Source organism: Pseudomonas botevensis (assembly GCF_019145475.1).
GTDB classification, from domain to species: Bacteria; Pseudomonadota; Gammaproteobacteria; order Pseudomonadales; family Pseudomonadaceae; genus Aquipseudomonas; species Aquipseudomonas botevensis.
The window spans coordinates 1-95194 of the sequence record NZ_JAHTKI010000019.1 but is presented as its reverse complement, the minus strand read 5'-3'; the positions used below and the strand labels follow the sequence as shown (position 1 = coordinate 95194).

At 61.2% G+C, this 95194-nt stretch carries 79 protein-coding genes and 1 pseudogene; 44 read left to right on the top strand and 36 right to left on the bottom strand.

All coding sequences use genetic code 11. The features are described from left to right. Positions 1–253 precede the first annotated feature (253 nt). Positions 254–1180, bottom strand: coding sequence for a 2-hydroxyacid dehydrogenase (locus KVQ74_RS21925; protein WP_217833456.1), 927 nt, complete (start codon positions 1178–1180; stop codon positions 254–256). Positions 1181–1465: 285 nt separating this feature from the next. On the opposite strand from KVQ74_RS21925, the gene gabT reads away from it, so the two are divergent. The 3 genes from gabT (at position 1466) to KVQ74_RS21910 (ending at position 4046) form a co-directional block, all read left to right on the top strand. After that, on the top strand, positions 1466–2758 hold the full coding sequence (gabT, locus tag KVQ74_RS21920; protein ID WP_217833455.1) for a 4-aminobutyrate--2-oxoglutarate transaminase: 1293 nt from the start codon (positions 1466–1468) through the stop codon (positions 2756–2758). A 96-nt stretch (positions 2759–2854) separates the two neighbouring features. After that, entirely contained in the window at positions 2855–3511 is a 657-nt protein-coding gene (locus tag KVQ74_RS21915; protein WP_217833453.1) for an HAD family hydrolase, read from the top strand. Between the two features lie 46 nt (positions 3512–3557). Then, positions 3558–4046, top strand: a complete 489-nt coding sequence (locus tag KVQ74_RS21910) for an Lrp/AsnC family transcriptional regulator (RefSeq protein WP_027616181.1) — start codon at positions 3558–3560, stop codon at positions 4044–4046. A gap of 39 nt (positions 4047–4085) precedes the next feature. Here KVQ74_RS21910 and KVQ74_RS21905 read toward each other — a convergent pair whose 3' ends face one another. The 5 genes from KVQ74_RS21905 to KVQ74_RS21885 all read right to left on the bottom strand — a co-directional run bounded on the left by KVQ74_RS21905 (position 4086) and on the right by KVQ74_RS21885 (position 9679). Then, positions 4086–5549: an aldehyde dehydrogenase family protein gene (locus tag KVQ74_RS21905; RefSeq protein ID WP_217833452.1), complete on the bottom strand. Its 1464-nt coding sequence runs from the start codon at positions 5547–5549 to the stop codon at positions 4086–4088. A 177-nt stretch (positions 5550–5726) separates the two neighbouring features. After that, a complete protein-coding gene (locus tag KVQ74_RS21900) occupies positions 5727–7301 on the bottom strand; it encodes an MFS transporter (protein ID WP_217833451.1) in 1575 nt (524 codons plus the stop codon). Continuing rightward, positions 7298–8389, bottom strand: coding sequence for an HlyD family secretion protein (locus tag KVQ74_RS21895; protein WP_217833450.1), 1092 nt, complete (start codon positions 8387–8389; stop codon positions 7298–7300). The genes KVQ74_RS21900 and KVQ74_RS21895 overlap by 4 nt, the downstream gene beginning before the upstream one ends. Positions 8390–8462: 73 nt before the next feature. Then, the gene (locus tag KVQ74_RS21890) at positions 8463–8876 is read right to left on the bottom strand and encodes a cupin domain-containing protein (RefSeq protein ID WP_217833448.1); all 414 of its coding nucleotides are present in this window, start codon (positions 8874–8876) and stop codon (positions 8463–8465) included. Between the two features lie 38 nt (positions 8877–8914). After that, the gene (locus tag KVQ74_RS21885) at positions 8915–9679 is read right to left on the bottom strand and encodes an SDR family oxidoreductase (RefSeq protein ID WP_217833447.1); all 765 of its coding nucleotides are present in this window, start codon (positions 9677–9679) and stop codon (positions 8915–8917) included. 264 nt (positions 9680–9943) lie between these two features. Here KVQ74_RS21885 and KVQ74_RS21880 point away from each other — a divergent pair, with 264 nt between their 5' ends. Continuing rightward, the gene (locus KVQ74_RS21880) at positions 9944–11515 is read left to right on the top strand and encodes a winged helix-turn-helix domain-containing tetratricopeptide repeat protein (protein WP_217833446.1); all 1572 of its coding nucleotides are present in this window, start codon (positions 9944–9946) and stop codon (positions 11513–11515) included. 30 nt (positions 11516–11545) lie between these two features. On the opposite strand, the gene KVQ74_RS21875 is transcribed toward KVQ74_RS21880, so the two are convergent. From KVQ74_RS21875 to KVQ74_RS21855, 5 genes are all read right to left on the bottom strand, one after another. After that, positions 11546–13114: a sensor domain-containing diguanylate cyclase gene (locus KVQ74_RS21875; protein WP_217833445.1), complete on the bottom strand. Its 1569-nt coding sequence runs from the start codon at positions 13112–13114 to the stop codon at positions 11546–11548. A 101-nt stretch (positions 13115–13215) separates the two neighbouring features. Continuing rightward, entirely contained in the window at positions 13216–14349 is a 1134-nt protein-coding gene (locus KVQ74_RS21870; RefSeq protein WP_217833444.1) for a lactonase family protein, read from the bottom strand. A gap of 300 nt (positions 14350–14649) precedes the next feature. Further along, positions 14650–17085 (bottom strand): TonB-dependent siderophore receptor, encoded by a 2436-nt coding sequence (locus KVQ74_RS21865; RefSeq protein ID WP_217833443.1) that lies wholly within the window; start codon positions 17083–17085, stop codon positions 14650–14652. A 99-nt stretch (positions 17086–17184) separates the two neighbouring features. Continuing rightward, positions 17185–18153 (bottom strand): FecR family protein, encoded by a 969-nt coding sequence (locus KVQ74_RS21860; protein WP_217833441.1) that lies wholly within the window; start codon positions 18151–18153, stop codon positions 17185–17187. Continuing rightward, positions 18150–18656, bottom strand: coding sequence for a sigma-70 family RNA polymerase sigma factor (locus KVQ74_RS21855; RefSeq protein ID WP_217833440.1), 507 nt, complete (start codon positions 18654–18656; stop codon positions 18150–18152). Before KVQ74_RS21855 ends, KVQ74_RS21860 begins: the two co-directional genes overlap by 4 nt. Before the next feature lie 221 nt (positions 18657–18877). Here KVQ74_RS21855 and ycaC point away from each other — a divergent pair, with 221 nt between their 5' ends. Continuing rightward, on the top strand, positions 18878–19510 hold the full coding sequence (gene ycaC, locus KVQ74_RS21850) for an isochorismate family cysteine hydrolase YcaC (RefSeq protein WP_217833438.1): 633 nt from the start codon (positions 18878–18880) through the stop codon (positions 19508–19510). Positions 19511–19623: 113 nt separating this feature from the next. Here the strand turns inward: ycaC and KVQ74_RS21845 are convergent, their stop codons facing one another. The 3 genes from KVQ74_RS21845 to KVQ74_RS21835 all read right to left on the bottom strand — a co-directional run bounded on the left by KVQ74_RS21845 (position 19624) and on the right by KVQ74_RS21835 (position 23291). Next, positions 19624–20688 carry an ornithine cyclodeaminase gene (locus tag KVQ74_RS21845; protein ID WP_217833436.1) on the bottom strand — a complete coding sequence of 355 codons (1065 nt, stop codon included), beginning with the start codon at positions 20686–20688 and terminating at the stop codon, positions 19624–19626. Positions 20689–20700: 12 nt separating this feature from the next. Further along, on the bottom strand, positions 20701–22134 hold the full coding sequence (locus KVQ74_RS21840) for an amino acid permease (RefSeq protein WP_217833434.1): 1434 nt from the start codon (positions 22132–22134) through the stop codon (positions 20701–20703). Positions 22135–22259: 125 nt separating this feature from the next. Further along, entirely contained in the window at positions 22260–23291 is a 1032-nt protein-coding gene (locus KVQ74_RS21835; protein ID WP_217833431.1) for a histone deacetylase family protein, read from the bottom strand. A gap of 130 nt (positions 23292–23421) precedes the next feature. On the opposite strand from KVQ74_RS21835, the gene KVQ74_RS21830 reads away from it, so the two are divergent. Further along, entirely contained in the window at positions 23422–23907 is a 486-nt protein-coding gene (locus KVQ74_RS21830) for an Lrp/AsnC family transcriptional regulator (protein WP_217833428.1), read from the top strand. A 103-nt stretch (positions 23908–24010) separates the two neighbouring features. Here KVQ74_RS21830 and KVQ74_RS21825 read toward each other — a convergent pair whose 3' ends face one another. After that, a complete protein-coding gene (locus KVQ74_RS21825; protein ID WP_217833425.1) occupies positions 24011–25000 on the bottom strand; it encodes a zinc-dependent alcohol dehydrogenase family protein in 990 nt (329 codons plus the stop codon). A gap of 156 nt (positions 25001–25156) precedes the next feature. On the opposite strand from KVQ74_RS21825, the gene KVQ74_RS21820 reads away from it, so the two are divergent. From KVQ74_RS21820 to KVQ74_RS21810, 3 genes are all read left to right on the top strand, one after another. Next, the gene (locus KVQ74_RS21820) at positions 25157–26065 is read left to right on the top strand and encodes a LysR family transcriptional regulator (protein WP_217833422.1); all 909 of its coding nucleotides are present in this window, start codon (positions 25157–25159) and stop codon (positions 26063–26065) included. Between the two features lie 106 nt (positions 26066–26171). Then, positions 26172–26792 carry a TetR/AcrR family transcriptional regulator gene (locus tag KVQ74_RS21815; protein ID WP_217833419.1) on the top strand — a complete coding sequence of 207 codons (621 nt, stop codon included), beginning with the start codon at positions 26172–26174 and terminating at the stop codon, positions 26790–26792. A 204-nt stretch (positions 26793–26996) separates the two neighbouring features. Continuing rightward, complete coding sequence (locus KVQ74_RS21810) at positions 26997–28268, top strand: OmpP1/FadL family transporter (RefSeq protein WP_217833414.1); 1272 nt, start codon at positions 26997–26999, stop codon at positions 28266–28268. Between the two features lie 95 nt (positions 28269–28363). Here the strand turns inward: KVQ74_RS21810 and KVQ74_RS21805 are convergent, their stop codons facing one another. Next, the gene (locus KVQ74_RS21805; protein ID WP_217833410.1) at positions 28364–29845 is read right to left on the bottom strand and encodes an efflux transporter outer membrane subunit; all 1482 of its coding nucleotides are present in this window, start codon (positions 29843–29845) and stop codon (positions 28364–28366) included. A 219-nt stretch (positions 29846–30064) separates the two neighbouring features. Between KVQ74_RS21805 and KVQ74_RS21800 the strand changes: the two genes are divergently transcribed. The 7 genes from KVQ74_RS21800 (at position 30065) to KVQ74_RS21770 (ending at position 40607) form a co-directional block, all read left to right on the top strand. Next, the gene (locus KVQ74_RS21800; protein ID WP_217833407.1) at positions 30065–31174 is read left to right on the top strand and encodes an efflux RND transporter periplasmic adaptor subunit; all 1110 of its coding nucleotides are present in this window, start codon (positions 30065–30067) and stop codon (positions 31172–31174) included. After that, positions 31171–34260 (top strand): efflux RND transporter permease subunit, encoded by a 3090-nt coding sequence (locus KVQ74_RS21795; protein WP_217833404.1) that lies wholly within the window; start codon positions 31171–31173, stop codon positions 34258–34260. Before KVQ74_RS21800 ends, KVQ74_RS21795 begins: the two co-directional genes overlap by 4 nt. Before the next feature lie 238 nt (positions 34261–34498). Continuing rightward, the gene (locus KVQ74_RS21790; protein WP_217833401.1) at positions 34499–35431 is read left to right on the top strand and encodes an AraC family transcriptional regulator; all 933 of its coding nucleotides are present in this window, start codon (positions 34499–34501) and stop codon (positions 35429–35431) included. Between the two features lie 87 nt (positions 35432–35518). Then, positions 35519–35986, top strand: a complete 468-nt coding sequence (locus KVQ74_RS21785; protein ID WP_217833398.1) for a (2Fe-2S)-binding protein — start codon at positions 35519–35521, stop codon at positions 35984–35986. Next, positions 35986–38214: a xanthine dehydrogenase family protein molybdopterin-binding subunit gene (locus KVQ74_RS21780; RefSeq protein ID WP_217833395.1), complete on the top strand. Its 2229-nt coding sequence runs from the start codon at positions 35986–35988 to the stop codon at positions 38212–38214. Before KVQ74_RS21785 ends, KVQ74_RS21780 begins: the two co-directional genes overlap by 1 nt. Before the next feature lie 16 nt (positions 38215–38230). Next, entirely contained in the window at positions 38231–39580 is a 1350-nt protein-coding gene (locus KVQ74_RS21775) for a c-type cytochrome (protein WP_217833393.1), read from the top strand. A gap of 10 nt (positions 39581–39590) precedes the next feature. Next, on the top strand, positions 39591–40607 hold the full coding sequence (locus tag KVQ74_RS21770; protein ID WP_217833391.1) for an XdhC family protein: 1017 nt from the start codon (positions 39591–39593) through the stop codon (positions 40605–40607). A 24-nt stretch (positions 40608–40631) separates the two neighbouring features. Here the strand turns inward: KVQ74_RS21770 and KVQ74_RS21765 are convergent, their stop codons facing one another. Next, the gene (locus tag KVQ74_RS21765) at positions 40632–41390 is read right to left on the bottom strand and encodes a class I SAM-dependent methyltransferase (RefSeq protein WP_217833388.1); all 759 of its coding nucleotides are present in this window, start codon (positions 41388–41390) and stop codon (positions 40632–40634) included. After that, positions 41383–41874: a MarR family winged helix-turn-helix transcriptional regulator gene (locus KVQ74_RS21760; RefSeq protein ID WP_217833386.1), complete on the bottom strand. Its 492-nt coding sequence runs from the start codon at positions 41872–41874 to the stop codon at positions 41383–41385. The genes KVQ74_RS21765 and KVQ74_RS21760 overlap by 8 nt, the downstream gene beginning before the upstream one ends. Positions 41875–42142: 268 nt before the next feature. Here KVQ74_RS21760 and KVQ74_RS21755 point away from each other — a divergent pair, with 268 nt between their 5' ends. The 3 genes from KVQ74_RS21755 (at position 42143) to KVQ74_RS21745 (ending at position 45300) form a co-directional block, all read left to right on the top strand. Continuing rightward, positions 42143–42808 carry a GntR family transcriptional regulator gene (locus KVQ74_RS21755; protein WP_217833384.1) on the top strand — a complete coding sequence of 222 codons (666 nt, stop codon included), beginning with the start codon at positions 42143–42145 and terminating at the stop codon, positions 42806–42808. A gap of 14 nt (positions 42809–42822) precedes the next feature. Next, on the top strand, positions 42823–43674 hold the full coding sequence (locus KVQ74_RS21750) for an urea carboxylase-associated family protein (RefSeq protein WP_217833381.1): 852 nt from the start codon (positions 42823–42825) through the stop codon (positions 43672–43674). Positions 43675–44085: 411 nt separating this feature from the next. Beyond that, the gene (locus tag KVQ74_RS21745) at positions 44086–45300 is read left to right on the top strand and encodes an aldose 1-epimerase family protein (RefSeq protein ID WP_217833457.1); all 1215 of its coding nucleotides are present in this window, start codon (positions 44086–44088) and stop codon (positions 45298–45300) included. 13 nt (positions 45301–45313) lie between these two features. Here the strand turns inward: KVQ74_RS21745 and KVQ74_RS29335 are convergent. The 6 genes and pseudogenes from KVQ74_RS29335 to KVQ74_RS21720 form a co-directional block, all read right to left on the bottom strand. Continuing rightward, a pseudogene (locus tag KVQ74_RS29335) lies at positions 45314–45391 on the bottom strand (hypothetical protein); the annotation flags it as partial. Positions 45392–45465: 74 nt separating this feature from the next. Beyond that, a complete protein-coding gene (locus tag KVQ74_RS21740) occupies positions 45466–46740 on the bottom strand; it encodes an FAD-dependent oxidoreductase (protein WP_217833379.1) in 1275 nt (424 codons plus the stop codon). Next, positions 46737–48320 carry an aldehyde dehydrogenase (NADP(+)) gene (locus KVQ74_RS21735; RefSeq protein ID WP_217833377.1) on the bottom strand — a complete coding sequence of 528 codons (1584 nt, stop codon included), beginning with the start codon at positions 48318–48320 and terminating at the stop codon, positions 46737–46739. Before KVQ74_RS21735 ends, KVQ74_RS21740 begins: the two co-directional genes overlap by 4 nt. A 98-nt stretch (positions 48321–48418) precedes the next feature. Then, a complete protein-coding gene (locus tag KVQ74_RS21730; RefSeq protein ID WP_217833374.1) occupies positions 48419–49366 on the bottom strand; it encodes a dihydrodipicolinate synthase family protein in 948 nt (315 codons plus the stop codon). Positions 49367–49421: 55 nt separating this feature from the next. Next, complete coding sequence (locus KVQ74_RS21725) at positions 49422–50348, bottom strand: 4-hydroxyproline epimerase (RefSeq protein ID WP_217833372.1); 927 nt, start codon at positions 50346–50348, stop codon at positions 49422–49424. 22 nt (positions 50349–50370) lie between these two features. Next, entirely contained in the window at positions 50371–52002 is a 1632-nt protein-coding gene (locus KVQ74_RS21720; protein ID WP_217833369.1) for an APC family permease, read from the bottom strand. 233 nt (positions 52003–52235) lie between these two features. Between KVQ74_RS21720 and KVQ74_RS21715 the strand changes: the two genes are divergently transcribed. The 4 genes from KVQ74_RS21715 (at position 52236) to KVQ74_RS21700 (ending at position 56574) form a co-directional block, all read left to right on the top strand. Next, positions 52236–53006 (top strand): AraC family transcriptional regulator, encoded by a 771-nt coding sequence (locus KVQ74_RS21715; RefSeq protein WP_217833367.1) that lies wholly within the window; start codon positions 52236–52238, stop codon positions 53004–53006. Between the two features lie 227 nt (positions 53007–53233). After that, on the top strand, positions 53234–55147 hold the full coding sequence (locus KVQ74_RS21710) for an ATP-binding protein (protein WP_217833365.1): 1914 nt from the start codon (positions 53234–53236) through the stop codon (positions 55145–55147). A gap of 148 nt (positions 55148–55295) precedes the next feature. Beyond that, complete coding sequence (locus KVQ74_RS21705) at positions 55296–55571, top strand: hypothetical protein (protein ID WP_217833363.1); 276 nt, start codon at positions 55296–55298, stop codon at positions 55569–55571. Between the two features lie 79 nt (positions 55572–55650). Further along, entirely contained in the window at positions 55651–56574 is a 924-nt protein-coding gene (locus KVQ74_RS21700) for a bifunctional helix-turn-helix transcriptional regulator/GNAT family N-acetyltransferase (protein WP_217833361.1), read from the top strand. A 39-nt stretch (positions 56575–56613) separates the two neighbouring features. Here the strand turns inward: KVQ74_RS21700 and KVQ74_RS21695 are convergent, their stop codons facing one another. The 12 genes from KVQ74_RS21695 to KVQ74_RS21640 all read right to left on the bottom strand — a co-directional run bounded on the left by KVQ74_RS21695 (position 56614) and on the right by KVQ74_RS21640 (position 71745). Further along, positions 56614–57369: an ABC transporter ATP-binding protein gene (locus tag KVQ74_RS21695; protein ID WP_217833360.1), complete on the bottom strand. Its 756-nt coding sequence runs from the start codon at positions 57367–57369 to the stop codon at positions 56614–56616. Beyond that, positions 57363–58424: a FecCD family ABC transporter permease gene (locus KVQ74_RS21690; RefSeq protein ID WP_217833359.1), complete on the bottom strand. Its 1062-nt coding sequence runs from the start codon at positions 58422–58424 to the stop codon at positions 57363–57365. The genes KVQ74_RS21695 and KVQ74_RS21690 overlap by 7 nt, the downstream gene beginning before the upstream one ends. Continuing rightward, entirely contained in the window at positions 58421–59608 is a 1188-nt protein-coding gene (locus tag KVQ74_RS21685; RefSeq protein ID WP_217833358.1) for an ABC transporter substrate-binding protein, read from the bottom strand. Before KVQ74_RS21685 ends, KVQ74_RS21690 begins: the two co-directional genes overlap by 4 nt. A 64-nt stretch (positions 59609–59672) precedes the next feature. Next, positions 59673–62087 carry a TonB-dependent receptor gene (locus tag KVQ74_RS21680; RefSeq protein ID WP_217833357.1) on the bottom strand — a complete coding sequence of 805 codons (2415 nt, stop codon included), beginning with the start codon at positions 62085–62087 and terminating at the stop codon, positions 59673–59675. Between the two features lie 90 nt (positions 62088–62177). Then, positions 62178–63155 carry a FecR domain-containing protein gene (locus KVQ74_RS21675; protein ID WP_217833356.1) on the bottom strand — a complete coding sequence of 326 codons (978 nt, stop codon included), beginning with the start codon at positions 63153–63155 and terminating at the stop codon, positions 62178–62180. Beyond that, the gene (locus tag KVQ74_RS21670; protein ID WP_217833355.1) at positions 63156–63671 is read right to left on the bottom strand and encodes a sigma-70 family RNA polymerase sigma factor; all 516 of its coding nucleotides are present in this window, start codon (positions 63669–63671) and stop codon (positions 63156–63158) included. An 84-nt stretch (positions 63672–63755) separates the two neighbouring features. After that, positions 63756–64940, bottom strand: a complete 1185-nt coding sequence (locus KVQ74_RS21665) for an aminotransferase class V-fold PLP-dependent enzyme (RefSeq protein ID WP_217833353.1) — start codon at positions 64938–64940, stop codon at positions 63756–63758. A 15-nt stretch (positions 64941–64955) separates the two neighbouring features. Then, on the bottom strand, positions 64956–66200 hold the full coding sequence (locus KVQ74_RS21660) for an MFS transporter (protein ID WP_217833351.1): 1245 nt from the start codon (positions 66198–66200) through the stop codon (positions 64956–64958). Positions 66201–66213: 13 nt separating this feature from the next. Further along, positions 66214–68067, bottom strand: a complete 1854-nt coding sequence (locus KVQ74_RS21655; RefSeq protein WP_217833348.1) for an IucA/IucC family protein — start codon at positions 68065–68067, stop codon at positions 66214–66216. A 47-nt stretch (positions 68068–68114) separates the two neighbouring features. Beyond that, positions 68115–69263, bottom strand: a complete 1149-nt coding sequence (locus KVQ74_RS21650; protein ID WP_217833346.1) for an NAD/NADP-dependent octopine/nopaline dehydrogenase family protein — start codon at positions 69261–69263, stop codon at positions 68115–68117. A gap of 28 nt (positions 69264–69291) precedes the next feature. After that, a complete protein-coding gene (locus tag KVQ74_RS21645) occupies positions 69292–70335 on the bottom strand; it encodes a PLP-dependent cysteine synthase family protein (protein ID WP_217833344.1) in 1044 nt (347 codons plus the stop codon). A gap of 15 nt (positions 70336–70350) precedes the next feature. Next, on the bottom strand, positions 70351–71745 hold the full coding sequence (locus tag KVQ74_RS21640) for a Y4yA family PLP-dependent enzyme (RefSeq protein WP_217833342.1): 1395 nt from the start codon (positions 71743–71745) through the stop codon (positions 70351–70353). A 295-nt stretch (positions 71746–72040) separates the two neighbouring features. Here KVQ74_RS21640 and KVQ74_RS21635 point away from each other — a divergent pair, with 295 nt between their 5' ends. The 21 genes from KVQ74_RS21635 to KVQ74_RS21535 all read left to right on the top strand — a co-directional run. Then, a complete protein-coding gene (locus KVQ74_RS21635; RefSeq protein WP_217833340.1) occupies positions 72041–72265 on the top strand; it encodes a hypothetical protein in 225 nt (74 codons plus the stop codon). 87 nt (positions 72266–72352) lie between these two features. Then, positions 72353–73240, top strand: coding sequence for an HpcH/HpaI aldolase/citrate lyase family protein (locus KVQ74_RS21630; protein WP_217833338.1), 888 nt, complete (start codon positions 72353–72355; stop codon positions 73238–73240). Between the two features lie 15 nt (positions 73241–73255). After that, complete coding sequence (locus KVQ74_RS21625) at positions 73256–73657, top strand: ParB N-terminal domain-containing protein (RefSeq protein ID WP_217833336.1); 402 nt, start codon at positions 73256–73258, stop codon at positions 73655–73657. Positions 73658–73827: 170 nt separating this feature from the next. Next, the gene (locus KVQ74_RS21620) at positions 73828–76032 is read left to right on the top strand and encodes a TonB-dependent receptor (RefSeq protein ID WP_217833334.1); all 2205 of its coding nucleotides are present in this window, start codon (positions 73828–73830) and stop codon (positions 76030–76032) included. A 117-nt stretch (positions 76033–76149) separates the two neighbouring features. Continuing rightward, positions 76150–76527 carry a fe2+ zn2+ uptake regulation protein gene (locus KVQ74_RS21615; RefSeq protein WP_217833332.1) on the top strand — a complete coding sequence of 126 codons (378 nt, stop codon included), beginning with the start codon at positions 76150–76152 and terminating at the stop codon, positions 76525–76527. Positions 76528–76709: 182 nt separating this feature from the next. Further along, a complete protein-coding gene (locus KVQ74_RS21610; RefSeq protein ID WP_217833330.1) occupies positions 76710–77666 on the top strand; it encodes an AraC family transcriptional regulator in 957 nt (318 codons plus the stop codon). A 132-nt stretch (positions 77667–77798) separates the two neighbouring features. Next, positions 77799–79157, top strand: coding sequence for a benzoate 1,2-dioxygenase large subunit (gene benA / locus KVQ74_RS21605; protein WP_217833328.1), 1359 nt, complete (start codon positions 77799–77801; stop codon positions 79155–79157). Continuing rightward, the gene (gene benB / locus KVQ74_RS21600) at positions 79154–79642 is read left to right on the top strand and encodes a benzoate 1,2-dioxygenase small subunit (protein WP_217833325.1); all 489 of its coding nucleotides are present in this window, start codon (positions 79154–79156) and stop codon (positions 79640–79642) included. The genes benA and benB overlap by 4 nt, the downstream gene beginning before the upstream one ends. Before the next feature lie 55 nt (positions 79643–79697). After that, positions 79698–80711 (top strand): benzoate 1,2-dioxygenase electron transfer component BenC, encoded by a 1014-nt coding sequence (gene benC, locus KVQ74_RS21595; protein ID WP_217833323.1) that lies wholly within the window; start codon positions 79698–79700, stop codon positions 80709–80711. Positions 80712–80762: 51 nt separating this feature from the next. Beyond that, the gene (locus KVQ74_RS21590; RefSeq protein WP_217833321.1) at positions 80763–81524 is read left to right on the top strand and encodes a 1,6-dihydroxycyclohexa-2,4-diene-1-carboxylate dehydrogenase; all 762 of its coding nucleotides are present in this window, start codon (positions 80763–80765) and stop codon (positions 81522–81524) included. A 135-nt stretch (positions 81525–81659) separates the two neighbouring features. Then, positions 81660–82931 carry a PI-PLC domain-containing protein gene (locus tag KVQ74_RS21585; RefSeq protein ID WP_217833319.1) on the top strand — a complete coding sequence of 424 codons (1272 nt, stop codon included), beginning with the start codon at positions 81660–81662 and terminating at the stop codon, positions 82929–82931. 250 nt (positions 82932–83181) lie between these two features. Next, positions 83182–84234, top strand: a complete 1053-nt coding sequence (locus tag KVQ74_RS21580; protein ID WP_217833316.1) for an isopenicillin N synthase family dioxygenase — start codon at positions 83182–83184, stop codon at positions 84232–84234. Positions 84235–84260: 26 nt separating this feature from the next. Further along, a complete protein-coding gene (locus KVQ74_RS21575; protein WP_217833314.1) occupies positions 84261–85070 on the top strand; it encodes a MetQ/NlpA family ABC transporter substrate-binding protein in 810 nt (269 codons plus the stop codon). After that, complete coding sequence (locus KVQ74_RS21570; RefSeq protein WP_217833312.1) at positions 85067–85867, top strand: methionine ABC transporter ATP-binding protein; 801 nt, start codon at positions 85067–85069, stop codon at positions 85865–85867. The genes KVQ74_RS21575 and KVQ74_RS21570 overlap by 4 nt, the downstream gene beginning before the upstream one ends. After that, the gene (locus KVQ74_RS21565) at positions 85864–86535 is read left to right on the top strand and encodes a methionine ABC transporter permease (protein ID WP_217833310.1); all 672 of its coding nucleotides are present in this window, start codon (positions 85864–85866) and stop codon (positions 86533–86535) included. The genes KVQ74_RS21570 and KVQ74_RS21565 overlap by 4 nt, the downstream gene beginning before the upstream one ends. Before the next feature lie 8 nt (positions 86536–86543). Next, complete coding sequence (locus KVQ74_RS21560; RefSeq protein ID WP_217833308.1) at positions 86544–88100, top strand: sugar ABC transporter ATP-binding protein; 1557 nt, start codon at positions 86544–86546, stop codon at positions 88098–88100. Next, complete coding sequence (locus tag KVQ74_RS21555; RefSeq protein WP_217833306.1) at positions 88093–89118, top strand: ABC transporter permease; 1026 nt, start codon at positions 88093–88095, stop codon at positions 89116–89118. Before KVQ74_RS21560 ends, KVQ74_RS21555 begins: the two co-directional genes overlap by 8 nt. A 25-nt stretch (positions 89119–89143) precedes the next feature. Continuing rightward, positions 89144–90199, top strand: a complete 1056-nt coding sequence (locus KVQ74_RS21550) for a substrate-binding domain-containing protein (RefSeq protein ID WP_217833303.1) — start codon at positions 89144–89146, stop codon at positions 90197–90199. 100 nt (positions 90200–90299) lie between these two features. Then, positions 90300–90965 carry a sulfite oxidase-like oxidoreductase gene (locus KVQ74_RS21545; protein WP_217833302.1) on the top strand — a complete coding sequence of 222 codons (666 nt, stop codon included), beginning with the start codon at positions 90300–90302 and terminating at the stop codon, positions 90963–90965. Between the two features lie 394 nt (positions 90966–91359). Beyond that, positions 91360–93747: a TonB-dependent receptor plug domain-containing protein gene (locus KVQ74_RS21540; RefSeq protein ID WP_217833300.1), complete on the top strand. Its 2388-nt coding sequence runs from the start codon at positions 91360–91362 to the stop codon at positions 93745–93747. Positions 93748–93788: 41 nt separating this feature from the next. Further along, positions 93789–95194, top strand: a 1406-nt coding sequence (locus tag KVQ74_RS21535; RefSeq protein ID WP_225930124.1) for an APC family permease, incomplete at its 3' end; no start/stop codon positions are given.

The following is a 95194-nucleotide window of genomic DNA, read 5'->3' as shown; positions in this document are numbered from 1 at the left end:
AGCTAACGCTCATTGTGTTGAGTGGTGGGAAGCGGGGGCGGACTTCGCAGGCTGCTTTTGCTTTTGTGGGCGTGGGCTTGCCCGCGGAGGCGGCCTTCGGGCCGACCTGGTTTTGGCGGGTGTACATATTCCTTGCTGCCGCTGTGGTCAGTTCCCTCTCCCTCCGGGCGGTCCGACGTTTCGGGAGGGCTAGGGTGAGGGGCTTTTGCTCTTTGCTCTTTTGCTCTGTGGAAGCAAGTTATTGGGATCTGGATCAGTAACCTTTGGCGCGGTCGATCTGGCCAGTCATGGGCTCGCGGCGTTCGAATCGTCGGATATTCTCCAGCAACACTTCAAACGCGCTTTCAGGCTGGGTCATCGCCGCGATATGCGGGGTCAGCAGAATCTGCGGGTGACTCCAGAATGGATGGTCCGCCGGGGCCGGTTCTTCTTGCAAAACGTCCAGTACGGCGCCGCTGAGCTGTCCGTTGCCCAATGCCTGCAGCAGGTCACTTTCCACCAGATGCCCACCACGGCCCATGTTGATCAGTGCCGCGCCGCGGGGCAGTTGGCGGAACAGTTCGCGATCAAGAATGCCCTGAGTCTGTTCAGTCAGGGGCAGCACGCACAGCAGGATGTCGCACTGGCTGAGAAACGCCGGCAGTTGCTCGCGCCCGGCAAAGCATTCCACTCCGTCGATGTGATGCGCGCTGCGCGCCCAGCCTTTCAGTGCAAAGCCCATGGGTTGCAGGGTGGCGAGAATTTGTTGCGCCTGAGTGCCGAGGCCCATCACACCGACCCGGCGTTTATGCGACGGCTGGAGCAGGTGCGCCTGCCAGCAGCGGGCTATCTGCTGCTGGCGATAACGCAGCATGTCCCGGTGCAGGCTCAGCACGGCAAAACTGGCGTACTCGCACATGCCACGGGTGATGCCCGGATCGAGCAGGCGTACCACTGGAAGACGTTGCGGGATGCGGCCGAGGTCCAGTTGATCGACCCCGGCGGACAAGGCGAACAGCACCTTCAGATTCGGCAGCAATGCTTCAAGATCATCCGGCGCCTGCCATGCGGCGAGGTACTCGATGTCCTCGGGGTTGCCAATATCCGGCCAGGCGCGCCATTCGATATCCGGGGCGTTTTCGGCGAACAGGGTTTTCCACTGTTCGCCGCGCACGGGGTCAGCTTTGTAAAGCAGGGCCATGGTCAATTCCTGGAGGGTTGAAAGTGCTCTCATCATCGCGCAACGCTGGAGCAGGATCTGTTGAAAGCGTCGGATTAAACGGGTCGCACCACGTCGGATAAGCAGGATGGCGGCAGATTCGACGGGGTGAAGGAATCTGCCGTTTGGCGGGGTGAAAACAGTCGATCCGAATTTCTCAGGGGGCAAGTTCGGCGTAGTTCGTTTCGTGCAGGCCTTAATCTGGACACCATCTGCACATACCTCATGCAGTCATTCCGGGCTGCCGCACTCACGATGGGAAATGCCATGAACAGCAAAGTCGACCAAACCCCTCATTTGCTCCGTCAGCGCGATCAATTCGTGCCGCGGGGCCTGGTGACCGCTCATCCGTTGGTGATCGATCGCGCCCAAGGTGCCGAATTGTGGGACGTGGACGGCCAGCGTTACCTGGATTTCGTCGGCGGTATCGGTGTGTTGAACATCGGCCATAACCACCCGAAAGTGGTGGCGGCGGTTCAGGCGCAGTTGCAAAAGGTTTCCCATGCCTGCTTCCAGGTGGTGGCCTACAAGCCTTATCTGGATCTGGCCCAGCGCCTGTGCGAAATGATTGGCGGCAAGGAGTCGTACAAAGCCGCGTTCTTCACTTCCGGCGCCGAAGCGGTGGAGAACGCGGTGAAAATCGCCCGGGCGCACACCAATCGTTCGGCGGTGATCTCCTTCCGTGGCGGTTTCCACGGACGGACCTTGCTCGGCACCACACTGACCGGCATGAGCCAGCCTTACAAACAGAACTTCGGGCCGTTTGCGCCGGAGGTGTTTCACACGCCGTATCCGAATGCCTATCGCGGCGTCACCAGCGAGATCGCGCTCAAGGCACTGGACGAACTGCTCGCCACTCAGGTCGCGCCGGAGCGGGTCGCGGCGATCATCATCGAGCCGGTGCAGGGCGACGGTGGTTTCCTCGCGGCCCCGGCTGAGTTCCTTCAGGCGCTTCGCGCGCTGACGCACAAGCATGGCATCGTACTGATCCTCGATGAAATCCAGACCGGTTTCGGTCGCACCGGCAAGTGGTTCGGTTTCCAGCATGCGGGCATCCAGCCTGACCTGGTGACCGTGGCCAAGAGCCTGGCCGGTGGCCTGCCGTTGTCCGGTGTGGTCGGCCGGGCCGAGATCATGGATGCGCCATTGCCCGGCGGGCTAGGCGGGACTTACGGCGGCAACGCGTTGTCGTGCGCGGCGGCACTGGCAGTCATCGATGCGTACGAAGAGGAACAGTTGCTGGCGCGCGGTGATGCATTGGGCGAGCGCCTGCGCCAGGGGCTGTTGCGCTTGCAGAGTCGCCACCCGCAGATTGGCGACGTGCGTGGCACCGGGTTCATGCTGGCGATCGAGTTGATCAAGAACGACGAGGCGCGCACCCCGGACGCCGACCTGAACCAACGCCTGATCGACGAGGCGCGCAAGGGTGGCCTGCTGGTGATCAAGTGCGGCGTGTACCGCAACGTGCTGCGCTTCCTCGCACCGCTGGTGGCTACCGAGGCACAGGTTGATGAGGCACTGCAGATTCTGCAAGCGGCTCTGGCACGGGTATTGAACTGACGTCCTGAGCGTTCACGGGCGCTGCTGCAAGGCATCGTCCGTGAACCTTTATGGCGCATGGGTTGATGGAATGCATCATCGGAGGCTGTGTACATCATGGGGCTGACTGATTATCGAGCGCTGCTCATCGATTGCGATGAAGTCCTGGTCGATCGCGACTCGGGGGTCTGGGCGGCGTTGCAACCGCTGCTCGACAGCCGGGGCGGGCGCCCGGACAAGGAACAGGTGCTGGCCGAATATCGTGAGGTGGTGTGGGCGCTGTATCCGCGCTTCGCTGAGCTAGGCTTCAGTGGATTACTGTGTTTCGCCCACCGCCAATTGGCTGAGCGCTGGGCGTTGAAAGTCAATTGGGAGGAGGGCATGAGTTTCGCCCGCTCGGCGGCTGGCTGGTCGTTGTTCGAGGACGCTCCCGGAGCGATGTTGTACTTGCGCAAGTTCTATCGCCTGCTGGTGACGGGCGATCGGGATGTCGAGGATCGAGGGGGGCTGTGTGAGCGCCTGGGGATTGTCGCGGACGATTTCATCTCGTTGGCCTGCGACCCGCTGCAGGATGCCGACTGGTTGAAGGCAAACGCGCTGGAACCCGCCGAGATCCTTCTGGTGACCCGGCCATCAGCTCGTCGGCAGGCGATTACCGATGTGTGCCTGATCGGCCGCGAACGGGTCAAACAAGCGACGCCATGCGCTGCGCACTACTGCATCAACAGCATGGCCGATCTGGTGGCTCAGCATCAGTTGTCATTGCGGCGCTGATTTTGCTAGAAGATTGTCTTACAAAACGGCAGTCACGAGGTACGCAATGGAAGGTTTAGTCAAACTGGACCGCATCGACATCAGCATCCTGGTTGAGCTGCAAAAGGACGGGCGCATGACCAATGTCAGCCTGGCCGATGCCGTAGGGTTATCGGCCAGCCCCTGTCTGCAACGGGTCAAACGGCTGGAGTCGGCCGGCTACATTTCCAGCTACAAGGCGCATTTGAACCTGGCCAAGATTACCGAGTCGGTGACGGTCTTCACCGAAATCACCCTCAGCGACCATAAACGCGAAGATTTCGCCAAATTCGAGTCCAACATCCGCCTTGTCGATGAAGTCCTCGAATGCCATTTGATCAGCGGTGGTTACGACTACCTGGTGCGCTTCATGACCCGCAGTATCCAGCATTACCAGGAAGTGATTGAAAGCCTGCTGGACAAGAACATCGGCATCTCCAAGTACTTCAGCTACATCGTCATCAAATCCCCCGTGCTCAAGGATGGCGTGCCGCTGCGCAAGTTGCTGCGGCACTGACCCCTCTGGCGCCGAGTTATCAACTCGGCGCTGTTTCTGCTACACGCCAAACCCGACAATAGCCTTGGTTTCCAGGTATTCCTCGAAACCATGAACCCCATATTCACGGCCATTGCCCGAGCGTTTATAGCCACCGAAGGGCGCCATGGGATTCCAGGCGGGGTAGTTCAACAGCACTTGCCCCGAGCGAATGCGAGAAGCAACGGCTCGTGCAAGTTGCAGATCTTGCGACTGCACATGAGCGCCCAGTCCGTAGAGCGTATCGTTGGCGATGGTGACTGCTTCATCAATGGAGTCGTAGGCGATGATGCACAGCACCGGGCCGAAGATCTCTTCCTGGGCGATCCGCATGCCTGGGTCGACCTCGGAGAAAACCGTCGGACGAGTGAAGAAGCCAACTTCATGGCCCGCCACGCGCCCCGGTCCGCCGCATACCAGTTTTGCACCTTCGCTCAAACCTGCGTCGATCATCACTTGCACGCGCTTGAATTGCGCTTCGTTGGCAATCGGGCCGAGCACTGTTTCTTCCGATTGCGGATCACCGACGATGATCGCGTTGGCGGTGGCAGCCGCCAGCGCTTCGACCTGCGCCAAGCGGTCGCGGGGAACGATCATGCGCGTCGGCGCGCTGCACGACTGGCCGACGTTGCGAAAGGCCGACATCACGCCCGCAGGCACGGCTTTGGCGAAGTCGGCGTCGGGCAGCAGCAGGTTTGGCGATTTGCCGCCCAGCTCCTGGGTGACCCGCTTGACCGTCGGGGCGGCCGCCTGTGCGACCAACGCACCTGCGCGGTTGGAACCGGTGATTGAAATCATGTCGATATCGGGATGCGCAGCCATCGCGCCACCGACCTCGGGGCCGCTGCCATTGACTAGATTGAATACGCCGGGCGGCAAGCCTGCGTCATGGACAATTTGCGCAAAAAGCAGGGCACTCAAAGGGGCTAATTCGCTGGGCTTCAAGACCACCGTGCAACCGGCGGCAATCGCCGGGGCGACTTTCGCGGTGATTTGATAAAGCGGCCAGTTCCACGGGGTAATCAGGCCGCAGACGCCTATCGCTTCACGTTCAATGGCGGTGCTGCCCTCAAGCGTCTGGAAGCGGTAGGTTGACAGAATGTCCCGTGCGACCCGAACGTGTTCAGCCGCCAAGGGGACTTGCATGGCCCGCGCGAAACTGATGGCGGCGCCCATTTCCAGAGAAATGGCCTGAGCCAGGATTTCCTTTCGCTCAAGGATCAGCTCATGGATCTTTCCGAGAATCTGCGCACGCGAAGCCGGGGAGGAGGCAGACCAGCCTGCAAATGCGGCACGAGCCGCCGCCACGGCGCGATCAACATCTTGCCCGGACCCGCAGGCAACCTCTGCGACCACGGCCTCGGTGGCCGGATTGATCACTGTTACGCTGGCAGGCATTGCCGGCAAAGACCAACGTCCGTCGATGTAAAACTGTCGGGCTGTTTGCGGATCGACGCAGTCGCTGTTCGAAGATTGTGTGGTCATCCAACTCGCTCCCTGGAGCAGAAATAAGGCGCTGTTAACGGAGATTGCGAGCCGAAGCATCGCCGTGGCGCCTCGTGCAAACCCGGCGCAATTTCCTCTCGTTAAGCTAACAAAACACCCCAGGCTGAATGTGCCGTTATTCCAGTTGGCAAGGGATAATCTGCTGTATCCGGCGAGCTAGCGGTGCATCGATGCAGCCGAGCCTTTCGCATGCCTGGCAAAGGCAATCTTGATCGCCACCAGCATCGGTGCCGCCAGCGCGAACAGCAATGTCACCGCCATGAACGCGCTGTCGAAGGCAATCACGGTCGATTGCCCGGACACCGTGCGCCCCAGCAGATCGATTGCGGCCCGGCCAGCCGTCGCAGTGTCCATGCCTTTGCCCATCAACAATGCGGTTGTGCTGGTCAGCCGTTCGATCAGCGCAGGAGTGCCGGGCGTGACGCCAGTGCCGAGGATCACGGCGTTGGCCGCGTGCCCATGCTCGATGAGGGTCTGTAGCCCGGCCACACCGATCAGCCCGCCCAATTGTCGGCCGGTGTTGAACAGGCCGATGCCGGCCGCCAGGTTGCGGCTGTTGAGTTGAGTGAAGGCGATCAGCGTGATCGACAGAAACAGGAAGCCCAGCCCCAGGCCACGCAACAGGATGGCGGCCATCATGTCCTGACTGCCGCTTTCGCTGGTCGAGCCGGACAGCATCCACATCGCAATCATGATCATCAGGATGCCAAAGGGCACTGTTGCAAACGGCGCCACTCTGCGTGCCTGCATGAGGTAGGCCGAAATGAGCAGGGCGCCGACAAAACATGCGCCGCTGGGCAACAACAGCAGGCCGGCGTCGGTGAGGGTGAAGCCGAGCACCGACAAGGCAAAGGCCGGAATCAGGTAGGCACTGCCGAACAAGGCGGCGCCAGCGATAAAACTGACGATGAAGGCAAAGGAAAAATCGCTCGAGCTGAACAGGCTGAAATCGAGCAGCCTCCGACCGTTCGTCAACAGTTGCTGGCCAAGAAACCCGAGCAGGGCTGCGCTGCCGATCAGCGTGAGGCAGACAATGCGCGGTTCCTCAAACCAGTCCCAGCGCTCGCCCTGGCTGAGTACGTAGGTCAGGCAGAGCAGGGCGGTAGCGCTCAGCGCAGCACCGAGCCAGTCAAAGGGCCGCTGACTGGCCTTGGCGGGTGTCGGGGTGTCGGTGAGTAGCATCAGGCCGCTGGCGGTCAGCGCCAGTGGCACGACGCTGAGAAATATCCAGCGCCAGGACTGGCTGTCGACCAGCCAGCCTTGCAGCGCGGGCGTCAGGGTCGCGGAGGCAACCACCGCGCCGATGGCGAACAGGGCCTGCAGCAGCGGTTGCAGCGTGCGTCGATAGGCCCGAAAAATCAGCATCTGGCCTGCCACCAGCAATGTCCCGCCGGCAAAACCCTGGACGATGCGCAACGCAACCAGCAGCTCGAGACGGGTACTGAAGACCGCCATCGTGCAAGCCAGGCCCATGACCAGGGTGGCGCCGACGATCACCTTGCGTGGGGCGAAGCGGGCCAGCAATCCTGACGCGGTGAGAAAGCCGATCATCTTGAAGGCGGTGTAGCCGATGTCCAGCCAGGCAAACTCATCGGGCGTGGCGTAGGTGTCGCCGATGATGTCGTTACGTCCCAGTACCAGCGCGGTGCCGGCAATCGCTTCAGTCAGGCTGGCCAGCAGGATGCCGATCAGCAGCAGGGCGCCGGGACGGGTTCTGCCAGGCCGCTTCATGATCCACCTCCGCGCTCCACCTCAACCCGCGCCGACAGGCCCGGCACGATGCGCCCGGGCAACGGATTGTGGGCCAGGCGGATTTTCACCGGCACCCGCTGCACCACCCGCACGAAGTTGCCCGTGGCGTTGTCGGTGGGCAGCAGGCTGAAGGCCGAGCCGCTGCCGGGGGCGAAGCTGTCGACTACACCCTCAAGGGCGTCGTTGGGGTAGCCGTCGACAGTGATGCGTACCCGTTGGCCGGCATTGATGTGTTCCAGCTGGGTTTCCTTGAAGTTGGCGACAACCCACACATCCTGGACCGGAACGATGTCGAGCAAGGCGACGCCCGGCGTGACGAAACGGCCGACGCGCACCTGGCGGTTACCGACCACACCGTCCACGGGCGCGCGCACCACGGTGCTGTCCAGGTCGATCCGCGCCAGATCGCTGGCGGCCTGGGCCTGCGCCACGGCCGCCAAGGCCGCGCCGCGCTGGGCCAGGAGCACGGCGATGCGCTGCTGTTGCGCCTCGACCGTTGCCGAGGCGGCTTCGACCGCTGCGGAGGCGCGGGTCTGGGCGGCGGCGGTTTCATCGACGAGCGCCTGGCTCACCGCATTGCTGACGATCAGCTTGCGGTTGCGTTCGTGGGTCTTGCTCGCGAGGTTCATCTGCGCCGAGGCTGAACGTCGTTCGGCCTCGGCCTGGCGAATCTGGGCATGTTGCAGTTGAGTCTGGGCATCGACATCGCTCAAGCGTGCCTGGGCCGACTTGAAGTTGGCCTCGGCCTGAGCGAGGCGTGCGCGATAGTCTTGATCGTCGATGCGAAACAACACATCACCGCGATGGACTTGCTGGTTATCGCGCACCTCTACAGTGGTGACATAACCGGCCACCTTGGCCGCCAGCGAAGTGACGTCGCCACGCACGTAGGCGTTGTCGGTGGAGATGGTGGCGCCGCCGAACAGCATGAAGTAACCGCCCGTCAGGACCGCGAGAGCACTGGCACAGAGCAGCAGTCCCACTGACTTGCGCTTGCTTTTGCGTGGCGCCGGGGGCGTGGTATCGGCATTTTGATCGCTGGTGACGGTGTACTGGGGCGCGTTCATGTTGAGGGTCCTGCACATGGCCAATACCTCCGGCAGCCGAGGGCCGCCGAAGGTTGACCGGGATGTGGATCGGTTACGGCTTCACGGGCTTGACCAGGTCGGTCTCGCTGCTGTCGAGCACGAACACGGCCATCAGGCGCGCCGGTTCGGTAGCGCTCGCGTTGGCGCTCACGGCATGGAAGTCACCCGGCTGTTCGACGAAGTTTTCCCCGGCCTTGTAGACCTTCTCCGGCGCGTCGCCGACCTTGCTGCGTATCGCGCCCTCAAGCACGGTGGCGTAGATGAAGGCGGATTTCGGATGGAAGTGAGCAGGCGATGCGCCACCAGGCGCATACTCCACGACGACACCTTTCATGGTCTTGCCCGGAACATTGGGCAGGACATGGTCGAACACCACGGTGACCTTGCCCGGTTGCGGCTCGGCGGCCGAGACGCTGGTGATCGACAGGGCCGCGATAGCGGCGGCGATCAGGATTCGGCTGAACATGGCAATACTCCTTCAGATAAGAATCGGGTTTCAGCGCCTCAGCGTTGGGTTGGCGTGGTCGAACGGGCCAGCCAGTCCTCGAAGCGCGTCGGGGCCAGGCGCGGGTTGCTGCCCAGCGGAGTGAGCGACTGGTCGTCGAGCACATCGCCGAAGTAGCGTGCGTGGACGTCCGGGATGACCTTGCGGGTGTCGTGAGTGGCGCGGAAATAGCGCCGGATCAACTCGTCCAGCGGCATGGCTTCAGGGCCGGCCACTTCCAGCGTGCCGTTGGCCGGCGCAGCCAGGACCACATCCGTCAGTGCTGCCGCAACGTCGTCGGAGGCCATGGGCTGGATCAGGGCCGGCGACAGACGCACTTCATCGCCTTCGGTGGCCGACTGGGCGATGCCGCCGACAAATTCGAAGAACTGAGTGGCCCGCAGCACGGTGTAGGGGATGCTGGATGCCTTGATCAGATTCTCTTGCGCGACTTTGGCGCGGAAGTAGCCATTGGCCGGAAGTCGCTCGCTGCCGACGACCGACAGCGCGACGTGATGGCGAACCCCGGCGGCGGCTTCGGCGGCCAGCAGGTTGCGGGTGGAGGTTTCGAAGAAATCGAGTACCGCCTGGTCTTCCCACGACGGCGCGTTGGAGACATCGACCACCACTTCGGCGCCATCCATCGCCTCGGCCAGGCCTTCGCGGGTGATGCTGTTCACCCCGGTGTTGGGCGATGCAGGGCGGGCGTCATGGCCGCGCTCGCGCAGATTCTTTACAAGTTTCGATCCGATGAGGCCGGTGCCTCCGATAACGACGATCTTCATGGCGTCTCTCCGCTTGCCGACAGCAACCATTGCTGTCGATGTGCCTTGAGCATGCCTCGGACGGCTGGGCAAATCCTTGCGTCGGTCTTGGATTTACCTTGGCGAAATCGTGGATTTGCGTCCAAACGATCCAATCTTGCGTTTGTTGTGTAGACCACTCTCCCGGACCGATGCGGTGGGCCAAGGTCTGCCGTATCATTGAGCGCACAATAAACCGCCCACTCGGACACGGAGTCGGGGGCGCCAGAACGGGAACCGGTCACCGTGCAATTCGTGTTTGAAGATTTTGTGCTCGACCAGCAGCGTCGGGAGCTGACCCGGCGCGGGCAAGTCGTGACCATCGGGCCGCAGGTTTTTGACCTGTTGTTGCAACTGGTCAGCAATCACGAGCGGGTGATCAGCAAGGACGAATTGCTGAGCGCCGTATGGAGTGGCCGGATCGTTTCCGAGTCGACCGTCACCAGCCACATCAACGCCGTGCGCAAGGCCATCGGCGACACCGGTGAGCAGCAGCGGCTGGTGCGAACCGTGGCGCGCAAGGGCTACCGCTTTGTCGGTGAAATCACTTTGAGTGAAAGCCCGGCGCAGGCTCTTTCGCCACCTGAGCCACTGCCGCCGCCGAACGTCGCGCTGGTTCTGCCCGACAAGCCGTCGATCACCGTCCTCCCTTTCCAGAACCTCAGCGGCGACCCGGAGCAGGACTACTTCGCCGACGGCATGGCCGAAGACATCATCACCGCGTTGTCGCGCCTGCGCTGGCTGTTCGTCATCGCCCGCAACTCCAGTTTCACCTACAAGGGCAGGGCGGTGGATGCCCGTGGCGTTGGCCAGGAACTGGGCGTGCGTTATGTACTGGAAGGCAGCGTGCGCAAATGCGGCAACAAGGTGCGGATCACCGGCCAGTTGCTCGATGCCAGCACCGGCACCCACCTGTGGGCCGAGCGCTTCGAAGGCCTGCTGGATGACATTTTCGAGTTGCAGGATCAGGTCACCGAAAGCGTTGTCGGTGCCATTGCTCCGCAGTTGGAACGGGCGGAAATCGAGCGGGCCAAACGCAAACCCACCGACAGCCTGGATGCCTACGATTACTACCTGCGCGGCACGGCCAAGCTGCACATCGCCACCCGTGATGCCATCGGCGAGTCGCTGGCGCTGTTCTATCGCGCGATCGAACTGGATCCGGAGTTCGCCTCAGCCTACGGCATGGCGGCCTGGTGTCATTTCTGGCGCAAACTCAACGGCTGGATGATCGACCCGCCCCGCGAAGTGGCCGAAGGCGCGCGGCTGGCGCGCCTGGGAGTGGAGCTTGGTCGTGATGACGCGGTGGCGCTGACCCGCTGCGGCCATGCCCTGGCCCATCTGACCGGGGATGTCGACTGTGGAATCGCCTTGCTCGATCGCGCCCGACTGCTCAACCCCAACCTGGCGCCCGCCTGGTATCTGGGCGGTATCCTGCGCGCCTTGCGCGGCGAAACCGATGCGGCCATCGATAACCTCAATCACGCCGTGCGCCTGAGTCCCGTGGACCCGGAAATGTTCCGTATGCAGGTGGGCGTGGCGCTGGCGCATTTCTTTGCCGGCCGCTTTGATCTCTCCACATCCTGGGCGGAAAAAGCCTTGGGCAATCTGCCCAGTCTGCTGCCGGCAGTGGCCTTGTTGGCTGCCGGTCATGCGCTGTGCGGGCGAGGGGACAAAGCAGCGGTGGCCTTGGCCCGTTTGCGGGCGCTGGATCCTGCCATTCGCGTATCCCGGTTGAAGGGGTGGCTGCCGATCCAGCGGCCCGAGGATTTTGCCCGGCTTGTCGACGGGTTGCGGCTGGCGGGGTTGCCTGAGTAACTGCCGGAGCGCGTCATCCGAGCGGGATGCTCACTGCCCCGACTCATCCGCCGAACACCAACGGTTTCTGCCCGACTGCTTGGCCTGATACAGACAGGTATCCGCCGATTTCAGCAAATGGGCCGGCGTCAGCTCGGCATCGACCGGATGCCGTGTGGTGATCCCGGCGCTGGCGGTGACGTAACCCAGTGGATGCCCGGCGTGTTCCAGTTTCAGTGAGCGGATGCCCTGCAAAATGTCTCTGGCGACTTGAATGGCCCCGGCGCTGTCGGTGTTGGGCAGCAGCACCGTGAACTCTTCGCCGCCGTAGCGAACGACCAGATCCGCGGGGCGTCTGACCGCTTGCTGGACCGCACGCCCGACCGCGTTCAGGCAATCATCGCCAGCGGCGTGGCCGTACTGGTCGTTGTAGCGTTTGAAATAGTCGACATCGAGCATGATCAACGACAGCGCCGACCCCTGGCGCCGGGCCAGACGTATTTCATCGGCCAGCGCATTGTCCAGACGCCGACGATTGCCCAGCCCGGTGAGGCTGTCGGTCAGCGCCATGTCGCGCATGGCCTGATGGGCGTGGCGGATCTCGCGTTCCATCGCGATTCGCTGGCGCAGCTGATGCAGCACGACGAGGCCGAAACCGGTCATCACCAGGCTGAGGAACACCAGGACGAAGCCGTTTTTCAACAGGTCCTGGCGCCATGGCGCGATGATCGACTCACGGGAAATACCGGCTTCCACCACCAACGGGTAGGTGGAGAGCGCCCGATAGCCATACAGGCGCTCGGTGTCGTCGACCACGGCTTTGACCTCCGCGACGCCTTCGCTGGAGTTGGGCAAATAGTGTTTGAAGATCTCGCTGCCGGACAGGCTCTTGCCGATCACCGATGCAATGAACGGCCGGCGCACCAGGATCGTGCCGTCACGCTTGGCCAGGACCAGCGCACCCTTGTCATCGATCCTGAAGTCGCCGTAGTAGTCGACGAAGTAGCTGACCTTGACCGTGCCCAGCAGCACGCCCGCGAACGAGCCGTCGGGGTTGTTCAGGCGACGGGAGATGGGAATGATCAGGTCGTGAGTCGAGCGGCTCTCGACCACCTCACCGATGCGCACATGGCGGTCATCGTGAGTGCGGTGGTACTGGAAATAATCGCGGTCGGAGTTGTTGGCGGTCTCCGGCGTGACCTCCTTGTCGGTGACGATCCATTGCCCGTCGGCGCCGTAAATGAACAGGCCATGCAGTTGCGGCATGATTTTCGATTGCTGCACCAGCAGGTTATGGATACGCGGCACGTCGAGGTTCTGCAGGCCGTCACCCTCGACCCGCTCACTCAGCGCTGCAGTCAGCACATCCATCTGGCGAATGGTGTCTTCGGCGTGCTGTGCGGTCGCGCGGGCCAGGTTGGTCACCGAGTCGCGCGCAGAGGCGAACGCCGAACGATAGTCGCGCCAGGTCCGCCAGCTCTCGACCGCCAGAAAGGCAAAAACCACCATCAGCATGAAGCTCACCGTCAGCCGGAAGATCGAACCGGCGCGGGCGGCGTTGATGGAAGAGCGTGACGTGACGTTGTCTGTGTCCGGCTCTGGTGGGGTGCGTCCGAGCATCAAGGTCTCCTCTGGCGCTGCGATAAAACGAGTGCGTCAGAGGATTATGACAAGGCGTGCGCAGAATTGGGCACACAGGCGACTTTTCCTGTCGCCACCATTCACTGCCCGCCGGTTTGCAGGACCTCGATCCACAACGCGCCTTTGCCCGAGGCCGCTTCGGCCACTCGCTTCAACGCACCGTTACTGGCCACCGCGTAGGAGCCGACCTTGTCGCTTTTTTCGCCCGTCACAATCAACCAGTGGCCGTTGGGGGAGAGGGCGATGTTGCGGGGCTGTTTCTCTTGAACCGGGTAGTTGTCGAGAAACTTCAGGCTACCGTGGGCCGTATCCACCGCGAACACCGAGACGGAGCTGCTGGTGCGTTCGCTCATGAACAGCAACTTTCCATCTGGCGACATCCGCAGATCAGCCGCCCAGATACGCGGGGTAGGGTCGTCCTTCAAGTCGTTATTGCGTGCGTCGCGCACTTCGCCATGGGCCAGTTTCAAACGCTCGGGAATGCCGTTGGCGACGGCAATCGGGGTCAGGGCACCGCTGTCGGCATTGATTGAAAACGCGCTGACCGTGCCGCTCATTTCGCCGACCACATACAGAAATTTGCCATCAGGGGAGAAGGCCAGATGCCGAGGCCCGGTGTTGGCCGGGACACTGACATAACCCTCGCCGATCGGCGTGAGCGTACCCGTGCTGGCGTCCAGGCTGTATTGCAGAACCCGGTCAGCACCCAGGTTACCCGCGTAGGCGAATCGATTGCTCGGGTCGGTACGCAACGAGTGTGCGTGCAGACCGGTTTTGTAGGTGCGGATGTCGGTGGACGGCGTGTCAGCCTTGTCGATGGCCTGCACGCTCAGCAAGTCGGCGCCATAAGAAGCGGCGAGCAGATAGCGTCCCTGTCTGTCCGTGGACAGGTAGGCCATGCTCTCGGCCAGAGGTGCCTTGGTCCGTGGCGTGAGACGTCCGGTGTCGGGATCGATGCTGAAGCTCTGGACCTGAAACGGCTTGACCCGCAGCGCCGCGAACAACACTTTGCCGTCCGGCGAAAGCGCCATCGGATTGACCTGATCACCCGCGCTGACCTGATTGATCAGACTCAACGCGCCGTTGCTTTCATCCAGTTGATATTGGGAAATCAATCCGTCGGCCGGGCTGGAGATGTAGGCAAACGTGGCGGCATTCGCGTGCAGGCTGAGTCCGCATGTAATGGCGCAGGCTACCAGGAGAGTTTTATTCATGAGTAATCCATTATTTTTATGATTGTGGTCAGTCATCCTATGACTTGAATTGAATGGCATCAACGGTTTTTTGCAGGGGCAAACCGTATTAAATCAGGAGCCAATCGGAGCTTTCCCGCACGCACCGCCGTTGGGTGAGGGGGAATTTTGTTGATGGTTTTCTGATGTCATCAGATGACTTGCCGACTTCATGCTCCACAGCCAGGCCATGCGCTACTCGGTGTCGGCGCGTGATAGAAGTCATCCGCTGAAATACAAAAGCCTGCTTTGAAAAGCAGGCTTTTGTCGTTCCAACGGTACTCAGAACGTCGGGGTGTATTTCACGGTGAACATCACATTGCGCGGATCGCCGTAGTTGTTGTTGCCATTGAGCTGGTTGTATCCGGCCGTGTAATAGTGCTTGTCGAACAGGTTGTTGGCGTTGAGTGCCAGCCCTATCTCTTTCGTCAGTTGATAACCGAGGCGGGCGCTCCATACGGTATAACCCGGCACTTCGAAGGTATGTTCGTAGCCGAGGGTATGAGTTTGGGTCGTGAAGCCCAGGCCGGTGCTGACGCGGTTCCAGTCACCGCTGAACTGATAGTCGCCCCAGACCCGCAGCATGTGCTTGGGCGTCCAGGTGCTGAAGACTTTGCCTTCGTTTTCCGGATCTTTGAGATATTTGGTGGTGTTGTAGGTGTAGCCGGCGAACAATTGCAGTCCTGTCAGGACTTCGCCACTGACCTCCGCTTCAATCCCCTGGCTGCGAACCTTGCCGGCCGCAATCGAGCAGTACCAGCCATCGCAGGCGAACCCTGACGCCAAGTCGTTGAGGGCACGGTTCTTCTGGTCATAACGGAACACCGCCAGGGAGGTGTTGACCCGGCCGTCCAGCAACTCGCCCTTGAGGCCGACTTCGTAGTTGCTGCCGATCACCGGTTTGAGCACGGAGCCGTTGATACCGCGCACGGTTTGCGGTTCAAACACATCGGTGTAGCTGGCATAAACCGCCCATTCGCGGCTCAAGTCATAGATGATGCCGGCGTATGGCGTGACTTCGCCGTTTTCGTCAGCGGTGCTTTCAGGCTCGGCGATGGCGACATTGCTGAAGGCCTGCTGGGTGGCCGATTTGTAGCTGTAGTCATACCAACTGACCCGTGAGCCGAGTACCAGGGTCAGCGGCTCGATCGGCTTGACCCGCCAACTGCCGTAAAGGCCTTTTTGGCGAATCTCGTATTTACTCGGTGTGGCGCGGCCGCCCGGCGTATTGAGCAAGCCTTCATAACTGATTTCGGGACGGTCGTGGTCGATCCCGAAGATCGTGTCGCTGCTGTCGTTGAAGGTGCGGGCGAAGCGGTCGTCAGAGGTGTATCTGGAATAGTTGCCGCCCAGCATGACTTCCTGCTCCATGGACAGCGCTTCGAAGTGGCCGGTGAGGTTCATGTCCAGACCGAGCTTGGTCGAATCGAAATCCGTCACAAAGTCGGCATATTGCACACCACTGCCATCGGCTTCGATTGCGTCGCCGATGCTTTGCAGGCGCTGGTTTTTTGCCTTGTTGGTTTCAGTCATGCGCACGGCGCCGACCTTGGCCGCCCAATCGTCGTTGAAGCGGTGTTCCAGATCGGTATAAACGGTGGTGACGTCGATGTCCGCATGGTTCCAGCGCGCGCCGGTATAGGTCGAGCGCGGGACATCCAGGGAGCGGCCATCGGCATAGCGTGGCAAGCCGCGAATCATCGGCCGGGACTCGGCATTGGACTGGCTGACGGCTAAGCCAAGCGTTGTGTCGTCGCGCAGATCGAAGTCGAGTGCGCCGTAGAGCGAGTGCGTTTTGCTCCACTCGTAATCGATGAACGAGTGGCTCTGGTCTTCGTCGGCAACGAAGCGACCGCGCACGGTTGCGCTCGTGTTCAGTGGTCCGCCGGCATCCAGTTGCAGGCCGTAATGATCCCAGGAGCCGGCCTTGCCGGTCACGGTTACGGTCGGGGCGTTCTGGCCGCGCTTGCGCACCAGATTGATCGCGCCACCAGGGCTGCCGGTGCCCTGCAGCAGGCCGGATGCGCCGCGCAGGATTTCCATGCGATCGAAGAAGATCAGATCCTGCGTCGCCCAGTTGCCCAGCGCATAGGTGTTGCGTGGGATGGGGACGCCGTCGTACTGCCAGTCATCGATTTGAAAACCACGCGAGGTCAGGATCATGCCTTTGCCGACGCCCTGAACGCCGACCAGCCCGGTGGTCTTGTTCGCGGCGTCCTTGAGGTCGGTGAGGTCCTGGTCATCCATTTGCTTGCGCGTCATTACGGTGACCGACTGCGGGATTTCCTTGAGTGTGTGAGTGCCTTTGCCGATGGTTACTGCTCGCGCGGCGTAGGAGCCTGAACCTTCGGTGGTGGCGCCGAGGCTGCGTTCAACAATGTTGGTGGCGCCCAGTTGCAGGGCCGCGCTGCTGTCGGTGACCGGCTCTACGCTGAAGTTGCCTTGCCCGGTGACGCGCAGCTGCAAACCGCTGCCTGACAGAGCCTTTTGCATGGCTTGTTCGGCCGGCATCTGGCCAATCACGGCAGGGGCCTGCTTGCCTTGCACCAGCGAGGGCTCCAGCGAAATGATCTGCCCGCTCTGACCGGCGATCGCATTAAGGGTGCCGGCGAGCGGGCCGGCCGGCAGGTTGAAGCTCAAGTCTTGCGCCAGCGCGGCGCTTGCCAGGGTCGCCAGGGCAACGGCGGCGGGAAGGGTACGGGGCCACGTGTTGAACACAACATTCTCCTGTTTTTGTGAAAGTGTCAGGAGATAGGTGCGACGAGAAATGAAAACCGGACACAAACGAGATCGATTATCAAAAAAACTTTCGCCGGGTTATTTTTTGCCAATCAGCGTCAGCCACGGGCTGTAGCGATCCACGCGTATCGGCAACGTTTCGGCCAGGGCGCTCAGGGTGCGCTGAGGATCGTCAAGCGGGAATACGCCCTGGACGCGCAAGCCTCGAACCTCGGGAGCCACGCGCACCAATCCACGGCTGTAAGGACGAAGCGCGTCGACCACTTGCTCAAGGGACTCGTCCAGCACATTCAACTGCCCGTTCAGCCAGGCGGCGCGCCGACGTTCATCGCCGCTGGCGAGGGTGATTCTGCGCGAGGACAGCACCGCCGCCTGACCTTCCTGGATGATTTGCGTCGTACCGTCGAACAAGCGTGCCTCGACCGAGTGCTGCAACACCACCAGGCGGCTGGCGTCCTGCACTTGGGTGACGAGGAAACGGGTTCCCAGGGCGCGCATTTCGCCTTCAGCCGTGCGCACCACCAGTGGTCGGCGGGAATCGGGCGCCACGTCGATCACCAGTTCGCCGCGCCGCAGGATGATCACCCGTTGCGTATCGTTGAAGAGCAGGTCCACCGCGCTTTCAGCGTTCAGGCTCAGGCGGCTGCCGTCGACCAGATTGAAGCTCTGGCGTTGACCTCGCCCGGTGTGCAGGTCCGCCAGCAGCGCTTCACCCAATTGACTTTTTGCGCCGAGCCACAGGCTGGTGCCGAACAGACCGAGGCCGGCAATCACGCGCAGGGCATCGCGGCGCGAAGCCTGCGGTTGCAATAACACCTGCCGGGCCTCGCTGGCCTGGCCGGGCAAGCGTCGATCCAGCGCGCGCACCGTGTTGAACGAGCCACCGAGACGATCCTGCAGGGTCGCCCAGGCCTGGCTGTGCGCACGATCCATCGCCAACCATGCGTTGAAGCGCTCCTGCAGCGCGGGATCAGGCGTGCCGGCGCGAAGCTTTACCATCCAGTCGATGGCTTGCTCGCTGACGGGATCCAGGCGCGGCTTGCTCATGGCGCCACCTCGCACAGCAGGCACTGGCGCAAAGCCTGTTTCATGTAACGACTGACGGTGCGTTCCGAAAGCTCCAGCTTCTGCGCGATGGCTACGTAGCTCAGACCATCCAGCTGGCTGTAGAGGAAGGTGGCCTTGACGATCATCGGCAAGCCGTCGAGCGCCCGGTCGATGGCCACCAGTGCTTCGATCAGTTGCAGCTGTTCTTCGGGGGAGGGGGCCAGGGCCTCGGGCAGAACGGACAAACGTTCGAGGTAGGCCAGTTCCAGCTTGCGTCGGCGAAAACGGTCAAACATCAGTCGGCGGGCAATGGTCGACAGGTAAGCCCGGGGTTGGTCGATGCTGTCCGGATCGACGCGAGCGACCAGCAATTGGCAAAACGTATCGGCGGCAGTGTCCTCGGCGTCCGCGTGATTGCGCAGCTCCCGATTGATGTGCTGCAGCAGCCATCGGTGATGATCGCTGAAGAAGAATCCCAGCTTGCTGGACGGAGGATATTGCACTGGTGGGCTTTCCAGATGTTAGTGAGAATCTCTCTCAATACTACCTGCGCGGTGAGAGCCAGTGCAACGCTCTCTGAAAGCCTTGGATGCGGATTCTTGATTGTCCTTTTTTAGTTGACGGTGAAACGCTTTTCAGCCGATTTATCCCGCTCAGACGTGTCAGTAATCTGTGCCCATCTTGAACGCAACAACAACTCCAACGACTGAAAAGGGATTCAAACATGAGCACTCCAACTTACAACCGCCTGAACAAAGACGACGCCGTAGTTCTGCTGGTCGACCACCAGACCGGTCTGATTTCCCTGGTTCAGGACTTCTCCCCGAACGAGTTCAAGAACAACGTCCTGGCCCTGGCCGATCTGGCGAAGTTCTTCGAGTTGCCGACCATCCTCACCACCAGTTTCGAACAAGGCCCGAACGGCCCGCTGGTCCCGGAACTGAAAGAGATGTTCCCCGACGCGCCGTACATTGCCCGTCCAGGCCAGATCAACGCCTGGGACAACGAAGACTTCGTCAAGGCGATCAAGGCCACCGGTCGCAAGCAGATCATCATTGCCGGTGTGGTGACTGATGTCTGCGTCGCGTTCCCGACACTGTCGGCACTGGCAGAAGGATTCGACGTGTTCGTGGTGACCGATGCCTCTGGCACCTTCAACACCACCGTCCAGCAAGCCGCATGGAACCGCATGACCCAGGCCGGCGCACAAATGATGAACTGGTTCTCGGTGGCCTGTGAGCTGCACCGCGACTGGCGCAACGACATCGAAGGCCTGGGCAACCTGCTGTCGCAGCGCATCCCGAACTACCGCAACCTGATGAACAGCTACTCGGCGCTGACCGCGCAACAGAAATAAGCCGATGCGGATGCACGAAGGCCTGCCCTGAAAAGCAGGCGTTTGTGTTGTGTGGCGAAAAAAAGCCCGCCATCAGGCGGGCAAAGTTGTTGCCAGGTCAAGTCAGCCTGCCTTCAGGCGATGCGCCGTACCGGTCTGCGGGCTTTGCCGGAGCGGGTGTAGCGGAAGAGGTCTTTGGGGTCGTTGTCATCGCTGCTTTCACCCCATGGCACCAGCTCGATGCCGATGCCCAGATTGCGCGCTTCGGCCTGTTCGTTGATGTAGCGCAAGACCGAATAGTCCTCCAGCGCAAAGCCCACCGAATCAAAAATGGTCACCTGTTCGTCGCTCACGCGGCCCTCGACCTGGCCCGCCAGTACCCGCCACAGATCGACCACCGGGAAGTCCGACGGCATCTGCTGGATATCGCCTTCGATCCGGGTCTGCGGCTCGTATTCAACGAACACCGTGCCGGCCTTCAGCACATCGGCGTGCAGTTCGGTTTTGCCCGGGCAGTCGCCGCCGACACCGTTGATGTGCATGCCGGGTTCAAGCATGTCGGGCGTGATGATGGTCGCGTAAGCCTTGTCTGCCGTGACGGTGGTGACGATATCGGCGCCTCGCACGGCTTCGGCGGTGGACGATGCGCGGATTACTTTCAGCGATGGACAGTCGGTCAGATTGCGCATGAGCTTTTCCGTGGCATGCGGGTCCACGTCGTAGACCACAATTTCTTCGATGCCCAGATGGAAGTGAAACGCCAGTGCCTGGAATTCGCTTTGCGCGCCATTGCCGATGAGCGCCATGCGCCGAGCGTTCGGCCGGGCCAGCGCACGCGCCGCCATCAGCGAAGTGGCGCAGGTTCGCAATGCCGTGGCGACGGTCAGCTCGGAGAGCAGCAGGGGATAGCCGCTCTCGACGTCAGCCAGAACGCCGAACGCCATCACCGTGTACAGCCCGCGAAGGGTGTTGCTCGGGTGGCCGTTGACGTATTTGAAGGCATAGCGTTTGGCGTTGGAGACCGGCATCAGCTCGATGACGCCGATGTCGGAGTGGTTTGCCACCCGTGCCGACTTGTCGAAATCGGGCCAACGCTTGAAGTCATCGCGGATCGCGTCGGCAAGATCGCCGATGAATCGCGCGATACCGATGTCCCCCACCAGTCGGGACATGGTCGGGACGTCTACAAAACGGGTCATGGGTAATCTCCATTAGTTTCCGGAAGGAATGTGGGCGGCAACGGACGGCGACGCCTTGCTGCGGCCATAGGCGAACAGCAGGAAAATGAACCACAGCGGCATGAAGTAGAGCGCCAGCCGGGTGTCCTCCCTGAGTGCGAGCAGGCACAGCACGAACAGCAGAAAGACCAGGGTGATGGCCGCCATCGGCACACCGCCAGGCGATTTGAAAGCGGACTTCTGGTGCGCGGCAGGGGCTTTTTTCCGGTAGGCGATGTAGGACGCCAGAATCATCGACCAGGTGAAGATGACCAGGATGGCCGAGATGGTCGATATCAGCGTGAAGACCGTCATCACTTCGGGCATCACGAACAGCAGGGTCACGCCCGCCAGCATGCACAGACCCGAGAACAACAGGCTGTAGACCGGCACGCTCAGCGATGACAACTTGCCGAAGATCGCCGGCGCCAGATTTCGCTCGGCCAGGCCGAACAGCATCCGGCACCCGGAGTACACGCCGCTGTTGGCGGACGACGCGGCGGAGGTGAGGACGACGAAGTTGATCATGCCGGCAGCGGCCGGAAAACCCGCGAGCAGGAACAGCTCGACGAAGGGGCTGCGGTTGGCCGGCACGTCCGCCCACGACACCACGCTGATGATGCAGACCAGCGCGAGGATGTAGAACAGCAGAATGCGCGCCGGAATGGTGTTGATGGCTTTCGGAAGGGTGCGGTGCGGGTTCTTGGCCTCGGCGGCGGTGGTGCCGATCAGTTCGGTGCCGGCGAAGGAAAAAACCGCGATCTGGAAGCCGGCGAAGAAGCCGCTGAGGCCGTGGGGGAAGATCGATCCCGCCTCGATCATGTGCGAGAACGAAGCCACCGTGCCGTTCGGCGAGGTGAAGGACGTCGCGATCATGATCAGCGCGGTCACGATCAGCAGCACAATCGCCACGATCTTGATGATCGCGAACCAGAACTCGACCTCACCGAAAATCCGCACCGCGAGCATGTTCAGCCCCAGCAGCAGGAACATGCTGAAGATGGCGGGCATCCAGGCCGGTACGTCCGGGAACCAGTACTGGAAGAACCCCGCCACCACGACCACATCGCCGACCACTGCGACGCTCCAGCTCAGCCAGTACGACCAACTGAGTACGAACCCGGCGCGCGGCCCCAGGTAAGTCGCGACGATGTCGGCGAAAGACTTGAACTGAAGGTTGGACAGCAGCAGCTCGCCCATGGCCCGCATGACGAAGAACAGGAAGAATCCGAGGATCGCGTAGACCAGCACGATTGAAGTGCCGGCCAGGGCGATGACTTTCCCGGAGCCCATGAACAGCCCGGTGCCGATCGCACCGCCAATGGCGATCAACTGGATATGGCGATTCTCCAGCGTGCGCTGAAGATGCCCGTTATTCGGGGCGTCGATGTCCTGATGTGCATCGGCACTGTGGGAGTGTTTTTCCATGATCGACCTCTTATTTTTGTTTGAGCAAGGCTTCGAACGGTTGGAAGGAAAGCGCCGACGACACACGGCGAGTCGCAGGCGCCTGCAGGCACCCGTGGTCAGGTGAGCCTGCGCACGGTTTTTTTCTAAAGGCCGCTTTCGAACCCGCGAAGGGTGTTCACGGCGTTGATGCCGATCTCATCCACCATGTAGCCGCCTTCCATGACGAACAGCGTTGGCAGCTGAGCCCCGGCAATTTGTGCCCCCATACGGACGAAGTCTTCGCTGGTCAGGAGGAAGTGGCTGATGGGGTCATGCTCGAACGTATCGACGCCCAGCGAGACGACGAGGAACTGCGGTTCAAACGCGACGATCCGGTCCAGCGCCTCAGACAGTGCCTGGCGATAGGTGTCCCAGGTGCAGCCCTTGGCCAATGGGTAGTTGGCCGTGAAGCCCTGGCCGGCGCCTGCTCCCTCTTCGTGTGCGTAACCGGAGAAGTACGGGTAGGACACATGCGGATCGCCATGGAGGGAGGCGAAGAAGACGTCCGGGCGCTCATAAAAGATGTTCTGGGTGCCATTGCCGTGGTGGAAATCCACGTCGAGGATCGCGACCCGTTTTGCGCCCCTGCTGCGGCAGCGTTCGGCGGCAATCGCGGCATTGTTCAGGTAGCAATACCCGCCCATGTACTCGCGCGCGGCGTGGTGCCCGGGCGGTCGGCACAGGGCGAAAGCGCTGTGGGCGCCGTCGATGATGTGGTCCATGGCGGTCAATGCCACGTTGGCGCTGCCGCGCACGGCCTCCCAGGTTCCGGCGGTGATGGGCGCACCGGCGTCCATTGCATAGAACCCCAGTTTGCCGTCGATGAAACCGGGCTCTCGATCGATCGCCAGATCGCGTACCGGCCACACCAGCGGCAGCGCGTCATGCTGTTTGCCGGTGGCTGCCCATTCGGCCCAGGCATTCTCCAGAAACGCCACGTAGCGTTCGCTGTGCGCGGCCACGTAGCAGGAGCGATCGTATTCGCGTTCGGGGATGACCTCACCCAGAACCGTTGACTGCACACGGGCCAATACTGTTTCGGCGCGCTGAGGGTTTTCGAAAGAGGGCTTTACCGCCCCGTCCTTGAGCTCTGAACCGTGGTGCAAGCGATGCTTGGGGCTGAAAACTGTTAACACGCGAGTGTCCTCGGGGCTGTTTGAGTCATTTCGTGTAGAACAATTTTCGCGTTGCATCGCTGAAAATGCTTTGCGATATTTGCTCGCGCGAAGGCAATTTGAGCAAAGAGATTGGCGAGGTCTGGGGTGTATGAGCAAAAGTATTGCTTTGGATGAGTTGGATGCGACCGACAGAAAGCTGCTGCGCCTGCTGCAAGAGGACGGAACGCTCTCAAGCGCTGCATTGGGAGAACAGCTGTCGATTACCGTGACGCCCAGTTGGCGGCGTCGCAAGCGTCTGGAAGACCTTGGCATCATCAAGGATTACCAGGCCAACCTGGATCGCCGAAAGCTCGGCTTCGATGTCATGGCGTTCGCGCAGGTGAGGTTCGGCAACCATTCGGAAAATGCCCCCGATGAGTTCGAGAAAGTGATTCTCAAACTCCCGCAGGTTCTGTCCTGTCACAAGGTCACCGGTGAAGCGGACTACGTGCTCACGGTTCTGGCAACGGATCTGGAAAGTTACGGGCGTTTCGTCGAGGACGTATTGCGCAGGCAGCCGGGCATTGCCTCGATCCAGTCGAGCCTGGCCCTGCGCGAGGTCAAATCCGTGAGCCGGATACCGGTGCTGGATTAGCCACGGTATCGATGGCGAGGTGCGGTCCGGCAGGGCATCTTCAGCGGACGCCTCTGCCGGACAGGCCGCTGGTCGGCTGTCCGGGCGGGGCCGGTTTTTGACCTCAGACCGTTACCACGACTTTCCCGACCTGCTGATTGGCCTCAAGAAAGCGGTGCGCGTCCTGAATTTCATCGAGGGTGAATGTCCTGGCAATGATCGGTTGCAGGGCGCCCGACGCCAGACCGTCGAAAATGAACGTCTTGGCCCGGGCCAGGGTGGCCGGGTCCGAGACGATTTCCGAGTACAGGTAACCCTTGAGGGTCAGGCTCTTGCCCAGCACGGTGAACAGCGGGAACGGCGTCGGCTCCGGGCTCAGCGCGCCGTACTCCAGCAGGATGCCGCCCCGGGCCATGCTTTGGGTCAGCGGCTCGAACGAAGGCCCGCCCACCGGATCGAAAACCACCCGCGCGCCTTTGCCTTCGGTCAGGGCCATGACCCTGGCGACCATGTCTTCTTCGTCGCTGACGATGACGTGCGCTGCGCCGGCGTCCAGCAGAGCCTGTTTTTTTGCGCGGGTGCGGGTCACGGCAATCGGAGTGGCACCGACCATCCGGGCAATCTGGAAGGCCGCGAGGCCGACGCTGCTGGAGGCGGCGGTGACCAGCACAAAATCATCCCGATGAAGTCTGGCCTGTTCGACCAGCGCGCCCCACGCGGTCACGTACTGCATCCACGACGCCGCCGCTTGCTCGAAAGAGAGCGTGTGCGGGTGCTTGACCGTGAGGTGGGCGGGAACGTTCGCCAGTTCGCCGTAAGTGCCCCAGCGTGCAATGTCCAGCGGCGGAATCACGCTGACCGCGTCGCCAGCCTTGAACTCGCTGACGCTGGCGCCGACGGCAACCACCACACCGGCCGCTTCGTAGCCAAGACGACTGGGAAACTGCGCTTCCTGAAGATAGGCGTGGTTGCGGAACATCACTTCCGCGCGGTTCAAGCCGAAGGCCTTGACCTCGATTTGCACCTCGTCGGCGCCGGGCGCCGGGACATCGACCGCTTCCAGTTTCAAAACGCTTGCGTCGCCGTACTCGTGAATCCTGACAATGCGTGCCATGGTTGCCTCTGCAATGAACAATGAGGCCGGTGTCTGCCGGCCGGAATGTGGTTGAGATCGGGCACCGGATGCCGGTGCCATGGACGCCAATTTAGGCTTTGGCTTGCGCCGGATAAATGCCTACGATAGCGCAAGACTAGAAACAACGAGTTTCCAATGGATCGCCTTACGCTGATGGCCACCTTCGTCAAAGCCGTGGAGCTGGGCTCCTTCAGCGCGGTGGCGGATGAGCTCAACCTGTCGCCGCAACTGGTGGGCAAACAGGTGAAAATGCTTGAACAGCATTTGGGTGTGTCGCTGCTCAACCGCACCACCCGCAAGCAACACCTCACTGACTTCGGCCGCACGTTCTATCAGCGCGCGAAGCTGATTCTGGCCGACATGGACGCCGCCGAAGAAATGGCCGCCGTGACCCGAGGTGTGCCCAGCGGCCGGCTGCGGATCAATGCGCCGGTCACTTTCGGTGTCAGTACGCTGTCGCCCAGGCTGTTGGAATACATGGTCAGGTATCCGCAGGTGTCGGTGGACCTGACGCTGTCCAACGAACTGGTGGATCTGGTCGACGGCGGTTACGACGTGGTGTTTCGCATTGGCGAACTCGCCGACAGCGGCTTGAAGGCGCTGCCACTGATGCCGTATCACATGGTGCTGTGCGCCGCGCCGTCGTATCTGGCGCGCCGCCCACCGATCACCACACCCTGGGATCTTCAGGAGCATGAGTGCCTGGCGTTTGCCTATTCGGACGGGCGCTCCCACCTGCGCTTCGACGGTCCGGAGGGGCTCATCGACGTACCGATTCAAAGCCGTTTGACGATCAATCAGGGCGACCCGTTGTTGTCCGGCGCTGTCGCCGGGTTGGGCGTGGTGATGCTGCCGCTGGAACTGGTCAGGGACTCACTGAGAAGCGGGACACTGGTGAGCCTGCTGCCGGATTACACGGTGCCGGTTTCACCGATGAGCCTTTTGTACGCCCCCGACCGCCGCCTGACGCCAAAGCTGCGCAGCTTCATTGATTTTGCGAAGGCGGCATTTGGGTGGGGGGCGTCTTCTGCGCGTACCTCTTGACGGTTTTTCAGCCACTCTGGCGAAGCGTCCGGAACGCTGGGTTTGTGACTATGTATCTTGTCGGTCACACGTTGTCAGTCCGCTGTAGGGTGCGTAAGCTGCTCCCATGAATCAGCCATCGATATCTTCGCCCAGCGCCCGTGGCCCAGCCGATCACGACATTCGAAACCAAATCGTCGCGGCGGCCAACGAACATTTCAGTCAGTACGGCTACGGTAAAACCACGGTCTCCGACCTGGCCAAAGCCATTGGCTTCTCCAAAGCCTATATCTATAAGTTTTTTGATTCCAAGCAGGCGATCGGCAACGCCATCTGTGCAAATTGTCTGGCAGAAATCGTTGCAGCCGTTGAGCAGGCTATCAATGTAGAGACTCTTTCGCCGACCGAGCGCTTTCGACGCTTGGTCAAAACACTGATCGCCACGGGTGCGAGCCTGTTCTTCAATGATCGAAAGCTCTATGACATCGCGGCGTTTTCTGCGTCAGAACGCTGGCCCAGTTCGCAAGTCTATGACACCAGGATCAAGCAGTTCATTTTACAAATCGTGCGTGAAGGGCGAGAGATAGGTGAGTTTGAACGCAAGACTCCCTTGGACGAGACGGTCGATGCGATACATCTTGCTCTGCGGCCATTCGTCAATCCTCTACTGCTGCAGCACAATCTTGATTGCGTTGAAGAGGCGCCCGCGCTCACCTCCAATCTCATCCTGCGTAGCCTCATGCCTTGATCTTTGATCGTCGGCCAGCGGTCGAACCGTTACAGGTCTGAGCAGCACATCACCCAAACGGCTTTGCTTTTTGCCCTTCCTCCAGTCGTCGAAGGGCATTTATTTATCTGCATTGTGACCATTGACTGATATGGTCACATGGCTAACTATAGCCGTTCGATGTTTCTGCTGTTTCATCCCGGTGATAACCATAGAGTTCCAATAATGAAAAAAATATTGCTCAAGAGTCCACTTGGCCTCGCGGTCGTACTCGCATCTTCTAACGTGTTTGCGAGCGGTTTTGCCCTCAATGAACAGAGCATCAGCGGGATGGGATCTGGATATGCCGGCCGTTCCTCCTCGGCTGAAGATGCGAGCACCGTCTTCGGTAATCCGGCGGGCATGTCTCGTTTGAAAACGGAACAAGTCAGCGTAGGCGCGGCGACTCTTTTCGCGAAGTCCGATATAAGCCAGACCCGCAGCACATTCGGAGGGCGGGAAGACGGCGACATGGTGCCCACGACCACGATACCTATGGGCTACTACGTCAAACCGATTGATGAGCACTGGGCGTTCGGCGTTGGATTTTATGCACCTTTTGGCCTGATCACCGATTACGGCAGCGGCTTTGCCGGGCGTTACTACGCTAATAAAAGCGAGGTCACGGCGCTTACGTTCCAGCCCACTATCAGCTATGCCTTTAATGACAAGGTTTCGATCGGGTTCGGCCCCACCATCAACCGTATCAGCGGCGAGTTGTCCGGAATGGTGCCCAATCCGCTCAGTCCTGGTCGCAATGACGGAAAACTCAAAAGCACTGGCGACGACACGGCCCTTGGTTTCAACGCCGGCATTTTGATGCAGGCTACAGACCGGACTCGCCTTGGACTGACCTACCATTCCAAGGTCAGTTATCACCTGGATGCCAAGACCAAGGTCACTGACGGCATCTTTAGCGTGTTGGGAGTTAGCGGCCGGAGTTATGACGCCTCGCTGGATGTCGATTCGCCGGAATCCGTGGATTTCTCGGTCACACATCAGCTCAATGATGACTGGACCCTGTATGTGGGGAGTACCTGGACACGCTGGAGTCGCTTCAAGGAGTTAACCATCGAGAACACGGGGCTGCCGCCGTTGTTGAGCGGCTCGCTGGGCACCATCAGCGAAGAGCAGAACTGGCATGATACGTGGGCTCACGCTATCGGTACGTCTTATAAATTGAGCGATCAGTGGGTACTTCGTGCAGGCTTTTCCGTCGACCAGTCGCCCGCCAACAACACCAATCGTGGACCGCGTATCCCGACGGGTGACCGAACGGTTATCAGCTTCGGTGCCGGCTGGACTCCGGTAGAGAATGTCACGATCGATGTTGCTTATTCCTACCTGCGGGAAGAGAGCGTGCAGGTCAACGATAGCTCCACAACCCGAGGTGCATACAGTGCCAGGTACCAGAACAGTGCGAGCGGGCTCGGCACTTCTGTCAGCTATCGCTTCTAAATAGATAAGGCATCATTCCACGACAACGATTCGGCCGGGAGCGCATGTTGCGCCCCGGCCTTTCAATACTCATTCCGCCAGTGCTTCGCGCGCCTTCATATTGCTGTTCTCTGGTGGCTTCGAGTCGCCAGAGACTGAGCTTGCGGAGGTTGCCAGCCACCCCCGAGTGCCTTGAATGCCGCGACTGCCGCCCGTGCCGAGTCCGTTTGTGCCTGCGCCCGGGCATCGGAAGCCTGCAACATCGTTTCGTCGGCATGCAGGACATCGATCAGACTTGCCGTACCTTTCTCGTAGGCAATGAATGACGATTGACGGGCCAGTGTCAGAGCGTCCTCGCCTCCCGTCAGGGTGATCGCCTGGGCTTCTCGATTCACCAGCGCGGAGAAGGCATTCTCGACATCCTCGGTGGCGCGCAAAACGGACTGACGGTAAGCGGCCAGGGCCTCGGCTTTCTGTCCCTTGGCTTGATCGATCTGAGCGTTGATGCGGCCAAAGTCGAAAAGTCTCCAGCGCAATCCCAGTACGCCCGCCGACTGATTGGCGCCGCCGGTGAAAAGGTTGCCGCCGGATACGGCCGTGGCGCTTCCCAGTAATGCACTCAGGGAGAATTTCGGGTAGTACTCCGCAACCGCCTCTGCGATGCGCGCATTGGAGGCGGCAAGACGACGCTCGGCCACGATGAGATCGGGCCTGCGGCGCAGCAGGTCGGCCGGTGTTCCCGTGGACTTTATTTGTGGCGCGAGAGGAATATTTCCTGCATTTGCCAATTGCATGCGATGAGTGCCTGGCGGTGTACCCAGCATGACATCCAGTGCATTCATGGCAGCCTCCAGGCCGGTCTGCAGGACTGGCACGGTCGCCTGGACCTCTGCCAGTGCGCCCTCTGCCTGGTGAACCTGATAGTTGGCAGCCAGGCCTTTGCCGTAGAGCAGGGAGACTTTTTCCAGCAGTTCATGCTGCGTTTTGACTTGTCGGTTCGCGATGTCCAGCCGGGCCTGCAATCCTCGGATGCTGATATAGATATCGGCGGTCTGCGCAGCGATGGCCAGTCGTGTGGCGACGGCGCCAGCCTCCGAAGCCTGATACTCGGCGAGTGCGGCTTCGCGTCCGCGTCGCAGGCCGCCAAATACATCAATCTCCCAGGCAGCGCCGAGGTTCACCTCGTAGGTGCTTGCGTACCGATCATGGCCGGGCGTCGAGTTCAACACCTGTCCGAGCGGCGTCTCGACTGACTGATAGGAGCGCGCAGCCTGGCCACTTATGTTCCCCGAGGGTAACAGGGCGGCATTCGCGGCACCCAGTCCTGCCCGCGCCTGTGTGACTCGCGCCGACGCCTGTGCCAGATCCAGATTCTGCTCAAGAGCCCTGGAGACGAAGCCGGTCAGCGCTGGATCACCAAAGCCTTCCCACCAGGCCACAAGAGTGGCCGGTGTCCCTGCGGGCCTCTGCTCGACAGCGGACTGACCCAAATAACGATCCGAAAGAGAAGCGTCTGGACGTTGATAGTCCGGACCGACCGCGCAGCCTGCCATCAAGCTGGCGCTCACCAAAAGAGCAAGGGGATGGAGAGGGGGCATTGCGATTCCTTCAAATGACGATTTTTGTGACCATAATATATTTCAGTCACTTGCTGTCAATAACCATGATTTGATCGCCATTCGGAGTTTTCCCAATGTTTGTGGTGGTTTTTGCGTAAATGCGGGCAGCTCAATTATTCTTGATGGCGTGACCATTGACAGATATGGTCACTATGCTGAGAATGTCGTGCATGTCCTATTTTTCAAGTAAGGGAACCTATGCGCCTGCTTCGTCCTGTCCCCATTGCGGCTTGCCTGTTGCCACTCGTCCTGGCAGCGTGCGGCGACTCATCCACCGCTGAAGATCCACGCACGCATGCTCCTCTGGTGAGGGCTTTTGCCGTTCAGGGCGCCTCCGACGTTTCGCGCACTTTCACGGGAATCGTGGCTGCCCGTGTGCAGAGTGACCTGGGCTTTCGCGTTTCAGGCAAGGTACTTGAGCGTCTGGTTGATACGGGGCAGGCCGTCAAGCGCGGGCAGCCACTCATGCGTCTCGACCCAATCGATCTCGGCTTGCAGGCGCGAGCACAGCAAGAGTCGGTCATCGCGGCTCGGGCCAGAGCCAAGCAGACCACTGATGACGAGGCCCGGTATCGCAACCTCGTCGCTGCCGGGGCGATTTCTGCATCGGCGTACGACCAGATCAAGGCAGCGGCTGATACCGCAAAGGCACAGCTCAGTGCTGCCGAGGCGCAGGCTGACGTGGCTGGCAATGCTTCCGGGTACGCGGTGTTGTTTGCGGATTCCGATGGGGTGGTGGTGGAGACGCTTGCCGAGCCGGGCCAAGTCGTCAGTCCGGGGCAACCTGTGGTTCGACTCGCGCGCGCGGGGCAGCGAGAAGCGATAGTTCATCTGCCCGAAACGCTACGTCCGGCAGCAGGATCCACAGCGCAGGCGACGCTTTACGGCAACAGCATTGGGGTTGTCACCGCGAAGCTGAGGCTGCTTTCTGATTCGGCCGATCGCATGACGCGCACCTTTGAGGCGCGCTATGTGCTTGAAGGCGCGTTGGCCAATGCGCCGCTGGGTTCGACAGTCACTGTTCGGATCGCCCAAGGCACTGCAAATGGACAAACGCTGCAAGTACCGATCGCTGCCGTTTATGACGCGGGCCAAGGCACAGGGGTGTGGGTCATTGCCGGCGAGCCGGCGAAGGTTGCCTGGCGACCTGTTCGGGTTCTGGGCTTGAGCGATGACGCAGCGCGAGTTACAGGTGAACTCAAAATTGGCGAGCAGATTGTTGCGCTGGGGGCCCATCTGCTGCGCGATGGTGAGGAGGTGAGGCTGGCTCAACAGGGTGACGTCAACGTTGCCGGGAGCCATCCATGAGCCAGGGACGCTTCAATCTTTCGGCGATCGCCGTTCGCGAGCGCTCGATCACGGTATTCCTGATCTTCCTGATCGCTGTTGCAGGGGTCCTGTCGTTCTTCCAGTTGGGACGTGCGGAAGATCCTCCGTTTACGGTCAAGCAACTGACGGTCGTGACCGCGTGGCCGGGGGCTACGGCGCAAGAGATGCAGGATCAGGTTGCAGAGCCGCTTGAAAAACGCCTGCAGGAATTGAAATGGTATGACCGCACGGAAACCTACACCCGTCCAGGTCTCGCTTTCACGATGGTGACACTGCTTGATCGCACGCCTCCCTCCCAAGTGCAGGAGGAGTTCTATCAGGCCCGTAAAAAACTCGACGATGAGGCCATCAAGTTACCGGCGGGTGTGATTGGCCCGATGGTCAACGACGAGTTTTCAGATGTGACATTTGCGCTGTTCGCCCTGAAAGCCAAAGGCGAGCCGCAGAGGCTGCTGGTGCGTGATGCGGAATCGTTGCGCCAGCGCCTGCTGCACGTGCCGGGAGTAAAGAAGGTCAACATCATTGGTGAACAGGCTGAACGCATCTTTGTTTCCTTCTCCCATGATCGACTGGCCACGCTGGGCGTATCACCTCAGGATATCTTTGCCGCGCTGAATCAGCAGAACGTGCTCACGCCAGCCGGCTCGATTGAAACCGATGGGCCGCAAGTCTTCCTGCGCCTCGACGGTGCCTTCGACAAGGTGCAAAAGATTCGTGATACGCCTCTTGCGGTTCAAGGCCGAACATTAAAGCTCTCGGACGTGGCGACGGTCGAGCGTGGATATGAAGATCCGGCCACGTTCCTGGTGCGCAATAACGGAGAGGAGGCTCTGTTGCTGGGGGTTGTGATGCGTGAGGGCTGGAACGGCCTGGACCTGGGCAAGGCATTGGACGCAGAGACCACCAGCATCAACGAGGGCATGCCGCTGGGCATGACGCTCACCAAGGTCACCGATCAGTCTGTGAATATCAGTTCGGCCGTCGACGAGTTCATGATCAAGTTCTTCGTCGCACTGCTGGTCGTGATGCTTGTCTGCTTTCTCAGCATGGGCTGGCATGTCGGTATCGTGGTGGCGGCGGCTGTGCCGTTGACGCTGGCCGTGGTGTTTGTGGTGATGGCGGCCACTGGAAAGAACTTCGATCGTATTACTCTCGGGTCGTTGATTCTGGCGCTTGGCCTGCTGGTGGACGATGCGATCATTGCCATCGAGATGATGGTGGTGAAGATGGAGGAGGGCTACGACCGCATCAAGGCTTCCGCGTATGCCTGGAGTCATACGGCCGCACCGATGCTTTCCGGCACGCTGGTAACCGCTATCGGCTTTTTGCCCAATGGTTTCGCACAGTCAACAGCGGGCGAGTACACCAGCAACATGTTCTGGATCGTGGGCATTGCCCTGATTGCTTCATGGGTCGTTGCGGTGGCTTTCACGCCCTATCTGGGTGTGAAGATGTTGCCGAAGATCAACACGGTCGAAGGTGGCCACACGGCCATCTATAACACTCCTAACTACAACCGCTTCCGCCGGGTTCTGGCGCGTGTGATCGCCCGCAAATGGCTGGTGGCCGGTACGGTTATCACTACGTTTGTCGTGGCGATTCTCGGCATGAGCCTGGTCAAGAAACAGTTTTTCCCCACATCGGACCGTCCAGAAGTGTTGGTCGAAGTGCAAATGCCCTATGGGACCTCCATCGAGCAGACCAGCAGCACCACCGCCACGATTGAATCCTGGCTGCAAAAGCAGGCTGAAGCAAAAATCGTCACGGCCTATATCGGGCAAGGTGCGCCGCGCTTCTACCTGGCAATGGCGCCGGAGCTTCCAGACCCGTCATTCGCAAAGATTGTGGTGCTGACGGACAGTCAGGAGGCGCGTGAGTCCCTCAAGTTCCGCCTTCGTGAGGCAGTGGCGCAAGGGCTTGCTCCGCAAGCGCGTGTCAGGGTGACGCAACTGGTGTTTGGCCCCTATTCGCCATTTCCTGTCGCCTATCGGGTGATGGGGCCTGACCCTTCAAAATTGCGCGAGATCGCCGGCCAGGTACAGGAAGTGATGCAGGCGAGCCCGATGATGAGAACGGTCAACACTGACTGGGGAGCGCTGACACCCACGCTGCATTTCACCCTGGATCAGGACCGTTTGCAGGCGGTGGGGCTGACGTCCAGCGCTGTCGCGCAGCAGCTGCAGTTTTTGCTCACGGGAATCCCTATCACGGCCGTTCGTGAGGACATTCGTTCGGTGCAGGTGACCGGGCGTGCGGCGGGTGACATCCGGCTCGACCCGGCAAAAATACAAGGGTTTACGCTCGTGGGCGCGGCGGGGCAGCGGATTCCGCTGTCCCAGGTAGGGGAAGTCGACGTCCGCATGGAGGAACCAATCCTTCGCCGTCGTGACCGCACGCCGACCATTACCGTGCGCGGCGACATTGCCGAAGGCTTGCAGCCACCGGACGTATCGAGCGTGATCATGACGCAGTTGCAGCCGGTCATCGACAAGCTGCCTGATGGGTATCGCATCGAGCAGTCGGGGGCCATCGAGGAGTCGGGCAAGGCCGGCAAGGCGATATTGCCGCTGCTCCCGATCATGATTGCGATCACGCTGCTGATCATCATCCTGCAGGTGCGTTCGATCTCGGCGATGATGATGGTGTTTCTCACCGCGCCGCTGGGGTTGATTGGCGTGGTGCCGATCTTGCTCATCTTCCAGCAACCGTTTGGAATCAACGCCCTGGTCGGCCTGATCGCGCTTTCGGGCATTCTGATGCGCAATACGCTGATTCTGATTGGACAAATCCACCACAACGCGCAAGAAGGACTGGACCCGTTCCACGCGGTGATCGAAGCCACCGTGCAGCGTGCCCGCCCTGTGTTGCTGACAGCGTTGGCAGCCATCCTGGCGTTCATCCCCCTGACGCACTCCGTATTCTGGGGGACGCTGGCCTACACACTGATCGGAGGTACGCTCGTCGGAACCATCATGACACTGGTGTTCCTGCCGGCGATGTACTCCATCTGGTTCAAGATCGGCTCAGTCAGTCAATGGCAAACTGAAGCAGCAGAACCGGTATAGCCCGCGAAGCAGGCTGAAGAGAGGGCGCCACTGCGTCCTCTCGTTGTTCACTCAACAGGTTGCCGGGAAACCCCGGCGCTTGATTGGAGGCTTGCGGGAACGCCTGGTAGCCGTTGAGTCGGACCTGCACGCTTGCGCAATCCAATCGAATACTTGCCTATTCCTCTGAACATGCCGTCCGGCAGATAGGAATGCCCTTGCTCGCAGGCTAGAGTTCCGTCAACAGGAGCCAGCCACCATGATCCATGTCAGTCCCCCCCAGGAATCGTCTCTGGCCTCGAGCATTGATCCGCGTGTCAGTCATGCAGGAGATTTCGCGACGGCGATCCCCGGCCTTGCGTTGTTTCGTCGCGATCATCCAGTGCCACCGTCCATTTGCATCGTTGAACCGAGTCTGATTCTGGTCGCCCGTGGCGAGAAACGGCTGTGGGTCGGTGCCGAGGGTTATCGCTATGACAGCTCGCGCTTTCTGATTACCTCCCTTGAGCTTCCGGCCAATTCCGAGGTACTCAGTGCCAGCCCCGAGCAGCCTTGCGTCGGGCTGGTGTTGAAGCTGGATGTGGCGTTGCTGGCCGAGGTCATCACCAAGGGCGGTATGCCCGCGGCCCGCAGTCGTGCGATTGGCGCGGGTGTCGGCATTGGCAGCATGGTCTTGACGCTGGAGCAGGCCCTCGGCCGTTTGCTGGCGCTGCTTGATGAACCCGAGGCGATCCCGGTGCTCGCGCCGCTGATTCTGCGCGAGGTCCACTATCGGTTGCTCAACAGCGATCAGGCCGCGCGCCTTTGCCAGCTCACGGCGGTCGATGGTCAGGGCTACCGCATTGCCAAGGCCATCGACTGGCTCAAACTCAACTACGGCGAGCCACTGCGCATCGAGGAGCTGGCGGCGCGGGTGCAGATGAGCACACCGACCTTTCATCACCACTTTCGTCAGCTGACCGCTATGAGCCCTTTGCAGTATCAGAAGTGGCTGCGCCTGAACGAGGCGCGGCGGCTGATGTTCAGCGAACGCTTTGAGGTCTCGCGGGCGGCGTTTGCCGTCGGTTACGAAAGCCCTTCGCAGTTCAGCCGCGAGTACGGCCGGCTGTTCGGCAGAGCCCCCCGAGATGACATTGCCCAACTGCGTGCCCAGCCGCCGGAAGAGGCGGTGGTCAGCAGCGCCGCGAGTTAACCGCCGCACCGTTTTCACCGGTGATATGCCTCGCTGCGTATCACCGCCTATAAAAAACACAGCAACCGATGATCAGCGGGTGAGCCCATGGAATTACGAATCAACCAGAAGACCTATCAGGTCGATGCCGACGCCGATACGCCCCTGTTGTGGGTGATCCGCGATGACCTGGGCATGACCGGCACCAAATACGGTTGCGGTCTGGCGCAGTGCGGCGCGTGCTCCGTGCTGGTCGACGGCAACGTGGTGCGCTCCTGCGTGACGCCGGTGGCCGGTGTGGTCGGGCGTGAGGTCACCACCATCGAAGCCATCGAGACGGATGATGTCGGCAAACGTGTGGTGGCGACCTGGGTGGAGCATCAGGTCGCCCAGTGCGGCTATTGCCAGTCCGGGCAGGTCATGGCCGCCACGGCACTGCTGAAGAATAACCCCAAACCGAGCAATGAGCAGATCGAAGCGGCGATGGTCAATCTCTGCCGCTGCGGCACCTACAACGCGATTCAGGCAGCGGTTCATGACCTTGCCGGGTTGTCCGCGACGAAGGGGGAGGCGTGATGAACTTGCCCATTGAAAGCCTGAATCTGACTGATCCGGTCAACGTATCTCGCCGGCGCTTCCTCGCCGGCACTGCCGTGGGTGCGCTGGTGCTCGGCTTCGGCCTGCCGCTCGGTTCGGGCAGAGCCCTGGCGGCGGCCGCCGCGACCGAACGCGGCACGCAAGTGCCGGCGTTTCTGGAAATCCGTCCGGACAACACCGTGCGCCTGCTCAGTCCGTTCATGGAAGGCGGGCAGGGCACCCACACCGCCATGGCGCAGATCGTCGGCGAGGAGCTGGACGCAGACCCCGCGACTTTCCTGGTCGAGGCCGCGCCACCGGGCGAAGCCTACGTGGTGCTGGACAACGGGATGCGCATCACCGGCGGCAGCATGTCGGTGCGCCTGAGCTACCCGACCATGCGCCGCCTCGGTGCTTTGGCGCGGGCCATGATGTTGCAGGCCGGTGCCGAGAAACTGGGTGTGCCGGTGGGCGAGCTGACGACCGAACCGGGCAAAGTGGTGCATGCCGCTTCGGGCCGCACGCTGACCTACGGCGAATTGGCCGAGCGCGCGATGGACCTGCCGGTGCCGGACCCTGCCAGTGTGAAACTGCGCGATCCGAGCCAGTTCCGCTGGATCGGCAAACCGGTCAAGCGTGTCGATGCGTATGACAAGTCGACCGGCAAGGCGCTGTACAGCATTGATCTGAAAGTCGACAACATGCTCCACGCGGCGGTGCAGCATGCGCCGCGCCTGGGCATGACCGTCGGCAGCCTGCGCAATGAAGAGCAGGTCAAGGCCATGAAGGGCGTGCATTCGGTGCATCAATTGCCCGGCGCCGTAGCGGTGGTGGCCGAGCGTTGGTGGCACGCCAAGCGTGCGGTGGAGGCGATTCAGGTCGACTGGCTGGAGGCGGGCGCCGACTCCAGGCTCCGGTCGATGCCGGCGGATTTTTCCAGTGATGCTTACGTAAAACGTCTGGCAGCCGAGAAAGGCCCGGCCCGCGACGCTGAAAACGAAGGCGACGTGGCCGCAACGCTGGCCAGTGCCAAGACCACACTCCAAGCCACGTATCACAACCAGTACCTCAACCACGGCCAGTTGGAACCGCCGTCTGCGCTGGCTCGCTTCAATCCCGACGGCTCGCTGGAAGTCTGGCTGCCGAATCAGGCGCCTGACATGTTCCGTGCGGACATCGCCAAGCGCACCGGTCTCGATCCTGCGCGCATCACCTTGCATTCGCCCTTGCTGGGCGGGTTTTTCGGGCGGCATTTTCTCTATGAGTCGGCCAATCCCTACCCGCAAGCGATTGCGCTGGCCAAGGCAGTCGGGCGTCCGGTCAAGCTGATCTGGAGCCGCGAGGAAGAGTTCGTGCGCGATGCGCTGCGGCCAATCGCTGCCGTCAATTTCCGCGCTGCACTGGACAGCGATGGCATGCCGCTGGCTATCGAGGCGGTCAGCGCTACTGAAGGGCCGACCGAGGCGCTCGCCGGCAAACAGGGCGAAAAAATCGACCCGACCGCCCTCGAGGGCCTCGCGGGCAAGTCATACGCGATCCCCAACAAGCGGATCGCGCAGATCTACGTCAAAGGCCCGGCCATGCTCGGTTACTGGCGTTCGGTGGGTAACTCGCTCAACGACTTCTTCTACGAAGCGTTCCTCGATGAAATCGCCGACAAGGGCGGCAAAGACCCCTACGAATTGCGTCTGCACCTGCTGCGCGACAACCCGCGCCTGACCACGTTGCTGCAAGCGGTGGGTGAGTTGTCCGGCGGCTGGAAACGCGGTCCGTTTACCGCCGAGGACGGCAGCAAGCGTGCGCGCGGTGTCGCCATGGCCTCGCCGTTCGGCACGCAGACGGCGGTGATCGCCGAGGTGTCGATCGAGCATGGGCAAGTCAAGGTGCATGACATCTGGCAGGCGATCGATCCGGGCAGCATCGTCAACCCGGCGATCGTCCAGGCGCAGGTCAGTGGCGCGGTCGCGCTGGGCCTGTCGCAGGTACTGGTGGAGGAGGCCGTGTACGTCGACGGCAAACCCCGCGCGCGCAACTACGACTTGTACCCGATTCTGCCGCCTTCACGGATGGCCCGGGTGCATGTGCGGATTGTCGAGAGTGGGGAAAAAATGGGCGGCATCGGTGAGCCGCCGCTGCCGGCCGTGGCGCCGGCGGTTGCCAACGCCGTGGCGAGACTGACCGGCCAGCGCATCCGCAGCATGCCGCTCAGCCGATACACCTTTACCTGACCGCGCCGGAGCCTTCATGAACAACAGCCGATTCGCAAGAACCGCTGGCTGGTTGGCCGTGCCGTGCCTGATCGCGGCCGGCCTGCTGGCCTGGTATGTCACCCGCGAGCCCGTCTCGCCTTTTGAAAGCCGCCAGGTCGCCGTGGCCGATATCGACCCGGCACTGGTCGCTCGTGGCGAATATGTCGCCCCGCTCAGCGACTGCGTCGCCTGCCACAGCGTGCCCGGTGGTGCGCCCTTCGCCGGCGGCCTGGAAATGGCGACTCCGTTGGGTGCGATCCACGCTACCAACGTCACCCCGGATCGCGAGACCGGGATTGGCAACTACAGCCTGGCGCAATTCGACCGGGCGGTGCGCCATGGCGTCGCGCCGGGAGGGCGGCGGCTTTACCCGGCCATGCCGTATCCGTCCTACGCCAAACTCTCTGACGATGATGTTCGCGCCTTGTACGCGTTCTTCATGAAGGGCGTGGCGCCGGTCAAGCAGGCCAACATCCCCAGCGACATTCCCTGGCCGCTGAATATGCGCTGGCCGGTCGCGTTGTGGAACGGCGTTTTCACCGACTCCGCGCCCTATGTGGAAAAAGCCGGACAGGACCCGTTGTGGAATCGCGGGGCCTACATCGTTCAGGGCGCCGGTCATTGCGGCAGTTGCCATAGCCCGCGCGGGCTGGCGTTCAACGAAAAAGCGCTGGATGAATCCGGCACGCCGTTCCTTGCCGGTGCGTTGCTCGATGGCTGGTACGCACCGAGCCTGCGCAACGATCACAACACCGGCCTCGGGCGCTGGACCGAGCCGGAGATCGTGCAGTTCCTCAAGACCGGTCGCAACCAGCATGCGGTGGTGTTCGGCTCGATGACCGAGGCGTTCAACAACTCCACGCAGTTCATGAACGATGAGGATCTGGCGGCCATCGCTCGTTACCTCAAATCGTTGCCGGGCGATCATCAGCGTGACGGCACGCCGTGGCAGTACCAGTCAGTGGCGGCTACGAAGCCCAACACGCCGGGCGCCCACACGTATGAGACCCGCTGCGCGTCCTGTCATGGCCTGGATGGCAAGGGCCAGCCAGAGTGGATGCCGCCACTGGCCGGCGCCACTTCCGCACTGGCGTCGGAAAATGCCTCGGCGATCAACATCACCCTCAACGGCTCGCAACGCGTGGTCGCTGCTGGTGTGCCGGACGCCTATCGCATGCCGGCCTTTCGCGAGCAACTTTCGGATCAGCAGATTGCCGAAGTCCTTACCTACGTGCGCAGCACCTGGGGTAATCGCAGCGAGGCGGTGGACGCGAAAGCGGTGAGCAAACTGCGCGAACACACCGATCCGGCCAGCAGCAGCCCGATCATTCTGCAGATGCGTTAAGGAGGGGGTGATGGAAAGCATCGACTTGCTGGTTCTGCGCAGCGCGCGGGACTGGCTCGCCGCTGGCGACCGCGTGCTGCTTGCCACGGTGGCGCGCACTTGGGGCTCATCGCCGCGGCCGGTGGGGTCGATGATGGCCCTGCGTAACGATGGCCGGGTGGTGGGCAGCGTTTCCGGTGGCTGCATCGAAGACGACCTGATCCACCGTTACACCACGGCCTACGGCGGCGATGGCCTGGCGGACGGGCCGCCCGAAGTGGTGCGTTACGGTGTCAGCGCCGACGAGGCTCACCGCTTTGGTTTACCCTGTGGCGGCACGCTCGAATTGATCCTCGAATTCAGCCCCGCATGGCAAGCGCTGGATGTACTGCTGAGCCAGCTCGACTCCGGGCAATTGGTGCGCCGCCAATTGGTGCTGACGACCGATGAAGTCACGCTCCAACCCACTGCCACTCCGGAGCAGTTCAGCTTCGACGGCGAGCAGATGGTCAATACCCTTGGCCCCGGTTATCGCCTGCTGATGATCGGCGCCGGCGCGCTGGCCGAATACCTGGCGACCATGGCGTTGTTCAACGGCTTCAAGGTTTCGGTCTGCGATCCGCGCCCCGAGCATATGCAGACGTGGGCGGTGAGCGGAGTGGAGCGCATTGTCGGCATGCCGGATGACGTCGTGCGGGATTTTGCCGTCGACCTGCGCACCTGCATCGTCGCCCTCAGTCACGATCCGAAACTGGATGACCTGGCCTTGCTTGAGGCCTTGCACGGGCCGGCGTTCTACATCGGCGCCATCGGCTCACGGCGCAACAGCCAGCTACGCCGTGAGCGGTTGATCGAGCATTTCGGCGAAACGCAAGACTCGCTTGAACGCCTGCATGGGCCGATCGGGATCTACATCGGCAGCAAGACCCCGGCGGAAATCGCGGTCAGTGTGATGGCCGAGATTCTCGCGGCGAAAAATGGCGTTGGTTTGCCGGGGGCGCTGAATGTGGCCAGTGCCAAGGCGTCTCTGGCGGCTTTGCACAACTGAACGGGGAGGTCGGTTGCCCGTCGTTCATAGCCGTCCGATCCTCATGTTGATGGGCCAGGAAATCGAGTGGCGAGTGGCGGGGGCGCCCCAGCGTTCGGCGATATCAGCGGCGAAGCGATGCAGCAGGTCTTCGCGCCCCGAGTCCCGGGCATTGCGCACTGCCGACCAGGTCGAGACGTAGCCGAGAAACTCGTCCAGAGACCAGTCCAGATGAATGGCGATCGAGGGGCTTTCCAGCTCGGTGAACGGAAAGTCGAGGGTGGCGTAACCGCTGTCCACGAGCTTGCGTTCGGCGGGCCAGAACGGGCCGATTTCATCCCGGTAGAAGCGCTTGAAGCGAGCGCCCAGCTCACCGTCCATGCGCAGTACGCCGTAACTGATCAGCGCCACAACCGTGTTCGGCACCGCCACCCGGCGCACCTCGTCGTAGAACTTCGGCAAATCAAACCAGTGAGCGGCTTGCGCCGCCGTCACCAGGCTCACGCTGCGGCTCAACAGCGGCAGATCTTCCGCTGGCGCGCAGCGGTAACTGACGTTCTCTTGCGGTGCCGCGTGGGTAATCTGGTCTTCACTGGGATCGAAACCAGCGACGGAGTTGAAATGCTCGGCGAGCTGCCGGGTCAACTGGCCGTTGCCGCATCCGACGTCGACTGCGAGAAAGGTGTCCGGCGCCACCGAGGCCAGGTACGCCGCGAGTTCCGCCGGGTATTCCGGCCTGAACTTCGCGTAGGCCGAGCCACCCTGATCGAACCAGTTCTTGCTTGCTGCATCCGTGTTATTCATGGGCGGAAACTCCGGCGATCTGGCTTTGTTTGAAGTCGCTCAGGCGCTGCGAGAAACCGCGTTGCTCCAGGGCTCTGGCGGTGTCTTCGAGCACTCGGCGAAGGGGATAGCCAACCTCGGTTTCCAACTGCTCGATGGTTTCGAACGTGGCCGCCCAGTGTGCATTCAGTCTGGTCACCAACTCCTTGCCGGCGGCAGTCAACTCGATCACCGTCTGCCGTCCATCCTCACCGCGCTGACGGGAAATCACACCTTCGGCCTCCATGTGGCTGACAGTCTGACTGATGGCGCCCTGGGTCAGATGCGAGCGCGCGGTGATCTCCGTCACCGTCCGCGCACCTGAGCGAATGGCGCGCAGCACAGGGGTGTAGCGCGCCCGGTACTTCATGCCCATTTGCTGGTAGTGCGCTTCGGCGCCCAGTTCGACCAACTCCGATACATAGCGCAGCAGTTCGCCCAGGCCGGGCTCGACTTTTTGATTCATGGTCATCGTCTCCAACAGATGCATTACAAACTACATTAGCGCTAATGTAATTTGCAAGCCGAGTCCGTCAGGGGGTCTCGTGACTGGCGATTGATCTGCAACGTTGCCTTCAGTAACGAATCGCGCCGTGTTCGCCTGCCCATAAAAAGCGTTCTCCAGACAGAGCCTTCAAGCAGTCCTTGAATTCGGTAACTGGCATGAAACTCGCTAATACGTTCAAGAGTGATTGTTGAACAATCTGTGCGTTGTGAAGGGAGGGCATGCAACGGTGAGTCAAACCCATGAAAAAAGCCTGTCGCTGCCGGATCAGGTCGCCATCGAACTGCGCGAAGACATCATTGGCGGGCGCCTGTTGCCGGGCATGCCACTGGTGGAAAGCGAACTGGTCAACGCCTACAACGCCTCGCGCAACACCGTCCGCGAGGCGCTGCACCAGTTGGGTCGCGAAGGCCTGACCAGCTATGTGCGCAACAAAGGCGTGATGGTGCGCCGCATGGGAATCGACGATGTGCGCGACCTCTTCAAGGTCCGCCGCACGCTCGAATTGCAGGCTATCGCCGCAAGCAAGCCGTTACGCGAGTTCCAGTCCGATCTGATGCTCGATGCCATCGAGGCGGCGCAACTGGCCCGGGATCGCGAGAACTGGCAAGCCTTCGGTACGCACAGCCTGCGTTTTCACCAACACATCGTCGGCCTGATGCGCAGCCCGCTGTTCGACGAATTCTTCACCCACGTGGCGGCCCAGATGCGCCTGGTGTTTTCCAACGCCCCCAACGAGGAAACCTTCCAGAAACCCTGGTTTGAGCGCGACCGGCATATTCACGACCTGCTGGGCGATGGCCGCAAGAAGGAAGCCGGGGAAGCCATGAGCAGCTACCTCAACGACTCCGAACTCGTGCTGCTGGACATTCTGAACAACCGAGCAAAACACTGAAGAGAGGATCCATCATGTACAAGGATTATCCAGCGGCCTATCAGGTCAGCAAGGGCGCCGCATTGCAGGTAGACAAAGCGTTTTATGACCGCGTGCGCGAGAACAGGGAAGGCCGCACATTGGTCGAGCAATTCGAAGTGCCGATTCGCACCGGCCGCGCCTGGAAGGTGCCGGCGGGGCATGTGTTTCGCGTGACCACGCCCGTGGGGCCGCAAGTCGGCGACTTCAACGTGTGGAGCGCCAACGATCCCCGCGAACGCATGTGGGCGTCCCGCACCCGTCAGTTGCAAGGCGCACACGTCACCACCTACGACCGCTTGTGGTCGAACCTGCCGTTCCTGCGACCGATGGTCACCATCACCGACGACAGCCTGGCCGGCTACGGCATCGATGAACATGGCGGCCGTTTGCACGATCTGCTCGGCACGCGCTGCGATCCTTACGTGAACAAGATGCTCACGGGCGAGGATTTCCACCACCATTGCCACTCCAACCTGACCCGCGCGGTGTTGCCACACGGCCTGACCGAGTTCGACGTACACGATGTGTTGAACATCTTTCAGTGCACGGGCCTGAATCACGACGACATGTACTTCATGAAAGCGTGCCCGGCGAAGCAGGGCGACTACCTGGAGTTCTTCGCGGAAATCGATCTGCTCTGCGCATTGTCCACCTGTCCGGGTGGTGACCTGTCATTGCCGATGTGGGGGCCTGACGCCGAGGATCCGTTGAAGGTCTGCCGTCCGCTCGGGGTGGAAATCTACCGTCTCGACGATTCGCTGCTGGAGGGCTGGAAACAGCCCGAGCGCGCTGCTTACAACGGTAACCACGGCTTGCTGATTCCCAAGGCCGAGTGGGAAAAGTAAGGGGCGGGGCGATTGAAAACCGAGTGAAGGCGTATGTTTCAGATCTCAAAAAGAGGGAGACGGATTGAATAAACCGTCTCCCTTTTTTTGCATTTACTGAATGGTTTAAGGGCAGGGCGGTCTCGTTGATCGAATGCGAGGGCATCGGAGCACTTGAAAACAAGGCCATCCGCATGGCTGGCATCTATGGCGGCAGTCTCCCCCTTTACTGCCCCCGATGGTTGGACCATAGAGACAGTGACTTTGAAATGGCCTGCTCATTCAAGTCGGCTTTGCTATTGGGCAAGGACTGCTTTGGGCCTGTCCAAAAAACACTTCTTGGCAAAGACCAGCGTTGTGTCATTTTTTAAGCTTGCTGAAACGTTTCATCAAGTTTATAAAAAGCGCACAACTCCAAGAAAGGCTATTGCCATGACCCCGCTCAAACTCGTTGTTGCCCTCAGCGCATTGTCCGCTGCCTCTCACGCCATGGCCTGGGATTACGTTCTGCTCGACACCGACAAAGCCGCGCAGAACTGGCAGATCACCAGTCAGCAACTTGGCATAAAGACCGACAATCCCTTCAGCGTTACCCTGCGCACCTTGCATGGTGGTCGGCAGGAAGGCGTCAGCATCGTTGATATCGATAACGGCACGATGAAACTCTCGGTAGTGCCGACACGGGGAATGAACGTCTTGCAGGCCTCGGTCGGCAATGTGCGCATGGGCTGGGATTCCCCGGTCAAGGAAGTGGTCAATCCGTCCTTCATCGAACTCAATGGTCGCGGTGGTCTGGGCTGGCTGGAAGGTTTCAACGAGCTGGTCACCCGCTGCGGATACGAATGGGTCGGCCACCCCGGCGTCGACAATGGCGAACTGCTGACGCTGCACGGTCGGGCCGCCAACATTCCTGCGAACAAAGTCACCCTGCACATCGATGAAATACCACCGTACGCCATCACACTGCGCGGCGAACTGAAAGAGCAGGCGTTCAAGAAGGTCGACTTCTCTGTGGCGACCGAACTGGTCACCGAGCCCGGCAGCGTAGTGTTCGCCCTCAACGACACCCTGACCAACAATGGCGATTATCCGAAGGAATACCAGGCGCTATATCACAGTAACTTCAGCACCCCGTTCCTGGAGCAGGGCGCTCGTTTCGTCGCGCCGGTGAAACAGGTGTCGCCGTTCAACGACAAGGCCAAGGGCGATCTGCCCGAATGGCAAACGTACCGCGCTCCGACCAGGGACTACGACGAAACGGTCTACAACGTAGTGCCGTACGCCGATGCCAAAGGCGATACGTTGACCGTGTTGCATAACAAGGCCGGCAGCCTGGGCGTTTCGGTTGGCTTCAATACTCAGACACTGCCCGTGTTTTCCCTATGGAAAAACACGGATACCCAAGGCCAGGGTTATGTGACGGGGCTGGAACCGGGGACAAGTTTTTCCTACAACCGCCGTTATCAGCGGCCACTGAACCTGGTACCGACAATCGGACCGAAGGAACACAAGCAGTTCCGCATCCGCTACAGCTTGTTGGCGGATAAGGCGGCTGTGGATAAGGCCTTGAAGCAGGTGAGCGAGATTCAGGGTGGACGGGAGACTGAGGTGCGACAGACGCCATTGGTTGATCTGACCAAGGGGTGACATCGGCCAAATGTCCGCGTCTGATCCCGTCGGCCAGCTCAAGATCCGCCGGTGTGCGCGCGATCTTGAGCCGTCGATGGGCTGATCGCAACGACAGGGACTACCCGCTCCTAGCCTAAAGCAGCCAATCCCCAACGGCTGCTTTCAATCAGAAAAAATTACCTCTCAAAAACGATCCAGGTTGTAGGCCTGGATCGCCGGCAGCCCGCCAACCCGATTACCAGCATCTGGCATCACCATCCCCCCAACCATCTCCGCCGTCACCGCCCCCTGCGTCAGCCCCAAATGCTGATGCCCAAACGCTAACAGCACCTTCCCCTCACAAACCCGATCAATCACTGGCAACGAATCCGGCAACGAAGGTCGAAACCCCATCCACGTCGTAGCCCCGTCCACATTCAAATCGTTGCGAAACAAACCCTTGCTCAAGCGATGCAACTGCCACGCTCGCTCCATGCTCGGCGGCCGCTCCAGCCCTGCAAATTCCACCGTCCCGGCCAGCCGCAACCCTTCAGTCATCGGCGTCATGATGAATTTGCGTTCCAGCGAGGTAACGGGGAAGGGCAGGCGGTCGTGTTCGTGGGGCAGCATCAGGTGATAGCCGCGTTCGGTGTCGAGCGGGACTTTTTTGCCGGTCAGTGCGGCGGTGAGTCTGGCCGAGTGGGCGCCGCAGGCGATGAGTACCTGAGAGGCCGTCACCCCACCGTTCTCGGTGACGAGGGAAACGCCGTGCTCGCGAACGACGCCGTCGCGAACCGCTTGTTTGACGAATTTCACGCCGGACGCTTTTGCGGCTTTGACCAGTTCGCAAACCACAAGGTAGGGGTCGATAAAGTGCCCGGTACTCGGGAAAAACAACCCGCCCTGAATCTGCTCGCTCAGTTGCGGCGCAGTCTCGCGTATCGTCCCGACCTGCCAATAATCCACTGGCACGCCCTGCTGTCGCATCCGGGCCTGCAAGGCGTCGATGGCTTGGCGGGATTCTGATCGTTCGAACACCAACAACGACCCCTCCACCTTGAGCAAATCCGCTCGCCCGATATCGTCGAGCAACCGGCGCCACGCATCGAGGCTGGCCTCATTCAGCGCCCGTAATCCCGCCACCGTGCGCTGAAACGGCGCCGGGCGCAGGTTCAGCAGTAGCCGGGTGAACCACGGCAATGCGCGGGGCATGTATTTCCAGTCCAGGCGCAGTGGTCCCATCGGGTCCATGAGCATGGCGGGCAGGCGCTTGAGGATGGAAGTGTCGGCGATCGGGAAGACTTGTTCGGTGGCCAGGTGTCCGGCGTTGCCGAAGGACGCGCCGTGGCCGGGTTCCTGTGGGTCGAGGACGATCACGCGTTTGCCCTGGCGCGCGAGGCGCAGGGCGCTGGCGACACCGATGATGCCGGCGCCGATCACGGCAATGTCGGCGTCGTGTTGGGAGGCGTTCTGGCTCATGCCTGGGTTTCCCGTTGGCCGTCGAGCAGGCGGCGAAGCTGCAAAGGGTTGTCGTGTTTCAGCGCGGCGGGCAGCAGGCTGTCGGGGAAGTCCTGGTAGCAGACCGGGCGCAGGAAACGCAGGATGGCAGCGGTGCCGACCGAGGTGCTGCGCGCATCCGAGGTGGCCGGGAACGGGCCACCGTGAACCATGGCGTCGCAGACTTCGACGCCGGTGGGCCAGCCGTTGACCAACAGGCGTCCAGCCTTGCGCTCAAGGATTGGCAGCAATTTACGCGCCTGTTCGAGGTCGGCGTCATCCAGATGCAGGGTGGCGGTCAACTGGCCTTCGAGGTGTTCGGTGACCTGACGGATTTCATCGTCGCTGGCGCATTGCACGATCAATGAAGCGGCGCCGAAGGCTTCGACTTGCAGGGTGTGATCGGCGAGGAAGTCGCTCGCGTTGGTGATGAACAGATGAGCCTGACATTGATTCGGGCCGGTGCCGATCTGGCCGGCAGTCACAACCTGCGCCCAGGCGTTCTCGGCCAGTAAACTCACGCCTGCCTCATAGGCATTGAAGATTCCTGGCGTGAGCATGGTTTGCGCCGCGCAAACCTTGATGAGCCTGGCAGCGGCAGCCACAAAGCTGTCCAACGCCGGCCCTTGTTGGGCAATCACCAACCCGGGATTGGTGCAGAACTGACCCGCCCCTAACGTCAGTGACGCGACAAACCCTTGGGCCAATCCCTCAGCGCGATTCTGCAACGCTGCCGGAAACAGCAACACCGGGTTGATCGAACTCATTTCCGCGTACACCGGAATCGGCTCAGGCCGTGCCTGCGCCGCTTGGCACAGCGCCAGTCCACCACTGCGCGAACCGGTGAAGCCCACGGCTTTGATACGCGGATCGGTGACCAGCGCAATCCCGACGTCGCGCCCCGAACCGTATAGCAGCGAGAAGACACCTTCCGGCAAACCACAGGCCTTGACCGCCCGCGTCACCGCGCGCCCGACCAGTTCACTGGTGCCGGGATGCGCGCCGTGCGCCTTGACGATCACCGGGCAGCCAGCCGCCAGCGCCGAAGCGGTATCGCCGCCCGCCACCGAGAACGCCAGCGGAAAATTGCTCGCCCCGAACACCGCCACCGGCCCCAGCGGAATCTGCCGTTGACGCAGATCCGAACGCGGCATCGGCTGGCGTTGCGGTTGCGCCGGATCAACCCGCACATCCAGCCACTCACCGGCACGCACGGTGCGGGCAAACATCCGCAGTTGCTGGCAGGTGCGTCCGCGCTCACCCGACAAGCGGGCGCGGGGCAGGCCGGTTTCGGCCATGGCGCGGTCAATCAGCTCATCACCGATGGCTTCGATTTCTTGGGCGATGGTTTCCAGAAACGCCGCCCGCGCACTCAGCGGTGTTTCGCGATAACCATCCAGCGCCGCCCAGGCCAATGCGCAAGCCTGCTCGACATGTTCGGCCGACCCGCCGGCGTAGGCCGGTTCCAGCGCGGCATGGGTGGCCGGGTTGATCCCGTGAATGGCTTCACGGTTGCCCGCGAGGGTTTGCTGTCCGATCAGCATGTGGCCCGTCAGTGTCATGGTGTGTTCCTGATAAAAAGTGGCCGTCGCCCTGCATGGGCGCAGGGCACGGCAGGCAAGAAAAAAAGATGCGAGGCACACAGCCCCGCATCGCAGGATCAGGCGAAGTTCTGTTCTGCCGACCAGTTCTCGTACCAGTGGCGGAACAGCGAATATTGCGCCTCTGCATACCGCCGCTGGGAGTCACTCAGCGCGTCGGTTTCGTTGAAGTGCAGGGTGTATTCCTTGTCGCCGTTGAGCACCATCAGGTGTTTGTAATACAGCACCAGATCGGTGCCTTCGTCGAACGACGACAGCACCGCCAGCGCCGATTCCAGCTCCCGTGCCTGGCGACGGGCCTTGGCATCACCCTTGGCCGCTTGCTTGCTCAGGGCCACCAGTTGCAGCACTTCGCGGGGCAGGGCGTTGCCGATGCCGGTGATGGCGCCGGTGGCGTTGCAGTTGACGAAACCGTGGACCACCTGGGTGTCGACGCCGACCATCAGGGTCACGTCGTCATCCTTGGAGGTGATGTTTTCGGCGGCGTAGCGCAGGTCGGCGCCACCGCCGAATTCCTTGAAGCCGATCAGGTTCGGGTACTCGCGGCGCAGGTCGAAGAACAGGTCGGCGCGGGTGGCGAAGCCGTAATAAGGGCTGTTGTAGATCACCGCCGGCAGCTTCGGCGCGGCTTGCAGAATCGCGGCGAAGTGAGCTTTCTGCGCAGCCGGCGAAGCACCACGGGACAGCACTCGCGGGATGACCATCAGGCCTTGGGCGCCGACCTTCGCCGCGTGAGCCGCGTGGGCCACCGCTTCGCGAGTGTTCACGGCACCAGTGCCGACGATGGTCGGAATGCCGGCGGCCACCAGCCGCGCCACGCCTTCCTGGCGCTCGGCTTCGGTGAGCAGCGGCCAGTCACCCATGGAGCCGCAGTAGACGACCGCACTCATGCCGATGTCGATCAGCTCGCGACCCTTGGCCACCAGGGCGTCGAAGTCCGGTTTGCGCTGGGCGGTGCACGGGGTCATCAGGGCAGGCATGCAGCCGGTGAAGATGTTGTCGCTCATTGTTCTAGCTCCTTGGAACGTTCAGTCGGATTGGGTGGAAAAACAGCGCGGCGGCTCAGATGCCCCACGCGAACGGATCGGTTTCGTCGATCAGCAACGTGCTGTCGGCCGTCATGTAGGCGCGGCCGGTGATGTACGGGCGGATGCGCTCGCCTTCCCATTCGAAGCGGCCTTCGAACTGGCTGGCGGTGATGCTCGCCTGCACCCAGCGCTCGCCGGGTTGCAGCTTGTCGTCGGCAGCGAGGCAGGCGAGTTTGGCGCTGGTGCCGGTGCCGCACGGCGAGCGGTCATAGGCCTTGCCGGGGCACATGACGAAGTTGCGGCTGTCAGCCTGGTCGTCGTCGGCGAACAGTTCGATGTGGTCGATGACGGCACCGTCCTCGCCGAAAATGCCCTGGTCTTCGAGGGCCTTGAGCATCGCCCAGGTGTAGGCGGTGAGGTGCTCGACGTTGTCCATCGTCAGGCTTTGGCCGTGCTCGGACACCAGGAAAAACCAGTTGCCGCCGTAAGCGATGTCGCCGAACACCCGGCCATATCCCGGCACGTCCACCGGCACCTGCTTGCGATGGCGGTAGGCGGGCACGTTGCCCAGAGTCACCGCGCCGTCGTCATGCAGGGTGGCGCTGACCTGACCGACCGGCGTGTCGATTTTGTGTACGCCGGGCTCGATCAAACCCAGATGCTGCAACGAGGCGATCAGGCCGATGGTGCCGTGGCCGCACATGCCCAGGTAACCGGCGTTGTTGAAGAAGATCACCCCGCAGGTGGCGTCTGCCGACACCGGCTCGCAATACAGCGCGCCGACCAGCACATCGTTGCCGCGCGGCTCCAGCAGGCAGGCCCGGCGCCATTGGTCGTGCTGGGTGCGCAAGGCATCGCGTTTCTCAGCCATGCTGCTGCCAGGCAGCTCAGGGAATCCCTTCATCACCAGGCGCGTGGGTTCGCCGCCGGTGTGCGAATCAATGACGTGTACTCGTTTCATGGACGTGTCCCGTTGCAAGGTTTCAGTAGGCGCCGGCAGGACGCGGGTTGGCGGTGGTGCCAGTGGATTGGGCAGCGACTTCGCTTTCATCCGCGTCGTCGTCCAGACGCAGCAGGTGGGCCGGTACGCCGGTGGCGGCGCCCCAGTAGTAGATGCCGGTGGCGAAAGCCGCGACGACCAGCGTGTCGAATGGGTGGGTGAGGATGCCCAGGCCGCCGAAGGTGCCGAGTTTCGACAGGACGATGGTCACCGCGTAGAACGCGATCAGCCACGCCGAGGAGCGCACTTGCTGGCCAAGATTCAGGTGTGCGGTCGGCACGAAACGGCCGCACAGCAGGTACACGACGAACATCAGGATTTGCAGGCCGAGCAGCCAGGACACGGTGCTCCAGCCCGACCAATAGACGATCAGCGCAGCGATGATGAACGACACCGGCCCGAGCAGGCCCATGGTCTTGACCCGGAACGGGCGTGGCATGTTCGGCGCGTTGCGGCGCAGGGCGGCGACGGACACCGGCGCCACCGCGTAACTCAGCACCAGCGCGGCGGAGACGACGTTGATCAACGCTTCCCAGGACGGGAACGGCAGGGTCCAGAACACCGACAGGGCGAAGGTCAGCCACAGCGCCGGGCGCGGGATCCCGGACTTTTCATCGATGCGGGTGAAGACCTTGAAGAAGGTGCCGGTCTGTGCCCAGCCGTAGATCACCCGTGGCGTGGCGTTCATGTAGATGTTGCCGCAGCCGCTCGGTGAGATCACCGCGTCGGCGACCACCAGATACGCCAGCCAGCCCACACCGAGCGCCAGGGCGATGTCGCGGTACGGCAGGGCGAACTCCTTGTTGATGCTGGCCCAGCCGTTGGCGAGCATTTCCGTCGGGATGCCGCCGAGGAACGCGGTTTGCAGCAGCACGTAGATCGCGGTCGACAGCAGCACCGAGAGGATCAGCGCAATCGGGATGGTGCGCTGCGGGTTCTTCACTTCACTGGCCACTGAAATGATCGGCGTCAGGCCGAGGTAGGCGAAGATCACGCCGCCGGCAGACACCGCCATTTCGATGCCGGACAGGCCGAACGGGGCGAAACCCTGAACCTGGAAGTTTTCCGGTTTGAAGAAGGTGAACAGCACGCCGATCACCAGCAGCGGCACGATGAACTTGAACACGCTCACCAGGTTGTTGGCTTTGGCGAAGGTCTTCACGCTGCGGTAGTTGAGCAGGAAGAACACACAGAGCAGGCCGAACTGCACCAGCCAGCCCAGCGCCGTCGGATCGCCGCTGCCAGCCTGGGTCAGGCCGGGGAACCACGCCGCCGCGTATTGCCGCGAAGCGACCACTTCGATGGCGACCAGACTGGAGAACGCGATCAGGGTGATGAAGCCCATCAGGTAACCGAGCAGCGGCCCGTGGGAGTAGACCGGGTAACGCACCACACCGCCGGCCCGGGGCAGTGCCGCCCCCAACTCGCAGTAAACGATGCCCAGCAACAACACGGCGAAACCGCCCAGCAGCCAGGAAAAAATCCCCGCCGGCCCGGCGATGGCGGACACGTGGCTGGCCGCGAACAGCCAACCCGAACCGAAGATCGCGCCGAGTCCGATAAACGTAAGGTCTATCAATGAAAGTTGTTTCTTGAACTTGCCTTGGCCTGACATGGCATCGCCTTCTTGTGAGTTATTGGATAGGCAGTAGGTGTCAATCGACGGTCCAGACTTTGAACTCATCGGCAGCGCCGCGATTGATGTTTTGCGGCAGGATCGATGACGAAATCGGCACAGTTGCGCAGATAAAACATGGCCCTCGACAGGCTCCCGTCGTTGCTGCAATCTGCACGCGAACGCCCCGGCGCGGGGACCTGGCCGAACCATCAGCAGGGGACAACTCCACGATGCACGACGCGTTTTCGATCCTGTGCCAGGGCAACGAAGCCAATCGTCCGCAGACCCTCGAAGGGTTATTGGCCGGCGTTGCGCCGCTGTTGCCGCTGCTGGACGTGATCCCGAATGCGGCGATTTTCATCAAGGATGTCCAGGCGCGTTACGTCATGGCCAACAGCACCCTGGTGCAGCGTTGCGGTTTGAAGGACCTGCGCCCGCTGCTTGGCAAGACCAGCGCGCAGGTGTTCCCGGCGCAACTGGGACCGGGCTACACCGAGCAGGATCGGCGGGTGCTGGAGGAGGGGTTTGTGCTGGAGGATCAGCTCGAACTGCACCTGTACGGCAGTCGCGAGCCGGGTTGGTGCCTGACCCACAAACGGCCACTGTACAACCGCGACGGCGAGATCATCGGCCTGGCCGGGATTTCCGTAGACCTGCAATCGGCCAGCGAAACCCACCCGGCGTTTCAGCGTCTGGCCGCTGTCGACGAACACATCCGCCGCCATTTCAACCGCCGGGTCACCCTTGGCGAACTGACCCGCATCGCCGGGATTTCCGTGGCGCAACTGGAGCGTTACTGCAAACGGGTCTTCCACCTGACCCCGCGGCAGATGATCCAGAAAGTGCGTCTGGAACACGCCCATCGCCTGCTGCATACCGACCTGCCGATCACCGAAGTCGCGCTGCAATGCGGCTACACCGATCACAGCGCCTTCACCCGCCAGTTCAAGGCATCGACCGGGTTTACCCCACGGCAGTATCGACAGGCGACGGAGCAGTGATCGCGACTCCGCTTTAAGCAAGCTGTGGACTCTGGCGTCGTGTGGGGGGGCGCGGATGTTCCAGTGTTGCTGCTGAGTGTTGAGAGTAAATATGGTTTCGGCATTAATTGAAAAGCTAAAAATTATTTATAGGTGTGGGTTTTATATTATTTTAGATTGTTGTGTTTGTTGTTTGTTTTGGCTGGGTTCGTAGTGGTATTATTTGGTTTTGATTTGCTGGGGTGGATATGGATATTAGTTTTGTTGGGGTTGATCCAGTAAAAGGCTTTGTTTTAAAGAATAAATTTTCGATTGTGAAGCCTGTTTCCATTTTGATTGGGAAAAATGGTTGCGGGAAGACTAGACTTTTTGAAGGGGTTAAGAATGGAAAAATTCAAATTTCCTCAGAGGAACGAATTAATACCAGTGAGGTTCTCTTTCTTTCGCATGATAAATTTATACCAAAAATAGATAGCCGCTATATTGAAAGGGATGCGTTGGCTCGAAGAAAGTCATTGCTGGAATTGTTCAGGAGTAGGAAGCTTGATTTTGAAAAGGAGCATGATCGATTTAATATCGAGGTCGGTTTAATGCGTGATCCTAATTCTTTAATGTTTAAGGATGCGCATAGAATAATTAGAGGAATTGCTAAAAAGCTTTCAAAGAATCCGAGCGATTTGAGTGATGATGAGGTCTCAAGCCACTATGATGGTTTTGAAGCTGAGATGTTTGGTGAAAAAAATATTACGGCAATATTTACTCGTTATATTCAGAGGCTTCATGATAACGAATATGCCATGTGGCTCTCAGCTGTCAGGGGGAAAGAAACTTACTATGTAGAAGATAGTGAGTTTGAATGTGTCTATGGGCGTCAGCCCTGGGTTGTTTTGAATGAAATTCTGGACAAGACATTTAATGGGAAAATAGGTGTCGGAATTCCAGGTGCGTCTGAGGATGGGGGCGAATACATAGCGTCTTTTTATGAGAAGGCTTCGGGAGCCCCAGTCAAGGAAAGTGACTTGTCATCAGGGGAGCAAACCTTACTCTGGCTGGCTTTGGTAATGTTCAGCTCCCAGTTTTCGCAAACAAACACTGAGTTGGTGCCAAAGCTTTTACTGATGGATGAGCCAGACGCATTTTTACACCCCTCCATGGTTGTTCAATTAATTAATTTTCTGGAGTTATTTAGTCGGGAGTTTTCGATTAAAATTGTTGTGAGCACTCATTCTCCAACGACAGTTGCACTTTCTCCTGAGAATTCTTTGTACTCTATTGTTGATGGTGCAGTAACGGCAGTCGATAAGGATTTTGCGATTGCTACTCTGCTTGATGGAGTTACGCAGATATCACTGAGTCCTTTTAATCGCCGATTGGTTTTGGTTGAAAGTTTATATGATGCGGAAGTGTATACTCAAATTTATGGTGCCGTTTGTCATAGGCCGGAACTTTTGGATCCGGGAATTACCATGACTTTTGTCAGTTCCGGACCGAAAATGCCAAAGCAACAGGTCTGTGACAAGTTTAAGCAGGTGTTTGGGGATTCCATTCAAAAAAATAAGGTAGACGAATTCGTCAATTTGCTGAATGGGGTTGGAAGTTGCGAACAGGTAACAGGGATGGTCGAGTCCCTTGCCGCTGAGGGTGATACTACAGTACGCGGCCTGGTGGATTGGGATCGCAAGAATGTCAGTGGAAAAAACATTGTCGTATTAGGTGAGGATTATGCGTACGCGCTGGAAAATTTAGCGCTGGATCCTATATGTATAATGCTTTTGCTGCATATGGACTTTACTAGGGAATACCCAATTGAACGCTATTGTGACCGTCAAGTAAATTGGAGCGCTTGGTTGCAGGATTCCGAATTGCTACAAAAATCCTTTGACTGGTTTATATGTGCGATTTTGAAAGAAGAAAACTCTCGCAATGTGGAGGTGGAATATGTATCGGGAATCAAGCTGCTTGGAGATAGCAGGTACTTGCAAATGAATGGTCACGAACTGGCTGAATGCATGGTTTCGGAATTTGTTGAGTTGAGAAGCTTAATGAAAGGAAAAATTGAAAAACTGATGGGAGTAATCGTCAGGAAGTCCATGGTCACGTTGGGCGAGGGGCGGTTTATACCGAAGGTTTTTAGTGATTCCTTTTCGAGCCTGCAAGCGTGAAATGAAAAGCCTGTCGATGCTTCAGCATGAGGCAGTAGAAACGTAACAAACTGAGAGCTCCGATACCCGGTTATACCGAGTAACGACGGAGCAGTGATCGCGACTAGACTGTGAGAGGTCATAGCCCCCTTGTGTCAGGTGAAACGAGATGAGCGGAATAGCCTCGCGTTGCTGCTTTCTGAGCCTGATCGCATTCAGCCTGATCCTCAGTTCCGGCTGTTCAAACAAAAAACACTATCCGCCATCAGGCGTCGGCGACAGTTGTTACGCCAAAGCGCTGCCGACGGTGGGCGAAGGCGGTCTGGCCTGGGGTTCCAGCCTGAACATGGCACGCAAGAAATCGATGGATAACTGCATGCGCTACGCCGGGCGTTCGGGCGGGACACCGGATACCTGTCAGGTGGTTTTGGCGAAATGCAGGTAGCCGTTCATCGACGACGAGATTGACATGGTTGCCTGAGGCAAATATATAGTTGCCTTAAGCAATCAATTGAGTATCTGTCATGTCCACCCCTGAGCTCGTCGAACAAGCTGACCTCATCCGCAGCTTCAACCGTTTCTACACCCACCAGATTGGCGTGTTGCAGGAGCATCTGCTGCAAAGCGATTACTCGCTGACGGAGATCCGCGTGCTCTATGAACTGGGCGCGCGCGGCGATCTGACCAGCGCCGACCTGCGGCAGATGCTCAGCCTGGACGCTGGTTACATGAGCCGGATCGTCAGCGGATTCGAACGCAAAGGCTTGATCCAGAAGGTGCGCTCGGAAACCGACGGTCGAGCCGCGCTGCTGCACCTCACCACTCTCGGGCGCGCCATCCTGGCGCCGCTGGAGAAAACCACGCGCGAGCAGATCGTCGCCATGCTCGAACGCCTGTCCGAACCGCAGCAACAGCAACTGATCGATGCCATGGCGCTGATCCAGAAACTGCTGAGCGGCAACCGAGATTCAACTTACATCCTGCGCGATCCCCAGGCCGGAGACATGGGCACCGTGGTGCAGCAACAGTCGGCGCTCTACACCCGTGAGTACGGCTGGAACTGGGAATTCGAAGCACTGGTGGCGGAAATCGTCGCCAAGTACCTGCGCGAGTTCGACCCCGCTTCCGAGCGCTGCTGGATCGCCGAAAAGGACGGCAAGGTGATCGGTTCGGTGTTCATCGTCAGGCACGACGAAACCACCGCCCAGTTGCGCATGCTCTACGTGGATGCCAGCGCCCGAGGGCTGGGCATCGGCAATCGTCTGGTCGAAGAGTGCCTGCGCTTCGCCCGTCAGGTCGGCTACAAGAAGATGATGCTGTGGACCACGAGCATCCTCACCGATGCTCGCAAGCTCTACCAGAAGGCCGGGTTTGAATTGATCGACGAGGAGTCGATCCACAGTTTTGGCAAGGATCTGGTCAGCCAGACCTGGGCGCGCGAGTTGTGAGGGGCGGCGGGTTTGACCGCGCAAATACTCAATCCGCCGTCACACGATATCGTCTATCAGAATATGCCGATGCCCACGACTGCATCGCTCGATCCGCGCCTCGACCTTGTACACCTTGCGCAGCATCGATTCGGTGATGACTTCATGGCTCGGGCCGCTGCCTTGTGTGGTGCCATCGGCAATGACCAGCACCTGATCGGCGAAGCGCAGGGCCTGGTTCAGATCGTGGATGGCGATGAATACGATCACCTCGCGCTTGCGCGCCAGGGTGCTCATGAAGTTCAGCACCTGCACCTGGCGGTGCATGTCCAGCGCGCTGGTGGGTTCGTCCATCAGCAGGATTTCCGGTTCGCGCACCAGGGTCTGGGCGATCGACACCAGTTGCTGTTGGCCGCCGCTCAGTTCGCCGAGGTTGCGAAAGGACAGTCCGGTGATGCCCAGGGCATCGAGGATGTCGTCCACCAGTTTCAGTTCATCGTCATGAACCGACCAGCCCGGCGTCAGTTGCTTGCGCGCCAGCAGCACCGACTCGTAGACCGTCAGGCGGGCGCTGGCGTTCAGGCCCTGGGGCATGTAGCTGATGCCCTGAGTGCCTTTTTTCGAGTCTTGCAGAATGACTTGCCCCGGCCCGTCGATCAGTCCGGCCATGCGTTTGAACAGCGTCGATTTGCCTGCCGCGTTGGGTCCGACCACGGCCACTACCTGACCGCCGCTGAAGGTCGCGGTGCTGACACCGGCAATGATCTCGCGCTGGCCGTAGCGGGCGCCGAGGTTGTCGAGCTGGATCTTCACCATGAGTTTTTCTTCCCGTTGAGAATCAGAGAAATGAAGAACGGCACGCCGATCAGGGACGTGACCACGCCGATGGGAAAAATCGCCCCGGGGATCAGGGTTTTGCTGACCACCGAGCTGGCAGACAGGATCAGCGAACCGGTCAGCAGCGAGGCCGGCAGGAAGAAACGCTGATCTTCGCCGATCAGCATCCGGGCAATGTGCGGCCCGACCAGCCCGATGAAACCGATGGTGCCGACGAACGCCACCGGGAACGAGGCGAGCAGGCTGACCATGATCAGCGTCTGAAAGCGCAGGCTGCGCACGTTGATGCCGAAGCTGGCGGCCTTGTCGTCGCCCAGGCGCAGGGCGGTCAGTGCCCAGGCGCGTTTGGCGAAGATCGGCAGGGTGATCAGGATCACCACGCAGATCACTCCGAGTTTCGGCCAGGTGGCTTTGGTCAGACTGCCCATGGTCCAGAACACCACGGCGGCCACAGCCTGTTCGGTGGCGAAAAACTGCACCAGCGCCAACAGCGCATTGAAGGTGAACACCAGGGCAATGCCGAGCAGCACGATGGTTTCGGCGGTGACTCCGCGCCGCATGCTCATGAAGTGGATCAGCAGCGCCGAGAGCATCGCCATGACGAATGCATTGAGCGGCACCATGTATTGCGCCGCCAGCGGAAACAGCGCCACGCCGAAGGCCAGGCCCAAGGCGGCACCGAACCCCGCCGCAGCGGAAATGCCCAGGGTGAAGGGGCTGGCGAGGGGGTTGTTGAGGATGGTCTGCATCTGCGCTCCGGCCAGCGACAACGCCGCGCCCACCGCGACCGCCATCAAGGCCACGGGCAGCCGGATATCCCACATCACCACCCGCACTTGCGGCGAGGCGCTGTCCGGTGAAAACAGCGCGCCGAGGACTTCGCCGAGGCTGTAACTGGCAGGTCCCAGGGCCAGGTCGAGCAGCACGCTGAATGCCAGCAACACCGCCAGTCCAGCGAGGATCAGGCGCTTGCGCAGCACCAGCCGCCGGTAGGTTTCGCTCTGCGCGATCTGCGCTTCGCCCAGCGAACTCATGGCTTCACCTCGGGTTTTTGCAGGCTGACGAAATAGCCCGGCTCGTACGGCACCGGCAGGAAGCGCTCGTGCATCTCGCGGAACGCAGCATCGGGATCAAGGTCGGCGAACAGTTCCGGGTGGAACCACTTGGCGAACTGTTGAATCGCCACGAACTGGTAAGGGCTGTTGTAGAACTGATGCCAGATCGCGTGAAACGCCTGCGTGTCCTGGGCCTTGATGCCGGCATAGGCCGGGCGGTGGGTGTACCACTGGAGTTTGCGGCGGGCTTCGGCGAGGTTCGCGCCCGGGCCGACACCGACCCAATGACCACCGGGCGCGAAGGCTTCCCAGTCGGCACTGGTGACCACGACATGGTCGGGATTGGCGACGATCACCTGTTCCGGGTTCAACTGGCCGAACGTGCTGGGGATGATGCGTCGGGCGATGTTGTTGCCGCCGGCCATGTCGACGAACAGGCCGAAGTTCTCGTTGCCGAAACTCAGGCAGCAATCATCGGTGTAGCCGCCGATGCGCTCGATAAACACGTTGGGCCGGGCAGGGTGTTTCGCCTCGATCACGTCAGTGACCCGACGGATCTGCCGGTTGCGAAAGTCGATGAACGCTTCGGCACGTTCTTCCTTGCCGAACAACTTGCCGAACAGACGCATGGTCGGCTCGGTGTTTTGCATGGGGTTGTTGCGAAAGTCGACGTACACCACCGGGATGCCGAGGGCGTCGAGTTTTTCGATATAGCGCGCATCTTCGGTGGCGTGCTGCGCTTCGATGTTGAGGATGATCACGTCGGGTTTCTGCGAGATCGCCTGCTCGATGTCGAAAGTGCCGCTCTCGAATCCACCGAAGGTGGGGATCTTCGCGATCTCGGGAAATTTGCGCAGGTAGGCGTTGTAGGTGTCCGGGTCCGACTGGATCAGATCCTTGCGCCAGCCGACGATACGTTCGATCGGATTCTCGGTATCCAGCGCCGCGACCAGATACAACTGACGACCTTCACCGAGAATCACCCGTCTGACCGGCAGGTGAACCTTGACCGTGCGGCCTTGCAGGTCGGTGACGCTGGCCAGCGCCGGATCCGGCTCGGCAGCCTCGACACGATCCGGCGTCAGGGCGGACAGCGACAAGCCCAGCAGGCCGGCGAACAGCAGCGCGGTGAAGGTCTGACGGCGGCGAAAAACGTTAACCATGGTGTATGCCTTTACAAAAGCCGGGCCGGGCAACGACGACAGCCGTCGCACCGGAACGGACGTTTCAGAAGTCGACGGTGGCGGAGAGCAGCAGAGTGCGGGGTGAGCCTTGGGAAAACGCCCCGTAGGAGGCGACGCCCGACCAGTATTCACGGTCGAGCACGTTCTGTACGGTGGCGCGGAAAGTGGTCGGGCGTTCGGCGATTCGGGTGGCGTAGCGCGCCCCGACGTCGAAGCGGGTCCAGGCGTCCAGTTTCTGTGTGTTGGCCTGGTTCACGTACTGGCTGCCGGTGTAGATGGCGCCGCTGGTCAGCGTCAGGCCTTCGATACTTGGCGTGTCCCACTCGGCCCAAAGGTTGGCCTGCACCTCGGGAACGCCGACCGGCCGGTTGCCGCGATTGGCCGCCACGCTGCTGCGGGTCAACTCGCCATCGAGCAGGGTCACACCGCCAAGCAAACGTGTACCCGGTGCGACTTCCCCGGCCATGTTCCATTCCACGCCACGGTTGCGTTGCTCGCCCTTGACCGAAAACACGCCCGAGGCCAGTTCACCGCTGGGCTTCTCGATCTGGAACAGGGCCAGGGTCGACATGAAGCTGCCGTAGTCGACCTTGGCGCCGATTTCCTGCTGCCGGGAAACATATGGCGAAAAGATCTCCCCGGCATTGGACGCGGCGGACGGCGCCACGTCGCCCTTGCTCAGGCCTTCGACGTAGTTGTAGTAGAACGAAACGTGATCCCAGGGCTTGGCGACCACGCCGAACAACGGCGTGGATTTGCTTTTGTCGTAGGCCGTGGTGACGATGCCGGCCGCGTTGTAGTTGTGCGACTTGATGTTCTGCTGGCGCATGCCGACGGTGACCTGCAAGCGCTCGTCGAGCACCGACAGGGTGTCGGCGAGGGCCACGCCGGACAGTTCGCTTTCCGAGACTTTCGGTGTATCCGGTTTGGCAATCGCCGGTTTCGGTCGATCGGTCGGGTGGTAAATGTTCGACAGGATGGCCGGGGCGGACAGAATGCCTCGGGACAACTCGTCACGATAACGGGTGACTTGCAGGGCGGTGCTGTGGCTGATCGGGCCGGTGTCGAAACGCAGGCGCGCACCGGCGTCGACGGTGTAGCGCTGGACTTCAAACTTGTAATAGCCGGGGATCGACGAGGTGTCGCCTGCTTCGTTGATGATGGTCGGTGTCTGGTCGGACATGCGCGCGACATCCGATTTGCCGCCGCCGGCGTGGGCGAACAGCGTCAGGTTATCGCTCAGGTCGTACTCGCCGCCGAGCAGCGCCGATTTGTCACGGGTTTCCGACCAGCCCCATTCCTGGCTGACGCTGGTGCGTCCGTTGGCCGCCGAAGGGATCTGCACGCCGGTGGCGATCAGGAAGGGGCGGGAGGCGGCGTCGAAGGTTTCTTTCTGGTTGATCAGGTCGAGGCTGGTACGCAGACGCTCGCCCTGATAGTCGAGGGAAATCGCGCCGATGCCGACCTCCCGGGACTGGTTTTCGATGGCCGTGTCGCCCTGTTGCACGCTGCCGTTGATCCGCACCCCGAAGCGTCGCTCCTCGCCAAAGCGGCGGCTGACGTCGAGGTGGCTGCCGAACTGCGAATTCAGGGCATAACTGGCGGTGACCCGGGTCAGGTCTTCATCCAGCGAACGCTTGGGCACCACGTTGATCACCCCGCCGACGCCGCTGTTGGGCGACATGCCGTAGAGCAGGGCGGCGGGGCCTTTGACCAGTTCGATGCGCTCGGCGTATTCGGTGAATACCCGGTAGTTGGAAGCCACGCCGTACACGCCGTCGAACGCCAGTTCACCGAGATTGCCTTCACCGACCGGAAAACCACGGATGAAGAACGAGTCGACAATCCCCCCGGTCTGGCCAGTGGAGCGCACCGACGAGTCACGCTCCAGCAGGTCGCCCACGGTCACGGCCTGCTGATCCTTGATCAGTGTCGAGGTGTAGTTGCTGACACTGAACGGCACGTCCATCACATCGCGGTTGCCGAGAATGCCGAGACGCCCGCCACGGGCCACCTGACCGCCCGGATACACCGGCGGCAGGCTGCCGCTGCGCTTGTCGATGCCATCGACCTGGGTTTCGTCCAGGGTGACCCGGCGCACCACCAGCGTGTAGGTGCCATCGCTGCGCGCGACCATTTCCAGGCCACTGCCGGCCAGCAGGCGGGTGACCGCTTCCTGGGTCGAGTACGAGCCGGAGAGCCCGGGGCTGACCAGACCTTCGGTGATCGACGGCTGGAACGACAAGGCAATGCCGGCACTCAAGGCGAAGCTCGATATCGTCACCCCGAGTGGTCCGGGAGGGATCTGGTAGCCACGCACGCTGACGCTGTCCAGTTGCACCGGCACCGCCGCCACGGCGAACGAGCCCACGGCCAGGCTCACGGCGACGCTGAGCAACACACGGCGAACAACGGGCTTGAGCGGACGATCCGGACACAGGGGCCGTACAACGAGCATGAATGGGTGACCCTATGGACGAGGTGGAATGGTTGTTCCTTTCATTGCCAGCCGAGATCGAAAAAAGTATCACCGCTGCGGTGATTTTTTTCAGGCCGCCGAAAGCGTGACCCAGTAACCGCTCAAATGCCCGGTGACGAGCACGGGATAGGTCTGCACCAGCATGTTCAACGAACGTTGGGTGTCGCTGATGGGAAAGGCCCCGGAAATACGCAGATCGGCAATCGCCGGATCGCAACGCACGAAGCCCCGGCGATAGCGCGCCAGTTCGCTGACGAAGTCCGCCAGACGCATCTTGTCGGCCATCAGCATGCCCCGGGTCCAGGCGCCGACGTTGCTGTCGGTCGGGTTCAACTGGCCAAAGGCCTGGGCGGAAAAGTCCGTGCGCTGGCCGGCGTTGACGATGATCGGTGCGGTCTGGCGACCGTCAGCCAATTCAACCTGTACGGCACCTTCGAGGACCGCAAGCTGGGTGCGTGGCTCCAGTTCGCGAACGGTGAACCGCGTGCCAAGGGCCTGCATCCGGCCTTCGCGGGTGCTGACCAGAAAAGGCCGGGGCTGCGCCGATGAGTCCGGCGCGGTCTGCACCAGAATCTCCCCTGCGCGCAGGTTGATCAGGCGCTGCCGGGTGTCGAACAGTACGTCGATGGCGCTATCGGTATTGAGGGTAATGCGCGAGCCGTCGGCCAGGGTCAGTTCCCGGCGTTGGCCGACGGCGGTGTGGTAGTCGGCAGACCATTGCTGCGATTGCGCCAGTTTCCAGGTGCCCCAGCCGGTGGGCACCGCCGCCAGCAGCAAGGCCAGTTTGCCGAGGGCCGCGCGGCGTTCCGGATTGCTCGGGCGATCCAGCGTCGACATCGCCAGCGCAGGTGGCAAACCGCCGAACTTGCTTTGCAGCAACTGCGCCCGGGACCACGCGCGACTGCGCTCGGGGCTGCTGACTTTCCAGCATTCCCACTCCGCGCGTTCGGTATCGGTGAGATCGTGTTCGCTCAGACGCATCAGCCAGTCGGCGGCTTCTTCGAGGATGCTCGGATCGAGCGGCGGTTCAGCGCGACGGGTGAGCATTCATTCCACCAGCATCAGGCACTGTACGAACGCCTGCTTCATGTAGCGTTTGACGGTGATCAGCGAGACGTCCAGTTGCTCGGCGATATCCTGGTATTTCAGCCCGCCGATCTGCGACAGCAGGAACGCACGCTTGACCAGCGGCGGCAGCGTGTCGAGCATCGCGTCGATTTCGTGCAGGGTTTCCAGGACCACGAAACGCAGCTCCGGCGACGGTACTTCCGGCGCCGGCAGGTGCGCGAGGGCATCGAGGTAGGCACGTTCCAGTGCCTTGCGCTGATACCAGTTGACGAGAATGCCCTTGGCCACGCAACTCAGGTAGGCCCGGGGCTGCTCGATGGCGGTGACCTGGGAGGCGAGGATCCGGGTGAAGGTGTCCTGGGCCAGATCCGCCGCATCCATGGCGTTACCCAGTTTTTTCTTCAGCGTGGCGTACAGCCAGCCATGATGGCCGCTGTACAGCGCTTCGATCACACGCAGATGATTGTCGTTGTTCGCGGAAAGGGATTCGCTCATGGCTGCAGTTTTTTGCAATTGAGAAGTATTCCCAATGCTAGATTACAAAGAGCCTGCGACGCAAGCGCGATTCGGTATGCGTTTTCAGGCGTCGGCCATTCCCGCCAGCGCCTGCACCATGACCTCTATTTCGGCCTCGGTGTTGTAGGCGTGGAGCGAGGCGCGGCTGACTTCCGTGAGGTCGCGTTGCTGCATGTCGAGCATCGTCGAGCGGTACGTCGAGGTGGTGACGTTGATGCGTTTTTCCTGGCTGGCGAGCCATTGCTGCACCTGCGTGGCGCTGGCGTCCTTGCAGGTGAAGGTGACGATGCCTGACTTGATGCTTCCCGCATCCCGGGTAGTGACGCCCGGCACCTCGGCCAGGCGATTGCGCAAATATTCCGCCAGGCGCTGGATTCGCTGCCACATCGACTCGATGCCTTGCGCCATGGCGTAGTCGGCCGCCGCGCCCATCCCCAGTTTCGCCGCCACGTTGCACTCCCAGTTTTCGAAGCGTCGGGCGTCGCCGCGAATGCTGAAGGTGTCGGGTGTCAGCAATGCCGCCGAATGCAGATCGAGAAACGCCGGCTGCAGGCTTTCGCACAACGACTTCTCAACGTAGAGAAACCCCATGCCCCGAGGGCCGCGAAGGTATTTGCGACTGGTGGCGGCGAGCATGTGACAGCCGATCCTGGCCACATCGATCGGCATCTGCCCGACGCCCTGACAGGCATCGAGCAAGAACAGCACCCCGGCGGCACGGGCGAGGGCGCCGATCTGCTCGATCGGCTGCACCGGGCCGCCGTTGGTGGCGATCACCGGCAGCGACACCAGCGCCACCCGGTCATCGTCGAGCATGTCCCGCAACGCCGTCAGCGACACTTGGCCGTGCTCGTCGTTGGGAATGACCTTGATCTCGATGCCGCGCTGCTGCTTGAGTTGCAGATAGGGAATGAAGTTGCCGGCGTATTCGGTGGTCGACGTCAGCACCACGTCCCCGGCGCGCAGCGGCAACGAGTAGAACGCCATGTCCCAGGCGCGGGTCGCGTTTTCGATCACCGCGATTTCTTCGGGGCGCGCGTTGATCATGCGCCCGATGGAGCTGTAGACATTCTCCAGCGCCTGCGCCTGTTGCGTGGCGGCTTCATAACCGCCGATCCGCGCTTCGAGTTGAAGGTGACCGGTCATCACCTCGATCACCGGGTCGGGCATCAGCGCCGCGCCGGCATTGTTGAAGTGAATCAGTTGCTCGACGGCCGGTGTGTCGGCGCGCAGTTGTGCAAGGTTCAAAAGCAGGCTCCTTGATCAGTCCCCAGGCGGGATCTGGCTCGGTTGCATGACCATCGGCCGGTAACGCAACGCGACGATGGGAATCAATGCGACGACGTACGCCAGGCAGACAAACAGGTAGGTGTATTGCAAACCATAGACCTGGCTGAGCAGCCCGCCCGCCGAGATGCCGGCGATGGAGGCAAATTGCGCGGTACTTTGAGCGATACCCAGCACGTAGCCCTGGCGCGAGCTGTCGGCGGTCTTGGAGATCAGGGCCATCAGCACCGGCGTGGTCGCCCCGAGCAAGACGCCCCAGATGAAGTAGGCGATGACGAACACGATCGGATTGCGGGTGACCCCGGCCAGAGCGGTCAGGGCGATGCAGCCGGCAACCACATAGGTCATGCGTTGCAGGGTGTCCTGCTGGTTACGGTGTTCGAAGTAGCGTGACCACGCGGTGGCCGACAGAATGAAGCCCAGCGCGAGCAAGCCGTAGCACAACCCGACCACCGAGTTGCTGACGTCGAACACCGAGCTGACATACAGCGAGAACGACGTCTGCGGCAGCATCCGCGCCAGCAGCAGAATGCCCATCACCCCCAGCAGAGAGAGCAGGGGCGTGCCTTGCCAGACACTGCCGGTGTGGCTGACCGGCGTCGCCTTGTCGGCCACGGGCGCCTTTTTCACCGGAGGCACATCCGGCAAGGTCACCGCCGCCACGATGGTGCAGATCGCGCACAGCACGGCGGCGATCATGTTGATCCAGAAGAAGGTCGCGTAATCGAGAATCAGACCGCCAACCACCGCGCCGAGCAGTGAGCCGACGTTGGTGGAAATCTGCAGGATCGCAAACAGCCGCGCCCGCCGCGAAGGCGCTTCGATACTCACGCCATACGCCTGGGCCGGGGCGATGTAGCCGGCGAACGCCCCTTGCAGGAAACGCAGGATCAGGATCACCCAGATGTCACTGCAAAGGGCCAGCCCAAGCTGGGTCAACGACAGACCGGCGAGGGCGCGGATCATCATCAACTTATGGCCGTAGCGGTCGCCGATACGGCCCCAGAATGCGCTGGTCAGAATAATGCCCAGCATCGGCCCGACGTAAACGGCGATGCTGGCGAAGCTGAAAACCGAGTCCGAAGACGTCAGCCCACGCAGGTGGACGGGCCAGAACGGCCCGCTCATTTCCATTGCGCCCATCGAGATGAGCTGGATGGCGAACAGAAGATAAATCAGGATTCTGACGCGCGAACCCTCGATGACACCGGCGTGGGACATGACTCTGCCTCGGTTATTGAACGACGTTGAGCGGGTTGGTCAGGGTGTGCTGAATCCGATAGTTGGTGTACTGCATCAAGTGCATGCGCAACAACGAACGGGTCGGCCACGGATCCTCAACGAACGCCTTGCGCTCGACTTCCCACAACTGCGGATCGACACGCCCACGCACCGCCGCGAAGGCCAGCTCGGTTTCTTCACGCAGGATGTCCCACATCCGATGGCTCTGCAGTGCGTATTCTTTGGTCAGCCACAGGGCCATTTCATGCAGGTGCGTGAGGAACGCCGCGTCCAGCACGAACATGCGCACCGGCTCGATATCCCCGGTGAACACCGTCGGCAGAATACCCGGCTGCACATGCGGTTGCAGGCTGTAACCGCGCTCTTCCAGCAACGGCGCGTAGGTCCGGCCATCGCCGAAGTCGCGGATCAGCAGACTACGTGCTTTGCCGTCGGGAGAAAACAGCACCATGGTGTTTTGCTGGTGCGCCTCAAGTCCGATGCCGTACATCAGATAGATCGCCACCACCGGATGGGTAACCACTTTGGCGTACTGGCGGAACCAGGTTTCAACCTGTGCGGCACTGGCGCGAGCGCCATCGCGTTCGATCAGTTCGGTGAGCAGCGGTCGGCCATTGCCGGGCAGGCGCGTGAACAGCGAAGCCACGGTAATCGGCAGGCATTCGTCATCACGCTCGAACGCTTGCTGGCTGGCGCGGAACACCACCGAGAGGTGCCGCCCCGGCGCATCGTCCTGGGTGATCGCGTTGCGGTAGCGCACGCCGATTTCCTCGGGGAAGATTTCCAGCCGCTGTTCGAAACCGTCCTCGGCCTTGAGGATTTTTTCGATGACCGTGCTGATGCGCGGCCCCATGTGAATCGACTTCGCCTGCAGGCTGCGCAACTCGCTGGTCATCCACACGGCGATCGGCAATTTGATCAGCGGCGCGGCCTCGTCCAGCACCGGCATCATGGTGCGGTAGGACATGGTCGGCAGGGTCTGGATGTCCGGCCCGTCGGTGATCAGGATCCCGTCTGCGATTTCCGCCGCGAAATGCTTGAGCACATAGGCCTGCAAATGCCAGGCGTGAATCGGCAGCGGCAGCCACTGGGACTCGTCCAGGCCCTTGCTGTTGAGCGAGGCCTTCCATTGTTCCCATTGCGTCGGGAAGTGGCTGGCGAACCAGGTCCGGTAATCGCTGACGTGGGGCATGCTTTCGCTTTTCGCCATGTCGGCGCGCAGGGCGGCAATGCGCAGCGGCACCTGGGCGTTGAACTCCGGCGACAGTTGCTCGACTTCGGCATCGCTCAGGCCCGGACGGGACTTCCATGTCGGGTAGTAAGGATGGCCTTCCAGCGAACCCCACTGATCGAGAAGGATGGCGGCGTCCTTGGTGCTGGCGGTGCGGCGCAGGTAATCGGTCAGGCTGTCGAGGCCCTGATCTTTCGTGGCGGCGGCCAGTCGCGCGTTCCATTGCTGACGATACTCACGGGCATGCGCGTCGTTCATCAGGCTGTTTTCCATGTCCGACTTGAGTCCGGCCACGCCGTCATCGGTCGGCTCGAAGTCGAAGCTGTCGCGCAGCACATCCAGCAAGTCCTGATGACTGTGAATCACCTGGCGGACGCCTTCGTCAGTCACCAGCACCACGTCGCCGTCATTCACCAAGGTGTCCGCCGGGTTCATGGCGATGTTGGAGAAAAACACATGGGAGCGGGCGTTTTTCAGCGGGTAGGTGGCCTGGGTTCCGCTGGCGGAAAAAACCAGTGCCGAGCGATCCAGAATGTTTTCCGCAAACAGGCAACGCACGAGGCGGCGCATGGCGTTCTTGCGGGAGTAGGCGATCAGTGTCTTGAAGTCATCCATATCAGCTGTCTGCTCTTCGAAAATAGTGGAAGCGTTGAACCCGCCGCTCATGCCGTGCGCGGCCAGTGGCGGGGGAAGTAGTCGAGCGCCGAGTCGCGCAGGCCCTGCATGTAGGCGACGCTCCATTGCAGGACTTCCTCGATGTAGGGGACCTTCAGTTCAAAGCGCCGGGCCATTTCCACCAGCAGCACCAGGCCGTAGGCGACGTCTTCGTTGAAGGCCCGGCTCTCGCGTTCGATCACGTAGCCGGCGCGGTTGTCGGCGGCGGGCACCATCGGCGCGAGGATGTCGTTGTAGGCCTGGTTGGTACGCAGGATCGACAACATGCTGCTCTGGTCGCGGATCTGCTCGCCGTAGGCCTCGACGATTTCCTGTTTGAGGGATTTGACCGAGGACAGATCGATGCCCATGCGCTGGCTGATCACCGCACACAATTCCTGGCTTTCCTGATCCATGCGCTCGAGGAAATAGGCGCCCAGTTCAGGGCATTCGGTCCACCAGCACATGCGTTGCGGGAAGATCTTGCGATGCCATTGTCCGTAGGGGCCGATCAGTCCATAAATCACCGAGCTGTGCATGATCGGGTTGCCGGGTGTCAGGGTGATTTCCAGGTAGTTGTCGAGCATCGTCACGCACGGGCCGTAGAGCGTGGTGAGGATTTCTTCCAGATGTTGACGCGATGCCAGGGTTTCCCGGGCGTGAGTGGCGACATACAGCTGACTTTTGCCGCCACCCATCTTTACCGACACGCCCGGCTTCAGGTCGAACGCGGTGTGCGGCACATCCTTCATGCCCCAGATCACCAGGTTCGGGCGGTCGGCCAGCGTTGCCTCGGCCAGCCAGTCGAAACCGCAGAATCCAGGGATCGCGCCGATGTAAACCGGTTTGCTCGAACTCAAGTGCGGAGCGATGGCCTGCAGGGTTTGCGGTCGGGCGTGAGCCGGCACGGTGATGATCACGATGTCGGCGTCCGCCACCACAACGCTGGCGTCGGTGCTGACCCGGTCCGGCCGCGCGCTCAGCGTCGAGCCGTCCGGCAGCAGCGCCTGGAGGGCGATGTTGGCGGCGTGTTTCTCGATAACCTCACGGTTGTTGGTGAGCATTGAGACGTGAACGTTGGGTAACTGTTTGAACAGGATGGCATTGAGATGACCGGTCCTGCCTGCGCCGCAGATGGCGACTTTCAGCGGTTTCATACAGAGGCTTTCCTGTGTGGGAGGCGCGTCAGGCGACACTCAGTTGCAGAGGCGTGGCGTCGGACTCCAGCCAGCGGGTCTTGCCCAGCCAGGTGTCCAGTTGCGCGGCGACGCCCGGCTCCAGAAGGTCGCGTTCCTCCAGCCACTTGTCGTCGAACACCGTATGCAGGTACTTCTCGCCGCCGTCGGCGATGGGCACCACGACGTTGCCGGTCAAGGTGCCTTTGTGGATCAGCTCCAGCGCCTTGTAGATCGCACCGCCGGTCGAACCGCCGACCAGCAGCGCCAGATTGCGGGCGACGTAGCGAGCGGTTTCGAACGCCTGGGCATCGGTGACTTGAATGCCCATGTCGATGCAGCTGTAGTCGAGCACCAGGCCCACGGTGTCACCGGCCGGAGTGCCGGTGCCCGACTGGTAATACGGATAGCCGGGATGGCCGAAGACGATCGAGCCGGCCGGCTCCACGGCGACGGTGACGATGTCCGGGTTGTGCAATTTCAGGCCACGGGCGATTCCGGTCATCGAGCCACCGGTGCCGACGCAACCGACATAGGCGCCGATCTGGCCGCCGGCCTGGGCGATGGTTTCGCGGACGAAGTCGCTGTAGCCGCCGGCGTTGGCGGCGTTGTCCGACTGGTTCATGAACACCGAGCCGGGAATCTGCGAAGCCAGTTCAGCGGCAAGACGCTGGCGCTCGACCACGGCCACTTCGTCTTCCCGGTAGGTGCCGGCGACAAAACGGATTTCGGCCCCCAACGCCTTCATCACCGCAATCTTGTCCTGGGCGGCGTGGTGATCGACCACGGCGATGAAATGCAGGTCGAACTCGACAGCCGCCATCGCCAGGCCAATGCCGGTGTTGCCGGACGACGACTCGATCACCACACCACCGGGTTTCAACCTGCCGGACTTGAGTGCCGCCAGCACCATGTTGCGTGCCATGCGGTCTTTGATACTGCCGCCGGGATTGTTCTTTTCTATCTTGAGCAAGAGTCTGGCGTTGGTTCCCGGAACATCGATGCCCAACATTGGCGTATTACCAATAAGATCCGAAACTTTATTCAATATCATTTGGAAGTATCCCCTTCAGTAGTCAGGTGAAAACGTGTAATTACCTTCCGTGCAACAAGTCGCCATCAATCTTTTGGGTAATGGGTGGCGATGAAATTCGTTTTCCAGCAAGTCCATCTGATAGCCGGCCGTGTTGGCGTAAACCAATAAGTCGCCCGCTTGTGGTGAAGTGTCGAAGTTGATCAGGCGATGGGTGATGACGTCATCGTCGAGACAGCTATGCCCGGCAATATAGGCTTGCATCGGTTTGTCGGGTAATTGTTGTCCGGATATCAGGATCGGATCGACAAGGTATTCCGAAGCGAACCAGGTTTCGCAGGCGCTGAAACTGCTGCCTTCCACGAAAATTACAACTTTGTTGTCCGCCAGTTGCTTGGTGCGGGTGACGCGGAATACTGAAATGGCGGCTTGGTCTACAAGGCTTCGTCCCGGTTCGAGTCCCAATTTAATATTGCGTGACTTCAAATATCCAGCAATGGAAAGTTGCGGCGAATGTTCAGATTCGAGGAACAGTTCCAGCCACTGGCAAGCCGTCAGCGCACTGCCGTAGGGATAAAAAGAGTTGGGCACTCGACGATGTTGATAATGAGCTGGATTGTTTTCATTTTGCAGAAAACTGTTGTAAGCCTCGGGTTGCACATAGCGCATCGGCAGGCCGCCACCGATGTCGATCATGAGCGGGTCGAGTCCGATTTCCCTGGCCGCATCGACGAAGCCGGTCACCTCACGGAACGCCTGGACGCGGGTTTCGTAACCGTATCCACCGAGGTGGAAGTGGAAGCCTTCAAAGTGGAAAACCTCCCGTTGTTCGGTCAGCGATCGCAGGCATTCAAGCAAGTCATCCTGACCCATGCCGAACCGGCTCGCCGGGCAACTGTGAGGCCGGTAACGCAGTAAAATCCGGGCTTTGGCGGGCGAGGGGAAGGTGTCGAGCACGGCTTTGAGATGCGCGAACTCTTCCAGCGAGTCCACACAGATCAGCGAGCCGCCCTGTACCAAGGCGCGATGAAACGCTGCGGTTTTCGCCGGTCCGGTCGCGCACAAATGCTGCGCCGAGGTCCCGGCGCGCAAGGCTGCTTCCAGTTCGTGAATGCTCGACACGTCAACGCCAATCCCCGAAACCGAGGCCGAACCCAGCAGGCCTTGCGATTTGTTGGCCTTGGCCCCGTAGAAAATCGAGTAGTCGACGTTGTGCCGTTTCAAGACCGCTTGCAGCGCATCGGCATTGGCTTCAAAGGCGTGCGGCCATACCAGATTCAGCGGTGAACCGTATTGAGAAACCAGTTCGATCAGTGTGTCGGGAGAACGCTCAAGAAGATTTTCAATAACAGGGTCGAGTAACGGTTTCAGCACTTTTGGGTATTTGGACTTTGTTGTTTCTGAAACTTCATATGCATTTAAATCAGGCATAGAAAACCCCTGACGATGGAAAATCGTCATGCGTGATTTGATAACTAATCGTTATCGGTCAATGTCTTTTGGCTTGGCGCCAATACTGAAAATCAAATAAGCGGAGGCGGATGAAACACCCGGTCGCACAATCGATCAGTGGTTTTTGATTTAACAAAAATTTCACAAGTCAGTTTCATGTAAACCCCACTCCTTAAGGTTTAAGCAGGCAAAAAGATGGCCAGTGTTTATGGTCGACATACTTTTCGAGTGCCAATGAATGACATTTAAATGACATCACTGAGATGAACTTTTCATGAATGAATTCTCCAGTCTTGAATTGAGCATTGCCCCTCTCGACGGCGAGAACAATATTGCCAACGCGAACGATTATCAAGTAAGGTTTTCAAATATTTTTGAATTAACACACTCGACAGGGGAGTGCGAAGTCGCTTATTCGCACGCTCGTGGAAGCGTTCGGCCGTTGAATAAAAAGACCGTTAATTGCTTGAAGAATAAGGCGTTAACGGTTGATTCATGAAGGCGACGCAAGCCTCGGATTTTCCCTGTCGCAGGTGCCTGAATTTTTTCTGAAAACCACGACCGCAGCACACCCAGGAGAGTCCCAATGACTGTTCGTCACAGCACCGCAGCGACGCTTCCCATCAGCTACCTGTTCGTTCCCGGCAACCGGCCGGAGCGCTTTTCCAAGGCGGTCGAGGCCGCGCCGGATGCGATCATTCTGGATCTCGAAGACGCCGTTCATCCCAACAGCAAAGCCGTCGCCCGCGCCTCGATCTGGGCCTGGCAAGAGAGCACGCCGGTCACCGCCTGCCAGCGCTACATCCGGCTCAACAGCGTCAGCAGTTCGTTGTTCCGCCAGGACATGACCTGGCTCGGCGACATGCGCTACCCCGAGCGTTGCGCGGGGATTTTTCTGCCCAAGGCCGAGTGCCCGCAAAGCCTGGCCGGCGTGGTCGAACGCCTGCTGGAATGGCATTCCGGGTTGCAGATCGTCGCGATCATCGAGACCGCCAGAGGCTTGCAGCAGGTCGAGGAAATCGCCGCGATTCCCGGCCTGGCGCGGCTGGCATTCGGCTCGCTGGATTTCTCCCTGGACATCAACTGCAGCCAGATCCCGGAAGCGTTTCTGCTGGCACGCAATCGCATCGTCCTCGCCTCGCGGGTGGCCGGTTTGCCAGCGCCGATCGATGGCGTGACCCCGGCAATCAGCGACATGGCGGTGGTCGAGCAGGATTCACGCTACGCACGGTCGCTGGGGTTTGGCGCCAAGTTGTGTATCCACCCCTCGCAACTGCGCACGGTGCAGCACGCTTTCCTGCCCAACGCGCGCCAGTTGGCGTGGGCCGAGCGGGTGCTCGATGCCGTGGCCGGGGGCAGCCATGCGGTGCAGGTCGACGGCGAAATGGTCGATCTGCCGCTCATCGAACAGGCCCAGCGCCTGCGCGACATGGCCAGCCAGTACGCCGCGCCGGCCAAGGCCGATGCTTGCTGAAATGGGAGACGGATCATGGAACATGGCTACCAGATTGCCCTGCGCCCGCTGTGCGACGTGGTGCAATCCGAGCAGGTCGACCCGCTCAACGTGCAGCGCCTGCGCGAAGCGATCATCGAGGCCGGGCACTGGCTGGAACCGATCATCGTCGAGCGCTCGCGGGGCATCGTGATGGATGGCAATCATCGCTTCAACGCGGCGCGGGCGCTGGGTCTGAAACGGGTGCCGTGTATCCAGCTCGACTACGCGGACCCTCGGGTGCGGGTACGTCACTGGCAGACCGGACAAGCGTTCGAGGTGGCGCGGATTTTCACCACGATCGAGCGCGGCGAGCTGTTCCCGTACAAGACCACGCGACATGCGTTCGATCCCGCGCTGCCGGTGATTTCGATCCCGCTGCAATGCCTGTATGACTGACCGCGCCTGACCCGCGCAGCCCGAGGCCGGAGGGAAGGGCGACAGGCCCACCCTCCGGCCGTTTGCTCCTCGCTGAAAAAAACTTTCCCCGGGGCTGATACTTTTTCGCAAGTCGACTGGCAAATAGGAGTCATTACCATTTTCCCAACTTCGAAAAAGGCTCCGTCGTCATGTCCGTTGCAAGTCGATCCTGCGGTGAAAACGCGTTAACCCTGGCTATTCGCACCGCGATGCTGAGTTCAATCCTGGCTGCAGGAAGCGCCACCGTCTGGGCCGCCGAGCCCGAGCGAAAGGATCAACAGGACGCCGTCGCCACCGAGGGCCTGACCCTCGACACCACCAACGTCACCGGCCGCTACAACGGCGCGACCGCATTGCCCGAGGCGCTGGCCGGCGGTCAGGTGGCACGCGGTGCGCGGCTGGGGATGATGGGCAACAAGGACGTGATGGACACGCCGTTCAGCGTGACCAGTTACACCGCCAAGACCCTCGCCGATCTGCAAACCGTGACGGTCGCCGATGCGCTGGAGCGTGATCCTTCGGTGCGCTCCACCGGGCAGACGGGCGGCATCGTCGATTCGTTTTTCATCCGGGGTTTCGCCATCGGCGAAGGCAACCTGGGTGAGCTGGCCTACGACGGCGTGTACGGCGTGGCCCCGAACTACCGGGTGTTTACCGAATACGCCGAGCGGGTCGAAGTGTTGAAAGGGCCGGGCGCGCTGATGTACGGGATTTCACCCAACAGCGGCGTGGGCGGGGTGATCAACATCGTGCCCAAGCGGCCGCTGGCCGAAGACCTGACCCGCTTCACCACCAGTTACGCCTCGGACTCCCAGGTGGGCGGCCATCTGGACGTCAGCCGGCGCTTCGGCGAGGAAAATCAGTTCGGCGTGCGCTTCAACGGCAGCCTGCAGGGCGGCGACACGGCGGTGGATCATCAGAACCGAGACTTGAACATCGGCGCCATCGCGCTTGATTACCAGGGCGACCGTTTGCGCTTGAACCTGGATTTCCTCAGCCAGAAAGAGAGCTTTGAGGCGGCATCGCGGCCGTTCACCATCGCGCCGGGTGTACAGGTGCCGTCCGCCGCCAATGGTCGCACCAACCTGCCGCAGGACTGGGGCTGGTCGGACACCAAGGAGCAATCGGCGCTGCTCGGCGGCGAGTATGACCTGAGCGATGCGGTGACGGTGTTCGCCCATGCCGGTGGCGGCCGCTCGGACGTCAAGCGCCTGTCGGACCAGGTGCCGCGAATCCTCAACGATGCCGGCGACACCAGCAACATTCCCGGCTACTACAAATTCAACGTCGACCGTTCGACGGCCGACGTCGGCATGCGCGCGATATTCGCGACCGGCCCGGTCACGCACACCACCACGGTGATGGCGACCCGTTATCAGGACGAGTTGTCCCGAGGCATCAACAACGGTACGGAAATCCGCTCGAACATCTACCACCCGGTGGACGTGCCGCGTCAGTACATCAACTCGCCGAAGGTGCTGCGTGTTTCCGAGTCGGAACTGTCCGGCGTGGCGTTGACCGACACCTTGTCGGTGCTGGACGACCGCATCCAGTTGACCCTCGGCGTGCGTCGCCAGGACATCGAGTCGCGCAACTACAGCGCGAACGGTTCGGTCAGCTCCCGTTACGACGACAGCGCCACCACACCGCTGGTGGGCGTGGTGGTCAAACCGTGGGAAGACGTTTCGCTTTACTACAATTACGTTGAAGGCTTGAGCAAGGGCGACATCGCGCCCGGCACGGCGGCCAACTCCGGCGAAACCTTCGCGCCCTACGAGTCCAAACAACACGAAATCGGCGTGAAGTATGAGCACGGGACGTTCATGACCACCCTGGCGCTGTTCCAGATCGAGAAGCCCAGCGGCGAAATCGGCGCCGGCAACGTGTTCTCGGTGCAGGCCGAACAACGCAACCGTGGCGTGGAGCTGAGCATGTTCGGTGAAGTAGCGCCGGGCACCCGTCTGATGGGCGGCGTGACCCTGCTCGACGGTGAACTGACCGATTCGGCCACCGCCGCCAACCGTGGCAATAAACCGGTGGGTGTGCCGGATGTCCAGGCCAATCTCTGGGCCGAGTGGGATACGCCGTGGATCGAGGGCTTCACCCTCACCGGCGGCGCGATCTACACCGACAGCCAGTACGTCAATCAGGCCAACACTCAGGAGCTGGATTCCTGGACGCGGATCGACGCGGGCGCCCGCTACGCGACCAAGATCGAAGGCCGGCCGACGACGTTCCGCGCCACGGTGCAGAACGTGTTCGATCGCGAGTACTGGTCGGGCGTCGCTTCCTACGGCGCGTTCTCTCCCGGCTATCCACGCACGCTGCAACTGTCGGCCACGGTGGATTTCTGATGGACGGGGCGCAGCGTGACGGAGCGTTCAGCCGATCGTCTGCGCCTTCTTATATATAGAAGCGATTCAATCGCCGCTGTTGAGCAGCGCAAACGTTCATGGAAAAGGAGTATTTGAATGTTGACCCGCCTTGCACCGACCACCGCTGAGAGGCCGTTGCCGATCCCGACGGCCAACGATCAGCGGGCCTTCGATTTCGAGCGCAGCGCCAACGAGCATATCCGCGAGCTGCTGCATTATTACGGGCTGCGCACCAGCCTGATCCGGATCAAGGTGATCGACGCCTTGCTGGTGGCCGCGCGGGAGGACCGCACCATTGGCGGTCGCGGCGTGCATGGCTACCTGCAACCGTTTATCAGCGAATTGCAGTTCATCAGTGTGCGCGAAGTGCTCAAGCGGCTGTGCGAGGAGGGCGTCATCGTTTTTCAGTCGGACAAGACTTATCGCTTTACCGACGAAGCATTGGCCGTGCTGGAGCAGCACGGGAACCGCTGAAACCGGATGCTGTGGGCTCCCTCCAAAACCATCTGTTTAAGCGCAGGTGGTTTTTTTTCGCCGGCCTTTCGATAAACCGTTCGATTATCGGCCGGCCAAATTGCCCGTCCCGGCGCTCAAGCGTAGTGTGACCGGAGATTGCCCCGTGATCACATAACAACGACAAGATCGAGTGCCGCCCCATGGACACCCACCTGCTGAGCGACCGCAGCAGCGTGTTTCGCCACGCTGATCCTTACGCCGTCTCCGACTACGTGAACCAGCACGTCGGCCAGCATTTCATCGGTCTGTCCAGGGCCACCCATCCGCAAGCCAGCCTCAATCACCGCAAACTCGCCGATCTGGATCTGTGCCGCATCAGCTACGGCGGCAGCGTGCGGGTCACCTCGCTGGCGCTGGAAACCGTTTATCACCTGCAAGTCCTGCTGCAAGGCAATTGCCTGTGGCGCGGGCATAAGCGCGAGCATCACCTGGTGCCCGGCGAGTTGCTGTTGATCAACCCGGACGATCCGGTGGACCTGACCTACTCGCAAGATTGCGAGAAATTCATCCTCAAGGTGCCGGTGGGCGTGCTGGAGTCGGTGTGCGACGAGCAGCGCTGGCAGCATCCCGCAAGTGGCATCCGGTTCCTGCGCAATCATTACCGACTGGATGAACTGGAAGGCTTCACCAGCCTGCTGGCGATGATCTGCCAGGAGTCCGAGGCCAGTGACCCGTTGCTGCGCGTGCAGGAACACTATGCGCAGATCGTCGGCAGCAAACTGATTTCGCTGATGAACACCAATGTCAGCCGCGAGTGCCTGAGTGCGCCGAACGTCAGTTTCGAGCGCATCCTCGATTATATCGAGCGCAACCTGAAGCTCGATCTGCCCGCCGAACACCTGGCGGTGCAAGCCAACATGAGCTTGCGTTCGCTGTACGCATTGTTCGAACGCCAGCTCGGCACCACCCCGATGCAATACATCCGTCAGCGCAAACTGGACCGTATCCACGCCTGTCTGAACGACTCGGGTTGCCCGGTGCGCAACCTCACCGAACTGGCCCTGGATTACGGTTTCCTGCATTTGGGCCGTTTCTCCGAAAGCTACCGCCAGCAGTTTGGCGAGCTGCCGTCGCAGACCTTCAAGCGTCGCCACTGAGTCCCCGCCGATAAACCGACTGCCGCACCGTCCTGCACAAAACGGATAGCGATCTGCAGGATTCGGCTATTGCCCGCCGCAGCGCCTCCCTAATCTGACCTGGCCTGAACAATAACAATGGAGGCCCCGGCCATGTCCCTGGGAATCGACTACCTCAATGCCATGCTTGAAGAAGACAAAGAGAAGGGTGCCTACCGCTGCAAGCGGGAGATGTTCACCGATCCGCGTCTGTTCGAACTGGAGATGGCGCACATCTTCGAAGGCAACTGGATCTACCTTGCCCACGAAAGCCAGATCCCCAACAACAACGACTTTCTGACCACCACCATGGGGCGCCAGCCGATCTTCATCGCGCGCAACAAGGACGGTGTGCTCAATGCGTTCCTCAACGCCTGCAGCCATCGCGGCGCCATGCTTTGCCGACACAAGTCCGGCAATCGCGCCAGCTATACCTGCCCGTTCCACGGCTGGACGTTCAACAACAGCGGCAAACTGCTCAAGGTCAAGGACCCGGCCGAGGCCGGTTATCCGCAAGGCTTCAACTGCGAAGGCTCGCATGACCTGACCAAGGTGGCGCGTTTCGAGTCCTATCGCGGCTTTCTGTTCGGCAGTCTGAATGCCGAGGTGAAATCCCTGGCCGAGCATCTGGGCGAGTCGGCGAAGATCATCGACATGATCGTCGACCAGTCCCCGCAAGGCCTGGAAGTGCTGCGTGGTTCCAGCTCCTACATCTATGAAGGCAACTGGAAACTCACCGCCGAAAACGGTGCCGATGGCTACCACGTCAGCTCCGTCCACTGGAACTACGCCGCCACCCAGAACCAGCGCCAACAGCGTGAGGCCGGTGAAGAAATCAAAACCATGAGCGCCGGCAGCTGGGCGAAGAAGGGCGGCGGTTTCTACTCCTTCGACCACGGTCATCTGCTGCTCTGGACCCGTTGGGCCAACCCCGAAGATCGCCCGGCCTATGAGCGTCGTGACGAACTGGCCCGGGACTTCGGCCAGGCCCGCGCCGACTGGATGATCGAAAACTCGCGCAACCTGTGCCTGTACCCCAACGTGTACCTGATGGATCAGTTCAGCTCGCAGATCCGCATCGCCCGGCCCATTTCCGTCGACAAGACCGAGATCACCATCTACTGCATCGCACCGAAAGGCGAGAGCGCCGAGGCCCGGGCCAAACGCATCCGCCAGTACGAAGACTTCTTCAACGTCAGCGGCATGGCGACGCCGGACGACCTCGAAGAATTCCGCTCCTGCCAGACCGGTTATGGCGCCGGACGCGGCTGGAACGACATGTCCCGAGGCGCCACTCACTGGATCGAAGGCGCCGATGCCGCCGCCGAGGAAATCGACCTCAAACCACTGCTCTCCGGCCAGCGCACCGAGGACGAAGGCCTGTTCGTGCTGCAACACAAATACTGGCAGGAAACCCTGCTCAAGGCCGCCGCCACCGGGCAACAGCTGATCCCCGTGGAGGCCGTGCAATGAGCACTCTCTACGACACCGTGCGCGACTTTCTTTATCGTGAGGCGCGTTATCTGGATGACGGCCAGTGGGATCAATGGCTGGAACTCTACGCCGCCGACGCCAGTTTCTGGATGCCGGCCTGGGACGACAACGACCGCCTGACCGAGGACCCGCAAAGCGAGATTTCGCTGATCTGGTACGGCAACCGTGGCGGCCTCGAAGACCGCGTGTTCCGGATCAAGACCGAGCGCTCCAGCGCGACCCTTCCGGACACTCGCACCTCGCACAACCTGAGCAATATCGAGATCGTCGAACAGAGTGACGGGCAGTGCCGGGTGCGGTTCAACTGGCACACCCTGAGCTTCCGCTACCAGGTCACCGACAGCTACTTCGGCAGCAGTTTCTACACCCTCGATCTGCGCGGCGAGCAACCGCTGATCAAGGCCAAGAAAGTCGTGCTGAAAAACGATTACGTCCGTCAGGTCATCGACATCTACCACATCTGATCGAGACGGCGGCGAGCGGCTGTCTGCGCGTTCGACGCTGTGCGCGAGGTGCAACATGAGTTTCCAGATCGCACTGAATTTCGAGGACGGGGTGACCCGTTTCATTGAGGCCAACGGCCATGAAACCGTCGCCGACGCGGCGTATCGCCAAGGCATCAACATCCCGCTGGACTGCCGCGATGGTGCCTGCGGCACCTGCAAGTGTTTTGCCGAGGCCGGGTGCTACGAGATGGGCGACAACTTCATCGAAGACGCCTTGAGCGAAGAAGAACTGGCCCAGGGTTACGTCCTGACCTGCCAGATGCGCGCCGAAAGCGATTGCGTGGTGCGGGTGCCGGCGGGCTCGCAAGTGTGCAAGACCGCGCAGGCGAATTTCCAGGCAGCGATCAGCGCTGTCCGGCAGTTGTCCGAGAGCACCATTGCCCTGTCGGTCAAGGGCGAATCCCTGAGCCGACTGGCGTTTCTGCCGGGGCAGTACGTCAATCTGCAAGTGCCGGGCAGCGAGCAGACCCGGGCCTATTCCTTCAGTTCGTTGCAGAAGGATGGCGAGGTCAGTTTCCTGATTCGCAACGTGCCGGGCGGCCTGATGAGCAGCTTCCTCACCGGGCTGGCGAAGGCGGGCGACAGCCTCAACCTGGCCGGGCCGCTGGGCAGTTTTTACCTGCGCGAAATCAAACGGCCGTTGCTGTTGCTGGCCGGCGGTACGGGGCTGGCGCCGTTCACCGCGATGCTGGAGAAAATCGCCGAGCAGGGCAGCGCGCATCCGGTGCATCTGATCTACGGCGTGACCCATGACTTCGATCTGGTGGAACTGGATCGCCTCGAAGCCTTCGCCGCACGGATTCCCGGTTTCACATTCAGTGCCTGCGTGGCCAGTGCCCAGAGCCTGCACCCGCTCAAGGGCTACGTCACCCAGCACATCGAGCCACGCCATCTCAACGACGGCGATGTCGACGTGTACCTGTGCGGCCCGCCGCCGATGGTTGAAGCGGTCAGCCACTACATCCGCGAGCAGGGCATCACCCCGGCCAATTTCTACTACGAGAAATTCGCGGCCGCCGCTGCCTGAAACCGATCTTTTTGGGGCTGCGCATGGCCCCTTTTTTCTTCCGAGGTTGTCATGAACAACAGATTTTCCAAGCAGGTCGCGCTGGTCACCGGCGCGGCACAGGGCATTGGCCGTCGGGTGTGCGAGCGGCTGCTGGCCGAGGGTGCGCAAGTCGTTGCCGTCGACCGTTCCGGACTGGTTCACGAACTGCAAGGCGAGGGCGTCCTGACCCTGACCGCTGACCTTGAGCAATACGCCGATTGCGCGCGTGCCATGGCGGCGGCCATCGATGCCTTCGGCCGGCTCGATGTGCTGGTCAACAACGTCGGCGGCACGATCTGGGCCAAGCCGTTCGAGCACTATGAAGTCGAGCAGATCGAGGCCGAAGTGCGCCGCTCACTGTTCCCGACCCTGTGGTGCTGCCACGCGGCATTGCCGTACATGCTCAAGCAGGGCCGGGGCGCCATCGTCAACGTGTCGTCGATTGCGACCCGCAGCCTGAACCGCGTGCCCTACGGCGCGGCCAAAGGCGGCATCAATGCACTGACCGCCTGCCTGGCCTTTGAAAACGCCGAGCGCGGCATTCGCGTCAACGCCACCGCACCGGGCGGCACCGAAGCACCGGCGCGGCGCATCCCGCGCAACGGTGCCGAGCAGTCCGCGCAGGAGAAAGCCTGGTATCAGGAAATCGTTGCGCAGACCCTCGACAGCAGTCTGATGAAACGCTACGGCACCCTCGACGAGCAGGTCGGCGCGATTCTGTTTCTGGCCTCGGACGATGGCTCGTACATCACGGGTGTGACGTTGCCGGTAGGGGGAGGGGATCTCGGCTGATCAGTGTGGCGGCAAGGCCCTGCATTTTTTCCAGCCTCTGCTAGCGTAGTAGCTTGATCGTCATGCGCCATAGGTGACATCAGCCAGGAGGCGGCGCTGCTCTGGCTCATTAATCAGTCGACAGGGAAGAAGGCCATGAGCCAGAGAACAACGCTGTGTCTTGTGAATGTGAGTGGACACAACATCACCGACATGAAAGTCAGTGCCGTCAGCGGTTTTGAAAAGGGTAACGACCCTTCCGTTTTTATTCGTGGCGGGCTTGCGCAGAATTCGTCGATCGGTGGTTATGTCGAACTGCTCAGCGCTTCGGAACCCGCCTTGTACAGCGTCGAGCTGACGTTCTCCGACGGTACGACTCTGAGCTTTTCGGACAATCAGCAAAACGCGATAAACAAGCATGTCGGGACACTCGCGCATACCGGCACGGCCCAGGGCCTGGAGGTCTGGCGCAGTTCCGGCGGCGATGTGGGGTCCACCAGTCATGGCACCAACGGCGTTTACATTCGTTCGAGCGCGGTGCCCGACCATTCCACCTGGATGGGTGATCTGCAACAGCGCAAGCCGGGTATCCTGCTCAGCGATATTACCCTGCCGGGCAGTCATGACGCCGGTATGTACGAGACTCACGATTATCCCTTGGGTGGCGGCGGCGAGTGGGCCAAGACCCAAAGTCTGTCCACCCTCGGTCAACTACAGGCAGGCTCTCGCTACTTCGATATTCGGGTGTGCTGGCGTGGCGACGAGTTGTCGACTTATCACGGCACCACGGGCTACGGTGCCTATGGCGCCAGTCTGAGCAGCATCCTTGAGGATGTGCAAACGTTCCTCAACAGCGATGCAGGCAAGGATGAAGCGGTCATCCTGAAGTTTTCCCACACCTACAAAAATACGGTCAGCAGTATCATCACCGAAGTGAAAAAACTGGGCGGACGACTGCAAATCCCGAAGCCTGCCGGTGGTGCGACCAATCTCGCGCAAACGCCGCTGAGCGACATGAAGGGCACGGTCGTCGCGGTATTTGCCGATGAGTTCGAGGCGTACTGGGATCAGGAGCAAGGCATCTGGCCCTATTTCGATACAGAGGAGCATCCGTCCTCCATCAACGGCACGAATCTGACGGTCTACGATCATTACTCGAACGTGGGCGTGTACGAATCCATGGCCCATGATCAGATGGACAAGCTTGGCAAGTACGGTGGCCGGGGCCACAGCTATCTGTTCCTGCTGTCATGGACGCTGACCGGTGGTGGTGCGGTGTTAGACATCGAAGTGCTGGCCGGCATGGCTAACCCGTGGCTGCCTGGAAAACTGGCAAGCAGGGCTGTGCAGGAGGGTCATCGACCCAATATCGTCTACCTCGACTTTATCGACCCCTGGTTATGTGGGGTTGCCATCGGCTTGAATTAGCCGGATGCAAAAAAACGCTCGCCGACCGCGAGCGTTTTTCGTTGTGCAACCGGTCTTGCGGGAGGTTTTGCCTGTCGCATTCCCGACCTAAGCTAATGCAAAAAAGGTATTTGTTCGGAGTTTTTAATATCGTTTAGTTTTGGTTCCAAGACGAATCAAAGCATCAAACCGATAGACCTTCCGATTGCCATGACGGCACACGCTGAATCGATCACGGGCTCTTCAGGTTTGATTCACACGGGAGTGAATCATGCCGCATACCCTGGATATCACCGCATTACCGACCCTGGACCTTTCCTTGCTCGACGGCTCGGCGCAGCAGCGCCAGGGCTTTCTCGAAGACTTGCGCCATGCCGCGCGGGACGTCGGATTTTTCTACCTGACGGGCCATGGCATCGATGCCGGGCTGCTGCGCCAGGTGCAAGACCAGGCCCGTCAATTCTTTGCCCTGCCTGACAGCGAGAAAGCCGCTGTCGGCATGATCAACTCGCCGCATTTTCGCGGTTACAACCGTGCGGCGTCCGAGATCACGCGCGGCAAACCCGATCAGCGCGAACAGTTCGATCTGGGGGCCGAGCGTGAGGTCTTGCCGTTGCGGCCGGACAGTCCGTTGTGGGCGCGCCTGCAAGGGCCGAATCAATGGCCGCAGACATTGCCGCAACTCAAGCCACTGCTGCTCGATTGGCAGCAAGCCATGACCCGCATGTCCCTGCGTCTGCTGCGTGCGTTCGCGGAAGCGTTGTCGTTGCCCGCTGACGCGTTCGACCGCTTGTACGGCGACAAACCCAACGAACACATCAAGCTGATGCGCTATCCGGGGCAGTCCGCCGCAGACAGCCATCAAGGCGTCGGCGCGCACAAGGATTCGGGGTTTCTGAGCTTCCTCTTGCAAGACCAGCAGGCCGGTCTGCAAGTCGAGGTCGAGGAGGGCCGCTGGATCGATGCACTGCCTCGGGACAACACCCTGGTGGTGAACATCGGCGAGTTGCTGGAGCTGGCAACCAACGGCTATCTGCGCGCCACGGTGCATCGGGTGTTGTCGCCGGTGCAGGGCCGCGAGCGCTTGTCCATCGCGTTCTTCCTCGGCGCGCAACTGGACGCCGTGGTGCCGCTGTACCCGTTGCCGACCGCGTTGCTGCGCGAGGCGCGCGGGCCGGCCAGCGATCCGCTCAATCCGTTGTTTCGCGATGTCGGCCAGAACTACCTCAAGGGCCGTTTGCGCTCGCACCCCGATGTCGCCCGGCGTTTCTACGCCGACGCCCTGGCTCCACAAACCCCACTGCCCAAAGCCGTCAACGCCTGAGTGCCACTCGATCAAGGAGCTTCACCATGCTGAAACAAACCGGATTGACCCTGGCCGTGCTCGGCGGGCTGCTGAGCGCTTTCAACGCCCTCGCACTGGAGCCGCTGCGCGTGGCCGCCGACCCTGTGCCCCACGCGCAGATTCTGGCGTACATCCAGAAAATCGACCCGCAACTGAACCTCAAGGTCATCGAGATTCCCAACGGCGTGAACTCCAACGAACTGCTGGTGCATGGCGATGTGGACGCCAACTACTTCCAGCACCTGCCGTACCTGAAATCCCAGGAGAAGGCCCTCGGCGAGCAACTTGCGGTGGCGGCCACGGTGCATATCGAGCCGCTGGGGATTTACTCGCACCGCCACAAAACCTTCGCCCAGGTGCCGGAGAAAGGCACGGTCGCCGTACCCAATAACGTGACCAACCTGAGCCGCGCGCTGTACCTGTTGCAGGACAACGGCCTGATCAGACTCAAGCCCGGTTTCAATGACCCGGCCGCCGATCAGGCAACACCCAAGGACATCGCCGAAAACCCGAAACAGCTGAAAATCCTCGAAATCGAATCGCCGCAACTGCCTCGGGCGCTGGATGACGTCGATCTGGCGGTGATCAACGGAAATTACGCGCTGGAGGCCGGTCTGGTGCCGGCCAAAGACGCGCTGGGGCTGGAGAAGGCCGAGCACAATCCCTACGCCAACATCCTGGTGACCACGCCAAAACTGGAGAGCGATCCACGCATTCAGCAACTGGCCAAGGACCTGACGTCGCCGCAAGTCGCCAAGTACATCAGCGAGAACTTCAAGGGCTCGGTGATCCCGGTGGCGGATGCCAAGCCATGATCCTCGTCGAGCAGTTGCGCAAGACCTATCCCACGGCGTCGGCTCCAGCGCTGGACGGGGTGTCCCTGAACATTCCCGACGGCGCGGTGTTCGGGATCATCGGGCGCAGCGGCGCGGGCAAGTCGACGCTGCTGCGTTGCCTCAATCTGCTCGAACGCCCGGATTCCGGGCGCATCGTGCTGGACGGCCAGGACCTGACAACCCTGTCCGACAGCGAGTTGCGCCGGCAACGTCAGCGCATCGGCATGATCTTCCAGGGCTTCAACCTGCTGCACTCGCGCAACGTCTTCGACAACGTCGCCGTGCCGCTGGAGATCGCCAATGTGGCGAAACCCCTGCGTCAGGCGCGGGTTCGGGAGTTGCTGGAACTGGTGGGCCTGAGCGACAAGGCCGAGGCGTTTCCCTCGCAGTTGTCCGGTGGCCAGAAACAACGGGTGGGCATCGCCCGGGCCTTGGCGGCGCGTCCGGCGTATCTGTTGTCGGACGAAGCCACCAGCGCCCTCGATCCGGAAACCACCGCGTCGATTCTCGACCTGTTGCGCGACATCAACCGGCAACTGGGCCTGACCATCGTACTGATTACCCATGAGCTGGACGTCGTCCGCTCGATTTGCGATCACGCCGCATCCCTTGCTCAGGGCCGCTTGGTCGAAGCCGGGCCGGTCGCCCGACTGCTGGCGGATCCCGATTCGTCACTCGGCGCTGCGCTGCGACCCAGTTGCGGATTGCCGCTGGGGCACGATGCGCCGGGCCTGAGTTTCCTCAAGCAATACGGTGTACGGGCGGCTCACTCATGAACCGCACGATCAATTGGGATGAAATCCTGCAACTGCTGCTCAACGCCACGGGCGAGACCCTGTACATGGTGTTGCTGGCGGGGCTGTTCACGCTGCTGATCGGCTTGCCTCTGGGCGTGTTGCTGTTTGTCAGTCGTCGCGAGGGGCTGTACCCGCTGCCCCGGTTCAACGCGGCGCTGGGAGCGCTGGTCAATCTGGGCCGTTCGCTGCCGTTCGTGGTGATGCTGATTGCCCTGATTCCGCTGACCCGGCTGGTGGTCGGCACCACCCTGGGCAGCACCGCCGCCGTGGTGCCGATCACCATTGGCGCGTTTCCGTTCTTCGCGCGGATCGTCGAGAACGCGCTCGACGAAGTCGAGAAGGGCCGGATCGAAGCGATCCTCGCCATGGGCGGTGACCTGCGCCATGTGATTTTCAAAGTGCTGTTGCCCGAAGCACTGCCGGCGTTGCTGGCGGGAATCACCCTGACGCTGGTGATGCTGATCGGGTTTTCTTCCATGGCCGGGGTCATCGGCGGTGGCGGGCTGGGGGATCTGGCGATCCGTTATGGCTATCAGCGGTTCAACAATGAAGTGATGGTCGCCACCGTGGTGGTGCTGGTCATCCTCGTTCAGGGCGTGCAAAGCCTGGGCGATCGGCTGGTGCGTTCGCTGGCTCACCGACGTTAAGGAGTTTTATGAGTACACCTGTCGCCGTGGCCGTCGAGCCGCTGATTCGGGTACGTGAACTGAGCAAGACCTTTGGCTCCAACCGGGCGCTGGAGCGCGTCAGCCTGACGATTTATCCCGCCGAAGTGGTGGCGCTGCTCGGCGCCAACGGGGCGGGTAAATCGACGCTGGTGAAGATTCTCGCCGGCAGCCAGAGCGCCGATGGCGGCGAGATTGCGGTCGATGGTCAACCCCGGCATTTCGGCTCGCCGCTGTCGGCGCGTCGGGTCGGGATCGTCGCGGTTCATCAGCAGATCAACGAGGGTATCGCGCCGGGTTTGAGCGTGGCGGAAAACCTGCTGCTCGATGAGTTGTGCCGCCCCGATGCGGACTTCTGGCTCAATCGCAAACGGCTGCTGGAACGCGCCGCGAAGATCGCCGCCGGCCTCGGGCTGGTGCTGCCGCTGGAGGCGCCGATCGAACAGCTTGGTCAGGCCGAACGGCAATTGGTGGTGCTGGCGCGGGCGTTTGCCTTGCAGCCGCGTTTGCTGATTCTCGATGAACCCACGGCAGCCTTGTCGGATGCCGAGGCCCAGCGTCTGTTCGGTTTGATCGACACCTTGCGCAGCCGGGGCGTGGCGATTCTGTACATTTCCCATCGCTTGTCCGATCTGCAACGGGTGGCCGACCGCGCCATCGTCCTGCGCGACGGACAACTGGCCGGCGAGTTCACCGCGCGGCAATTGCCCCAGGCGGTGCAAGCGATGTTGGGGCAGGCACTGCAAGACCACGTCTACACGCCGCGAGCGGCGGGGCGCAAGGTGCTGGAACTGCGTGGGGTGAAAGTCTTGCCGCGCACCCGGCCGTTCGACTTGAGCCTGCACGAAGGCGAAGTCGTGGTGCTGACCGGCCTGCTCGGCGCCGGCAAAAGCGAGATCGCCGAGGTGCTGTTCGGCCTGCGCAAAGCCCTGGCGTTCAGCGTGCAACTGGACGGCGCCGACTGGTTGCCAGGCTCGCCCCGGGAGGCGATTCGCAGCGGCGTGTTCTTCGCCGCCGAAGATCGCGCCAGCCAATCCCTGGTGCCTGACTTTTCCCTGCGCCGCACTCTGACCCTGCCATTTCTCGAACGCTTCACCCGGGGCGGTTTTATCCGCAATCGCGCCGAAGCGGCGGCGGTCGAGGCGCAGGTCGCGGCGCTGGGTATCAAGACTGTCGGCATCGATGTACCGATGTCCGCGCTGTCCGGCGGCAATCAGCAGAAGGTCGTGCTCGGGCGCTGGCTGCTCGGGGCAGGGCGGGTGTTGGTGCTCGACGAGCCGTTCCAGGGTGTCGACGTGCGTGCCCGCCGCGAGATCGGCCAACTGCTGCGAGACAGTGCCGACGGCCGCGCCACGCTGGTGATCTGTGCCGACGTCGACGAAGCCCTGGAAATTGCCGACCGCATCCTGCTGGTGCGCGATCACGCGGTCGTCGCCGAGTACCCGCGCGCCGGCCTCGACCGCGCGACGCTGGTGGCCGCATTGGCGGGCACCGATGCCGATCCCATTCCCCTGCATGCCACGCCAAGGAGTAGAGCGAGTGCCTGATTCGAGTTCGCTGTTGTCGCCCGTACCCGCCACCTCGGAGCGCGCCGTGCAGGCGCTGATCCGTTATGGGTTGCTGTGGGTGCTGGCGTTGATCGTGGTGTTTTTCAGTGTCGCGGAGCCGGCGTTCCTGCGCGTCGGCAACCTGTTCAGCATCTTGCAGTCGGTGTCGATTGTCGCGCTGCTGGCCCTCGGCGTGACGCTGACCATGGCGGTGGGCGGGCTGGACCTGTCGATCGGCGCGGTGGCGGCCATGAGCCTGATGATCGCCAGTTACGTGATGGTGGTGCTCGGCTGGGGCGCGGTGCCGGCGGTGCTGATCAGCCTTGCGGGTGGCGCGTTGGTCGGGCTGCTCAATGGCTGGCTGATCGTGAAGATGCGCGTGCCGGACATTCTGGCGACGCTGGGCAGCATGTTTCTGGTGATTGGCGTGCAACTGATTCCAACCGGCGGACGCTCGATTGCGGTGGGCATGACCCTGCCCAACGGCGACGAAACTGAAGGCTCATTCAGCACGTTGTTTCTCGCGCTCGGGCGGGGACGATTGTGGGACATCGTGCCGATTCCGGTGCTGATCACTGCTGTGGTGGCGGTGGCGGTGTGGCTGTTTCTCGAACGCACGCGGGTCGGCCGGTTGTTCTACGCCATTGGCGGCAACGAGCAGGCCGCGCGTCTGGCGGGTGCGCCGGTGCAGCGGTTCAAGTTGCTCGCCTACGTCTTGTCGGCGCTGCTGGCCTCGCTCGGCGGGTTGCTGCTGGCGGCACGCTTGGGGCGCGGCGACGTCAGCTCGGGCAACGGCCTGGTGCTGGACGCGCTCGGCGCCGCGCTGATTGGCTTTGCCGTGCTTGGCGCGAAGAAGCCCAACGCCTTCGGCACGCTGGTCGGCGCCTTGCTGGTGGCCGCGTTGCTCAACGGCCTGACCATGCTCAACGCGCCTTATTACGCGCAGGATTTCGTCAAGGGACTGGTGCTGGTGCTGGCCCTGATGTTCACCTTCGGCCTCGCGCATCGGGCGCGCTGAGCCGTTTTCGTCCAAGGAAAGCTGTATGCACGGTTCAATCAAGCAGTTCGCACGCCATTGCCTAGCCGGTGCCTTGCTCTCGGCGCTGGCGCTGAGCGCCCAGGCCAAGGCACTTCCCGGTGCCCCGGCGCCGTTCGACAAGGGCCAGGTGCAGATCGCCCTGGTCGGTTATCTGTTTTCCGGGGACTTCCCCGAAGCCTACTTGCGTGGCGTGGAGAAACAGACCGAAGCGCTCGGCGCCAGCCTGCGGGTGTTCGATGCCCGGCAGCAGGCGGCGAGCCAGGGCGAGATGATCGATCAGGCGGTCGACCTCGGCGTCGACGGGATCATCGTCCAGTTGGGCCTGGCGGAAACCCTCAAGGGGCCGATCGACCGGGCCATCGCCAAGGGCATCAAGGTCGTTGCGTTCGACGTCGACCTGAACAGCCCGCAAGTGACCCAGGTCGAGCAGGATCACCATGCACTGGCGCGTCTGGCGCTGGATCAGGCGCTCAAGGACAACGGCACGCGCTTCGACGCCGGCTACGTGTACATCAGCGGTTTCACGCCGATGGAGCGTCGCGACGAGATCTGGAGTCAGGTCAAGGCGAGCAATCCGGGGATCGTCGAGAAGGCACGGTTCGGCACGCTCAACCCGCCGATTGCCAACTCGGTGGCCGATCAGGCCAGCGCCGTGCTGCGCGCCAATCCGGGCATCAGCGTGATCTTCGCGCCGTTCGACGAGTTCGCGAAGGGCGCGAAAATCGCCGTCGACGAAGCCGGTCTGGCGCGCAAGGTGAAGATCTACAGCGCCGATATTTCCACCGCCGACATCCAGATCATGAAAGAGCCCGACAGCGCCTGGGCAGCCACGGCGGCGGTCAATCCGCAAGTGGCCGGAGCGATCAGCGTGCGCAGTCTGGCGATGTTGATCGCCGGTGAGAATCCGGGGCACAAGGTGCTGGTGCCACCCACCCTGATTACCCGCCAGCAGTTGCTCGATCTGGACGTGAAAAACGTCCGCGACCTCGGCCAGAAACTCCCAGCGTTCGGCGACACCGCCAATGTGGCGCGGGCGGAGTGGATTCCGTTGGCGAATTGAATCTCGGCTCCTTTTTGAAGAGCACATTCCAGTGTGGGAGCGGGCAAGCCCACTCCCGCAGGGTTCAGGGTGATTTTCCGTGGTGGATTCAGGAGCAACCATGCACAACAAAGCCGCGCGCCTGCGCAAAAGCCGTTCGCCGAAAGCCGATCCGCTGTTCGGTGAGCGCCTGCCGCCGGGGCAGGTGCTGACCGAGCGCTTCCCGATCCTCCATGAAGGCGCCGTGCCGGACTATGACCTGGCAACATGGTCGCTGCGGCTGTTCGGCTTGATCGACAACCCGGTCGAGCTAAGTTACGCCGACCTGCAAGCGCTGCCGCAACGCCAACTTACCTGCGACATCCATTGCGTCACGCGCTGGTCGAAGTTCGATACCCGCTGGAGCGGGGTGCATGTGCAGGATCTGTTGCAGGCGCTGGACATCCAGCCGCCCACGGCTTTCGTCATGGCTCACGCCGATCACGACTACCAGACCAACCTGCGACTCGAAGACCTGCTGCACCCCGACAGCCTGCTCGCCACCCACTACGACGGCCAGCCGCTGACCGCGCAGCACGGTTGGCCGTTGCGGCTGGTGGTGGCGGGGCGGTACTTCTGGAAGAGCGCCAAGTGGCTGCGCGGTCTGGAATTCGTCGCCGAGGAACAAGCGGGTTTCTGGGAACGCAACGGCTTTCACTTGCACGCCGATCCGTTTACCGAACAGCGCTTCAGTGGCGACGCACTGGACATTGCAGAAGATGCCTGGCGGGAAAAGGACTTCGACTAAGCCTTTCCGGTTTCTATAAGTAACCCAAGTGATTGGTAACTCCAGGTTAAATGCCTGGAGCGTGTTTTTGTGCCTGCTTACTTATTGGTTAGTTGCACTTTGATGTTGTTGGATAAACAGCGCTGTTGCTCTGGCAACACTCCATTCGTCGGGCATAACCTAAGTGTTAATGGTTCTTTTGCACCGGCAGGCTGGTCATCTAGCATGGGTTTCAGGGGAGTCTGTACTAACTTTGGGGGTCGTCTACTCAACTGCTTTTGCAGTTCCAATCGCTTTACCAGCCTTCGCTGCCTTTCTTGAAAATCAAAACTACAGCAGACATTGCCGCGCATTGACTGCCGACTTTTATCGTCGGCGGCGGCCGGGTATCAGCTGCGATAAAAGGAGCTGTCTCATGTATCACCGTTCCCGTTCATTACTGGCGATCGCGGTTGTCAGTGCAACCTGGCAACTTCCCGCGCACGCCGAAGAAACCTCCGCACGCGTCGACGATGACACACGGCTGGGCACCGTGCTGGTCACCGGCACCCGGGGCACCGCCCGTACGGTGCTGGATTCCCCGGTGCCGGTGGACGTACTGACCGCCGAAGACCTCAAGACCGCCGGCGCCAGTGGCGGCGAGCTCGGCCAGGCGCTACAGACGCTGTTGCCGTCATTCAGCTTTCCGCGTCAGTCCAACTCCGGCGGCGCCGACCATGTGCGCGCCGCGCAATTGCGCGGCATGAGCCCGGATCAGGTATTGGTGCTGGTCAACGGCAAGCGCCGGCACACCTCGGCGGTGGTCAACGACTCGTCGAAAATCGGTCGCGGCACGGCACCGGTGGACTTCAACTCGATCCCGATCAGCGCAATCAAGCGCATCGAAGTGCTGCGTGACGGCGCTGGCGCGCAATACGGTTCCGACGCGATTGCCGGGGTCATCAACATCATCCTCGACGACGCCCCCGAGGGCGGTGAAGTGTCCACCAGTTATGGCGCCTACCACACCCATCAGGACGCCATCGGCCGAACCACCACCGACGGCCAGAACAGCGTGACCACCGCGAAGATCGGCACACGGCTTGGCGAGGAGGGCGGCTTCATTCGCGGCGGCACCGAGTACAAGGACCGCGACCCGACCAACCGCGCCGGTTTCGATGGGTTCGCCGACACCCCCGGCCAGCGCAACTACGTGATGGGCGACGGCATCGCCCGGGATGTCAACGCCTGGTTCAACGGTGAACTGCCGCTGGCCGGCGGCAAGGCCTACAGCTTCGGCACCTACAACGAGCGCCACACCACCGGCGCCGAGTTCTACCGTTACCCGTCCGAGCAGCCGCAGTTCTATCCCAACGGCTACCTGCCGCAGTCGCTGGGCGACAACACCGACATCTCCGCCACCGCCGGTTTCAAAGGCCTGATCGGCGATGACTGGGATTTCGACAGCAGCATCACCCACGGGCGCAACCGCTTCGAATCGGCGACCCGGCGTACCCTCAACGTCAGCCTCGGTGCGGATTCGCCGACCCGTTTCGACACCGGCGATTATGAGTTGCGCCAGACCACCACCAACCTCGATTTCAGCCGCGAACTGCGCCTGGGCGGTCGCTCGTTCGTGCTCGCCGTGGGCGGCGAATACCGCTACGAAAACTACCTGACCTTCGCCGGTGACGAGGCTTCCTATATAGGTTCCGGCGCTGATGGCGCCAACGGTCTGCGCCCCAGCGAAGAGTCGGATCTGGATCGCAACGTATTCGGCAGCTACGCCGAGTTGTCCGGCGATCTCACTGATCGCCTGTTCGTCGATGCCGCCACGCGCTGGGAACATTACGACGACGCCGGCAGCAAACTCACCGGCAAACTCAGCGGTCGCTACAAGTTGAACGAACAGTGGGCGGTGCGCGGCGCGGTGTCGAACAACTTCCGCGCGCCATCGCTGGCCCAGAGCGGCTTCCAGAACACCACCAGCAACTTCGGTACGGGTGGCACCCTCACCGACATTCGCGTGCTGTCGGTCAACGACCCGATTGCCCGTGCCCTCGGCGCGGAAAAGCTCGATCCGGAAACGTCGAAAAATTTCAGCCTCGGCCTGACCGCGCAACTGAGCGACCGTTTCGACGCGTCCTTCGATGTGTTCCGCATCGACGTCAAGGACCGCATCACCCTGTCCCAGCGCATCGGCAGCGACGCTATGGAGAACTACATCAACAACAATTTCGGCGTGCCGGGCGTCCATGACGTCAACTTCTTCACCAACGCCGCCGACACTCGTACCGATGGCGCCGAACTGGTGCTCAACTATCACCAGCCGTTGTACGAAGGACAATTGGGCCTGACCACGGCGTACACCTACAACCACACCAAAGTCACCAAGACCAAGGGCACACCGTCGCAATTGACGGCGCTGGGGATTGGCAATGACGCGCTGGTGGGCGTCGAGGAGCGCAACACCCTGACCGACGCCGCGCCCAAGGATCGCTTCGTGTTCTCCGCCAACTGGGCCAGCGAGCATTGGGGCCTGCTCGGCCGTCTGACCCGCCAGGGCGAGACTACCCGGGTGTTCGATTTCGGCGACTCGCAACCGGAGCAGACCTACGGCGCGGTCTGGCAACTGGACGCCGAGGTGACCTACAAATTCACCCCGAAATTCAGCATCGCCCTGGGCGGCAACAACCTGACCGACAACTACCCGGAACGCTCCGGTTCTGCCATCAACTACGGCGGCAACCTGCCGTATGACGTGCTGTCGCCGATCGGCACCAACGGCGCTTACTACTACGCCACCGCCACTTACGGCTTCTGAACCCTGCCGCCATGGATGGCGGATCACCTGCGAAAAATCCTATGACCCAAGCCAACGGCCCCAAGCGCCATTTACCGGTGCTGCAAGCGTTGCTGATCACGCTGGGCATGGTGATCACTACCGATATCCTCAAAACCGCGCCGACCGTGGCACTGAACGTCGGGCCGGAATATTTCTACGGGGTCTGGGTCCTCGGCGGATTGGCGTCGATGGCCGGGGCCTTGTGTTTTGCCGAAATGGCCACCGCGTTTCCCCATCCGGGCGGTGACTATCACTTTTTGCGCACGGCCTATGGCGAGCGCATGGGTTTCCTTTTTGCCTGGTCGCGCTTCTCGGTGATGCACACCGGATGGATTGCTTTGTCGGCGTTCATGTTTGCCGATTACTTCAACGCGGTCGTGCCGCTGGGCGAGCATGGCTCGGGGCTGTTTGCCGGTGCGGTGATCGTGGCGCTGGTGCTGCTCAATCTCACCGGGAAGCACATAGGTTTCATTACCCAGACCTTGCTGGTGGGACTGCTTGCCCTCGGCTTTTTGAGCATCGCTAGCGCCGGTGTGTGGCTGGCCTGGCAGGGGATTGAGGCGCCCGTACCGGTCAATCCGCCGACGCCCGAGAACACCGGTATGGCCGGGTTTTCGGCGGCGATGATTTTCGTGTTCCTGGCCTTCGGCGGCTGGAGTGACGCGGCGACTCTGTCGGCGGAAATCCGCGATGGCCGCCGCGGGATCTTCATCGCCATGCTCGGCGCCCTGACGGTGTTGATGGCGATCTATCTGGCCCTGAATTGGGCGTTCGTTCGCGGGTTGGGTTTCGCAGGCCTGGCGGCGAGCAATGCGCCGGCGGTGGAGTTGCTCAATCGCGCGTTTGGCGCACCGGGCGTCATGCTGATTCTGTTGATGGTCGGCATTGCCGCCATCGCGACCATCAACTCGACCTTGCTGGTCGGCGCCCGTACCACCTACGCCGCCGCTCGGGATGTGCCGCAGTTGCGGCGCTTCGGCGAATGGGACGAACGCCACGGCGTACCGCGCAAGGCCTTGCTGGCCGAAGGCGCGGTGGCGCTGTTGCTGGTGCTGTTCGGCAGCTTCACTCAGAGCGGGTTCAACACCATGGTCGAGTACTTGACGCCGGTGTACTGGTTGTTTCTGAGCTTGAGCAGCCTGGCGCTGATCATCCTGCGCCGACGTTTTGCGCAGGTGCCTCGGCCGGTCAGGGTGCCGTTCTACCCGTGGCTGCCGCTGCTGTTTTTCGGGTTGTGCCTGTACATGCTGTATTCCAGCGTGACAGTGGTCGGGTATGGGGCGTTTCTGGGGATTTGTCGGTGTTGCGTTGGGGCGGTGTTGCTGGCGGGTTTGGGGCGTCTGACGCAAGTCTCTCAGCCCAGCCCTCCCGAAACGTCGGACCGCCCAAGTGGGGAGGGGGCCGACCGACTCGATTATGGATTCAA

Coding starts and splice junctions, on each gene's coding strand:
- KVQ74_RS21925 (WP_217833456.1), bottom strand. CDS start 1,180: ATGGCCCTGCTTTACAAAGCTGACCCCGTGCGCGGCGAACAGTGGAAA.
- gabT (WP_217833455.1), top strand. CDS start 1,466: ATGAACAGCAAAGTCGACCAAACCCCTCATTTGCTCCGTCAGCGCGAT.
- KVQ74_RS21915 (WP_217833453.1), top strand. CDS start 2,855: ATGGGGCTGACTGATTATCGAGCGCTGCTCATCGATTGCGATGAAGTC.
- KVQ74_RS21910 (WP_027616181.1), top strand. CDS start 3,558: ATGGAAGGTTTAGTCAAACTGGACCGCATCGACATCAGCATCCTGGTT.
- KVQ74_RS21905 (WP_217833452.1), bottom strand. CDS start 5,549: ATGACCACACAATCTTCGAACAGCGACTGCGTCGATCCGCAAACAGCC.
- KVQ74_RS21900 (WP_217833451.1), bottom strand. CDS start 7,301: ATGAAGCGGCCTGGCAGAACCCGTCCCGGCGCCCTGCTGCTGATCGGC.
- KVQ74_RS21895 (WP_217833450.1), bottom strand. CDS start 8,389: ATGAACGCGCCCCAGTACACCGTCACCAGCGATCAAAATGCCGATACC.
- KVQ74_RS21890 (WP_217833448.1), bottom strand. CDS start 8,876: ATGTTCAGCCGAATCCTGATCGCCGCCGCTATCGCGGCCCTGTCGATC.
- KVQ74_RS21885 (WP_217833447.1), bottom strand. CDS start 9,679: ATGAAGATCGTCGTTATCGGAGGCACCGGCCTCATCGGATCGAAACTT.
- KVQ74_RS21875 (WP_217833445.1), bottom strand. CDS start 13,114: ATGCTCGGACGCACCCCACCAGAGCCGGACACAGACAACGTCACGTCA.
- KVQ74_RS21870 (WP_217833444.1), bottom strand. CDS start 14,349: ATGAATAAAACTCTCCTGGTAGCCTGCGCCATTACATGCGGACTCAGC.
- KVQ74_RS21860 (WP_217833441.1), bottom strand. CDS start 18,153: ATGAGCAAGCCGCGCCTGGATCCCGTCAGCGAGCAAGCCATCGACTGG.
- ycaC (WP_217833438.1), top strand. CDS start 18,878: ATGAGCACTCCAACTTACAACCGCCTGAACAAAGACGACGCCGTAGTT.
- KVQ74_RS21845 (WP_217833436.1), bottom strand. CDS start 20,688: ATGACCCGTTTTGTAGACGTCCCGACCATGTCCCGACTGGTGGGGGAC.
- KVQ74_RS21840 (WP_217833434.1), bottom strand. CDS start 22,134: ATGGAAAAACACTCCCACAGTGCCGATGCACATCAGGACATCGACGCC.
- KVQ74_RS21830 (WP_217833428.1), top strand. CDS start 23,422: ATGAGCAAAAGTATTGCTTTGGATGAGTTGGATGCGACCGACAGAAAG.
- KVQ74_RS21825 (WP_217833425.1), bottom strand. CDS start 25,000: ATGGCACGCATTGTCAGGATTCACGAGTACGGCGACGCAAGCGTTTTG.
- KVQ74_RS21820 (WP_217833422.1), top strand. CDS start 25,157: ATGGATCGCCTTACGCTGATGGCCACCTTCGTCAAAGCCGTGGAGCTG.
- KVQ74_RS21815 (WP_217833419.1), top strand. CDS start 26,172: ATGAATCAGCCATCGATATCTTCGCCCAGCGCCCGTGGCCCAGCCGAT.
- KVQ74_RS21810 (WP_217833414.1), top strand. CDS start 26,997: ATGAAAAAAATATTGCTCAAGAGTCCACTTGGCCTCGCGGTCGTACTC.
- KVQ74_RS21805 (WP_217833410.1), bottom strand. CDS start 29,845: ATGCCCCCTCTCCATCCCCTTGCTCTTTTGGTGAGCGCCAGCTTGATG.
- KVQ74_RS21800 (WP_217833407.1), top strand. CDS start 30,065: ATGCGCCTGCTTCGTCCTGTCCCCATTGCGGCTTGCCTGTTGCCACTC.
- KVQ74_RS21795 (WP_217833404.1), top strand. CDS start 31,171: ATGAGCCAGGGACGCTTCAATCTTTCGGCGATCGCCGTTCGCGAGCGC.
- KVQ74_RS21790 (WP_217833401.1), top strand. CDS start 34,499: ATGATCCATGTCAGTCCCCCCCAGGAATCGTCTCTGGCCTCGAGCATT.
- KVQ74_RS21785 (WP_217833398.1), top strand. CDS start 35,519: ATGGAATTACGAATCAACCAGAAGACCTATCAGGTCGATGCCGACGCC.
- KVQ74_RS21780 (WP_217833395.1), top strand. CDS start 35,986: ATGAACTTGCCCATTGAAAGCCTGAATCTGACTGATCCGGTCAACGTA.
- KVQ74_RS21775 (WP_217833393.1), top strand. CDS start 38,231: ATGAACAACAGCCGATTCGCAAGAACCGCTGGCTGGTTGGCCGTGCCG.
- KVQ74_RS21770 (WP_217833391.1), top strand. CDS start 39,591: ATGGAAAGCATCGACTTGCTGGTTCTGCGCAGCGCGCGGGACTGGCTC.
- KVQ74_RS21765 (WP_217833388.1), bottom strand. CDS start 41,390: ATGAATAACACGGATGCAGCAAGCAAGAACTGGTTCGATCAGGGTGGC.
- KVQ74_RS21760 (WP_217833386.1), bottom strand. CDS start 41,874: ATGAATCAAAAAGTCGAGCCCGGCCTGGGCGAACTGCTGCGCTATGTA.
- KVQ74_RS21750 (WP_217833381.1), top strand. CDS start 42,823: ATGTACAAGGATTATCCAGCGGCCTATCAGGTCAGCAAGGGCGCCGCA.
- KVQ74_RS21745 (WP_217833457.1), top strand. CDS start 44,086: ATGACCCCGCTCAAACTCGTTGTTGCCCTCAGCGCATTGTCCGCTGCC.
- KVQ74_RS21740 (WP_217833379.1), bottom strand. CDS start 46,740: ATGAGCCAGAACGCCTCCCAACACGACGCCGACATTGCCGTGATCGGC.
- KVQ74_RS21735 (WP_217833377.1), bottom strand. CDS start 48,320: ATGACACTGACGGGCCACATGCTGATCGGACAGCAAACCCTCGCGGGC.
- KVQ74_RS21730 (WP_217833374.1), bottom strand. CDS start 49,366: ATGAGCGACAACATCTTCACCGGCTGCATGCCTGCCCTGATGACCCCG.
- KVQ74_RS21725 (WP_217833372.1), bottom strand. CDS start 50,348: ATGAAACGAGTACACGTCATTGATTCGCACACCGGCGGCGAACCCACG.
- KVQ74_RS21720 (WP_217833369.1), bottom strand. CDS start 52,002: ATGTCAGGCCAAGGCAAGTTCAAGAAACAACTTTCATTGATAGACCTT.
- KVQ74_RS21715 (WP_217833367.1), top strand. CDS start 52,236: ATGCACGACGCGTTTTCGATCCTGTGCCAGGGCAACGAAGCCAATCGT.
- KVQ74_RS21710 (WP_217833365.1), top strand. CDS start 53,234: ATGGATATTAGTTTTGTTGGGGTTGATCCAGTAAAAGGCTTTGTTTTA.
- KVQ74_RS21705 (WP_217833363.1), top strand. CDS start 55,296: ATGAGCGGAATAGCCTCGCGTTGCTGCTTTCTGAGCCTGATCGCATTC.
- KVQ74_RS21700 (WP_217833361.1), top strand. CDS start 55,651: ATGTCCACCCCTGAGCTCGTCGAACAAGCTGACCTCATCCGCAGCTTC.
- KVQ74_RS21695 (WP_217833360.1), bottom strand. CDS start 57,369: ATGGTGAAGATCCAGCTCGACAACCTCGGCGCCCGCTACGGCCAGCGC.
- KVQ74_RS21690 (WP_217833359.1), bottom strand. CDS start 58,424: ATGAGTTCGCTGGGCGAAGCGCAGATCGCGCAGAGCGAAACCTACCGG.
- KVQ74_RS21685 (WP_217833358.1), bottom strand. CDS start 59,608: ATGGTTAACGTTTTTCGCCGCCGTCAGACCTTCACCGCGCTGCTGTTC.
- KVQ74_RS21680 (WP_217833357.1), bottom strand. CDS start 62,087: ATGCTCGTTGTACGGCCCCTGTGTCCGGATCGTCCGCTCAAGCCCGTT.
- KVQ74_RS21675 (WP_217833356.1), bottom strand. CDS start 63,155: ATGCTCACCCGTCGCGCTGAACCGCCGCTCGATCCGAGCATCCTCGAA.
- KVQ74_RS21670 (WP_217833355.1), bottom strand. CDS start 63,671: ATGAGCGAATCCCTTTCCGCGAACAACGACAATCATCTGCGTGTGATC.
- KVQ74_RS21660 (WP_217833351.1), bottom strand. CDS start 66,200: ATGTCCCACGCCGGTGTCATCGAGGGTTCGCGCGTCAGAATCCTGATT.
- KVQ74_RS21655 (WP_217833348.1), bottom strand. CDS start 68,067: ATGGATGACTTCAAGACACTGATCGCCTACTCCCGCAAGAACGCCATG.
- KVQ74_RS21650 (WP_217833346.1), bottom strand. CDS start 69,263: ATGAAACCGCTGAAAGTCGCCATCTGCGGCGCAGGCAGGACCGGTCAT.
- KVQ74_RS21645 (WP_217833344.1), bottom strand. CDS start 70,335: ATGATATTGAATAAAGTTTCGGATCTTATTGGTAATACGCCAATGTTG.
- KVQ74_RS21640 (WP_217833342.1), bottom strand. CDS start 71,745: ATGCCTGATTTAAATGCATATGAAGTTTCAGAAACAACAAAGTCCAAA.
- KVQ74_RS21635 (WP_217833340.1), top strand. CDS start 72,041: ATGAATGAATTCTCCAGTCTTGAATTGAGCATTGCCCCTCTCGACGGC.
- KVQ74_RS21630 (WP_217833338.1), top strand. CDS start 72,353: ATGACTGTTCGTCACAGCACCGCAGCGACGCTTCCCATCAGCTACCTG.
- KVQ74_RS21625 (WP_217833336.1), top strand. CDS start 73,256: ATGGAACATGGCTACCAGATTGCCCTGCGCCCGCTGTGCGACGTGGTG.
- KVQ74_RS21620 (WP_217833334.1), top strand. CDS start 73,828: ATGTCCGTTGCAAGTCGATCCTGCGGTGAAAACGCGTTAACCCTGGCT.
- KVQ74_RS21615 (WP_217833332.1), top strand. CDS start 76,150: ATGTTGACCCGCCTTGCACCGACCACCGCTGAGAGGCCGTTGCCGATC.
- KVQ74_RS21610 (WP_217833330.1), top strand. CDS start 76,710: ATGGACACCCACCTGCTGAGCGACCGCAGCAGCGTGTTTCGCCACGCT.
- benA (WP_217833328.1), top strand. CDS start 77,799: ATGTCCCTGGGAATCGACTACCTCAATGCCATGCTTGAAGAAGACAAA.
- benB (WP_217833325.1), top strand. CDS start 79,154: ATGAGCACTCTCTACGACACCGTGCGCGACTTTCTTTATCGTGAGGCG.
- benC (WP_217833323.1), top strand. CDS start 79,698: ATGAGTTTCCAGATCGCACTGAATTTCGAGGACGGGGTGACCCGTTTC.
- KVQ74_RS21590 (WP_217833321.1), top strand. CDS start 80,763: ATGAACAACAGATTTTCCAAGCAGGTCGCGCTGGTCACCGGCGCGGCA.
- KVQ74_RS21585 (WP_217833319.1), top strand. CDS start 81,660: ATGAGCCAGAGAACAACGCTGTGTCTTGTGAATGTGAGTGGACACAAC.
- KVQ74_RS21580 (WP_217833316.1), top strand. CDS start 83,182: ATGCCGCATACCCTGGATATCACCGCATTACCGACCCTGGACCTTTCC.
- KVQ74_RS21575 (WP_217833314.1), top strand. CDS start 84,261: ATGCTGAAACAAACCGGATTGACCCTGGCCGTGCTCGGCGGGCTGCTG.
- KVQ74_RS21570 (WP_217833312.1), top strand. CDS start 85,067: ATGATCCTCGTCGAGCAGTTGCGCAAGACCTATCCCACGGCGTCGGCT.
- KVQ74_RS21565 (WP_217833310.1), top strand. CDS start 85,864: ATGAACCGCACGATCAATTGGGATGAAATCCTGCAACTGCTGCTCAAC.
- KVQ74_RS21560 (WP_217833308.1), top strand. CDS start 86,544: ATGAGTACACCTGTCGCCGTGGCCGTCGAGCCGCTGATTCGGGTACGT.
- KVQ74_RS21550 (WP_217833303.1), top strand. CDS start 89,144: ATGCACGGTTCAATCAAGCAGTTCGCACGCCATTGCCTAGCCGGTGCC.
- KVQ74_RS21545 (WP_217833302.1), top strand. CDS start 90,300: ATGCACAACAAAGCCGCGCGCCTGCGCAAAAGCCGTTCGCCGAAAGCC.
- KVQ74_RS21540 (WP_217833300.1), top strand. CDS start 91,360: ATGTATCACCGTTCCCGTTCATTACTGGCGATCGCGGTTGTCAGTGCA.